Raw genomic sequence first — 115,343 nt, 5'->3', positions numbered from 1 at the left:
ACCTCCGTTACCGAGGTTCATTGGGAGGCGCCACGTTCCCTGGCCGTGCTGCGCGGAACGCTGGCGGACCTCCTGCAGGATCCATCCCACGAATGGGCCCAAACCGCCTACTGCCAGGTCACGCTGACCGACGCCCAGCGGCCTGCCTGTGCCATGGAGCGGCTCCGTGCCAGGTTCCCGGACACCCTGGTCCTCGCCTTCGATCCGCAGGGTGCGGCCGCTACAGCGCAGGCAAGCTACAGCACCAGGCTGGCAAGCGCCCCGGATGACCTCGCCGTGTGCTGCGGCTTCCTGGAGCACGCCCGGGGACGGGCCGCGGACCAGGCCGAAAAGGCTGCGCTCGCAGCCGCCCTGGACAACGTCAGGCTGCTGGAGGCATCACGGTGAGGATCCACCATCTCCGGATAACAGCGTTTGGGCCCTTCGCCGGAACCGAGGACATCGACTTCGACCGGCTGAGCGCCCACGGCCTGTTCCTGCTGAACGGTCCCACCGGCGCCGGCAAGACCAGCGTTTTGGACGCCATCTGCTTTGCCCTCTACGGCTCCGTGCCCGGTGCCCGTCAGGACGGCAAACGGCTGCGCAGCGACCATGCCGAACCCGGGCAGGAGCCAGCGGTCACGTGTGAATTCTCCGCCCAGGGCCGCCGGTTCGAGGTGACCCGCTCCCCGGCCTGGGAGAAGCCCAGTGCCCGGGGGAAGAACGGCTTCACGGTCCAGCAGGCCAAGACGCTGCTCCGCGAACGGACAGGCGGAGCCTGGGTGGAGAAGTCTGCCCGCAACGATGAGGCGGGCGCGGAGATCATGGCCCTCCTGGGCATGGACCGCGAACAGTTCACCCGGGTGGTGATGCTTCCGCAGGGGGACTTCGCTGCCTTCCTTCGCTCCAAGGCGGCCGACCGGCTGGACCTGCTGCAGAAACTCTTCGGGACCCAGCGGTTCGAGGCGCTGGAACAAGAACTCGCGCGGCAGGCTGCGGCCGCCCGCGAGGACGTCGCTGCCCTGTCCGCGCAACTCGGCGTCCTGGCCTCGCGTGCTGAAGCCGAAGCCGCTCCGCTTGAACTTCCCGACGACGGGGCCCCGCCGGCGGCCGACATTCCCGGACGCCTTGAATGGCTCCAGGACGCGGTTTCCCGCCGGCTGGCGGAGTTCACGGACCGCGCCGCGGCTGCGGACGCGGAAAGCCAGGACCGCCGCAGGGAGGCGGACCGGGAGGCGGCGAGGCATGAGCGCCACCGCAAACTCCAGGCAGCCGCCGCACGCCAAAGGGCCGTTGAAGAACGCGCCCCGGAGCTGCAGGAGCTCTCATCCCGGCTCGCCCGGCACCGGCAAGCGGAGGTCCTGCAGGGGCAGCTGCGGGCTGTGGACGCCGCCGGCGCCAAAGTTCACAGCGCCGAAGCCGCCGCCGAATCTGCCCTGACGTTACTCCGCCTGGCCGCAGGGGACGGCGGAGAACTGGCCCAGCTCGGACTGGAGGAGCCCCCCGCAGCCGCTGCCGCCGCAGCGCGGGCGTTCCCCGGGGAAGCAGACTCGTCCGCCGGAATTATGCCCGGAGCTGCCGGGGAACTGGGACGCCTGCGCTCGCTGCTGGCCGTCGTCGAGGCCCGCATCCCGGACGAAGACAAGCTCCAGGACCTGCGGAAGAGGCATCGCGGCCTCGCTGCCAGGCAGGACGGGCTTCAGCGGACGGTGGAGGAACTGGCCGACCGTCCGGCGCAGCTGCAGGCGGAACGCGAAGAGCTGACCCACGGCATGGACCGGCTGGAGGCCCGTTCCGTGGAGGCGGCCCTGCGCCGCAAGGAAGCCTCAGCGGCAGCGGAACTGCTGGATGTGGTCAGGCGGCACGGGACGGCGCTCACGGCCAGGGACCGGGTCAAGGCCCGCCATGGCGACTCGCGGGACGGGCTGTTGGAAGCAAAACGCCGTTGGCTCGACCTGCGGGAGGACCGGCTCGCCAATGCGGCATCGGAGCTGGCTGCCAAGCTGGTTGCCGGGGAACCCTGCCCCGTCTGCGGCAGTGGGGAGCATCCCGGCCCGGCCGACGCAGGCGGGAATGGCCCTGGCCTGGCCCAGGAGGAGGAACAGGCCCACAGCGCGTACGAGGCTGCCGAGGCAGCGCATGCCCTGGTTGCCCTGGAGCTCTCACAGGCGGAGCAGGAGGTGGCGGTCCTCGCCGGACAGGGTGGGACAACACCCCTGGACGACGCCCGGGCCGGGGCGGACGCTGCGCTTCAGGCAGCGGAGGACGCCGAGCGGGCGGCTGGGGAGCTGCTGGACAGGCGCCGGCGACTGGAGGCCGTTGACGCCGGCATCGTGCAGGCGCGGGCAGCGCTCTCCGAGGCCGAGGCGGAACTCTCCCAAACCACGGCGTCCCTGGCCGAGGTCGCCGGGCAGGCAGCGTCACTGGACAGCGCCCTCTCCGGCCTGCGCGGCAACCACAGCAGCCTGAACCGCCGGCTGAAGGCTCTTGAAGATGCCGCAGCGGTACTGGCCAAGGCCGTGGACGCCCAGGCAAAACTGGACGCCGCACGGGTGCAGGCTGCGGAGGCCCGTGAGCACCTGGACCAGGCACTGCCAGCTGCCGGCTTCGCCACCGCCGGCGAGGTCCGCGCCCAGCTCCTGGACGCCGCCGGGGCCGCCGCCGCGGAAGCCGCGATCAGGGCGGCGCAGGACGAAGCCGCCCGCGTGGCCGGATTATTCGAGTCCGAGGACATTGTGCTGGCACAGGCTGAGGCCGCCGACGGCTTCTCCGCGGACGAGGAACGGCTGGCAGCGCTGGCCGCCGCGGCCTCCGCTGCCCAGGCTGACGCCCGTGAGGCGGACCTGGCCGCGGGCATGGCCAGCCGCTGCCTGGCGTCGCTGACCTCCCTCGCCGCCGAATACGGGGCCCTGGTCCGTTCCTCCCGGGAGCCGGCGGAGCGCGCCCAGATGCTGACGCGCCTGGCTGACGCCGCGGCCGGCCGGGGTGAAAACACCTACCGGATGAGCCTGAACAGCTACGTCCTGGCTGCCCGGCTGGAGCAGGTGGCCCTTGCCGCATCCGAACGGCTGGTGGCCATGAGCGACGGACGGTACTTGCTCCAGCACACTGACGCCAAGGCGGCCCGCGGCGCCAAGTCAGGCCTGGGGCTTGAAGTCGTGGACCAGTGGACAGGCTTCCGCCGCGACACCTCCACCCTGTCGGGCGGCGAGTCCTTCATGGCATCGCTCTCGCTCGCCCTGGGACTGGCGGACGTTGTGCAGCAGGAGGCGGGCGGAGTGGAGATCGAGACGCTCTTCGTCGACGAGGGATTTGGCAGCCTGGACGAACAGTCCCTGGAACAGGTCATGGATGCCCTTGAAGGCCTTCGCGACGGTGGCCGGGTCGTGGGGCTGGTCAGCCACGTCGCCGAGATGAAACAGCGGATCGGTACGCAACTGCAGGTCCTCAAGAACCGTAACGGCTCCACGCTGCGGATCTCGGAGAGCCTGGACACCCTCCTCTGAGCCGGACCGATATAATCCAAAGTGTTACCGGGTTGCGCGCATCGGGAGGAGGGACGATGCGCACCAATTGAGCGAGCCCGGAATTGACACCACACAACACTCCTTCACCCATCTCCAGCGCCCCGGCGCCGGCCGCCACCAACGCTGACGGGCCACGCCCGCAAGCCGTGCAGGGGCCAGCACGGGGACGTTTTTCCCGGCTCCCACTCCTGGCCGGCCGCAGCTTCATTCCGCTGGGACTGTTCGCCCGGCTTCCCCTGGCGATGCTGACCGTCGGCACCCTGACCCTCGTCACCTCGGTCAGCGGCTCCTTTGCCGCCGGCGGCTCAGCGGCAGGTGCTGTGGGCATTGGTTCTGCGCTGGGCGCTCCCTTACTGGGTGCTTTGGCGGACCGGCGGGGACAACGGCCCGTCCTGCTTTTGGCCGCGGTGCTCAACACGGCAGCGGTGATGGCCCTGGTCTTTGCCGCGATGGCCACGGCAGCCGGGGATTTCCCGCCCGCCGTCCTCACGGCTGCCTTCGCGGCCGGCGCCTCCTGCCCCCAGGTGGGGCCCCTCGCCCGGGTCCGCTGGATGTCCCTGACGGCCAGCGGCGCAGGCGCGGGGGAGACCCGGGGAGATGGCGGCCGGGACCTTGATGCTGCGCTTTCCTATGAGAGCACCGCCGATGAGGTAACTTTCGTGCTCGGACCGGCCCTGGTGGGAATCCTCGCCAGCCTCGTGGCACCGTGGCTGCCGCTGGCACTGGCAGCTGCGATGACCATCACCCTCGTCCCGGCCTTCGCCGTGCATCCCACCCACCGGGCCGTGCCTGTCACCCGTGCCCGCAACGTGAAGCGCCGGCGCTTCGCCCGCACCGCCAGGCTGCCCTGGGCGGTCGCGCTGCCTGTCCTGGCAATGGTCTGCATGGGCACATTCTTCGGTTCAACCCAGGCTGCGTTGAGCGCCTTTTCCGCGCAGCTGGCCGGGTCGGAGATTGCCGGACTGCTGTATGCGGTCATGGGCCTGAGTTCGGCGGCCGCGGCGCTGTCCGTGGCCTACTGGCCCCGCCGCCTTGGCCCCGCGCTGCGGTGGGTGCTCTGCGCGGCCCTGATGGCCGGGCTGGCGTTCCTGCTGCTGGTCCCGTCGTCGCTGCCCATGATGGCCCTCGTTCTGCTGGTCCTCGGACTCCCGGTGGGGCCTGTCATGGTGACCGTCTTCGCCGTCGGCGGCACCCTTGCTCCCGCCGGCCGGCTGAGCACGGTGATGACGGCGCTTGCCAGCGGCATCGTCGCCGGAACCGCCCTCGGATCCTCCATCGGGGGCCAGCTGGCCCAGCTTCACGGGCCTGCGGCGGCATTCCTCGTCCCGGTCGGTGCAGCCGCGGGGCTGGCGCTGCTCGGCGCGGGAGCCGCCGTCGTGCTCTCCCGGAAGGCCTGAAAGAGCGGTTCCCACCGGGTGGGCCGGCCCTTCCCAGCTGTCAGGCGAGCTGGCTTTCGATCCTCGCCGCACTTTCCGCGATGGCGCTGCCTACCGTTTCCGGCGTGTGGGCCGAGCGGATATACACCACGGCCAGGGCCGCCGGCCGCCCGCCGGGCACCCGGATCGGGGCTGCCAGCGAAGACACCCCGGCGATGACCTCGTCATGGCTGGCTGCGTAGCCCTTCCGGCGTGCTTCCGATGCTTCCGGCCGGTACTGAATCCCTGTTTTCAGCCGGTCCCACTCCGTTTCAGAGAGGGCAGACTGGATAGCAATGCCCGGCGCCCCGGCGTTGATTGGGTGGCGGGTGCCCGGGTGCTGGGCCACGGTGGCCCCGGAGTGCCGGGGCTCCACGGTGACCAGCGTGATGCAGTCGTGGTGGTCCCACACTGCCACGAAGGCCGTCATGTCCAGGGAGTTCGCCAGCTGGGTGAGTTCCGGCAGGGCAGCGCTTTGCAGGTTCCGCGAGACGCCGCGGGCCAGGACGGCGAGGCCGGGGCCCGGCTGGACCCGCCCGGCATCGTCCCGCACCAGGAGGGAGTGGTCTTCCAGGGTGCGCAGGATCCGGTAAGCCACGGAGCGGTGGACCCCCATGGCGTCGGCCAGTTCGGCGATGGTCAGCGGGCCGGGGGCGGCCGCCAGGATCTCGAGGGCGCGGATACCACGGGACAGGGTCTGCGACGGCGAAGCCTGGGCCGGGGCACCGGTGGTCCGGGCTGCAGCTGGAGGAGTCATGGTGTCCATCCTAGGTTGCCGCCCTCCGGGCGTGACGCTTGTCTCATTGCACGGCGGGGCGGTATTGTCCTCTATACGAACTAACAGTTCCAATATAGAACTTCTTCTCCGCGGCTGTGGCCGCACATATCCCCATCCCGTGTTACGCATCACAAATACGTAGTACCCTATCGACTAACTGACCGTTCTGTCGGTAATTCTGAAGGCGTCCGGGCGGCCATGCTGCCCAATAAACAATGGAGTTTCAATGACCACACCTTCCAAGGTGGACACCCCCGCCGGCCCCAGTACCCGGCAGGAGGAACGCAAGGTCCTCGCAGGCACCCTCGTCGGTACCACGATCGAGTGGTATGACTTCTTCATCTTTGCCCAGTTGACGGCGACGCTGCTGTCGCCGCTCTTCCTGGCACCGCTGAACGAATCCAACCCGGGCCTTGCCCAGATCCTCTCCTTCGCCCTGATCGGCATCAGCTTCCTGTTCCGTCCGCTGGGGGCCGTGATCGCCGGACACCTGGGCGACCGCCTGGGCCGCAAGGCAATGCTGGTGTTCACCCTGGTGATGATGGGCGCCGCAACGGCCCTCATCGGCGTTCTTCCCACCTACGCACAGATCGGGGCATGGGCTCCTGTGCTGCTGATCCTGCTGCGCGTCATCCAGGGTTTCTCAGCCGGTGGTGAATGGGGCGGTGCCGCCCTGATGGCCGTGGAGCATGCCCCCATCAGCCGGCGCGGCCTGTTCGGCGCGTACCCGCAGATCGGCGTGCCCGTGGGCATGATCCTGGCCACCGGCCTGCTGTTTTTCCTCAACACCGGCATGTCCAAGGAAGACTTTGCCGCCTGGGGATGGCGCGTGCCGTTCCTGCTGTCCATCGTCCTGATCGTGGTCGGCTACCTGATCCGCCGCGCCGTGGCGGAGAGCCCGGTCTTCCAGGAAATGGCCCTGCGGAAGAAGGAAAGCAAGGCCCCCCTGGGTGAGCTGATCCGGAACCACAAGCTGCCCGTCCTGTACTCCACGCTCATCTTCATCGGCAACAATGCCGCCGGCTACCTGCTGATCGCCTTCTTCATCTCCTATGCCACCAAGACGCTGAAGATGCCCACCCCGCAGATCCTGCTGGCCACCACGCTGGCCTCCTTCGGCTGGCTGATCTTCACCCTCGTGGGCGGCTGGCTCTCCGACCGCATTGGCCGCGTCAAGACCTTCCTGATCGGCTACGCCATCGTCTTCGCCTGGATGATCCCGATGTTCGCGCTGATCGACACCAAGGACATCATGCTCTACGGCGTGGCCCTGTTTGTCCTGACGATCGGCCTGGGCCTGTCCTATGGTCCGATGTCCGCCATGTATGCCGAGATGTTCCCCGCCAACGTCCGGTACTCCGGCATTTCCATTGGGTACGCCTTCGGCGCCATCCTGGGCGGTGCCTTCGCGGCAACCATTGCCGAAACCCTGCTGCAGTCCACCAAGTGGGCCGGTTCGATCGGCATCTACATCATGGTCCTCTGTGTCATCTCCGCCGTCGGTGTTGTCCTGGCCAAGGAGACCAAGGGCCGCCCGCTCGGCGTCAGCAGCCACCACTGACCTGACGGCGCAGGCCCACCCACCGCCCATTGGATAGGTGGGCCCTCCCATGAAGCAGCAGGCCCGGACCGCCTGGTCCGGGCCTGCTGCTGTGCCTGGCCGTTCAGGCGGACAGAAATCGCACCGCGTCGTCGTCGGTCAACTGGCCGAACTGGCGGTACCAGCTGCCCACCGCGCGGAACTTGCCGGGCAGGTGCAGGCAGACCACGGCATCGCACACCCGCTCCAGCGACGCCTCGGCGTCCACCGATCCCACGGGCGCGGCGGCCACTACGGCAGCGGCACCCTCTTCCCTCATCGCTTCGACGGCGGCACGCATCGTGGCGCCTGTGGCCAGGCCGTCGTCGACCAGGATGACTGTCTTGCCGGAGACGTCCAGGTCGGCACCCGGATAAAGCTGTACCCGGCGGAGGAGTTCGGCGCGTTCGCGCTCCTCCACGCCGTCCAGCTGTTCCTGGCCAACGCCGTGCTCACGGACACGTTCCAGCAGGGGCCGGTTAAGCAGCCGGACCATCCGGCCGCGTGCCCAGGCGAGGGCGCCGTACGCCGTCTCCTCGTGCCCGGGGATTCCCAGTTTCCGCACCAGGACGGTGCCAAGGGGCAGGCCCAGGGCCTGGGCCGCTGCGGCCGCCACGGGGATGCCGCCGCGGGCGAGGCCAAGCACAACTGTGTCCTGACGTCCCTCGAACCGGGCCAGGGCGCCCGCCGGCCGTGCGCCGGCCTCCGTGCGGTCCTCGAAACGCGTACCCATCTGTCCCTCCCGGCACTGCAGCCTGCCCTCAACATACTCCTGCGCACGCTGCCATGCTCCGGCAGCGCCGGGCCGGTCAGACCGCCAGGAACGAAATAGCGGCCTGCTTGAATGCCCGGCTGGTGATGGCGTTGGTGTGGTTACGGCCCGGGAGGAGCAGCTGCTCGGCCATGGAACCGGCGCCGCGGGCCAGCTCGGCAAGCCGGGGCAGGGTACCGGCCCGTTCGTCCTTGTCACCCGCCACCAGCAGCATTGGAACGTGGGGGACCGCCTCGGCGGGATCGTAGGGCTCGGCCTTGATGGCTTCCACCAGGGACAGCAGGGCGAAGATGTTGTTCCCCGGCAGCAGCAGCGCCATTTTCAGGAGCTGGGCCGTGGATTCGTCCTTGATGGGCGTGCCGTCTGCCAGGTAGTCCTGGGCGGCGATGAGGTCGAACCCGGCCAGCGGATCCGAGTCGTTGGGCCCGCCGAGCACCACCCGGTGCACCAGCTCGGGCTGGGTCGCCGCGAACTCCCAGGCGAGCCGGGATCCCAGGGAGTAGCCCACCACGTCCAGGCCGCTGGAAGGGTCGCCGTCCTGCAGGGGGCGGGCACCGGCGTCGAACGCCGCCTGGAGCAGGTCCGCCCGGATCCGGCTGGGGGAGTAGGAGTCGCGGTCTTCAGGAGCTCCGCTGCGTCCGTGCCCCGGAAGGTCCACGGTGATGACCCGGCGGCCGGCGTCCAGCAGGGCCGACACCCAACCGGTGTCCTCCCAGTTGAGCTTGGAGGACGAGGAAAAGCCGTGCAGCAACAGCACCGGCCGGAGGCCTGCATCGGTGGCAGGGTCATGGACCGCCACATACAGCTGCGGGTCGGTGCCTTCGACGGTGTGCGCCTGCTGCTGTCCGGTGTGCCTGCCGCTCATGGTGTCAGTTTCCCCAATCAGGTACGGCGCCTGGGCTGGCCCGGCGCGTCGGTGCGTCTTGCTGGAAAGGTACGATCCACTCTACCTGTTGGCGGCTTGCTTCCTGCCGGTCAGCCGGGCCCCGGCGGCGCACGCTGCAGCGATCCCGGCGATCAGTGCGAACGTGCTGAAAAGCTGGACCCGGCTGGCGTCCGCACTCAGGCCGACGGCGAAAATCAGGCCCAGCAGGACCAGCCCCAGGATGGTCAGGCCGGGGAATCCCCTCATCCGAAGGGGCAGTGCGGTTCCATCCCGGGTGGCACGCCGCCGCAGGATCAGCTGGGACACCAGGGCGCTGCCCCATACCACCAGGCAGGTGGACCCCACCAGCTGGAACAGCGCCGGCAAGATCCGTTCCGGGAACAGCAGTTCAAGGACCGTGGCGATGAAGCCGAACGCCACCGACACTGCCACGGCGGGGAGGGGCACGCCTGATCGGTTGAGCCGGGTCAGGACCCGTGGCGCCTCGCCACGCTGGGCAAGGGAATAGGCCATGCGGGAGGCTCCGTAGAGATTGGCGTTCAGTGCAGAGAGGAGCGCGACGACGGCCACCAGGGTGATGGCGGTGGAGGCACCGGGGATCCGTGCGGCGTCCAGCACCCCGGCAAAGGGTGAGGAAAGGCCTTGGGACGTGGCGGGGAGGACGGCGGCAATGACGAAGACCGAGCCGATGTAGAAGACCAGGATGCGCCACACCACGGTGCGGATGGCCTTGCCTACGCTGCGTTCAGGATCTTCCGTTTCAGCAGCTGCCACCGAGACAATTTCGGTCCCGCCGAACGCGAAAATCACCACGAACAACGCAGCCGCAACACCCCCCAGGCCCTGGGGTGCAAAGTTGCCCGTGAGGTTCTGCATACCCGGCGAGGCCACTCCGGGCAGCAGGCCAAGGAGCAGTGCTGCCCCCACGGCAAGGAACAGGACAATTACAGCAACCTTGAGGATGGCGAACCAGAACTCGAACTCCCCGAAGTTGCGGACTCCGGCCAGGTTGACGCCGGTGAACACCACCATGAAGAGCAGCGCCAGCGCCCACACCGGAACCACCGGCCAGACGGAGAACAGCAGGCCGGCGGCACCCAGAGCCTCCGCGGCGATCACCACCACCAGCTGCAGCCACCACAGCCATCCGATCGTGGCACCCGCCGTCCGTCCCAGCGCCCGCTGGGCGTAAACGGAGAAGGCCCCGCTGCTCGGATTCGCCGCCGCCATTTCACCGAGCGCCCACATCACCAGGATGATCAGTGTTCCAGCCACCAGGTAGGAGATGAGGACTGCCGGGCCGGCTGCCTGGATGCCGGCGCCCGATCCCAAGAACAGCCCGGCGCCGATGGCACTGCCGAGCCCCATCATGGTGAGTTGGCGCGGCTTCATGCTGTGCCTGGTGGCGGTGGGGGGGGGGGGTCTGAGGCGGGGCGGATGTGGTCCGGTCAGACTTCATCGTCATAAGGATGGGCACCTTCTGGGGCTTGGTTCGATGGTTCCGGTCCGGGAGGGTCCGGAGGTCCTTGTGGGACCTCTTGAATTTACCGTCTCCGGTCCGGCGCCAAAAACGGGGGAAGGAGCCGGCCCCGGCCCGAAGGCGGACTCATAGGGAGACGGATGGGCAGGCCACCTTCGGCGGCTGCCAAAATCCCCGGCGGAAATATTTCCTTTTCCGGTCCTGCGCCCCGTAGAATTAGTTTTGGTCAAGTTGACCATAACTAGCGTACGGCGGCCCATCCGGCAGCCGGGGATGGCGAAAGGCGGTGGACCGCTTGTACTACAGCTCGGCGAATGTTTCCGAGCGGCAGGCCGCGCCGCCGTCGCTGGCCATCTCCACGGTGATCTTTGCGCTCAGGCCCAGCGAAACCTCCGGCCGCCCCACCCTGTGGCTTCCCCTGGTCCGCCGGATCCGTGAGCCTTTCAAGGGAATGTGGGCTCTGCCCGGAGGCCCGCTCAGCCACGATGAATCACTCCAGGACGCCGCCGCCAGGAACCTCCGGGAAACCACGGGCCTGGCGCCCCGCTACCTTGAGCAGCTGTACGCCTTTGGCGGCCTGCACCGCTCACCCACCCAGCGGGTGGTTTCCATCGTGTACTGGGCCCTGGTCCAGCCAACGGAGGCTGCGCTCGCGGACGAGTCAGAGAATGTCAGGTGGTTCCGCGCGGACCGGCTCGGCGACCTGGCGTTCGACCACAACGCCATCGTGGACTACGCCCTCTGGCGGCTGCGCAACAAGCTTGCCTACGGGTCCGTGGCCTACCACCTGCTGGGCGAGTACTTCACCCTGGCCCAGGTCCGCGAAGTCTACGAAGCAGTCCTTGACCGGCAGCTGGATCCGGCGAACTTCCGCCGGCAACTCAAATCCACCCCGGAAATCGAAGAAACCGGGGAGTACCTCCAGGGCGGCAAGCACCGTCCGCCACGCCTCTACCGCTTTACCGGCCGGCCAGGCCTTGACCCAGACAACAGGAGCACACCATGAGCAGCGTCAACACGGCAATCCAGCTGATCACGCGCGAGCAGGCCGAAAAGGGCGCAGCGGCCGAACGCAGTACCTGCAGCCCGGCGCTGGCCAAGGGCCCGTGGGACTATGACCTGGCCGAGGCACTCGCCGGTGTGCCCGCGTACGGCCCCGGCGCTTCCAGCGCAGACCCCGCCCCGGCCTCCACGCCGCGCCAGGGCCAGCTGCCGGACGAGTACAAGCTGGCCAGCGACGCCGAACTCGGCGAGCGGATCAGGGCCGCCAAGGCCGCGCTGGGGGAGCGGGCCGTCATCCTGGGCCACTTCTACCAGCGCGACGAAGTGATCCAGTACGCGGACTTCGTCGGTGATTCCTTCCAGCTCGCCAACGCCGCATTGACCCGGCCGGACGCCGAGGCCATCGTCTTCTGCGGCGTCCACTTCATGGCCGAGACCGCGGACATCCTCTCCACCCCGGAGCAGGCGGTCATCCTGCCCAACCTCGCCGCCGGCTGCTCCATGGCGGACATGGCGGACGAGGACTCGGTGGAGGAATGCTGGGAGCAACTGGCAGAGATCTTCGGCACCGAGCCCGACGCCGACGGCCGGGTTCCGGTCATCCCCGTCACCTACATGAACTCCTCTGCCGCCCTGAAAGCGTTCTGCGGTGAACACGGCGGCATCGTCTGCACATCCTCCAACGCCAGGACCGTGCTCGAGTGGGCGTTCCAGCGCGCACAGCGGGTGCTCTTCTTCCCGGACCAGCACCTGGGCCGCAACACCGCGAAGGCCCTGGGCGTCCCCCTGGAGCAGATGCCCATGTGGAACCCGCGCAAGGACCTGGGCGGCAATGACGAACAGGCGCTGCTGGATTCCCGGGTCATCCTCTGGCACGGGTTCTGCTCCGTCCACAAGCGCTTCAACGTGGCCCAGATTGAGAAGGCCCGCGCGGACTTCCCCGGCGTCCAGGTCATCGTGCACCCCGAATGCCCCATGGAGGTGGTGGACGCAGCCGACTCCGCCGGTTCCACGGACTTCATCAAGAAGGCCATCGCCGCCGCCACCGAGCCGACGACCTTCGCCATCGGCACCGAGATCAACATGGTGAACCGGCTTGCCGCCGAGTACCCGCAGCACACCATCTTCTGCCTGGACCCGGTCATCTGCCCCTGCTCCACCATGTACCGCATCCACCCCGGCTACCTGGCCTGGGTGCTGGAGGAACTGGTGGCCGGCCGCGTGGTCAACCGCATCACCGTGGACGACGACGTGCAGGCCAACGCCAGGACGGCGCTCGAGCGCATGCTCGCTGCGAGGCCCTGATGACGCGCCGACTCGCCGTCGTCGGAAGCGGCATCGCCGGGCTCTACGCCGCGCTGCTGGCTGCCGATGCCGGCGCGGACGTGGTGCTGCTGACCAAGGGCACGCTGGACAACAGCAACACCTGGTACGCGCAGGGCGGCATTTCGGCGGTGTTGGATGAGCCAGCGCCGGGGGACACCGTTGCCGCGCACATCGCCGACACGCTCCGGGCCGGTGCCGGCCACTGCAACGAGGATGCCGTCCGGCTGATGTGCACGCAGGCGCGCCAGGACATTGCGGGCCTCCAGCGCTACGGGGTGGCCTTCGATGCGGGGGATGAGGGCACCCGACGTGAAAGCAAAGGGAACGACGGCGGCCCGGCGCTTGGGCTGGAAGCGGCCCACAGTGCCCCGCGCATCCTGCACGCAGGAGGCGACGCCACGGGTGCGCGCGTCGCCGGCGCGCTCATCGAGGCCGTGCTGTCCCGGCGGGACGAAGGCAGGCTCACACTCCTCACCGGCGCCTACGCCAACGCACTCGTCATCCGGCACGGCCGCGTGGCGGGAGTCGACTACCTGCACGCCGGCGAAACCACCTGCCTTGAGGCGGACGCCGTCCTGCTCGCCACCGGCGGAGCCGGGCAGCTCTTCGCCCAAACCACCAACCCCGCCGTTGCCACCGCCGACGGCCTGGCGCTCGCCGTCCGCGCCGGGGCAGCCACGGCAGACCTGGAGTTCTTCCAGTTCCACCCCACCTGCCTGGCCAGCGCAGCCACCGCCCACCCGGACAGGCTGGACGGGCCACTGCTGATTTCCGAAGCCGTCCGCGGCGAAGGCGCCGTCCTGCTCGACTCCAGCGGCCGGCGCTTCATGCAGGCGTACCACCCCGACGCCGAACTGGCCCCGCGCGACGTCGTCTCCCGCAGCATCGCCCTCCACCTCGCCAAACTCGGCGACCCCACCGGGCACGTCTACCTGGACGCCCGCGCCATCGAGGAGTCCAGGGGCGCCGGCTTCCTCCAGCAGCGCTTCCCCACCCTCACCCGCAGGACCCTCGAAGCCGGCATCGACTGGACCCGCGAACTGGTCCCCGTCGCCCCCGCCGCACACTACTGGATGGGCGGAGTCGCCACCGACCTCTCCGGCCGCACCAGCGTCCCCGGCCTCTACGCCGCCGGCGAAGTTGCCTGCACCGGCGTCCAAGGGGCAAACCGGCTGGCCAGCAACTCCCTCCTGGAGGGACTCGTCTTTGGCCGCCGCGCTGTTGAAGACTTCCTCTCCGGTGACTACGACGGCGGTGCTTGGGTGGCGCCTGACGGCGCTCCTCCGCGTGCCGGCTCGGCCGCGGGCGGCCTCCCCTTGACGCACGCTTCCGGAGCACCCTCAGGCGCCGAGGTTCGTCCCGGTGTGGGTGCCGCTTATGAAGGGCAAACAGCGGAGCGGTCAGGTGCGCCAGGCGGGAGTTGGCCGTCCAGCTTCGGTGGGGGAGAAGGTGCCGGAGAGCCCTTTTCCCGGGAGGCCCTTCGGCGGTTGATGACTGCCCGTGCCGGGGTGCTGCGCTCCGGGGAACTGTTGGCTTCGGCCGCCGGCACCCTTGCCGCCTGGGCCGCCGTCGTCCGTCCTGATGCTGACCCGAACTCCGCTGATCCCCTGGCGTACGAGGACCGGAACCTTTTGCTGGCCGCGCAGCTGCTCGTCTCTGCTGCGCTGGACCGGACCGGATCCCTGGGCGCCCACTACCGCAGCGACATCCGCGAAGAATCCGACCGTCCGTCCCCGCTCCGTCCGAAAGCGAGCCTGCTCCATGACTGAACCCGCCGTGATCGACCAGGCGGCCGCCCTGCGCCCCGCCCTGGACCTCACCCTTCCGTCCGCGCCCGTACGGGAGATCCTGGAACGGGCCTTCGCCGAGGACGCACCCTCCGGGGACATCACCTCCCAGCTGCTCATTCCGGCCGGCGCCACCGCCACCGCCGTCCTCAACGCCCGGGTCCCCGGCGTCTTCAGCGGGGCCACCGTGTTCCGGGACGCAATGCAGCTGGTCGACCCCGCTACCCGCGTGGAGCTGCTCGTGGCGGACGGGGAATCGTTCGACGCCGGCACGCACCTCGCCCGGGTCAGCGGCAGTGCGCGTTCGGTGCTGCTCGCGGAACGGGTGGCACTCAACCTGGTCCAGCGGATGTCCGCGATCGCCACCAGGACCGCCGAGTTCGTGCGCCTGGCCGGGGGTACGCGCGCCCGGATCACCGACACGCGCAAGACAACCCCGGGCCTGCGCATCCTGGAACGGTTCGCGGTGCGGTGCGGCGGCGGTTCGAACCACCGGTACAGCCTGTCCGATGCCGTCCTGGCCAAGGACAACCACCTCGCCGTGATGACCGGCGGGGACCCGGCGAAGCTCACCGCCCTCCTGCTGGCCGCCAAGGCACAGCTGGGCCACACCACGCACTTCGAAGTGGAAGTGGACCGGATGGACCAGATCGAACCCGTCCTGGCCGCCGGCGTGGACACCATCATGCTGGACAACTTCACCGTGGAGGAGCTGAAGGCCGGGGTGGCCCTCATTAACGGCCGTGCCACCGTGGAGGCCAGCGGTAACGTCAACCCCGGCACCGTCGCGGCCATCGCCGGCACAGGCGTGGATGTCATCTCCGTGGGTGCCCTCACGCACTCGGTCGCAGCCCTGGACCTGGGCCTCGACGTGGAACTTGCCGCCGGGTGACGCTGCCGTGATCTTCCTCGACGCCGCCGCCACCACCCCCGTCCGCCGCGAAGTGCTGGACGCCATGTGGCCATACCTTACGGGGTCTTTCGGAAACCCCTCCAGCCACCACACCCTCGGCGAAGCTGCCGCAGCCGCGCTGGCGGAGGCACGGGCGGCCGTGGCCGGCGTGCTCGGTTGCCGGCAGGGCGAGGTGGTGTTTACGGCGGGGGGAACGGAAGCGGACAACCTGGCCGTCAAGGGAATCGCCCTGGCCCGGCAAGCCGCCGACCCGCGGCTGGACCGCGTGGTGATCAGCGCCGTCGAACACCCAGCGGTGCAGGAATCCGCGCGCTACCTCGAACGCTTCCACGGCTTCACCGTGGACGTTGTCCCGGTGGATGGCACCGGCCGCGTCACGCCCGCGGCGCTGGCGGGGGTGCTCCGGCCGGAGACCGCGCTGGTGAGCATCATGTATGCCAACAACGAGGTGGGCACCGTCCAGCCCATCGCCGCGCTCGCTGAACTGGCCCGCGCCCACGGCATTCCGTTCCACACCGACGCCGTCCAGGCCGCCGGCTGGCTGCCCTTCGATACGCGGGCGCTCGGCGTGGACGCGATGAGCATCTCCGGGCACAAGCTGGGGGCACCCAAAGGCTGTGGCCTGCTGTTCGTCCGGAGCCGCACCAGGCTGGAGCCGGTCATCCACGGCGGCGGACAGGAACGGGGCCGGCGGTCCGGAACGGAGAACGTGGCTGGTGCGGTTGGCTTGGCCACCGCCCTCAGGCTGGCCGGAGAACGCCAAGAAGATCAGCGCGAACGGGTTGCCGCGCTGCGTGACCGTTTCATCCACGAGGTCGTGGCCGGCGTTCCGGACGCCGTCCTGACCGGCCATCCCAGTGAACGGCTGCCGTCCGTGGCATCGTTCTGCTTCCCCGGCACCAGCGGCGAGTCCGTGCTCCTGGAACTTGAACGGCGCGGCGTGGTCTGTTCCAGCGGCTCCGCCTGCGCCGCCGGCTCCGATGCGCCCTCGCCCGTGCTCACCGCCCTCGGGGTACCCGCCGAGGTGGCGCAGACCGCGGTCCGCTTCAGTTTCGATTCCTCCGTGAGCCAGGAGGATTTGGACCATGCGGCCGCCGCCGTCAGGGCCGCCGTCGCCGGCGTCAGGAACCTGGGCGCGGGCCACGGCCGCTAGGCGGGTGGACGCCCCGATCAGCGGTGGCGGGCCCGGCGGAAGATCCAGTGCCGCAGCATGCTGAAGCGCACCGCGGTGGCCAGGAAGCCGGACAACGTGGTGGCCAGGAGTTCATCGCCCACCGTGGCGTCCGGATTGAACCAGTGCAGCACGCCCAGGCTGCTGCCGGTGATCACCAGGGCCACCGCGATCACCACCAGGCCGTTGAGGTGGTCACGCGTTCGGCGCTGCTGGCCCGCAATCTTGAATGTCAGCCGCCGGTTCAGGGCCGTGTTCAGCAGGGAGGTCAGGACCAGTGCCACCGCGTTCGCCAGCTGGGCGCCTAGCCACGGCCGCAGCAGCGCGTAGAGCCCCAGCGAGGCCGCCGTGCAGATGACGCCGACGCCGGAGAAGCGCAGCAACTGCCGGATGACCGGAAAACGCAGGATCCCGCGGTAATGCCTGGTAGCGGGCAATCGCCGGGCGGGGGACTCCTGGACGGGCGACTCCTGGATCGAGGGCGCTGCCGGCCCTTCCCTCACGCGGCGGCACCGGCGGCACGCTTAGTGCCGCGGGCAGGGGACAGTGACGGAAGGCGCAGGGGGCGTCTGGAAACAACCACCATGAATCAGTACAGCTCGCCCACGGGAATCTCCACCGCCAACCGGTTGGACGGCCCGGGGAGCGGGCACGCCCACGCGTCGTTGTAGGCACAGGAGGGGTTGTAGGCGAAGTTGAAGTCCAGGACGTACCGGGCGCTGGGGCCACTGCCGTTGACGCCGTGGAAGGCGCCCTTGATGGTGTCCAGGAGGTAGCGGCCGGCGCCGTAGGTGCCACCCGGCTGCCCGGCCGTGGCGTCGCGGAACGGCACGAAGATGCCCCCGCCGTAGCCGTGGAGCTTCCACACGGCCAGCTGGCCCATTTCCGGCAGGTCGAAAGTTCCCAGCCGGACAAAGTGCACCACGCCGTCGGTGCCCGTCTCGACGCTCATCTCCCGGCCGGCGCCTTCCTTGGTCAGCGGCACGTGGAACCGGTAGATGGGATCGTAGTCGGCGGTCTTCAGCCCGGAGAACCGGGCCTTGTCCGCGGCAGTCAGCGCCGAGGCCGGATGCGTGCCGAACATGAGGTCGCGCTGGTGTCGCCAGTACGAGTGCGCCTCGGCCGGGCTGTCGGCGGAGATCCGGCGGACATTGTCGTAGAGGGCGAACGTCCGCAGCCGCCAGTCGACGATATCCAAGGCGGAGATGTCCGCGGGGTTGTCTTCTGCTGCGCCGAGCTGATCTTCCGCCATAGCCCCAGCCTAGTCGCAGGGCAGGGCAGCGAAAGTTCGACGGCGACACGGCGGCGCGTGCGCGGGCGGAGGATGGCAGGGGACTGGCGGAGGGCGCTGCCGGCAGCGCAGGGAAACACCGCCGTGCCGGCCGCCGGCGCGGGTGTGCCGCCGCTAGGCTGGCTCCCATGACAGGCACGCCGCGATCGTCCGTTCTTTCCGCCATGTCACTGGTGGTTGCCGCAGTGCTGCTGGCGGCCTGCTCCGGGCCGCAACAGGCAGGCCCGGGGTGGACGGCCCAGCCGGCAACGTCGGGACCGGCGGCGTCCGGAACAGCGGCTGCCGGATCAGGGGCCTCGGGGACGGCATCGGCCGCTCCGGACGGGGCTGGCGGCTCCCAGGCTTCCGCCTCCGCGACGCCGGGCGAACCCCGGGCCGCGGCCACTGCCGCTTCCTGGAAGACCTTCTCGGACCCGGCAAAGACGGTCAGTTTCGACCTGCCGTCGGACTGGATCGCCCAATCGGTGGCGCCGGAGGAAGGTGTCCTTCCCGGCGGACTGAAGGTCGAGGTGAAGAAGCCCGACGGTACCTTCGTCGCCGCGCTCCGGACCGGGCTGCCGCCGTCGACCCCTGACTGCCCGGACGACGCCCGGCATCCGTATACGGTGATCAGCAGCGTCCCGTTCGACCTTGCCGCCCAGGGCGGTGCCGGAACCATCCCGCCGCGGATGGTCTACCGGGTCATCCAGGGGTACCGCTACTTCGGGTCCTACGGCATCACCAACCTCGTCGGCGGCACGGACGGCCGGGCGTGCGAACTGCGCAACGTGGTCCGTGGTCCGGACGGCAAGGGGGACTACTCCTTCGGCGACCTGGTGGTCCTGAAGGCATTCGCGCCCGATGAAAAGGTGGCCCCCGCGCAGGCCTTCGATACGCTCGCGCAGGCAGCCCAGTACGTCAACGACAGTTCCGACTTTGCCAACGTGCAGCGGATGCTAATGTCGCTGAAGGTCAAAAACTAGTCCCGCCGCCCGCACCCACCAGGTACCGGGGCGCGGACTTCCCGTCCGCCCCCAACACCCCCGGAGAGACATGGAACGTTCTGTTTCCGCACGCCTGGCTTTCAAAACCAGCGCCAACACCAAGGTGGCCATGGCCATCGCCGTCGCGAGGAACAGCGGGTACTCGTCCTTCGCAGAATCCCTGTCCGTCCTGGCCGGCGGGGAAGAGGTCCGGCTCACGGAGATCTCCGACCATCACGGCGGACGCTTCCACTACATGGAGTTCGCCGAGCCCACGGACGTGACGGTGGACTATTCAGCCACCGTGTCCGGCCGCGGCATTCCGGAAGACGCCAGCCTGGCGGACCGGATCCGCTACGTAAGGCCCAGCCGCTACGCCGAATCGGACCGGCTGCTTCCCACGTCCTACGCCGAATTCGAGGGGGTCCAGGGGGCCGGCCTGGTGCACGCCGTCCGGGATTGGGTCAACGGGGAGCTCCGCTACATCAGCGGCTCGTCCCGCGGCACGGACGGTGCCGTGGAGACGCTTCTGAGCAGGCGCGGCGTCTGCCGTGACTTCGCCCATCTGGCCATCGCCCTGCTCCGCTCCAAGGACATCCCCGCCCGCCTGGCGGCCGTCTACGCGCCCGGACTGAGCCCCATGGACTTCCACGCCGTGGCCGAGGCCTACGTGGAGGGCGCCTGGCACGTGATCGACCCCACCGGCCTCGCCCCGCGGGAATCGATGCTGCGGATCACCGCCGGCAGGGACTCCTCGGACACGGCCTTCCTCTCCACCGTGGGCGGCAGCCTGGCGTTGAACCAGCTGCGGGTCACAGCCGTGGTCAACGGGGACCTGCCCGCAGAGGATCCCTCCCGGCTGGTGCAGCTGGGCTGACCTGGTGCAGCTGGGCTGGCCCGGTCCAGCTGGGCTGGCCTGGTCCAGCTGGACCGGGCAGCCCGGGCGGCTTCCGCCCGGGCTGCCCACCGGCCCTTCCCGCCCGTCCCGCCTGCCCGTGAGGCGGCCCGGCCCATGCCGGGCCTAGCGGGGCAGCTGGCCCAGCGAATTCCGCAGCTTGTCCGTCAGGCGCATCAGTTCTTTTTGCTCGGCGGCGGTCAGTGCCGGGCCCACCAGCGCGGAAATGTCCCGGACATGCTCGCGGCCGATGTCCTTCTGCAGCTCCCGTCCTTCGTCCGTCAGCTTGAGCAGCACGCCGCGGCCGTCCTCGGGCGCCGGCATCCTGGCCACGAGTCCCCGCTTTTCCAGCCGTTCCACCAGCCGGCTCAGGCTGGACTGGCTCAACAGGACGTTGTCGTTAAGCTCGTTGAGCCGGAGCCAGCCGGACGGACACCGGCTGAGCGTGAACAGCACGTCGTACTCATTCAGCGCCAGCTTCCGGAACGCCGGCCCGGACTGCAGCCTCCGCATCACGGCGACCTGCGCCCTGAACAGCGATTCCCACGTTTCGGCAGCCAGCCGCACCGGCGATTCCGATCCCCCCGCAGCCACTACGCCTCCGACGTGGCTTTTTCGGCGTCCTGCGACGCCAGCAGGGCGGCGACGCGGCCCGCGTGGGTGGGCGGCTCGGGGACGTGCGCAGGCTTGAGGGCCGCGTATTCCTTGCGCAGCACCGGGAGCACTTCCTCGCCGAACAGGTCCAGCTGCTCCAGGACGGTCTTCAGCGGCAGTCCCGCGTGGTCGATGAGGAACAGCTGGCGCTGGTAGTCCCCAAAGTACTCGCGGAAGGTCAGCGTCTTTTCGATGACTTCCTGCGGGCTGCCCACCGTCAGCGGCGTCTGGGAGGTGAAGTCCTCCAGCGACGGGCCGTGGCCGTACACCGGGGCGTTGTCGAAGTACGGGCGGAATTCCTTGACCGCATCCTGGGAGTTCTTCCGCATGAAGAACTGGCCGCCGAGTCCAACGATCGCCTGGTCCGCCGTGCCGTGGCCGTAGTGCTCGTACCGTTCGCGGTAGAGGCCGATCAGCTGCTGGTAGTGCTCCTTGGGCCAGAAGATGTTGTTGGCGAAGAAGCCGTCACCGAAGTACGCGGCCACTTCCGCGATCTGCGGGGTGCGGATGGAGCCGTGCCACACGAAGGGCGCCACGCCGTCCAGCGGACGGGGCGTGGAGGTGAAGTTCTGCAGCGGGGTGCGGAACTTGCCGGACCAATTAACGGTGTCCTCATCCCACAGCTTGCGCAGGAGGCTGTAGTTTTCGATGGCCAGTTCCACCCCGTCCTGGATGTTCTTGCCGAACCACGGGTACACCGGGGCGGTGTTGCCGCGGCCCAGGACCAGGTCCACGCGGCCGTCGGCAAGGTGCTGGAGCATGGCGAAATCCTCGGCGATCTTCACGGGGTCGTTCGTGGTGATCAGCGTGGTGGCCGTGGAGAGGATGATCCGCTCGGTCTGCGCGGCGATGTAGGCAAGCGTGGTGGTGGGGGAGGAGGAGAAGAACGGCCGGTTGTGGTGCTCGCCCAGGGCGTAGACATCCATGCCGATTTCCTCGACCTTTTTCGCGATGGCCACCGAGGCCTTGATGCGTTCGTGCTCGGTGGGAGTGCGGTCCGTGGTGGGGTCCGTGGTGATGTCGCTGACGCTGAAAACACCGATCTGCATGATGTGCCCTTCCGTTGCTGGACTTGCTGACTTGGTTTAAGTCTAAACCAATTTAGATGCATTTGCATCTATTGCCTCCTGCAACGCCCTGCGGCAGGGATTATTCCCGCGCATCCTCTTCCGGGCTTGAATGCACCGATGCCCGCACCGCGGGGTGCGGTACGGGCATCGGTCGGGTCACTCGGACTATTCAGCGCCGCCGGGAGCAGCGCGCCGGCCGCTGACCTTGGGCACCTGGCCGGTGGTCCAGTCGCGGAACTCGCCGTCCACGTCCGGGCCGGGGCCGAATTCGGGACGGTCCTTCAGGTCCCGGAGCAGTGCCTTCTTCTCGCGCCGTCCCTCGACAAGCCGGTACAGGACCGGGACCAGCACCAGGGTCAGCGCGGTGGATGACACCAGTCCGCCGATCACCACCACGGCCAGGGGCTGCGAGATGAAGCCGCCCCCGCCCGTGAGCCCCAGGGCCATCGGGGTCAGGGCGAAGACGGTGGCCAGGGCGGTCATCAGGATGGGACGCAGGCGCTGCCGTGCGCCGTTGGTGATTGCATCCGCCACGTTCATGCCGGGGCGCCCGTCGCGCGGCTGCCGGTACTGGTTGATCAGGTCAATCAGCACAATGGCATTGGTCACCACGATGCCCACCAGCATGAGCATGCCGATCAGCGACGGCAGCCCGAGCGGTACGCCGGTGATCACCAGCAGGGCCACGGCACCGGTCGCTGCGAACGGCACGGAGACCAGCAGGATCAGCGGCTGGATGAGGGACTTGAAGGTGGCCACCATGATCACGTACACGATCGCGATGGCCGCCAGCAGGGCAAGGCCAAGCTGCCGGAAGGATTCCGCCTGCTGGGTGGTGGCGCCGCCGATCTGGGCGGTGACCCCCGGCGGCAGCTGGACGTCCGCCAGGCGCTTTTGGACTTCGGTGTTCACGGCGCCCAGGTTGGAGCCCGACGGCGTGATGGACACTTTGGCGGTGCGCTCACCGTTGCTGGCGGTGACGGACACGGGGGCGTTCACAAGGTCCACCGAGGCTATGCTTCCCAGCGTCACGGGGCGGCCGCCAGCGGGCAGCGGGATGTTCCGGACGGCGTCGATGCTGGTGAACCGGGTGCCCTTGCCGATCCGCACGGGGAAATCATTGGTGTCGATCCGCACCGTGCCGGCGGGGATGGGGCTGATGGTTGAGGCCAGGACCCCCGCCACCTGTTCCTCGTTCAGTCCCGCGGCCACGGCCTTGGCCCTGTCCACCTTGACCTGCACCACGGGCTGGCTGGCGGCAAGGTTGCTCGCCACTTCGCTGGTGCCCGGCACGCCGGTCATGGCCGCCACCATCGTGTCGCTGGCGGACTGCAGGTCCTCGCTGGTGGCTGCCTTCAGGGTGATGTCGACCGTGGAGGAGGTGCCGAAGCCGCCCTGCTGGGTGCCCACGGACACCTTGCCCGAGTCGGGCACCTTCGCCAGTTCCGACCTCACCGTGTCCTGGAGCTTCTCCTGGTTCGCCTTCTCGTCAGTGACCACGGTGAAGGTGGAGTTCGAGGAACCGGTGGAAGTGAGCGCCGCGAAGCCGGCCTGGGCGTTGCCGGAGGTGACCTGGACGTCCTTGATGCCATCGATTCCGCGGAGGACTTCCTCGAGGCGGATGGCGGCGGCGCTTGTGTCCGCAAGGCTGGTCCCGGGCGGGAGCACCTGCCGGACCGTGAGGCTGTTCTGTCCGGAATTGCCGAGCAGGTTCGTGGCGAGCAGGGGGGTCATGGCACCGGTGGCACCGAGGACCAGGACTGCTGCCAGCAGGGTGATGACCGGATGCTTCTGGGTGGACCGAAGGATGGGCAGGTAGCCGCGCTGCAGGCGGCTGCGCTGTTCGGCGTCGTGCGCTTTCGCCGTTGCCTCCGCGGCGGTCCGGCGGGCCTCAGCGGACCCCGCAGCCATTCCTGTCGGTGTTCCCTTGGGGTTCCTCAGGAACCAGTAGGCGAGTACCGGGACGATGGTCAGGGACACCAGCAGGGACGCCAGCAGTGCCATGGTCACGGTCAGGGCGAAGGGCCGGAACAGTTCCCCGGCGAGTTCGCCGACGAAGGCAATGGGCAGGAACACCGCCACCGTGGTCAAGGTCGAGGCGGTAATGGCGCCGGCCACTTCCCGGATGGCGGTGAGGATGGCGGCGGACTTTTCCTCGCCGTAGCTGAGGTGCCGCTTGATGTTCTCGATCACCACGATGGAGTCGTCCACCACGCGGCCGATGGCGATGGTCAGCGCGCCGAGCGTCAGGATGTTCAGCGAGTAGCCGGTGGCGGAGAGGCCAATGAAGGTGATCAGCAGGGACAGCGGAATGGACACTGCGGTGACCAGCGTGGACCGGGCGGACATCAGGAAGAGCAGGATGACGGCGACGGCGAAACCGAGGCCCAGCAGGCCTTCGGTGGTGAGGTCCTTGATGGACTTCTCGATGAAGGGTGCCTGGTCGAAGACCGGGGTGAACTTGGCATTGGAGCCCAGTTCGGTTTCCAGGTCCTTGAGCGAATCCCGCACCGCGTGCGAGATGCCCACCGTGTCGCCTTCGGGTTTCTTTGTCACCGACACTGCCAGCGTCTCAGCCCCGTTGGTACGGGTGATGGAGGTGCGTTCATCGTCCTTCAGGGACACGTCGGCCACAGAGCCAATGGTGGCGGCGTTTTTAGCGCCGGCCAGGGGCAGCGCCTTGATGGCGTCAAGGGAGTCCACGGGGCTGCCGATCTGCAGCGAAAGGGTCTTGCCCTGGTCCTCGAGCGTGCCCGCGGGGACCAGTGCCCCGTTGCTGGAGAGGGCGTCGCGGATGGCGGTGAGGCTGGTGCCGTTGGCCGCGACGGCGTCGGGACGCGGCAGGATCTCGATGTGCTGGGACGCGCCGCCGGTGACATCGGCGCTGCGGACGCCGTCGATCTTCTGCAGCCGGGGCACGCTCAGCCGCTGCAGGTCGGCGTTCAGTTCGCTGAGCGGCTTGTCCGACGAAACTGCGAGGAAGACGATGGGAAAGTCACTGATGCTTCCGGCGATGGCCTGCGGCTGCACATCGGCGGGCAGCGTCCGCTTGGCGTTGGAAATGGCCCGGTCGATCTGGTTCCGGGCCCGGTCCAGGTTGGAGCCGTAGGTGAACACCATGGTGATCTGGGAAACGCCCGTGCGCGACGTGGAGGAGGTGGATTCCAGCCCCTCCACGCCGTTCAGCGCCTTTTCCAGCGGACCGCTGACCTGCTTGTCCACGACTTCCGGTGACGCGCCCGGCATTGAGCTGAGCACCGTGATCTGCGGGAACTCAATCGAAGGGATGAGCTCCTGCTTCAGCGACGAAATGGTGATCACGCCGAAGACCGAGGCGAAGACCGTGATCAGTGCGATCAGGGCCCGGTTCGCCAGGGAAAGATGGGCCAGCCGGAACATGGGTGGTCTCCTGGGGGTCTAAGTGACTGGTACATGCCCTGGGGGTGCCAGCCGCTGGCCCCGCAGGGTCAGCGGCTGGCGCGAACGCTCTCCAGCTGGAGGGACTTGGCCGTGGCCCGTTCCAGCTCCGTGGCGAGCTCCGGATTCTCATCCAGCTTCACCCCGTAGCCGGGCATCATGTCCTTGAGCTTTGCCTGCCAGCCCTTGAAGTTCTTGGGGAACGTCTTCTGGAGGAGCTCGATCATGATGGGGACAGCGGTCGAGGCTCCGGGCGAGGCGCCCAGGAGCGCACCGATGGAGCCGTCGCGGCCGGCAATCACTTCGGTGCCGAACTGAAGGATGCCGCCCTTTTGCGGGTCTTTCTTGATGATCTGTACACGCTGGCCGGCCGTAATGAGTTCCCAGTCCCCGCCCTTTGCCTCGGGGTAGTACTCGCGCAGCGCCTCAACCTTCTGGTCGTGCTTCTTGACCACTTCCTTGACCAGGTAGGCCGTGAGGTCCATGTTGTCCTTGGCCACGGCCAGCATGGGAATGATGTTGCCCGGCCGGATGGACAGCGGCAGGTCCAGGTAGGAGCCGTTCTTGAGGAAGTTGGTGGAGAAGCCTGCGTACGGGCCGAACAGGAGTGACCGTTTTCCGTCAACGTAGCGGGTGTCAAGGTGCGGGACGGACATGGGGGGAGCACCCACGGACGCCTGGCCGTAGACCTTGGCGCTGTGCTGGGCGGCGATGGCCTCGTCCGTGCAGCGGAAGAACTGGCCGGAGACGGGGAACCCGCCGTAGCCCTTGCTTTCCGGAATGCCGGAGGCCTGCAGCAGGTGCAGGGCTCCGCCGCCGGCGCCGACGAAGACGAATTTGGCGTGGATCTTGCCGTGCTCGCCGGACTTGGGGTACTTCAGCGACAGGTCCCAGCCGCCGTCGGACGCCCGGGAAATGCCGGTGACGTCATGGCCGTAGTTGATCTCGACGCCGTTGTTCCCCATGTAGCTGATCAGCTCGCGGGTCAGGGCGCCGAAGTCGACGTCCGTGCCCTCGGCGGCGCGGGTGGCGGCGATGCGCTGCTTGGGGTCGCGGCCCTTGACGATCAAGGGGGCCCACTTGGCGATCTGCGCGTGGTCCTCGGAGTACTCCATGCTCCGGAACAGGGTGTGCGGCTTCAGTGCCTCGTAGCGGGTCTTCAGGAACCGTGTGTGGTCCTCGCCGATGACGAAGCTCATGTGCGGGACGGTGTTGATGAAGCCCTTGGGCGAACCGATCAGGTTGTTGTCCACCAGGTGGGACCAGAACTGGCGGGAGAGCTGGAACTGTTCGTTGATGAGCAGTGCCTTGGCGGGGTTGACCGAGCCGTCTTTGGCTGCGGGCGAGTAGTTGAGTTCGCAGAGGGCGGCGTGACCCGTTCCTGCGTTGTTCCACGGATCGGAGCTTTCGAGTCCCGGCTGGTCCAGCCGTTCGAACAGCGAGATGGTCCAGTCCGGCTCCAGCTGCTTGAGGAATGCCCCCAGCGTGGCGCTCATGATGCCGCCGCCTATCAGGACAACGTCGGCGTGTGGGGTCTTGGAAATGAAGGTCACGATCAGTCTCCGATTGCAGCGGCTCTGGCTGTCACAGAATATCCCCGTGCAGCCCGCATACTGAAATTGGCCGTGCCCGTCAAGGCTTTAGCTGGACCTTCGTGAAAACTTCGTTTAAGACCGGCGACGCGGGGTAGTTCAGCACCCGGTCCGACAGCGCCAGCGCGGAGATGGGGAAGGCGATGGGAACGGCCGGCACGGTCGCGGCGATCTGGGAGTTGATGCTGTGATAAAGCTCATCCCGTTCCTTCCCGTCAGGCAGTCCACGCGCCCGGTTGATCTTCGAAAAGACCTGCGGATCCTGGTACCCGAACTCGCCGTTCTTCTGCCCGAACAAGGGGCCAACGAAGTTGTCCGCATCGGAGTAGGAACCGTTCCAGCCGAGGATGTGGAACGCGTGGTCGCCGGCGGACTGGACTTTGCGGAGGTAGCCGTCGGACCAGTCGACGGGCACGGGCCGGATGTTGAACCCGACGGCGGTGAGCTGGCGGCTGAGCTCGGCGTACACCTTCTCCGGTGTGGGCAGGTACGGGCGGGTGACATTCAAGGGGTAGTAGAACTTCAGTTCCTCGCCCGCGTAGCCGCCGTCCTTGAGGTAGTCCTTGGCCTTCAGCGGGTCGTGGCCAAGCTCCGGCGCGTCGTTGTTGAAGCCGCTGATCTTGGGTGGCACAAACTGCGTGGCCTTCGCCGTGTTGTCAATGAAGAATTTCCGGATCAGGGTGTCCTTGTCGATGGCAAGCTCCACCGCCTGCCGGATCTTCTGGTTCTGGAGGACGGGGATGTCCTGGTTCATGCCCAGGTACATCACCGAGAACGGGTCGCGCTGGACGATCTGCTTGCCGCGCTTGACCAGTTGGTCGAAATTTCCCACCGTTACGGCGTCGTAGCCGTCGATGGTGCCGTCCAGCAGGGCCTGGAGCCGGGCCTGGGGGTGGTTGTAGGCCCTGAAGTTGATGGTGGCGATCTGGCCGCGGTCACCCCAATACCTCTTATTGGTGGCCAGGGTGACACTGTCGCTGCCCCACGCCCCCATGGTGAAGGGGCCGGTGCCGACGGGGTTGGTGGCGAACGCGGACATCACCTGGCCGCCCCGGTTCTGGTCCAGGACATCCGCCTTGCCTGCGGCGAGGGCTGCAGGCGATGCCATGGCGAAGGCCGGCAGGGTCAGGGCCTGGAGGAACGCGGTGAAGCGCTGCGTGAGGTCGATCTGGACGGTGTCCGCCGCGACCGCCGTGCAGCTCTTGAAGATCGACAGCTCCGGCTCGTCCGAATGCGCCTTGAAGACATCCTTGAAGGAGCTGCCCGGGGCCTGTTGGCGAAGCTCGGCAGGGAAGGCGAACCACCGGTTGAAGTTGACGCAGACGGCGTCGGCGTTGAACGGCGTGCCGTCCTGGAACGTCACCCCGGTGCGGAGCTTGAAGGTGTAGGTCCGTCCGTCGTTGGACTCGTTCCATTCGGTGGCCAGCAGCGGTGTGGGTTTGCCGGTGGTCTGGTCCACGCCCACCAGGCCTTCGAGGATCTGCCGGGTGATGCGCTGGGATTCCACGTCGTTGGACAGGGCCGGGTCCAGTCCCAGGGGCTGGGCGGCGGTGCCGAAATTGAACGTTGCGCCGGGTTCCGACGGCGGCGAGCTGGGTGTCCCGGACGTGGGGGAGGGGGACGGCATGCCCGTACATGAGGTCACGCCCAGAGCCATGAGGACGGCGCCGGCTTTGATGACCGTCCGCCGCGATGTACTGCTGGGCACTCGTTTATCACCTCTGGATGCTGCCGGTTCCGCCGCTTGCGGGCCGGGACCCAGTCTAGAGGACTGGGCCTGGAGCCGGTCCCAGGCAGGGGCGTGACGCGCCAAGGCCGGGTCCGCTGGTTGCCAGCGGACCCGGCCTTTTGGGGGGCCTGGAGGGTGCCTACCCGCGCATCGGTCCTACTTGGGCATCAGGACCGAATCGACCAGGTAGACGGTCGCGTTCTTGGTCTTCACGCCGCCGCAGATGACGTTGGCGTTGTCCACCTTGAGGTTGTCTCCGCTGCCGGTGACGGTGACGGAGCCGCCCTCAACCGTTGCGTGGGTGCCGGCGATCTTGTCCGGGGTGATCTGGCCGGGCACTACGTGGTAGGTGAGGATCTTGCTCAGCAGGGCGTCGTCCGTCTTCAGCGTCTCGATGGTGGCGGCATCGATCTTCTTGAAGGCGTCGTCCACCGGTGCGAAGACGGTGAATTCGCCGCCGTTGAGCGTGTCCACCAGGTCGACCTTGGGGTTCAGCTTGCCCGAAACCGCGGCGGTGAGCGTGGTCAGGATGGGGTTGTTGGAGGCGGCGACGGCCACCGGATCGAGGGCCATGCCTTCAACCGATCCTGCGCCCGTGGGTACCTGCTGGGCGTAGGCGGCGCAGCCGGGGCCAACCAGGTTGGCTGCCGGATCCATGCTGGCTGCCGAGGAGCTTGCCGACGGCGAGGCCATGGCGGAGCTGGACGGGGAGGCCATGCTGGAGCTGGGGGAGGATGCCATCGGCGCCGACGACGCCGAGGAGCCGGAGGTGCTGCCGGATCCGCCACATGCCGTGAGGCTGAGCAGAGCGGCCGCTGCAACGCCTGCGACGGTGAAAGTGGTGCGCTTGAAGGTCTGCATTTCAGTTCTCCTAGGATTGTTCGTCCTGCCGCCCGGACGGTGTGTCCACGGCGTGCAGTCTGCCTTTCGGTAAGCACCTGCCCTTGGCTGGTGTCTCAATGGCTATTCGCCGGGTGGGCGGCGGTGGATGGGTGGATCCTGGGAGTTTTTCTATTCGGGGCAGAAATTGGTGGCAGGACGCCGGGTGGTTAACGCAGGAATCCCCCGGCAAAAGCCGGGGGATTCCGCTGTGCGCAAGGGGGGACTTGAACCCCCACGCCCGAAGGCACAGGAACCTAAATCCTGCGTGTCTGCCAATTTCACCACTCGCGCCCGGCATCCGGAGGCGTAGAACGTACGACGGCGGATGCCAGTTTCCATTGTAGCGTTGCCCCGGGACGGGCCCGGGCAGCCACGGCTGGGTCAGGCGTCCAGGTTGAGGTCCCTGCGAAGCTTGGCCACATGGCCCGTGGCCCGGACGTTGTATTGGGCCAGGGCAACGTTTCCGTCCGGGTCCACCACCACAGTGGAGCGGATCAGGCCCTCATAGGTCTTGCCGTAGTTCTTCTTTTCGCCCCAGGCCCCGTAGGCCTCCGCCACCGCGTGGTCCGCGTCGGAAAGCAGGGGGAACGTCAGTTCCTCTTTGGCGGCGAATTTCGCGAGCTTCTCGACGGGGTCGGGGGAGATGCCCAGGACCTCGTAGCCGGCCGCCTGCAGGGAGGCGAGGCTGTCCCGGAAATCGCAGGCTTCCTTGGTGCAGCCGGGCGTGGCAGCCGCGGGGTAAAAGTAGACAATGGTGGAGCGGCCGGGGCGCGGGTCCAGGCTGACGGCTTTGCCGGTTGAGTCGGGCAAGGTGAAAGCGGGTGCCTTGTCACCGGTAACGAGTCTTTCGGCCATTGTTTTTCTCCTTGTTGCGGGCGGGACACAACAGCCTAGTAAGCAGGTGGACCGAGTGCTAATCGGCATTTGGCTATACTTGCTGCTATGCCTGATATGGATCACTGGCCCACAGGGCGCCTCCTGTCCACTGCTGCGCGCCTCGTAGAACACTCATGGAATGAAAAACTCGGTGCCATCGGACTCACCCACGCCGGTGTTATCGCCATCGAGGTCCTTGCCGCGCAGGGACCCATGACCCAGGCGCAGCTGGCGCAATATGTCCGCGTCCAGGCCCAGACCATGGGCAAGACACTGAGCCGCCTGGAGGCCCACGGCCACATCGCGCGTGTCCGCAGCACTTCCGACCGCCGAAGCCACGTGGTGTCGCTGACGGAACAGGGCAAGGAGGCAGTTGCCCAGGCCGTGGAGATGGAGCGTTCGGTGCTCGCATCGGCGTCGATCGATCCCGAACTGCTGCGCCAGGAACTCAAGGCCGTGGTCCGTGAGCTGGCGAGCCAGTTCTCCACTACTCCCGCCAACGCGGGCGCCCTGGTGGACAACGCAGCAAAGTAGCTGCCACTGATTTTCAAGGAAAGCGCGGCCCCGGTTGATAAAACCGGGGCCGCGCTTCTTTGTGCCCCCGGCCCGCGGCGGCAGCCGCGGCACCGGACCCAGCACAAGGAAAACGAGGGAACAACAAAACAGCCGTGCATAACAAAACAGCCGTACACAACAAAACAGCCCCTGGTTTGTGTTTCCACAAACCAGGGGCTGTTTTCCCAGTGGTGCACCCCCCGGGACTTGAACCCGGAACCCATTGATTAAGAGTCAATTGCTCTGCCAATTGAGCTAGAGGTGCATCTTTTCGCTTCCATCCCCGGGCTTTTTCTTTCCCGTTGATCTCCGCAACGACATGAAACTCTACACGAACTTTTGGTGCAAGTGAAATCGGCGCCTCCTCCGGTGCCCGGCTCACGGCAGGGGCCGCAAAATCAGCGCAAAATCAGGGTTTTCGCCGTTGGTGAGCAGCCATAACCGGCCGTCGGGAGCGAGGATTACGTCGCGGATCCGCCCATACTGCCCTGTGAAATAGGCCACAGGGCTGCCGGCTTCCGTGCCGTTCAGCGGCACTGCCCACAGCCTTTCGCCGCGGAGGGCACCCAGGTAGGCCGTGTGCTCCCTTATCTCAAGGCCGCTGGGGGACGAGTCCCGGGTGGAGGGCCACACAAGTTTGGCGTCCTGGAACCCGGCACGGTGCGGCGCGCCGGTGACCTCCGGCCAGCCGTAGTTGGCCCCCGGCAGGATCAGGTTCAGTTCATCATCCACGTCCGGCCCGAATTCGCTGGCCCAGAGCCGGCCCGATTCGTCCCAGGCCAGGCCCTGGACATTGCGGTGTCCGAGGCTGTAGACGGCGTTGCCGAACGGGTTGCCCGGGGCCGGGGCGCCGCCGGGGGCGAGCCGAAGGATCTTGCCGCCCAGGGCGTTCGGGTCCTGTGGCTGCTCACGCCGCTGGGCGTCCCCGGTGCCCACGTACAGGAAACCATCAGGGCCAAAGCGGATCCGGCCGCCGTTGTGGGTTCCGGCTTTTGGTATCCCGGAGAACACCGTCTCAGGCCGGCCCAGCGCCGGCTGGCCGTCGCCGGTGCCGCCGAGGGTCAGCCGGACCACCCGGTTGTCGTCCTGCGCCGTCAGGTAGGCGTAAAGGTAGTGGTCCGCGCCAAAGTCTGGCGAGAGCGCCAGGCCCAACAAACCGCCCTCGCCGCCAGGCACTACCCCGGGGATCCTGCCGAGGGCCGTGGCCCTCCCGTTCCGGACAGCCTTGATCAGGGCGGTGTCCCGCTCCGAAATGACGGCGGTGCCGTCCGGAAGGAAGACCGCGGACCACGGCGTATCCAACTGGAGGTCCAACCGCTCCTGTATTTCGATGGCGGGGCGGCCGACGGCGGTTCCCGGCGCAGTGCCCGGGGTGCCGCTGTCCGTGGCCGGCGCGGGAGGCATGGGAGGTCCGGTGCAGGCGGCCAGGGCAAGGCAGAGGCAGGACATGGAACAGGACAAGAGAAGAAGGTGCGGCTGCACCAGAAGCCGGGCCAACAGGCGCTGGGCGATCCGGAACGCGCCGGTCAGCCGGCGGGGAAAGCAGGGAAGGCCCGCCGCAATGCGGCGGGCCTTCCTCCTAGTAGAGCCGTTTGCGCCGGGGAGCCCGGAAGCCGGCAGCCTCTGCATGGGCAGCTGACTCGAACCAGACTTCCGCCCTGGTCTGCTCATAGTCGGGATGTCCTTCTTCGTAATAGACCATTTCGGAAGCATTGCCCTTCACGGTGTAGTCCGCAGGACCGCTGCCATCCGGGCCGGGAGCGGCGGAGCCGGCGCCATACGGCTCATCGGCAGCGAGGTGCCCGGCAGGCGATGTGGCCGTGAGGCCATCTCCCTGCCCGGATGGCTCGCTATGGTCCGCCCCGTTCTCCACCAGCGCGGACGACTGTGTCCGGTCCAGCATTTCAGCTTCCGCGGCACCGCCCTGGATGCCGGTGGATACCTGTGGCGCCCGTTCCTGTGGCGCCGGTTCCTGTGGGGTGGTGGATACCGCCGGTTCCTGTGGGGTGGTGGATACCGGCGTCTCCGCCTGGTGCCCGGAGGCCGGTCCGCCGGCCTGCTCCGCGGCTGCCCCGCCGTCGTCGTCGGCGCTTTCAACTGCCGCGGACTCGGCGCCGGGGAGCGTGGGGGCATGGGGTGCGGTGTATTCGTCATGGTGGACGGGGCGGGGCGCCGGCTGCGTTTCCTGTTCCGTTGAGGCCGTCGCCCGGGGCTCCGCTTCATCACGGGTAGCCGCGCCGGGCGATGCCGGGGCAGCGTCTGCGTTACCCGTCGCAGAGGATCCGGAGCGGGGGCCGCTGCCGGCCTCGGACCACTGGGTCTCCCACTCAGCCTGGTCCTCGGCCCGGGCCTGCTCCGCCTGGTCCTGGCCGGGGCCTTCGCCTGTGTCCGGGCCGGAGGCCAGGTGTTCCACCCGGCCGGTGCTGCTGCCGGAAGACGCTGCCGCCGGCCGGGATGAAGCCGACGAGTCGAGGGGTTCCTCCGCCGTGGCCGGCGCGGCAGGCTCGGCAGGCCGGCCAAAGCCCGCTGCCGTGGGAATGCCCGTGGTGCCCGCGGCAGCGGCGGATGCCGCGGCACTGCCGCCTTCCAGGGCTCCGTCACTGCGGGGCCTGTCGCTGCGGGTGCGGTCTGCCGGCGCGCCCGGGGTACCGGCTGACTTATTGCGGTTGAGCAGCCACCAAATGACGGCGGCAATGGCTACTACGAGAATGATCCAGAAAACAATGTCCATGGCAAGCCCTTCGATCCAGATGGCCGGGTGTCCTGTCCCCGACGCTACGTGGGGTCACCACCGCTGTCCAGAGACGCTGTCCAGAGTCGCCGTGCAGAGAAGCTGTGCAGAGACGGCGCAGGTGGCGGGGTGAGGGCCCTTCATGCAGGGGGCGCCGGAAAGGCGGTGCGGGCGGAAGCGTCCCGGATGGTGGACTGCCGGTTCCCCGGCCGGTTCCGCCGCATCGGGCCCGCTTCGGGATTTCACGGTCGTTTTCGTGGGCGCCGGAGCCCTAGACTTTCCCCATGAGCGACGCCCAGACCGAAACTGCGACCAAGCCCGACATCAAACCCCGCAGCCGGGTGGTGACCGACGGCATCCACGCGGCCCCCGCCCGCGGCATGTTCAGGGCTGTGGGCATGGGGGACGACGACTTCGCCAAGCCCCAGGTGGGTGTGGCCAGCTCGTGGAACGAAATCACCCCCTGCAACCTCTCGCTGAACCGGCTCGCCCAGGGCGCCAAGGAAGGCGTCCACGCCGGCGGCGGCTTCCCCATGCAGTTCGGCACCATCTCCGTCTCCGACGGCATCTCCATGGGCCACGAGGGCATGCACTTCTCGCTGGTGTCCCGCGAGGTCATCGCCGACTCCGTGGAAACCGTCATGCAGGCCGAGCGGATCGACGGCTCCGTTTTGCTGGCCGGTTGCGACAAGTCCCTCCCCGGCATGCTCATGGCTGCTGCCCGCCTGGACCTCGCCTCGGTCTTCCTCTACGCCGGCTCCATCATGCCGGGCTGGGTCAAGCTCGAGGACGGTTCCGAGAAGGAAGTCACGCTGATCGATGCCTTCGAAGCGGTTGGCGCCTGCGCGGCCGGCAAGATGAGCATGGAGGACCTTACCCGCATCGAAAAAGCCATCTGCCCCGGCGAAGGGGCCTGCGGCGGCATGTACACGGCCAACACCATGGCCTGCATCGGCGAGGCCCTGGGCATGTCACTCCCCGGATCCGCCGCCCCTCCCTCGGCAGACCGCCGTCGTGACGAATTCGCCCGCAAGTCCGGCGAGGCGGTGGTCAACCTCCTGCGCCAGGGAATCACCGCCCGCGACATCATGACCCGGGAGGCCTTCGAGAACGCCATCGCCGTCACCATGGCATTCGGCGGTTCCACCAATGCCGTCCTGCACCTGCTGGCCATCGCCCGCGAGGCAGAGGTGGAACTGACCCTGGACGACTTCAACCGCATCGGGGACAGGATCCCGCACCTGGGCGACCTCAAGCCGTTCGGGCGCTACGTCATGACCGACGTCGACCGGATCGGCGGAGTGCCCGTCATCATGAAGGCGCTGCTGGACGCCGGCCTGCTGCACGGCGAATGCCTCACCGTCACCGGCAAGACCGTTGCCGAAAACCTCGAAGCCATCAACCCGCCCGATGTGGACGGCAAGATCCTGCGCGCGCTGGACAACCCCATCCACAAGACCGGCGGCATCACCATCCTGCACGGCACCATGGCCCCGGAAGGCGCCGTGGTCAAGAGCGCCGGCTTCGACGCCGACGTCTTCGAGGGCACCGCCCGCGTCTTCGAGCGCGAGCAGGGCGCCCTGGACGCCCTGGACAAGGGGGAGATCAAGGCGGGGGACGTCGTCGTCATCCGCTACGAAGGTCCCAAGGGCGGACCGGGCATGCGCGAAATGCTCGCCATCACCGGGGCCATCAAGGGCGCGGGACTCGGCAAGGATGTCCTGCTCCTCACCGACGGCCGCTTCTCCGGCGGCACCACCGGCCTGTGCATCGGCCACGTTGCACCGGAAGCGGTCGACGGCGGCCCCATCGCCTTCGTGAAGGACGGCGACCGGATCCGCGTGGACATTGCCGCACGCACCTTTGACCTGCTGGTTGACGACGCCGAACTCGAAGCCCGCAAGGTGGGCTGGGAGCCGCTGCCGGCCCGCTACACCAAGGGCGTGCTGGCCAAGTACGCCAAGCTGGTCCACAGCGCCAGCCAAGGCGCCTACACCGGCGTGTGATCCCTTCCCAGCCGATGCGGCGGGGCCGCCGCATCGGTTGGGGCGCTCGGGATCCCGCTTATTGAGCCAACCCGCCTTTTGCGGTCGGCTAGAGTAAGGCTGGAGGGGTGGATCCCGTCCAGGGATCACAACGTGGACTCCTCTGTCCACATGGTGAGATTGGGTGGTCGCTCGTTGACACCCGTCTTGCCAAGAGGGAAAACTGAACGCATGACTTTCGTTACCGCCGGCACCGTCGTCGTCCTTACCAAGCGCGTGGCACATTAGCCTCCACTGGTAACGAACCGTCACGCGCGAACCCCTCACAGAGCCACCAGGCTGAGGGGTTTTTTTATTTCCTCCGCTTTAACCAGTTCCACAACCAACAGAAGATCCACAAGGAAGAGTCCGATGAGCAAAGGATCGCCCATCAGCCCCTCGCTGATGGCCACCAAGTCCGCTGGAGCCGCCAAGGCTCCGGAACGCGCCGACCGGACGGCTGACCATGCCGCCGTCGTCGCCGACCTTGCTGCCGTCTCTCCTGTCCTTGGGCCGAACAACGTCGTACCCCCGACGGTGATGACCGGCTCGCAAGCAATCGTCCGCTCGCTCGAAGAACTCGGCGTCGACGACATTTTCGGTTTGCCCGGTGGCGCGATCCTGCCCACCTACGACCCCTTGATGGCCTCCACCATGAACCACGTGCTGGTCCGTCACGAACAGGGAGCCGGCCACGCCGCGCAAGGCTACGCCATGGTCACGGGGCGGGTGGGCGTCTGCATCGCCACCTCCGGCCCCGGCGCCACCAACCTCGTCACCGCCATCATGGATGCCCACATGGACTCCGTGCCCCTGGTGGCCATCACCGGCCAGGTCTCCAGCGGGGTCATCGGCACCGATGCCTTCCAGGAAGCGGACATCGTGGGCATCACCATGCCCATCACCAAGCACTCCTTCCTGGTGACCGACCCCAACGACATTCCGCATGTCATGGCTGAAGCCTTCCACCTGGCCTCCACGGGCCGCCCCGGCCCGGTGCTGGTAGACGTGGCGAAAGATGCCCAGGTGGGCCAGATGACGTTTTCCTGGCCGCCGAAGATCGACCTGCCCGGCTACCGTCCCGTTACCCGGGGCCACAACAAGCAGGTGCGGGAGGCGGCCAAGCTGATTGCCGCCTCCACCAAGCCCGTCCTTTACGTTGGCGGCGGTGTGGTCAAGGCGCATGCTTCCGCCGAACTGCGTGCCCTCGCCGAAGCGACCGGCGCACCTGTCGTGACCACCCTGATGGCCAAGGGCGCCTTCCCGGACTCGCACCCACAGCACGTCGGCATGCCCGGCATGCACGGCAGCGTTTCCGCCGTGACCGCCCTGCAGCAGTCAGACCTCCTGATCACGCTCGGTGCCCGCTTCGATGACCGCGTCACCGGCGTCCTGAAGACCTTCGCGCCCAACGCCAAGGTGATCCACGCCGACATCGATCCCGCGGAAATCTCCAAGAACCGCACCGCGGACGTGCCCATCGTCGGTTCCGTAAAGGAAATCATCCCGGAACTGACCGAGGCAGTGCGCAGCCAGTTCGAGGCGTCCGGCACCCCGGACCTGACCACCTGGTGGGCCTTCCTGAACAACCTCAAGGAAACCTACCCGCTGGGCTGGACCGAACCCGACGACGGCCTGATTGCCCCGCAGAAGGTCATCAAGCGCATCGGTGAACTGACCGGACCCGAGGGCGTCTACGTGGCCGGCGTGGGCCAGCACCAGATGTGGGCTGCCCAGTTCATCAAGTACGAGCGCCCGCACGCCTGGCTGAACTCCGGCGGCGCCGGCACCATGGGCTACGCCGTCCCGGCGGCCATGGGCGCCAAGGTGGGGGAGCCGGACCGCGTGGTCTGGGCCATCGACGGCGACGGCTGCTTCCAGATGACCAACCAGGAACTGGCCACCTGCGCCATCAACAACATTCCCATCAAGGTGGCTGTCATCAACAACTCCTCGCTGGGCATGGTGCGGCAGTGGCAGACCCTCTTCTACGAGGGCCGCTACTCGAACACCGACCTCAACACCGGCCACGACACCGTCCGCATCCCGGACTTCGTCAAGCTGGGCGAGGCCTACGGCTGCGCCTCGTTCCGTGTTGAACGCGAAGAGGACATCGACGCCACCATCCAGAAGGCCCTCGAAATCAACGACCGCCCCGTGGTCATCGACTTCGTGGTGAGCCCCAACTCCATGGTGTGGCCAATGGTGCCCGCCGGCGTGAGCAACGACCAGATCCAGGTTGCCCGCAACATGACCCCGGAATGGGAAGAGGAAGACTGAGCATGAGCCGCCACACACTTTCCGTCCTGGTTGAGGACAAGCCCGGCGTCCTGACCCGCGTGGCCAGCCTCTTCGCCCGCCGCGCCTTCAACATCAACTCCCTGGCCGTTGGCCCCACCGAAGTGCCGGGCGTTTCCCGCATGACGGTGGTGGTCGACGCCGACGGCGACCTCATCGAACAGGTCACCAAGCAGCTCAACAAGCTGGTCAACGTCATCAAGATTGTTGAGCTCACCCCAGAATCTTCCGTACAGCGCGACCACATCCTGGTCAAGGTACGTGCGGATGCCGCAACACGCCTGCAGGTAACCCAGGCCGCAGACCTGTTCCGCGCCTCAGTGGTGGACGTGTCCACCGACTCCGTCGTCATTGAGGCCACCGGCCATCCCGAAAAGCTCACTGCACTGCTTTCAGTGCTGGAGCCCTTCGGCATCCGCGAAATTGTGCAGTCCGGCACCCTGGCCGTTGGACGGGGATCCCGCTCCATGAGTGACCGGGCGCTCCGTTCCGCCTAGGCGTCCAGCCACGGCGGGACCGCGCCCGTAACCGCAGCACCGCAAGACCACTATCTACAACCACTCAAGAGGAGTTACGCAAGTGACTGAAATGTTCTACGACGACGACGCCGACCTGTCGATCATCCAGGGCCGCAAAGTTGCCATTGTTGGCTACGGATCCCAGGGCCACGCCCACGCGCTCAACCTGCGCGATTCCGGCGTCGAGGTCGTCATCGCCCTGAAGGACGGCTCCAAGTCCACCGCCAAGGCACAGGACGCCGGCTTCACGGTCAAGAACGTCGCCGACGCCGCCGAATGGGCCGACGTCATCATGATCCTCGCGCCGGACCAGCACCAGCGCGCCATCTACAACGACTCCATCAAGGACAAGCTGACCGCCGGCAAGGCCCTGGCCTTCGCCCACGGCTTCAACATCCGCTTCGGCTACATCCAGGCTCCGGAAGGCGTCGACGTCATCCTGGTCGCCCCCAAGGCTCCGGGCCACACCGTCCGCCGCGAATTCGAAGCAGGCCGCGGCATCCCCGACATCATCGCCGTCGAACAGGACGCATCAGGCAAGGCCTGGGACCTGGCAAAGTCCTACGCCAAGGCCATCGGCGGCACCCGCGCCGGCGTCATCAAGACCACCTTCACCGAAGAGACCGAAACGGACCTCTTCGGCGAGCAGGCGGTCCTCTGCGGCGGCGTTTCCCAGCTGATCCAGTACGGCTTCGAAACCCTCACCGAGGCCGGCTACCAGCCGCAGATCGCCTACTTCGAGGTCCTGCACGAGCTCAAGCTCATTGTTGACCTCATGTGGGAAGGCGGCATCGCCAAGCAGCGCTGGAGCGTTTCCGACACCGCTGAATACGGCGACTACGTCTCCGGCCCGCGCGTCATCACGCCCCAGGTGAAGGAAAACATGAAGGCCGTCCTGGCCGACATCCAGTCCGGTGCCTTCGCCAAGCGCTTCATCGAGGACCAGGACAACGGCGGCGTGGAGTTCAAGGAGCTCCGCGCCAAGGCTGAGCAGCACCCCATCGAGGAAGTCGGCCGTGAACTGCGCGCCCTCTTCTCCTGGCAGCAGCAGGACGCCGACTACGTGGAAGGCTCCGCAGCCCGCTAAGGCGGCCGGGACAACCCCATAGATGGCAACGGTGAGGCCGGGTTCACACTTAACAATGTGAGCCCGGCCTTTCCGTCGGCCTAGACTTGTTTCCATCCCCAGGACTGCAACGCAGAGGATCAGCCGTGTCAAAACCCGTAGTACTGCTCGCCGAAGAACTTTCCCCCGCCACCGTCGAGGCCCTCGGCCCGGACTTTGAGATCCGCCAGACCGACGGCGCCGACCGTTCCCAGCTGCTCTCGGCAATCAGTGACGTGGACGCCATCCTGGTCCGCTCCGCCACCCAGGTTGATGCCGAAGCCATTGCTGCGGCCAAGAACCTGAAGGTCATCGCCCGCGCCGGGGTTGGGCTCGACAACGTGGACATCAAGGCCGCCACCCAGGCCGGCGTCATGGTGGTCAACGCCCCCACGTCCAACATCGTCTCCGCGGCCGAACTCACCGTAGGCCACATCCTCAGCCTCGCCCGCCACATCCCGCAGGCCAGCGCCGCCCTGAAGGACGGCGAGTGGAAGCGCTCCAAGTACACCGGCATCGAACTGTTCGAAAAGAAGATCGGCATCATCGGCCTGGGCCGCATCGGTGCCCTGGTGGCAGCCCGGCTCAAGGGCTTCGACACCAAGATCCTCGCCTACGACCCCTACATCACCTCCGCCCGCGCCGCGCAGCTCGGCGTGCAGCTGGTCACCCTGGACGAACTCCTGGCCCAGTCCGACTTCATCACCATCCACATGCCCAAGACGCCGGAAACCGTCGGCATGCTGGGCGCGGACGCCTTCAGGAAGATGAAGAACACCGCCTACGTCGTCAACGTCGCCCGCGGCGGCCTCGTCGACGAGGAAGCCCTCTTCACCGCACTGCAGGACGGCGAGATCGCCGGCGCCGGCGTCGACGTCTTCGCCAAGGAGCCCAGCACCGACCTGCCGTTCTTCAAGCTCGACAACGTCGTGGTCACCCCGCACCTGGGCGCCTCAACGGACGAAGCCCAGGAAAAGGCCGGCGTCTCCGTGGCCAAATCCGTCCGGCTGGCCCTCGCCGGCGAACTGGTGCCGGACGCCGTCAACGTCGCCGGCGGCGTCATCGCCCCCGACGTCCGCCCGGGCATCCCGCTGATCGAGAAGCTGGGCCGCATCTTCACGGCGCTGACCCACGCATCCCTGACCCAGTTCGACGTCGAAGTGGCAGGCGAAATCTCCTCCCTCGATGTCAAGGTGCTGGAACTGGCCGCGCTGAAGGGGATTTTCGCCGACGTCGTCACCGAGCAGGTGTCCTACGTCAACGCCCCCGTCATCGCCGAACAGCGCGGCATCAACGTCCGCCTGATCACCACCCCGGAGACCGAGTCCTACCGCAACGTCCTGACCCTGCGCGGCGCCCTCAGCGACGGCAGCCAGATCTCCGTGGCCGGCACCCTGACCGGCCCCAAGCAGATCGAGAAGCTGGTGGGCATCAACGGCTTCGAGGTGGAAATCCCCATCAGCGAGCACCTGGTGGTGGTGGCCTACACCGACCGGCCCGGCGTCATCGGAACCATTGGCCACATCCTCGGCATGAACAACATCAACATCGCCGGCATGCAGGTGGCCCGCTCCAACGAGGGCGGCCAGGTCCTTGCCCTGCTGACGATCGACAGCTCCGTTCCCCAGCAGGTGCTGGACGCCATCAAGGCCGGTATTGGCGCCGAGATGGTCCGGGAAGTGGACCTGGAAGACTAACGCGACACACCGGCCGAAACGCCGTAACCGCATCTCCGCTGGGGTACCTCCACGCGGAGCCACGTATGATTGGCCGGTCTGCTTACAATGGCTTGGTCCTGATTCAGGACCGTAGCCGGCAGGCCGGCCAATACCTTTTGCACATCCGTCCGCCATGCTCCACGTCTGCCCGGGCGGATGGAAGTGTGCGCACGCAATCCAGGTTTCAGGGAGTTCCATGAACGCCGTCCAGAGGTTCATCAGAAGCAGGGTGCTGCTGTTGACCGCGGCCATCTTGATCGCAGCCATGTGCTTGTCGGTCCTCGTCCAAAGCCAGTCACAGGCTGCGCTCAACCGGACGGTTGATGAAAATTCGAGGGGGCTCTACGACATCCTGGTCCAGGCCAAGGCCCCCGCCGGAGCCCTCCTGCAGCCGGAGATCGCCAACGGTGCCGGCGGCATCGGCTTCGACCAGCTCGATTCCATCCGGAAGCTGTCCGGCACCTCGGTGGCCGCCCCCATCAGCCTCGTGTCCCGGGTGACCCAGAACCTGGAAACACCCCGGCTCGACGCCATGGACTACCTCGGCTACAACGCCGGACTCGCGGGCACCGCCACGGCGGACCAGGCGGCCGGCGCCACCGCGCCGGACAAGTGGCCCGCCGCTGAATCGGTGCTGACCGATGCTGCCAAGAAGTACCGCCTGACCGCCAGCGCGGTCAGCTCCGACGGCAACTCCGAACAGACGCTCTTCAAGACCACCGCCGAAGGAACCCTCGGCAAGGCCCGCCTCGTGGAGGAGAAGGCCCAGGGCGGCAGCAGCATCCGCATCGCCGCCCCGGCAGGGGAGACCGGCATCAAGTTCCCCGCCCCCGCCGGTGGATCCGAACACAACCTCTTCAACCTCTCCGTGGCCCTGCCGCTGGCACCCGAGGTCACCGAATCCGTCGTGGCCGTGGACCCGGCCGCCGAACGCGCCCTGCTGGGCTCCGCCGGCGACTTCCTGGCACCGCTGGAGAAGGCGCCGCCCGCAGACGCCCGGGACGCAGGCGCCGTGGGCCGCTACCTGGAAGGGCTGTTCACCAACGGCATCAGCATGGACCAGCTCAAGGAGGGACCGGACTTCCTGGGCGTCAAGCTCAAGTACTGGGCCCCCCTGATGACCCAGTACCAGCAGGCCAAGCGCACGGGCCAGCTGACCAGCGGCTCCCAGGCTGTTCCGCTGATCGTGCGTTCCGGCACGTCCCTGGACCTGAAGTACAACGTCAAGATCGAGGAAATCGACGACGCCGGCAAGGTGGTCAAGGACGTCGGCACCGTGTCGAAGTCCCTGGGCAAGGATTACCTGCCGTTCGTCTCCAAGGACCCGTTCGTGCTGTCCTGGCCGGGCTCCACCGACCACTCGTCCCTGCTGGGCAACAACGGCAACTTCAACCCCGGCCTGTACACGCCGGCCAAGTGGAGCACCGACTTCGCCGGTGCCCCCAAATACACGGACGGTGACACCGCGGCCAACGGCGCCGTGGACAAGGCCGCCGTGCCGGGCGAATGGGTCACCGTCAACCGCCTGCCGGACAAGGCAGCCAACGGCGCGCCCGTTGACCAGACCCAGCGCGACCCGGTGGACGAACGGTCCTACCGGGACAACCTCTCCACCGGCCAGCAGCAGGCCGCAACACCGCTTCCCATGGTGTACGGCACCTTCGACCCGGCAGCCGTGGAGGCAGCATCCGGCGACGTCAACAAGCTCCCGCTGGGCGGGTACGACCCCACGCCGTTCTCCCTGGTCAAGGATGCCGCCGGCAAGGACGTGCCGCAGGCAGAGCTGAAGCCTTCGCTGAGCGCCACGGGGCTGGCCAGCCAGTCCGCCGGCGCCATCACCGACTACTACGGCCTGGCAGCTGCCCGCGGCTACAAGCAGAACGCCGCCGTCATCGATGCCGTCCGCGTCCGCGCCAAGGCGCCGGGCAGCTGGAAGGACGCCCAGCCGGAGGTTGAGAAGCTTGCCGCCGAGATCCGCGACATGGGCCTTGACGCCACCGTGGTGGCCGGGTCGGCCCGCGAGGACACCAGTATCTTCGTCCCCGGCTACTCGAAGGACGGAGCCGGCAAGGAGTCCGCGCTCGGAACCGTGAATCAGTCCTGGGTCCGGCAGAACGCCGCCGAAGCTGTCACGGGGGCGCTCTCCGGAACCAACATCACCCTGCTCTTCCTGACGCTGTGCGGAGCGGCCCTGCTGACCGGCGCGTCCACCGTGAGCTACATCCGGAAGCGCCGCAGCGAAGCGGGCACCCTGCGGGCCATGGGATGGACGCAGCGGCGGATCCGCAGCTGGGTGCTGGAGGAATTCGGCGTGGGGGCAGTGCTCCTTGCCGCAGTCGGCATCCTGTTGAGCCTGTTGAGCTGGAGCCTGGCCACCGCGCTGGTGTGCGCGGCCGTCCTGGTCCTGTACTGCGGCGCCGCACTGTTTGCGGCCCAGCAGCTGCGCCACCGCGACGAGATCGACCAGGAGCCGCAGCATGACGAGCGGCTCATCCCGGTTGACTCCCCGCTGACCTTCGCCAACCGGCAGCTGTCCACGAACAAGTTCAACACCCTTGCCCTGGCCGTCGCCGTCGGCGTCTTCGGCGCGGCCGTGGGCGGCCTCATCGCCCTGCTGATCGACATCCCGCGGGCAGCTGGAGCCAGCGCCCTCAGCGGCCTGGCCGCTGCCAGCGTCACCCTGCCCAGCATCCTGTTGGCGCTTGCGGGCGTGGCCGTGGGACTTGTGCTGACCCTCGTGACGGGCCGCTTCGAGCTCAACGCCAAGCGCCAGTACCTGGGAATCCTCCAGGCCATGGGCTGGAACCCGGACATGCTCCGCCAGGTCCGGTTGTTCGAAAACGCGCTGGTGGGAACCGTGGCCCTGCCCCTGGGCGTGCTGGGCGCCCTGGGCATCGGCCTGCTGCTGGCCCCCTACGCAGCCATCTGGGCTGCGGTGGCCGGCCTGCTGGCTGTAATTTGCTGGATACCGATTGCAACGAAAGTAGTCCAATGACAAACCCGACGAACGTCCAGCGCAGCCGCCGGAGCGGCTCCAACGAGGTCCCCCTGCAGACCCGTGCGAACACCATCGTCAAGTCCGCGGACCACGCCACCCCGCTGGAGATGCGCGACATCACCATCCGCTACGGCGGCGGCAAGGGCGGGGCCGAGGCCGTCAGCGTCGTCGAAGGCTTCGACCTGACGCTGCACGCGGGCGAGATGCACTGCGTCGCCGGCCGCAGCGGATCCGGCAAGACCAGCATCCTCACCGTCGGCGCAGGACTTACCCTGCCGACGTCGGGCCGGGTCTTCTGGGAAGGCGATTCCCTCGAAAGCATGGGCGACGACGAAATCGCCGACCGCCGTCGTGCCCTCATCGGATACGTCGACCAGGGCGGTGCCCTGATCGACGGCATGAGCGCTCTGGAAAACGTGCTCCTGCCCGCCGTCCCCGACGGCGAAGTGGACCAGAGGCGCGACATGGCCAAGGACCTGCTGGATCTGGTGGGACTGGGCCGGCGCATGCGGCACCGCCCGGCCCAGCTGTCCGGCGGTGAACGGCAGCGGGTGGCCATTGCCCGCGCCCTGATCCTTGGCACCAGGGTCCTGGTGGTGGATGAGCCCACCGCATCCCTGGACCGCGCCTCCGCCAACCGCATCATCAGCATCCTGAAGGACACCACCAATGACGGCATTGCCGTGCTGGTGGCCTCGCACGACCACGAACTGGTCCGGCTCAGCGATACCCTGACAGAACTGATCTAGCCCACCCCTCCGTACCGAAGGTAACCGTCCGACCGTGACAGCTTCAGAGAAAACGCCGTTCTACATCACCACGGCCATCACCTATCCCAACGGGGTGCCGCACATCGGCCACGCCTACGAGTACATAGCCACCGATGCCATGGCGCGGTTCAAGCGCCTGGACGGCTATGACGTGATGTTCCTGACCGGCACGGACGAGCACGGCATGAAGATTGCCCAGACCGCCGAAAAGGAAGGCATCACGCCCAAGGAGCTGGTGAACCGGAACGCTGAGGTCTACAAGGCGGCGCATGCCGCCCTGGGCATCAGCTACGACCGCTTCATCCGCACCACGGACGAGGACCACTACGCGGCGTCCCAGGCCATCTGGAAGAAGATGGAAGCCAACGGCGACATCTACCTGGACAAGTACGAGGGCTGGTACTCCGTCCGGGACGAGGCGTTCTACGCCGAGGATGAAACGGTGGTGAAGGACGACGGCGTGCGCTACTCGAAAGAGACGGACACCGAGGTCACCTGGACGGCGGAGGAGAGCTACTTCTTCCGGCTGTCCGCCTACCAGGACAAACTCCTGGCCCTGTACGGGTCCCACCCCGAGTTCGGCGCCCCGCAGTACCGGTTCAACGAGGTCATCAGCTTCGTCAAGCGCGGCCTGGAGGACCTGTCCATCAGCCGGACCACCTTCGACTGGGGAGTGCCGGTCCCCGGCAATGACAAGCATGTCATGTACGTCTGGGTGGACGCGCTGACCAACTACCTCACCGGCGTTGGCTACCCGGATACGGAGTCGGAGAAGTTCCGGAAGTACTGGCCAGCCGACGTCCACATCATCGGCAAGGACATCTCCCGCTTCCACGCCATCTACTGGCCGGCCTTCCTGATGAGCGCCGGGCTGGAGTTGCCCAAGCGGGTCATGATCCACGGATTCCTGCACAACAACGGGGTCAAGATGTCCAAGTCCCTGGGCAACGTGGTGGCCCCGGCAGACTTCGTGGCCAGGTACGGCCTGGACCAGGTGCGGTACTTCTTCCTGCGCGAGGTGCCGTTCGGCGCCGACGGCAGTTACAACCATGAGGCCATCGTGGGCCGGATGAACGCCGACCTGGCCAACAACTTCGGCAACCTCGCCCAGCGGTCCCTGTCCATGGTGGCCAAGAACTGCGGTGCAGCCGTGCCCGCTCCGGGGGAGTTCACGGCCGCGGACGCTGCCATCCTCGCCCAGGCCAACGGACTGCTGGAAGCGGCACGGGCCGCCTTCGACAAGCAGGAATTCAGCCGCGCCCTGGAGGCCATCTGGGCCGTGCTGCACCACACCAATGCCTACTTCGCCGAGCAGGCGCCGTGGGTGCTGCGGAAGACCGACGTCGAACGCATGAACACCGTCCTGTACGTGACGCTCGAGGTGCTGCGGATCGTGGCCATCCTGTCCCAGCCCGTCATGCCGGACGCCACCGCGAAACTGCTTGACGCCCTGGGCCAGGCGGACGGCGATGCCCGGCTGTTCGCGGCGATCGCCGCCCCGATCGTCCCGGGCACCCCGCTGCCGGCGCCCGCCCCCGTCTTCCCCAAATTCGAGGAACCGGCGGAGTAACGCTCCCGCAGCCCGCGCGGGGATGCGCTCGTGTCCACAAAATGAGACAGGTTGACCAGCATATGGATGGCTTGGCTACCCTGAAGACATGAGCGCATCCTCCATCGATCTTGCAGTTATTCCCGGCGACGGCATCGGCCCCGAGGTCATTGCCGAAGCCCTCAAAGTCCTGGAAAAGGCTGTGGCCGCGGAGGGTGTGGAGCTCAAGCCCACGCACTACGAACTGGGTGCCGAGCACTGGCTGCGCACCGGCGAAACCCTTCCGGACCATGTGCTGGCGGACCTGAAGACCCGCGACGCCATCCTTTTCGGCGCAGTCGGGGCCGCTCCCGGCGACACCCGGATACCGTCCGGCATCATCGAGCGTGAACTGCTCCTCAAGCTCCGCTTCAGCCTTGACCACTACGTCAACCTGCGCCCCTCCCGGCTGTACGGAACCGTCGGCAGCCCGCTCGCCAACCCCGGCACCATCGACTTCATCGTGGTCCGCGAAGGTACCGAAGGCCCCTACGTCGGCAACGGCGGCACCCTGCGCGCCGGCACCCCGCATGAGGTTGCCACCGAGGTTTCGCTGAACACCGCACACGGCGTGGAGCGCGTTGTCCGCGACGCGTTCCGCCGCGCCAGCGCCCGGGAGCGCAAGCACGTCACCCTGGTGCACAAGCACAACGTCCTGGTCTTCGCCGGCCACCTCTGGAAGCGCACCGTCGAAGCCGTGGCACAGGAGTTCCCCGAGGTCACCCACGACTACCTGCACGTGGACGCCGCCACCATCTTCATGGTGACAGACCCGTCCCGCTTCGATGTCATCGTCACGGACAACCTGTTCGGCGACATCATCACCGACCTCGCCGCGGCCATCACCGGCGGCATCGGCCTGGCGGCCTCCGGCAACATCAACATGGACCGCACCGCGCCGTCCATGTTCGAACCGGTCCACGGCTCCGCCCCGGATATTGCCGGCCAGGGCAAGGCCGACCCCACCGCGGCCATCCTCTCCGCGGCCCTCCTGCTGGACCACCTTGGCTACACCGAAGCCGCCCGGAGGATCGAAGCCGCCGTGGTTGCCGACGTCGAAAAGCGCGACGGCACCGCACGCGGCACCAGCGCCATCGGCGACGCCATCGCCGCCGGCCTCTAGCCCGCGCCGGGGCCTCCGGCATCGGGCGTAAGCTTGTCTCGAATCACCAAATGCCGCCCCGCCGTTCAGCGCTGAACCAAGGGCGGCCGATCGTGGAGGAACCATGACCCAGACCGCCCATGGCGTCGAATTCACCCGGCAGCCTTCGGCCAACCCGAAGTCCGCCGAAGAGCGTGCAGCCATCCTGGCAAACCCGGGATTCGGCAACTACTTCACCGACCACACCGCCGTCGTCGACTACAGCGTTGACGCGGACGGCAACGGCGGCTGGCACGATGCCCGGATCGAACCGTACGGTCCGATCGTCCTGGACCCCTCCGCCGCCGTCTTCCACTACGGCCAGGAGATTTTCGAAGGGCTCAAGGCCTACCGGCACGCCGACGGCTCCGTCTGGACCTTCCGGCCGGAGGCCAACGCGGCGCGGCTGAACAAGTCCGCCCGCCGCCTGGCGCTGCCGGAACTGCCGGCCGAGTACTTCCTCGGCGCCATCCGCGAACTGGTGGCCGTCGACAAGGAATGGGTGCCCTCCGGCGACGGCGAGGCCCTCTACCTGCGGCCCTTCATGATCGCCACAGAGGCCTTCCTGGGCGTGCGCGCCGCCCGCGAGGTGTCCTTCCGCGTCATCGCCTCACCCGCCGGCAACTACTTCGGCGGCGAGCTGAAGCCCGTCTCCATCTGGATCTCGCGGCAGTACGCCCGCGCCGGCCGCGGCGGCACCGGCGACGCCAAGTGCGGCGGCAACTATGCGGCCTCGCTCATCGCGCAGCAGGAGGCGGAGGCCAACGGCTGCAAGCAGGTCCTCTTCCTTGACCACTTCAATGATGACGCCGTGGAGGAACTGGGCGGCATGAACGTGTTCTTCGTGATGAAGGACGGTTCCCTCGTTACGCCTGCCCTCACCGGCACCATCCTGGAAGGCGTCACCCGGATGTCGGTGATCCAGGTGGCCAAGGACATGGGCCGCGAGGTCGCGGAGCGGAAGATCACCCTGGACGAGTGGCGCGACGGCGTTGCCTCCGGCGACATCACCGAGGTCTTCGCCTGCGGCACCGCAGCCGTGATCACACCCATCGGCGTCCTCAAGGACGCCACCGAGTTCATCGGCTCCGAGGACGCGAAAGCGGGGGAGACCACCATGGCCATCCGGGAAAAGCTCCTGGGCATCCAGACCGGCGCAGAGCCGGACACCCACGGCTGGCTGACCCGCGTGGCCTAGTTCTCCTCGCAGGACGTACGACGGCGCCTGCCGGGCTTTGGTCCCGGCAGGCGCCGTTTCCGTCTGCAAGGATGGGTCAGTGACCTCTGTTTCCGGCCCCGGCCTGCAGCGCAGCTCCCCGCTTTCGCAGTTCATCCTTGCCCCAAACCCAGGCCCCATGAGCCTGGACGGCACCAACTCCTACGTCCTGGCCGCCCCCGGACAAGACTCCGTGGTGGTCGTCGACCCCGGCCCGGCGGACGAAACGCACCTGCGGGCACTTGCCGGTGCCGGCGCCGTCGAACTCATCCTGGTGACCCACCGCCATGCCGACCACACCGCCGGCTCCGCCCGCCTGCACGCAGTGACCGGGGCGCCGGTCCGGGCCGCGGACCCCACCCACTGCCACGGCGGGGGAGAGCCCCTGGCCCACGGGGATGTCCTCCGGGCAGCCGGGGTGGAGATCACAGTCCTGGCCACGCCCGGCCACACCTCGGACTCCGTCTGCTTCCACCTGCCCGCGGACGGACCGGCCGGTTCGGTGCTGACCGGCGACACCGTCCTGGGCCGCGGAACCACCGTCCTGGACTATCCCGACGGCACGCTGGGCGACTACCTTGCCTCGCTGGACCGGCTCGAGGCGCTCGGGCCGGCCACCGTCCTCCCGGCGCACGGCCCGGCCCTGCCGTCCCTTGAAGCCATTGCGCGCAGTTATCGGGCACACCGGGAGGAACGGCTGGCCCAGATCCGCGCGGTGCTGCACCGGCTGGGCCGCGACGCGTCCGTCGGTGACGTCACTGACGCCGTCTATGCCGACGTCGGGCCTTCCGTCCGGCGTGCTGCCGAACTCTCCGTGGCCGCGCAGCTTTCCTACCTGCGCGGCGGCGACGGGCAGGGCGCTGCCGCTGGGACGGTAGGGTAGGAGCCATGCGTATTGCCAGGTTTGTAGTCGATTCCGATCCCCTGTACGGCGTTGTGGAAGGTGAACCGGGCAGTGAGGAAATCACTGTCATCCACGGCGACCCCTTCTTCAACGGAGTGGAGCGCACCTCCGTGCGGCACAAGCTGGAGGACGTCCGGCTGCTGGCCCCGATCATCCCCCGTAGCAAGGTGATTGGCGTCGGCCGGAACTTCGTGGAGCACGCCCGCGAACTGGGCAACGAGGTGCCCGCCCAGCCGCTGCTGTTCCTCAAGCCGAACACCGCCGTCGTGGGTCCGAACGACCCCGTCGTGCTGCCCGAATTCTCCGAGGAAGTCTCCTTCGAAGCCGAACTCTGCGTGGTGATCGGCCGCATCTGCAAGGACGTTCCGGAAGACCGCGTGGACGACGTCATCTTCGGGTACACCTGCGGTAACGACCTCACCGCACGCGACGTGCAGAAAACGGACCTGCAGTGGACGCGCGCCAAGGGCTTCGACACGTCCGCCCCGCTGGGGCCCTGGATCGAGACCGACCTGGATACGGAGGACCTGCAGATCCAGGGCAGGCTCAATGGCGAGGTGCGCCAGGACGGCAGCACCAGCCAGATGATCCGCGGCGTCCGCGAACTGGTGTCCATCGTCTCGCAGGCGTTTACCCTGCTCCCTGGCGACGTGATCATGACCGGTACCCCTGCCGGAGTGGGGCTGGTCAAGGAGGGCGACCGCTTCGAGGTCGAAATCGAAGGGATCGGGCGGCTCTCCAACCCCATCGTCCGCCGCTAGGCAGGGCCGCCGGCGGGAAGGAGGCACCCGGGCAGGCGGGTAAAGTTGAAGCCACTATGAGTATCGCTTCTTCGTCACCTGCCGCCTCCATCCCGCCCGTCACCGCAGAAACCCCCGTCCGGGTGCGTTTCTGCCCCTCGCCCACGGGCACCCCGCACGTGGGGCTGATCCGGACCGCCCTGTTCAACTGGGCCTACGCCCGCCATACCAAGGGCACGCTGGTCTTCCGGATCGAGGACACGGACGCGGCACGGGACAGCGAGGAGAGCTACCACCAGCTGTTGGACGCGCTGAAGTGGCTGGGCATCGACTGGGACGAGGGCGTTGAGGTGGGTGGCCCGCACGAGCCGTACCGGCAGTCCCAGCGCGGCGACATCTACCAGGACGTCATCAAGCGGCTGCACGACGGCGGCTTCATCTACGAATCCTTCTCCACCCCGGAGGAGATCGAGGCGCGCCACCGAGCCGCCGGCCGGGACCCCAAGCTTGGCTACGACGGCTTTGACCGGCACCTGACCGAAGAGCAGCTGGCGCAGTACCGGGCAGAGGGCCGGCAGGCAGTCCTCCGCCTGCGCATGCCGGACGAGGACATCACCTTCACCGACCTGGTCCGCGGCGACATCACGTTCAAGGCCGGATCCGTGCCCGACTTCGCCGTGGTGCGCGCCAACGGCGCCCCGCTCTACACGCTGGTCAACCCGGTGGATGATGCACTCATGGGCATCACCCATGTCCTGCGCGGCGAGGACCTGCTCAGCTCGACGCCCCGGCAGATCGCCCTCTACCGGGCGCTCTACGCCATCGGCGTTGCCGAGTACATGCCGGAGTTCGGCCACCTGCCCTACGTGATGGGCCAGGGCAACAAGAAGCTCTCCAAGCGTGACCCCGAGTCCAGCCTCTTCCTGCACCGCGAGCGGGGCTTCATCCCCGAAGGCCTGCTGAACTACCTCTCCCTGCTGGGCTGGTCCCTGAGCGCGGACGAGGACATCTTCACCGTCGAGCAGCTCGTGGAGCACTTCGACATCCACGACGTCCTGGGCAACCCGGCCCGCTTCGACCTGAAGAAGGCCGAAGCCATCAACGGCACCCACGTCCGGATGCTCGAGCCCACGGTGTTCCGCGACCGCGTGGCGCACTACCTGCGCGAAGCGGACCTGGTGGGGGAAATCCTGACGGACCGCGAGGAAGAGATCCTCACCGAGGCCGCGCCCCTGATCCAGGAGCGCATCACGCTGCTGGGTGAAGCCCCGGACATGCTCGCCTTCCTGTTCAAGGCCGACGACGCCATCGATATTGCCGATGACGCCCGCAAGGGCCTGCCGGCCAACCTTCCCGAGGTGCTCGATGCCGCCATCGCCGCACTGGAACCGCTGGCGGAATGGACGGCGGAGAACATCCAGTCCGCCCTGAAGCAGGCCCTCGTGGAAGACATGGGGATCAAGCCGCGCCTTGCCTTCGGCCCCGTGCGGACCGCAGTCTCCGGCCGCCGCGTGTCGCCGCCGCTGTTCGAGTCCATGGTGATCCTGGGCAAGGAGTCTTCCCTGCGCCGGCTCCGCGCCTTCCGCGGCTGATGACGGCTCCCAGCGAGGCACCGGCCGGAACCCCGGATATCCGCTTCGGCGTTGTCCGCGGTGTCCTGTTCGATATTGACGACACCCTGGTGGACCTCGAGTACTCCATGACCACCGCCCTGCGGGAGGTCAGCGAACATCTCCTGCCCGGCCTGGACCAGGCCGGGTGGGAGCGGTTCGGGCGTATTTTCACCCACGAAACAACGCATTACTACGACCGGTACTTGGCCGGGGAGATCACGTTCAACGAGCAGCGGCTGCTTCGGGGCAGGGCAGCCTTGGGCCACTTCGGCGTTGACCTTTCCGACGGCGAGGAATCACACCAGTGGCTGACCGCCTATATGGAAAAGCAGCCTGCCTACGTCAAGCCGTTTCCGGATGTGGCGCCCCTGCTGGATGCACTGGACCGCGCCGGGATCCCCTACGGTGCCGTGAGCAACAACGTCCACGACTACCAGCGGGCCAAGCTGGACGGTGCCGGCCTGGAGCGCGTCAAGCACCTGGTGGGGACGGACACCCTCGGCGTCGCCAAACCCGACCCGGCGATCTACCTCGAAGGCGTCCGCCTGCTCGGCACCAGCCCTGCCGAAACACTTTACGTGGGTGACAACCGCCTCCTGGATGCGGAAGGGTCGACGGCGGCAGGGCTGGCAGGCGTGTGGCTCAACAGGGTGGGTGAAGTTGTTGAGGGCTTCGACGGCACCGCCGTCAGCACCCTGGCCGATCTTCTCCCGCTGTTCCTTCGATAACAGCCCCGGGCTACGCGCGGGGCCGCAGGGCCCGCCGCCGCAGGACCAGGTACGCCACGGCCGCAGCGGCCACCAGGCACCCGACCAGCAACAGCGCCACGGCCGGGTTGTCCAGCCATGATGACGGCGACACGGCCGCCACCTTGGTGTGCAGTTCCTTGGTGCCGGCGGCGATCCGTGCATTGCCGTCGGCGAGCTTTCCGGCCCCGTCAGCGAGTTTGCCCGACCCGTCATCCAGCTTGCTGTTGCCGTCGGCGAGCTGCCCGGTTCCATCGGCCAGCCGCGCTGAACCTGACTGCAGTTGGCCGGTTCCACCACTGAGGGCCACGGTGCCGTCCGCGAGCGCCTGGGTTCCCGCCAGCAGGCCGGGGTCCGCCGGATCGCCGCCGCCATTGATTCCCGCGCTGAGCCTGGTGGTCCCGTCCTGGAGGTTGTTGGCGGCATAAATCAGCCCGGGGCGGTCCGGATCGCCCGGCACGCCGTCCATACCCACCCGGATCTTCGCCGTTCCCTCGGCCAGCATGGAGGTACCCAGCACCACGCCTGGGTTCTGCGGGTCTGTCGCATTAAGCTTTTCCGCCAGGGTTGCGAAGCCTGCCTTCAGCCGCCCCGCACCAGTGTCCAGCTGGCTGGCTCCCGTGCTCACCCTGGCCGTTCCTGACTTCAGCTGACCAGCGCCGTCATTGAGCTTTGCTGCCCCCGCATCAAGCTGGGCCGCCCCTGCGAAGGCCCGCCGCCCGCCGTCGGCAAGCTTGGCAATCTGGTCCTTGACCACCGCAAGCGGCACCAGGCCCCCTGGGCCGTTGGCGGCGGCCTCGAGCTGGTCCAGGCCCTGGCTGAGCGCGGCGAGTCCATCGCCCTTGGTGGGGTCGTTGCCGGCTCCGGGATAACCCTTCAGCTGGGCTGTCCCGTTTTTCAGAGTTGCAGTCCCGGCGGCCAGGCCCGCTGCGCCGGCGTCCAGCTGGGCCGCACCCGCCGCGAGCTGCCCACTGCCCGCCGCCAGCTGCCCCGCACCGTCGGCAAGGTTGTCCGGCGCGTTGCCGGCCTGCGTGGGCGTCAGGGCTGCGGAGAGGGCGACGGCGCCTGCCTGCAGTTTCCGAGCCCCGTCATCCACTTGGTAGACGCCGGGCACCAGCTTGTTCAGGACGTCGTTCTGAAGCTTCGTGGTGCCGGCGTGCAGCTTGTCCACCCCTGGGGCAAGCTGGTCCCTGACGCCGGAGAAAATCCTGCCGGCGCCCGCCTGGAGGGCTGAAGCCCCGGCGTTGAGTGCAGAGCTGCCTTCCTTGATTTTGGCGGCGCCGTCCTCCACCTGGGCTGCACCTTTGTTTGCTGCCCCCGCGCCGGTGGCGAGCTGGCCTGAACCATCCTTGAGCTGGGCAGCTCCGGAGGCCGCCTGCTCGGCGCCGTCCATCAGCTGGGCGGCTCCATGTGAGATCTGGCCTGTGAGGTAGGTGTAAAAGGCTATGAACAGGGTCAGCAGCACGGAGAGCGCGATGATGGCGATCGGTCTGGACCGGGTTCCGGGCTTGGTTACTGCCATGGTTTCAGTGCGGGTTGTCAACGCTGACACTTCCTAACTTTCCGCCGGACGACGCTGCCCGGGGGTATGGACCGTGGGTGGTAAGGTGTTCCCGTTTCCTCGTGGGGGCCCGCTCAACAGGGCCGGGGGAGTTGTTACCGATGGGTAACTTACTCGAGGGTAACCATAGCCTCGGGCCGGTCGCAAGGGTTGCGGCGGATCGGCCGACGAAGGAATCTTCTGCCCGGGCGCGTCCCGATTTGTGCCAGCCGAAAGTCTCGGGTAAAGTAATTTCTCGTGCTGAGGCGCACGGAGCAGGGAAAATGCCCTGAAAACCGGCCCGAAAGTGCCATTGGGATATGGTGTAATTGGCAACACTACGGTTTCTGGTACCGTCATTCTAGGTTCGAGTCCTGGTATCCCAGCTCTGGTTTGAAGGCTGATTTTCAGCCCCAAAGCAGCAGGTTTCCATCCGGTCCGCCGATTTGAAACCATAGCGAGGTGTGTGAAATACTCACTGAGCTGAACAGCGGAAACGCTGTCAAAAGTACCTGGCCCCATCGTATAGCGGCCTAGTACGCCGCCCTCTCACGGCGGTAACGCGGGTTCGAATCCCGCTGGGGTCACCAACAGAATGGTCCCGGGCAACAGCCCGGGACCATTTTTGTTATCCCAAAAACAGAGCCTGTTGGCCCAGACGCCCCATCACGTCCCGCCGTGTTTTTGGGAACGCCCCATCACGTCCCGCCGTGTTTTTCGGAACGCCCCATCACGTCCGTCTGGAGACGCGCGGGAAATCCCCGCCGGTCGACACGCCGGCTCCGGTCCCCTTGGCGCCTCAACTGGCATGATGTTGCTGTGACCTCCCACAACGAGCACGGCCCTGTCCCGCCGGAGCAGCACACCGCGGCGGCGTTGGCGCTGCTGGAGGAGATCCGCGGCGGCCTGGACAATGTGTCGCTGCCGCTTGCCCTGCCCGGCGTGGACCGGGTGCGCAGGGAAACCACGACAGCACTGGCCCAGCTGGATGACTACATCCTTCCCCGGTACCGCAGCCTGGACGCCCCGCTGCTCGCCGTCGTCGGCGGTTCCACCGGCGCCGGCAAGTCCACCCTGGTGAACGCCCTCGTGGGGCATTCCGTTACCAGGGCCGGCGCCATCCGGCCCACCACCCGCCAGCCCATCCTGCTGCACAACCCCGCGGAGGCCACGTGGTTCGAGGGCCCGCGCGTCCTGCCTGGCCTGGCCCGGACCCGCGGGACCCTCGCCGGCAGTCCCGTCTCGGCCAATCAGCCCGGTGAACTGGCCGGCGCCGCCGCGTCGCTGGTGCTGCTCGCCGACCCCGCCGTCCCTGCAGGAATCGCCCTGCTCGATGCCCCCGACGTCGATTCCATCGCAGACCAGAACCGCCTGCTGGCCGGTCAACTGTTGGCTGCAGCCGACCTGTGGATCTTCGTCACCACCGCCAACCGGTATGCAGACGCCGTCCCGTGGAAGCTCCTGCTCGACGCCGCAGCCCGGGACATCACCGTTGCCGTGGTGCTGGACCGCGTGCCGCCGGGAGCCGGGCAGGAGGTGGGCCAGGACCTCCGCGGACTCCTCGACCGCGAAGGGCTGGCGGGGAGCCGGCTGTTCACCATCGCCGAAACCGTCCTGGAGCCGGCTGGAATGCTGCCTGCCGGCGCGGCCAATGAACTGCGGGAGTGGCTGGCGGCACTGGCTGCCGACGCCGCCGGGCGGGTCTCGGTGGCGCGCCGGACGCTGAACGGCACCGTCCGGGCACTGGCCGGGCGAGTTGCCGGAATCGCCGGGGCGGTCCGTGAACAGGACAATGCGGCTGCCCGCCTCGAATCCGACGCCGCTGCGGCCTACGCGGATGCCGCCAACCGAATCCTGGAAGCCACCCGCGACGGTGCGCTGCTGCGGGGGGAAGTGCTGGCCCGTTGGCAGGACTTTGTGGGCACGGGGGAGTTCTTCCGCGCCCTTGAACAGAACGTGGGCCGTTTCAGGGACCGGCTCGGAGCCTTCTTCCGCGGCGAGCCTGCCCCGGCAGTGCGCGTCGAGGCTGCCATCGAAACCGGATTGCAGGCGGTAATCGTGGACGAAGCAGCAAACGCCGCGGAAGATACCGACCGGCGCTGGCGTTCCGACCCTGCCGGCCGCCAGTTGCTGGGTGCGGACGACCTCTCCGGAACGGGACCGGGTTTCGCGGACCGCGCGGCAGCCGAGATCCGCGCCTGGCAGGAAGCGCTCATGGAATTGATCCGCACCGAGGGCCAGGGAAAACGGACCCAGGCGCGGTGGCTGTCCTTCGGCATCAACGGGCTGGGGGCTGCACTCATGATTGTGGTGTTTTCGATGACCGCCGGACTGACCGGCCTCGAAATCGGCGTGGCGGGGGGAACTGCCGTGGTGGGCCAGCGCCTGCTGGAGGCTGTCTTTGGGGAGGATGCGGTTCGCCGCATGGCAGACAAGGCGCGTGAGGACCTTGCCAGGCGCTGCCGGCAACTCCTGGCGGATGAACAGCAAAAGTTCCTGCAGCGACTGCCTGCCGAGGACCCTGCCCGGGCCCAGCGGCTGGCCGCCCAGGCCAGTGACCTTGCCCGGCTGGCGGAGAGCGCGTGAGCCGCCACTCCGGAGCCCGGGAGTCCACCCGGCTGGACGGCCGGCTCCAGGCGCTCGAGGATGCCCGGGAGCTGGGGGAGGGAATCCTTCCGGATGATGCACTGCGGCAGGTCTTTGACGTCCTGGAGCGCGCCAGTTCCCGGCGGTCATTGTCTGCCGACCACACCGTGGTGGGTTTCTTCGGGGCAACGGGCAGCGGCAAGTCCTCCCTGTTCAACGCCGTCAGCGGGGCGGAGATTGCGACGGCGGCAGCCCGCCGCCCCACTACATCGGAACCGCTGGCAGGTGTCTGGGGAGCATCGGGCAGCGAGGCCCTCCTGGACTGGCTGGAGGTGGGAAACCGGCACCACGCGGGTCCTGTGGACGGCTTCGCCGACGAGCAGACAGGACTGATCCTGCTGGACCTGCCCGATTTCGACTCAACCCATAAGTCCAACCGGGAGATCGTGCAGCGCCTGGTGGGCATGGTGGACGTCATGGTCTGGGTGCTTGACCCGCAAAAATATGCGGATGCTGCCGTCCACCACGGCTTCCTGGCACCGCACGCTTCCCACGGTGCCGTGACCCTCGTGGTCCTGAACCAGATAGACCGGCTGCCCGCCGATGATGTCCAGCCGGTGCTTGATTCCCTGCACGCGATCCTCGCCGGCGAGGGGCTGGGACAGGTGGGCGTACTTGCCACATCCGCACTCACAGGGGCGGGGATTGAGGACGTCCGGGCAGCCATCCGGAAGGTGGCCCTGCAGCGCCAGGCCCAGTCCCGGCGGCTGGAGGCCGACGTCACGGCTGCGGCGGAGGTCCTGCGGCGTGCTTCCGGTGAAGGCGATGCTGCCGGCGTCCGCCCCGGGGCAAGGACGCGCCTGGCGGAGGAACTTGCCGTGGCGGCCAACGTCCCTGCCGTGGTGCGGGCCGTGGGGCAGTCCTACCGCCTTGAGTCCGTCCGGCGCACCGGCTGGCCCGTGACCCGCTGGCTCGCCAGGTTCCGGGCAGACCCGCTGCGGCGGCTCAATTTGCGCAGCAGCTCTCCAGCCGCCGTGAACAGGACCTCATTGCCGCCCGCCGGCGCCCCCGAACGGGCTCGCGCCGATGCGGCGGTCCGGGAATTCGCGGATTCGGCCAGTGAGGGTGCGCCGGGCCCCTGGCGGGCCGCCATCAGGAACGCCGCGCGCACCGGCCGGGACCGGTTGCCCGATGCCCTGGACCAGGCCATTGCCGGGACCGACCTTGGCGCCAACCGCAGGGCCTGGTGGTGGGGCGCCTTCAACGTCGTCCAGTGGCTGGCGCTGCTGACCCTCGTGGGCGGCCTGGGCTGGCTGGGCGTCCTGGCCGGCCTGGGCTACCTCCAGCTGCCGGTCCCCGCGGTGCCGCGCGTTGAGGGGTGGCCGGTGCCCACCCTGATGATTGCCCTCGGCCTGGCGCTGGGAATCCTCCTGGCCGTCACGGGCCGGCTTATTGCGGCAGGAGCTGCCCGGGCGCGGGCGGCAAGGGCACGACGGCGGCTCAACAGTGCCGTTGCGGCAGCGGCCCAGGAATTGGTGGTGACGCCGGTGGCGGAGGAAATTGCCCGGCTGGCAGCCTTCAACAAAGCACTGAAGAAGTCGGGCGCCGCCTAGGAGTCCGCCAGGGCGGCCGCGGCGTCCCGGATCTTGATCAGGGTGCGGAGGTTGCGCGTGGTGGTGGCGGCCTTAAATTTCGACTTTGCGCTGATCTTGCTGAACGGGCTCTCCAGGGTTCCGCCGGCCGGGGCCAGCCAGGCAAGCGCCTCGGGTCCCAGCCGCTGCTGGTCGTGGCCCCCAAGGGCAGCCCCTGCCGCTTCCAGTTCATCCAGCACGGACGTGTCTGAGGACAGGGTGATGTAGGTATGGGTGGACCTGTCGTCCTCAGGATAGGGGCAGGCGTCGACGAGCCCGGCAACCCGCCCGGCGTCCATGACGACCACCCAGGCCTCGTAGCCGAAAGCTGCGCGGAGGCACTGTTCGCACCCGCGCTTCACGGCTGCCGCATCAAGGCTGCTGGAGAGCACCACGTTCCCGCTCGCCAGCAGGGTCTTTGCGTCCGCGAAACCGCAGTTCTTCAGGGCGTCCCTGAGATCCGCCATTTTGATATTGATTCCGCCGACGTTGATGCCGCGGAGGAATACTGCGTAGCTGCCCATGGGCACAGCCTAGCGGCGCAGGAAGCCGGGGGAGCGGAATGAAGCCTCGTTGTTCCTGCGCTAGTCGTTGTTCTTGCGCAGGGCCTCGGTCAGGATGCGGCCGGCATTGCAGACGACTTCGGCGTGCAGGCGACCGGGCTGGCGGGTCAGCCGCTCGATGGGCCCGGAAATGGAGACGGCGGCAATCACCCGGCCGGACGGACCCCGCACGGGTGCCGACACGGAGGCGACTCCCGGCTCGCGTTCGCCAAGGCTCTGGCCCCAGCCCCGCCGTCGTACTCCCGCCAGGACGGTGGGCGTGAAGCGCGCCTGCTGCAGTCCCTCAAGCAGCCGGTCGTGGTCTTCCCATGCCAGCAGGACCTGGGCGGCGGATCCTGCCTTCATGGACAGCTGGGTGCCGACGGGGATGGTGTCGCGCAGGCCGATGGGACGCTCGGCGGACGCGACGCAGACGCGCCAGTCGCCCTGGCGGCGGAAGATCTGGGCGCTTTCGCCGGTGGCATCGCGAAGCTGCATCAGCACCGGCCCGGCGGAGGCGATCAGTCGGTCCTCGCCGGCGGCGGAGGCGAGCTCGACGAGCCTGCTGCCCAGCACGAAGCGGCCCTGGATATCGCGGCTGACCAGGCGGTGGTGGACCAGCGCGAGGGCGAGGCGGTGGACCGTGGGCCGGGCCAGGCCGGTGGCGGCGACGAGCTGCGCCAGCGTGGTGGGGCCGGCCTCCAGGGCATCGAGCACCTGGGCTGCTTTATCAATGACACCGACTCCACTAGAATTGTCCATGTAATGATATTGCCGTCTCAATATCTGAGATGCAAATCTTTCGGCTGGCGCACCGCGGAGCCGTCCTGATTCAGTTGGACTCATCAGCCAAACAGCAGTGAAGGGAGATGGCCATGGCAAAGACATTGGCCGAGAAGGTCTGGGACGCACATGTGGTGCGCAAAGGTGACGGCGACGGTGCCAACGCCCAGCCGGACCTTCTCTACATCGACCTCCACCTGGTCCACGAAGTTACGTCCCCGCAGGCGTTCGAAGGCCTGCGCCTGGCCGGCCGCAAGCTGCGCCGCCCGGACCTGACCATTGCCACCGAGGACCACAACACCCCCACGCTGGACATCGACAAGCCCATTGCCGACCTCACCAGCCGCACCCAGATCCAGACTCTGCGCAACAACTGCGCGGAGTTCGGCGTCCGGCTGCACAGCCTGGGCGACGCCGAGCAGGGCATCGTCCACGTGGTGGGTCCGCAGCTGGGCCTCACCCAGCCCGGCATGACCGTGGTCTGCGGCGACTCGCATACCTCTACGCACGGCGCTTTCGGTGCCCTCGCCATGGGCATCGGCACCTCCGAGGTGGAGCACGTCATGGCCACCCAGACGCTGTCGTTGAAGCCGTTCAAGACCATGGCCATCAACGTCGAAGGCACGCTCCGCCCGGGCGTCACCGCCAAGGACATTATCCTCGCCGTCATCGCCAAGATTGGCACCGGCGGCGGCCAGGGCTACGTCCTGGAATACCGTGGCTCCGCCATCCGCGCCCTCTCCATGGAAGCGCGAATGACCATCTGCAACATGTCCATCGAAGCCGGCGCGCGCGCCGGCATGGTGGCTCCGGACGAAACCACCTACGCCTACATGCAGGGCCGCCCGCACGCGCCCCAGGGCGCAGACTGGGATGCCGCCGTCGAATACTGGAACACCCTGGCAAGCGACGACGACGCGGTCTTCGACGCCCAGGTGGACCTGGACGCCGACACCCTTGAGCCGTTCGTCACCTGGGGCACCAACCCCGGTCAGGGCGTGTCCCTGTCCGAGTCCGTGCCGTCGCCGGAGGACTTCGCTGACGAGAACGCCAAGGCCGCCGCGGAACGTGCGCTGCAGTACATGGGGCTGGAAGCCGGCACGCCGATGAAGGACATCCGCGTGGACACCGTGTTCCTGGGCTCGTGCACCAACTCCCGCATCGAGGACCTGCGCGCCGCCGCTGACATCATCCGCGGCCGCGAGAAGGACCCCCAGGTCCGGATGCTCGTGGTGCCCGGCTCGGCCCGTGTCAGGCTCGAAGCCGAGGCTGAGGGCCTGGACCGCGTGTTCAAGGACTTCGGTGCCGAATGGCGCTTCGCCGGCTGCTCCATGTGCCTGGGCATGAACCCGGACCAGCTGGAACCGGGGGAGCGGTGCGCCTCCACGTCCAACCGCAACTTCGAAGGACGCCAGGGCAAGGGCGGCCGCACCCACCTGGTCTCCCCGGTGGTGGCAGCCGCGACGGCAGTGCGCGGCACGCTCAGCTCGCCGTCGGACCTTGAACCGGCTCCCGAACCCGCCGCCATCCGCATCGACGCAGCCTAGGACTACACCATGGAAAAGTTCACCAAGCACACAGGCATCGGCGTCCCGCTCCGCCAGAGCAACGTTGACACCGACCAGATCATCCCCGCGGTGTACCTCAAGCGCATCACCCGGACCGGCTTCGAAGACGCCCTGTTCTCGGCCTGGCGCAAGGACCCGTCCTTCATCCTGAACCAGGAGCCCTACAGCACCGGATCGGTCCTGGTGGCAGGTCCTGATTTCGGCACCGGTTCCTCCCGCGAGCACGCCGTCTGGGCGCTCAAGGACTATGGATTCAAGGCCGTCCTGTCCTCCCGTTTCGCGGATATCTTCCGTGGCAACTCGGGCAAGCAGGGGCTGCTGGCTGCGCAGGTGGCCCAGGACGACATCGAGCTCATCTGGAAGGAACTCGAGAACGCCCCGGGCACCCAGGTCACGGTGGACCTCGAGTCCAAGACCGTGGCGTGCGGCAACATCGTGGCGCCCTTTGAGATCGATGACTACACCCGCTGGCGGCTCCTGGAAGGCCTGGATGACATCGGGCTGACCCTGCAGCACGAAGCCGACATCACGGCCTATGAGGCCACCCGCCCGGCTTTCAAGCCCAAGACCCTGCCGGCGAAGCTTTCCTAGCCTGGGGTGCGCCATCCGGCGGCGGGTGCCCGTTCCGCCACGCCCCGCCGCCGGTGCCCCCTTATTTCGGTTCGGTAACGCGACCTCCTATGCTTGGTTGGAGCCTTTGCAAGGTTTTGGGGGCTAGTGATCGTGAGGAAACCGGTATATGAGTAGTGTTCTGACAATCCGCGGCGGTGTCCCGCTTACAGGCCGCGTCAGCGTCCGTGGGGCAAAGAACCTTGTCCCCAAGGCAATGGTGGCGGCGTTGCTGGGCAACGAACCCTCGGTGTTGCGGAACGTGCCGGAAATCAAGGACGTCGAGGTTGTCACCTCCCTGCTGCAGCTGCACGGCGTGACAGTCGAGAAGGACCCGGTCAACGGTGATCTCACCCTCGATCCCAAAGCCGCCAAGACGGCGCCGAGCACCGCCATCGACGCCCATGCCGGCGACTCCCGCATTCCCATCCTGCTGTGCGGGCCGCTGATCCACGCGATCGGCGAGGCCTTCATCCCGGACCTGGGCGGCTGCAAGATTGGCGATCGTCCCATCGACTACCACCTGGATGTGCTGCGCCAGTTCGGCGCCGTCGTGGAGAAGCGCCCCGGCGGCATCCACATCTCGGCTCCCAAGGGCCTGCACGGCGCCAAGATCTCGCTGCCGTACCCGTCCGTGGGGGCCACCGAGCAGGTCCTGCTCAGCGCCACCCGTGCCGAAGGCATCACCGAGCTGTCAGGTGCCGCCACCGAGCCGGAAATCATCGACCTCATCGCCGTGCTGCAGAAGATGGGCGCCATCATCAGCGTCCAGACGGACCGCACCATCCGCATCGAAGGCGTCCGTGACCTGGGTGGCTACAACCACCGCGCACTGTCCGACCGGAACGAATCGGCGTCCTGGGCTTCGGCGGCGCTGGTCACCCGCGGCGACATCTTCGTCGAGGGTGCCTCGCAGCGGGACATGATGACCTTCCTGAACACCTACCGCAAGGTGGGCGGCGGCATGGACATCGGCGAGGACGGGATCCGGTTCTACCACAAGGGCGGAAAGCTCAACCCGCTGGTCCTCGAAACGGACGTCCACCCCGGGTTCATGACCGACTGGCAGCAGCCGCTCGTGGTGGCGCTGACCCAGGCCGAAGGCGTTTCCATCGTCCACGAAACGGTCTACGAAAACCGGTTCGGCTTCACCGACGCCCTGATCCGGATGGGCGCCAGCATCCAGGTGCACCGGGAGTGCCTGGGCAGCGTGCCGTGCCGGTTCGGCCAGCGCAACTTCCTGCATTCCGCCGTGATCAGCGGCCCCACCCAGCTGAAGGGAACCGATATCGACGTCCCCGACCTGCGCGGCGGCTTCAGCCACCTGATCGCGGCCCTCGCCGCCACCGGGACCTCGCGCGTCACCGGCATTGACATCATCAACCGCGGCTACGAGCGGTTCACCGAAAAGCTCGCGGGCCTCGGCGCCGACTTCGACATCACCACCACAAAGTAGCGCGGGACCGTGAAGGAATCGGCCAAGAGCAGGGCCACATTTGTGTTCATCGCCGGCATCGCCCGGCCGCTGCTGAACCTCATGATGTCCAAGACCTGGGAAGGCACCGAAAAGCTTCCCGCCGGCGGCTTCATCGCCGCCCCCAACCACTGCACCGAGATCGACCCCCTCGTGGTGGGGCACATGCTGTACAACCAGAAGCGCGCCCCGCACTTCCTGGCGAAGGCTGCGCTGTTCAAGGTCCCCGGCCTGGGTGCGCTCCTGCGCGCCACCAAGCAGGTGCCCGTGGAACGCTCGACGGCGGGCGCCAACCGGTCGCTGCAGGTGGCCCAGGAGATCGTGGCTGAGGGCGGCGCGATCATCATCTACCCGGAGGGCACGCTGACCCGCGACCCGGACCTGTGGCCGATGAAGGGCCACACCGGGGCTGCCCGGCTGGCCCTCGAAGGCGACATCCCCGTGGTTCCCATCGCGCACTGGGGTGCGCACGAGGTGTTCCCGCGGTACGGCAAGTCATTCCATCTGTTTCCCCGGAAACGGTCCCGCGTCGTGGTGGGCGATCCGGTAGACCTGAGCGCCTTCCGCGGGCGCCCGCTGGACAAGGCGACGCTGACCGAGGCCACCGAAGTGATCATGGATGCCATCACCGGCCTCCTTGCCGGCCTGCGCGGCGCGCAGCCCCCCGCGGAGCGCTGGGACCCGGCGAAGCAGCAGCAGGCAAAGCACGGCCGCTTCGTGGACCGCGGACAGAAGCCAGGCACCGGAACGGAAGCCCAGTGACCGCTGACGCAAAGCCGGGAGCGGCCCGCACCGTGGCCGTCCTCGGCGCGGGGTCGTGGGGGACCACGTTCGCCAAGATCCTCGCCGACGCCGCGATTGCCACCGGCGCCGAACGCAGCATTAGGCTGTGGGGCCGGCGGGCCGAAGTGGTGGACGAAATCAACGCCAGCCACCGCAACAGCGATTACCTCAAAGACATCGTCCTGCCGGGGAGCATCACGGCGTCAACAGACGTGCGCAGCGTCCTTGCCGGAGCCGACCTGGTGGTGCTTGCCGTTCCGGCCCAGTCCCTGCGCCCGCAGCTACGGGAATGGAAGGACATGATCGCCCCCGGAGCAGTCGTCGTCTCCCTGATGAAGGGCCTTGAGCTCGGGACCGACGCCCGGATGAGCGAGGTGATCAGCGAGGAACTCAACCTCCCGCCGGACCGCATCGCCGTGGTGTCCGGTCCCAACCTCGCCATGGAAATTGCCCGCGAGGAGCCCACCGCATCGGTGGTTGCCTGCACGGATCCGGCCACCGCCGGGTGGCTGGCCCGGAGCTGCACCGCACCCTACTTCCGGCCGTACACCACAGCTGACGTTGTCGGCGTCGAAATCGGCGGCATCGTAAAGAACGTCATCGCCCTGGCAGTGGGCATTTGCGAAGGCAAGGAGATGGGGGACAACACCAAGGCCTCCGTCATCACCAGGGGCCTGGCCGAAACGTCGCGCCTGGCGCTGGCACTGGGCGGCGAGGCCAAGACCATGGCCGGACTCGCCGGGCTCGGCGACCTCGTGGCCACCTGCTCGTCCGCGCTGTCGCGCAACCATACGGCCGGCAGGCTCCTCGGCCAGGGCTTGACGCTGGAGGAGGTGGGCCGGAAGATGACCCAGACTGCCGAAGGCATCAAGTCAGGCCAGGCCGTCCACGAACTTGCCGGCAAGCTCGGCGTCGAAATGCCCATCACTGCCGCTGTTGTCGCGGTGCTGGCAGGCAAACTGTCCGTTGACCAACTGGGGCCCGTCCTGCTGTCCCGGGAATTGAAACCTGAAGGCGATTACTGACCATGTCCCACGACGAAGCCACCACCCGGGAAACGGCCACCACCAGGAAACCGCGCGTAGCCGTACTTTTTGGCGGCCGCTCCAGTGAGCATGCCGTCAGCTGCGTCACCGCAGCCGGCGTGCTGGGCGCCATCAACAAGGAGAAATACGAGGTGATCCCCATCGGGATCGCCAAGACCGGACAGTGGGTCCTCGCGCCCGCCGAAACCGCCCAGTGGTCCCTCGCGGCATCCTCGCTTCCCGAAGTCGTGCCGTCATCAGAGACCGTCACCCTGGCGGAGATCGGCGGCGAGCACCAGCTGATCGTGGCATCGCCCAACCAGGTGCCGCAGGAACTGGGCGCCGTCGACGTTGTCTTTCCGCTGCTGCACGGCCCCTTCGGCGAGGACGGCACCATCCAGGGCCTGCTCGAGCTCTCGGATACCCGCTATGTCGGCGCGGGGGTCCTGGCCTCCGCCATCGGCATGGACAAGCACTACATGAAGGTGGTCTTCGAAGCCGCCGGGCTGCACGTTGGACCCTACGTGGCCGTGACCGACCGGCAGTGGCAAAAGGACCCGGAAGCTGTCCGGAAGCAGGTGGACCGGCTGGGGTTCCCCGTCTTCGTCAAGCCGGCGCGTGCCGGCTCGTCGATGGGCATCTCCAAGGTGGATTCCCTGGAGGAGCTGGACGCCGCCATCGAGGAAGCCCGCCGCCACGACCTCAAGCTCGTCATCGAGGCCGGGATCGTCGGACGCGAAATCGAGTGCGCCGTCCTGGAGGGGAGGGGCACCGATGCGCCCCGGACGTCCATGCCCGGTGAGATCTCGGTAGCCGGCGGAACGCATGAGTTCTACGACTTCAACGCCAAGTACGTTGAGGACGATGCCGCATCCCTGAGCTGCCCGGCGGACATTCCCGCGGAAGCCATCGCGCGGGTCCGGGAACTGGCCGCCGCCGCCTTCGACGCCGTGGGCGCGGAGGGCCTGAGCCGGGTGGACTTCTTCTACACGCCCGAGGGCGAGCTGATCATCAACGAGATCAACACCATGCCCGGATTCACGCCCAAGAGCATGTACCCGCAGATGTGGGCAGCCTCAGGGCTGGGCTACGCCGAACTGATCGACGAACTCATCTACCTCGCGCTGCACCGCAAGACCGGGCTCCGGTAATCCCCACCGGCGCCCTAACCTCGCTTCGCTTCGGCCAGGGAACCCTGCCGGCGTGGGCCCACCCACCGGCGCCCTAACCTCGCTTCGCTTCGGCCAGGGAACCCTGCCGGCGTGGGCCCACCCACCGGCGCCCTAACCTCGCTTCGCTTCGGCCAGGGAACCCCGCCGGCGTGGGCCCACCCACCGGTGATTGAGCCGGTGGTTGAGCCTGTCGAAACCTACTGGCTTTGCGGCAGGTTCTGCAGGTCCTCCTGGCCCACGCAGTTCCGCACGGAAGGGACCTTGGCGGCTGCCGCTGCCAGATCCGCCAGTACGGTTGCGGAACTGATCTTGTCCGGATCCATCAGGATTTCCGTGGCCGGTTCCCGGCCGTAGGTGGTCAGCGTCCAGACCGGGTCGCCTTCCTTGATCACCCAGTCGACGCCGTTGACGGTGACACACCGGTCAGTCGTCGGCCCGGGCACATTGACGCCGCAGCGCAGGATGACAAGCGACGGATCGCCCCAGGCCGCGGTTGCCTGGCTGTTGGTCTTGCGCAGTTTCGAATCGCCGATCGCGTCGGGAAGGGCCACCATCATGGGCGCGCAGGCCGGATTGGCGGCGTCCTTGGCGGCGGTGACGTCCACCGCTGCGGAGCAGGCAGTCAAGGAGAGAGAGGCGAGTCCCCCCACCATCGCCATCCTGGCGGCACGGGCGGACAGGGACAGATGGGGATGGTGCATGGTTCCAGCCTATCGCCGCCGCCGTCCCCGCACGGACACGATGTCGGTCCGGCGCGGTAGCGTAGTGGCGTGCCAGAAGACCTCCGTAACCGCGTTGACCGCCAGCCCACCATTGCCGGCCTGTCCGAAGCAGACCTGCTGGCCCGGATCTTCCCGCGCCTCCGCATGGCGGAGTCCCACACCTCCAGCACCCTGCTCGGGCCCGGGGATGACGCAGCCATCGTGGCAGCCCCGGATGGCCGGACCGTCATCAGCATCGACACCCAGGTCCAGGACCAGGATTTCCGTCTCCAGTGGCCCAACGGCTACCGCACCACGGGCTTCGACGTCGGGTGGAAGGCTGCCGCGCAGAACCTGAGCGACATCAACGCCATGGGGGCGCGGGCAACGTCGATGGTGGTCAGCCTGACCCTTCCCGTCGACACCCCGGTGAAGTGGGTGGAGGATCTCGCGGATGGCCTGACGGCGGCGATCCGCGGACTGGGGGCAACACAGTGCTCGGTCGCCGGCGGGGACCTTGGCCGGGGAAGCGAAATTTCGGTGACAGTCGCGGTGCTGGGAACGCTCGACGGCGGCAGTCCGGTCCTGCGCTCCGGAGCCCGGGCGGGGGATACCTTGGCGCTGGCCGGAACAGCCGGCCACGCAGCGGCCGGCCTCGCCCTGCTGGAGTCTGACGTTCCGGTGGACAACCTCGGCCCCGCGGAGCGTGTCTTCGTGGACCTGCAGTCCCGCCCGCGGCCGCCACTGGATGCCGGCCCCGAAGCGCGTGCGGCAGGCGCCACGGCCATGCTCGACATATCGGACGGGCTTCTGCGCGACGGCCGCCGGCTGGCACAGGCCAGCAACGTCATGGTCGCGCTCGACCCTGGCCGGCTGGAACAGCTGGCTGCCCGCCTGGCTCCGGCAGCGGACCTGCTGGGCGCGGATGCCGGGCAGTGGGTGCTGGGCGGAGGCGAGGACCACGGCCTGCTTGCCACATTCCCTGCCGGCGTTCAGCTGCCACCCGGATTCACTGCGATAGGCTCGATACATGCACTCGGTACCGACGACGGCCCGGGTGTCCTGATGGCGGGCCGGCCCGCGGACACCGGGGGATGGGATCACTTTGCACACTAAGGTTGCCGCCAACGCGCTGGCGATGAAGAGGTGGCTGGGCAAGGCTGAAACTGCCCTGGGGAACCACAGTGACCGGCTCAACGCCATCAACATTTTTCCCGTGGCCGACGGCGATACCGGCACCAACCTCTACCTCACGGTCCGCGCCGCCGCCCGTTCACTGGTGTTCGGCGCCGACCAGCCCGCTCCCGTTGACGTCGGCGAAGTCCTCGCCATCGCCGGACAGGCGGCCATGGAGGAAGCGCGGGGAAACTCGGGAACGCTGTTTTCGGTGTTCCTGTGCGCTGCCGCCGAACCGTTGGCCGGGCACACCCGGCTGACGTCCACGCTCCTCTCGGCGGCGCTGAACCGCGCCCAGATCCGGGCCTGGTCAGCCCTGAGCGATCCCGTTCCCGGAACCATGCTTTCTGTCATGGAGGCGGCCGCCCGTGCCGCGGCAGCGGTTGACGCCGGGCAGGACGGCGATGACAGCAACCACGCGCTGGGGCTGGCCCTGGACGCAGCAGTGGAGGGGGCCCTGGCCGCCGTGATCCACACGGAAGAACAGCTGGACGCGCTGCAGTCCGCCCATGTGGTCGATGCTGGGGGCGTGGGTATGCTCCTGATCCTCGACTGCCTCCGCTCCGCGGTCCTCGGCGAGGAACTTCAGAACGAACTCCTGGATGGCCTGCACGGCTACGACGTCTCCGACCCCCACATCCACACCACGCTGCCGGACGATGACGGCGTGGAAGTCATGTGCACCATCAGCCTCTCGCCGCTGAACGCGGCTACCCTCCGGCAGCGCCTGGACGAGATCGGCGAGTCCGTCATCATGAGCCAGGTAGGCAGCGGCCCGGACCCCGAAGGCAACTACCGCTGGCGCGTCCATGTCCACGTCCCGGAGCCCGGCCAGGCCGTGGACACCATCCGGTCCCTCGGCGAGCCGGCCCAGATCAGCATCAGTGAACTGGCCCTGCCGCGCGACCCGGATGCCGATGCAGTGAACTCCGGCGGGCATGAACGCTGAGCTGGACCTGGCCCTGGAACGGCGGATCGGAAAACGTTCCGCCGCGGTCATCGAGAAACACCTCGGCATCACCACCGTTGAGGGACTGCTGACCTACTTTCCCCGCCGTTACCTTCTGCGGGGCGAACTGACTGCCATCAGCGAACTGCCACTGAACGAGGAAGTCACCCTCATCGCCCGCGTGCTGTCCAGCAGCACCCGGAGCATGCAGGCGCGCCGCGGCACCATCACCGACGTCATCGTGTCCGACGACGACGGGCAGCAGGGGCTCCGGCTGGTGGGCGGCCGGGACTTCCACGGCAAAGTGCCCGGCACCCTCAAAATCAGCTTCTTCAATGGATTCAAGGCCAAGAACGAGCTGCTGCAGGGGCGCCGCGCCCTGTTCTCGGGCAAGGTCACCAGCTTCAAGGGCCAGCTGGGCCTCACCAACCCGGACTTCCAGGTCCTGGACGAGGACCCCTTCGTCCACGGCAGCGGCGACCCGGAGAAGCTGGCCGCGATGCCGATTCCGGTGTATCCGGCGACGGCGAAGCTGCCCTCCTGGAGAATCCAGAAGGTGATCGGCACCCTGCTCGAGACCCTGGACCTCGGCTCGTTGCCGGACCCGGTTCCGCCGGCCGTGGCCGCCAGGGAAGGCTTCCTGCCCGTGGCGGACGCCTACCGGCTCATCCATGCACCTGAAACGCCGGCGGACTGGAAGCGCGCGCGGGACCGGTTCCGTTACCAGGAAGCATTAGTGCTCCAGTCCGCCCTCGCCAGGCGGCGGGCCCAGCTTGCCGCCGAGGAGGCCACTGCCCGGCGCCCGGTCGGTGACGGGATCCTGGCAGCGTTCGACCGGAACCTGCCCTTCACGCTCACGGCCGGCCAGGCCGCCGTCGGCAGGACCCTGGCCGGGGAACTCGCGCAGGATACCCCCATGAACCGGCTGCTGCAGGGTGAAGTGGGTTCCGGCAAGACGGTCGTGGCGCTGCGGGCAATGCTGCAGGTGGTGGACGCCGGCGGACAGGCCGCCCTCCTTGCCCCCACCGAAGTCCTCGCAGCCCAGCACTACGATTCCATCCGCCGCACGCTGGGACCGCTGTCCAGCGACGGACTCCTGGGCGGCCTGGCCGGCGGCAACGGCCCTTCCGTCCAGGTCACCCTGCTGACCGGGTCCATGCCAACTGCTGCACGTAAACAGGCCATGCTCGACGCCGCCTCCGGTACGGCCGGAATTATCATCGGCACCCACGCGCTGCTCAGCGACAACGTGTCCTTCTACGACCTCGGCCTGATCGTGGTGGACGAACAGCACCGCTTCGGCGTGGAACAGCGCGATGCCCTCAGGGCCAAGGCCAGGAAGCCTCCCCACCTGCTGGTCATGACCGCCACGCCCATTCCCCGCACGGTGGCCATGACCGTGTTTGGCGACCTTGAAACCTCCACCCTCGATGAACTGCCCAAGGGCAGGGCGCCCATCACCACCCATCTCGTCGGGCTGGCCGAAAACCCTGCGTGGGCGGCGCGGATCTGGGCGCGCGCGCGGGAAGAGATCGACGCCGGCCACCAGGTGTACGTCGTCTGTCCCAAGATTGGGACGGACGACGACGGCGACTTCAGTCCGGGGGAGGCGGCACCTCCGGGCGCGGACGCCGAAGAGGGGCGGGAGCTCGCGTCGGTCACCGCCGTCGTCGAACACCTGCTGGCCGAACCATCACTGGCCGGTGTTCCGCTGGCCCCGCTCCACGGGCGCCAGGATCCGGACCTGAAAACGGAGACCATGGCGGGGTTCACCGCCAACGAGGTCAAGCTCCTGGTGTCCACCACGGTGATCGAAGTGGGGGTGGACGTGCACAATGCCACCCTGATGGTCATCCTCGACGCCGACAGGTTCGGTATCTCCCAGCTGCACCAGCTGCGCGGCCGGGTGGGGCGCGGGGGACTGCCCGGAACCTGCCTGCTGGTGACCGCCCTGGAACCCGGGCATCCAAGCCGCCGCAGGCTGGACGCGGTCGCCGCCACCACCGACGGATTCGTCCTTTCCCAGGAGGACCTCAAGCTGCGGCGCGAGGGCGACATCCTGGGCGCCTCCCAATCGGGCGGACGCTCCACCCTGAAACTGCTGCGGGTCCTGGAACACGAGGACGTGATTGCCCGGGCCCGGGACGACGCACAGGCCATCGTCGGCGGCGATCCCTTGCTGTCCGGCCACCTGGAACTCGCCGATGCGATTGAGAAGTACCTCAACCCCGAGAAGGAGGCGTTCCTTGAACGCGGTTAGCAACAACAGCGCGGCGGACGCGCCCGGATTGCGGTGGGTGCGGTGACCCGGATCATCGCCGGCGCGGGCGGCGGAACAACGCTGGCCGCTGTCCCGGGGTCCCTGACCAGGCCCACCACCGACCGCGTCAAGGAAGCGCTCTTTTCCCGCCTTGACGCCTTCGACGTCGTCGCGGACTCCCGGGTGCTGGACCTTTATGCAGGCTCAGGTGCCCTTGGGGTGGAAAGCGGCAGCCGGGGCGCGCGGACCGTCGACCTGGTGGAATCCGACGCCAAAGCCAGTGCCGTGTGCCAGCGCAACGCCGACCTCATCAATGGCGTCCTGGGCCGCAAGGCCGTGACCGTGCACCGTTCCAGGGTCGAGCCCTTCCTGGACCGTGCCGCCCCGGACGCAGCCTGGGACCTGGTCTTCCTCGACCCGCCCTACCCGCTGGAGGACGGGCCGCTGTCCGCGGTGCTGCAGAAGCTGGCCGCCCACCTGGCCCCGGGCGCAGTGGTGGTGGTGGAACGCTCGTCCCGCTCCCCGGAACCGGGATGGCCGGAAGGGATGGCACGGTTTGCGGAGAAAAAGTACGGCGAAACCCGGTTGTGGTTCGCCGAACCGGCCGTGCCCGATGCGATTGCTCCCGATGACCTTGCCGATGCTCCGGGGCCGGACGCCGGGGGCCTAGCCTGAGAAGGGGTCCAGGTCCACTCCGGCGAGGACCCGGGCAGGATGGGGGCCACGGGCGGTAAGGTCAGCTGTCCAGGATTCCGGCCACGGGCCCTGCGTCCCCACGAGGATGATGTTGCCCGGGTACCTGCCCTCGAACATGCCGGCCTCCGCGAAGGCTGCCACGTCCGCCATGGCCCCGCGCATGGCCGCCACCTGGCTGCGGACCAGTGTGAGCGCCGCTTCGTCGCCCACATTGACGATCAGCAGGCCGTGGGGAGCCAGGCGCTCACGTGCCTCACGGTAGAACCCGCGTTCGGCAATGTGGGCGGGCGCGTCCGGGCCGGAGAAGATGTCCAGGATGACGACGTCGAACGGAGCGTCAGCGTGAAGCTCTCCGAGGGCTGCGCGCGCGTCACCGATGATCGTGGTCAGGTCGGTGCCCTTCGGCATGGGAAGGTGCCGGAGGACGAAGTCGAGCAGCTCGCGTTCCAATTCCACCGCGTATTGGACAGAGCCGGGTCGGGTGGCCTGGATGTACCGGGCGAGCGTCAGTGCACCGGCGCCGAGGTGGAGCGCCCTGATCGGCTCCCCGGGCGGGGACACGAAGTCCACGAGGTGCCCGATCCTTCGCAGGTACTCGTAGAAGATGTCTTCCGGCCGGTCAAGGTTGACGTGTGACTGTTCAGCGCCACCGATGCTAAGGACGTAGCCGCCATCGGTAAAGGCGTCGGGTTCGATAGTGGCGTGCTGGCCGGTGGTCCGCAGGAACCGGCTGGCCGGCAACCCGTTGGCGGCGGGCATCAGAGCCGGCCGCGCAGGGTGGCCAGCCGGGAGGCGGCTTCCTCCAGGACTTCCGTCTTCTTGCAGAAGGCAAACCGGAGGAGGCTTCGTGTCCGTTCGGCGCCCTCCGGATGGCAGAAGACAGGAACGGGGATGGCGGCGACCCCCACCAGCGCCGGCAGGCGCCTCGCCAGGTCCAGGGCGTCGGTGATGCCCAGCGGCGCGGTATCCACGTTGACGAAGTAGGTCCCCTGCGGCGTGAACACGTCAAAACCCGCGGCACGGAGCCCGGCGCTGAGGATGTCGCGCTTCTGCTGCAGGGTTGCGGCGATGCCCGTATAGAACGCGTCCGGCAGTGCCAGCCCCTTGGCGATCGCTGCCTGGAAGGGGGTGCCCGAGCTGTAGGTGAGGAACTGCTTCACCGTCCGGACGGCCGCCACCAGCTCTTCCGGTCCGCTCAGCCAGCCGACCTTCCATCCGGTCAGGGAGAAGGTCTTGCCGGCGGACGAGATGGTGAGGGTGCGGGCGGCGGCGCCGGGAAGGGTGGCCACGGGAGTGTGGGCCACGCCGAACGTAAGGTGCTCGTACACCTCGTCGGTGATGATGATGCTGCCGTGCCGGGCAGCGAGGTCAACCACGCGCTGCAGGATGGCCGGCGGGAACACGGCGCCGGTGGGATTGTGCGGGTTGTTCAGCAGGACTACTTTGGTCCGTTCAGTAAAGGCCGCTTCCAGGGCCGCCGGGTCCGGCATGAAGTCGGGGGCGGCGAGCGGCACGGTGGTATGGGACGCGCCGGAGAGCCCGATGACTGCGCCGTAGGAGTCGTAGAACGGTTCGAACGTCAGGACCTCGTCGCCCGGGCCGGTGAACGCCAGGAGTGAAGCCGCGATGGCCTCGGTGGCCCCCGTGGTGATGATGACACCGGCCGCAGGGTCCGGAGTGAGCCCGTAGAAGCGCTCCTGGTGTGCCGACACGGCTTCCCGGAGTTCGGGCAGGCCCTTGCCGGGCGCATACTGGTTGGCTCCGGCCGCGATCGCGGCCCGTGCGGCCTCACGGATTTCTGCCGGGCCGTCCTCATCCGGGAAGCCCTGTCCGAGGTTGATGGCGCCGGTCTGGACAGCCAGCGTGGTCATCTCTTCGAAGATGGTCACCCCCAGCCCGCCGTCGGGTGCCAGGAGGTTCGCTCCGAGCGCCGTTCGCTGCCAGGGAGCAGGTGCCAGGGGCGTGGAAAGTTCCCGTGGTGGATGCATCCAGTCATGGTATCCCGGCCTTTCGATGAGGTAGGTTCGGAGCATGAGACGCGCTGTGTGCCCCGGTTCCTTCGACCCCATCCACAACGGCCATCTCGAAGTCATTGCGCGGGCCGCCGGTCTTTTTGACGAGGTCATCGTCGCCATCTCCACCAACTACGCCAAGAAGTACATGTTCAGCCTCGAGGAGCGGCTGGAGATGGCGCGTGAAACCCTGGCATCGCTCAAGGGAATCGTGGTGGAACCGGTGGGAGAAGGGCTCCTGGCCGAGTACTGCCGCCAGCGCGGCGTGTCCGCCATCGTCAAGGGGCTCCGCTCGTCGTCCGACTTTGACTATGAACTGCCCATGGCCACCATGAACCGGCAGCTGAGCGGCGTTGAAACCGTCTTCCTTCCGGCGGAGGCAAGCTACCTGCACCTGTCCTCCACCCTCATCAAGGAGGTCGCGGTGCTTGGCGGCAGCGTGTCGGACTACGTCCCCCGGTCGGTGCACCGGCGCATGGCCACCGGCGAGCCTTCGCAGGATCAGCACCCAAGACGGTAGGCTGGATCGGTACTTCGGCGCTGCCTCGTGCCGGTTTGAGTCCCTGTGGCTCTTCGGGCTAAGATGGTACGTCGGTCATATGTTCAACAGGAGTTCTCATTAACAGAGATGCTGGTTCGCCCCTGGCGTTCGACGTCAAGGACCTCGGGCGCAGCCCGGGAAGCATGCGGACACTGAAGGAACATGTACCCGCACCGGGTGATCTTGGTGTGGCGCTCATTGGTGTTCAGGAAGGCTCGGATGTCGAGCTGGATCTGAGGCTGGAGGCCGTACACGAAGGAATTCTGGTATCAGGTACCGTGGTCGCCGAAGTAACCGGCGAATGCGGCCGATGCCTGGATCCCCTTGCGTATGACCTCGAGGTCAATGTGCAAGAACTTTTCTTCTACGAGGGCGCTGAGCTCTCGGACGGAGAAGAAGATGAAGAGCAACGTCGAGTCGAGCACGATGTAATCGATCTTGAACCGGTGTTGCGGGACGCGGTTGTCACCAATCTGCCGTTCCAGCCGGTGTGCCGGGAAGACTGCCAGGGCCTTTGCTCCGAATGCGGAGTACGCCTGGAAGACGAGCCGGGGCACCACCACGAGGTCCTGGATCCTCGCTGGGCTGCCCTAGCTGATATGGCTAAGCCTGACCGGCAAAATTGATTTGTACGTGTTTGTCTAGAGAGAAATGAGTTAGCCGTGGCTGTTCCCAAGCGGAAAATGTCTCGCTCGAATACCCGCGCCCGCCGCTCGCAGTGGAAGGCGACCGCCCCCCACCTGGTGAAGACCGTTGAGAACGGCCAGGTCACCTACAGCCTGCCGCACCAGGCAAAGGTCGTTACCGACTCTGCTGGCACCGCGCTGTTCCTTGAGTACAAGGGCCGCAAGGTCGCTGACGTCTAATCGGCCCCACAGGCTGACTGATGTCTTCAACTGAAGAGCTTCTGAAGCGTCTCGGTGTCTCTATTGACGCCGGGACGCTTCGTCTTGCGCTTACCCACCGCTCGTACGCGTACGAGAACGGCGGCATTCCCACCAACGAGCGCCTTGAATTCCTGGGCGACTCCATCCTGGGCTTCTCCGTCACCGATGCCTTGTACCGGGACAACCCGGATCTGCCTGAAGGTGAACTGGCTAAGCGGCGCTCCGCCGTCGTCAGTACGCGTGCCCTGGCGGGCATCGGCCGGAGCCTGGGCATTGGCGAGTACATCTACCTGGGCCAGGGCGAAAAGCTGACCCACGGGAAGAACAAGGCCTCGATCCTCGCCGACACCATGGAAGCCCTCATCGGGGCAACCTATGTGTCCAACGACATTGAAACCGCCCGCCAGCTGGTCATGCGGCTGATCGGACCGCTGCTGAAGGACGCCGCAGTCCTGGGCGCCGGCACCGACTGGAAGACCAGCATCCAGGAACTCGCGGCCAGCCGGCAGCTGGGCAGCATCCACTACGCGGTGGACGGCTCCGGACCTGACCATGCCCGCACCTTCACGGCCGTCCTCAACATCGGCGGCACGGCGTATGGCAGGGGCTCCGGCCACTCGAAGAAGGAAGCGGAACAGGAAGCGGCTGCGGACGCCTGGCGGGTCCTGACCGGGACCGCGGCCCAGGACGCCGCCAGCCCCTCCACGGGCTCCGTTGCCGCCAAGTAGCGCCCGTGCCTGAACTGCCCGAGGTCGAAGTGGTGCGCCGGGGCCTGGTCAACTGGGTCCGCGGGCGGACCATCACGTCCGTCGAGGTCCTTGATCCACGCTCGATCCGGCGCCACGCCCTTGGCACCGAAGACTTCATCGGCAACCTCCAGGGCGCCACCGTGGCCGACGTCGTGCGCCGGGGCAAATTCCTGTGGCTGCCGCTGCTGGACAACACGCAAGCCGGCCGCACCCCCGGCACCCCGCACGTGGCACTCATGGCCCATCTGGGCATGAGCGGCCAGCTGTTGATGCAGGACCCCGGGGTTCCCGACGAAAAGCACCTCAAAGTCCGGTTCCGGCTCAGCCCCCGGGAAGGCATGCCGGAGCAGCTGCGGTTCGTGGACCAGCGGATCTTTGGCGGCCTGTTCGTCACTGCCATGGTTCCCACGGATGACGGCGGTCCCGGCGGACTCGCCGAATCGCCGCTGCCCCTGATCGCGGAGGAAGCGGCACACATCGCGCGGGACCCCCTTGACCCGGCCTTCTCTTTCGACCTCTTCTACCAGCGCCTGCGCAAGCGGCGGACCGGTCTGAAGCGCGCGCTGCTGGACCAGGGCCTTGTCTCGGGGATCGGTAACATCTACGCGGACGAAGCCCTCTGGCGCGCCCGGCTGCACTACGCCCGCGCCACCGACACCCTGCGCCGCGGTGAGGCCCAGCGGGTCCTCGACAGCACGCGCGATGTCATGCTTGACGCCCTTGCAGCGGGTGGAACCAGCTTCGATTCCCTGTACGTCAACGTCAACGGTGCCTCCGGCTACTTCGACCGGTCCCTGAATGCCTACGGCCGCCAGGGTGAGCCCTGCCGGCGCTGTGCTGAAGCCGGCATCCACTCGGTCATCCGCAGGGAACAGTTCATGAACCGCTCGTCCCACACCTGCCCGGTGTGCCAGCCGCGGCCCCGCAACGGCCGCTGGTAGCGCCCTCCAGCCGGTAGGTCAGGGAGTGGGCCCGGCCAGCCCCGCCGGTTGGGTTACCCGGAACGGTAGTGGGCGGCCAGCCGGGCCAGTCCTTCGTCGATCGACACAGCAGGCGTCCAGTCCAGGAGCTGCCGGGTGCGGCGCTGGTCGAACCAGTGGGCCGTGGAGAGCTGCTCGGCAAGGAACCTGGTCATGGGCGGTTCGTCCTGCTTGCCCAGCCTGAGCCATGCCTTTTCCACGACGGTTCCCGCGAGCCGGGCAACCTTTCCCGGCACGGACCACGAGGGCGCGGGAACGCCGCCGGCCGCGCAGATTCCGGCGATCAGTTCGCCCACCGGCCGCGGTTCGCCGTTGGTGACAACCAGTGCCCGGCCGTGGATATGCTCCATCCGGTCCAACGCGGCAACGATTGCCGAGGCCGCGTTGTCCACGTACGTGGTGTCGATCAGGGCAGCGCCGGCGTCCAGCAGCGGAAGCCGGTTCCTGGCGGCGCGGGCCAGCACCCGCTCCACCAGCTGGGTGTCCCCGGGGCCCCACACCACGTGTGGCCGGACCGCCGCCACGCGGAAGTCCGGGGCATCCGCGGCCAGGGCCAGCAGTTCCGCCTCGGCCTTGGTCCGAGAATAGTTACCGTGGGCGTGTACCGGGTCAGCTGGCTCAGCATCCAATCCGGCGATGGCGGCGCCGGAGTTGGCCACCGAGGGGGAGGACACGAACACAACGTCCCGGACCCCGGCCCCGCGCGCGGCTTTAAGCAGGCCCCGCGTCCCCTGGACGTTCACCTCGTCGAATTCCGCGGCCCGGCCCGTGAAGGAGACTTTGGCAGCCAGGTGGATGACCGCCTCCGCGTCGCGGACGGCTTCGGCGACCGCGGCATTGTCGGAGAGGGAGCCGCAGCGGTCCACAGCGCCGACTACTCCCGAGGGACGCCGCTGGAGCGTGGTGACGGCGTGGCCCCTGCCCACCAGGAGTCCTGCGACTGCCCGGCCCAGCAGTCCGCTGGCGCCGGTGACCAGGACCCTCACGGAGTGCCCGCCCGGCCGCCGGCCAGCGTGGCGGAGGCCCACCGGGCCAGCCGTGCCCTGTCGATCTTCGCGTTGTGGCGGATATCGGTGGGCTGGGCGGGCACCACCAGGACAGCCGCGACGGCGACGCCCGCGGCACGGGCGGCGTCGCGCACCTGTCCTGCCAGCTGGGGGCCGGCAGGGCCGGCTTTGCGTGCCGGGGGAAGGGTCTCGACGACGGCGGCGACCGCCTGCGTGCCGGCCGGTCCCACCCCCACGATCCCGGCCATGCGCACCACGTCGAGGCGTTCGATCGCCTGCTCGGCGCCTACGGGGGTGACTACGGCACCTGGAGCGGTGATGACATGCCCAAGGCGGCCCTCCACCCACAGCCGCCCTTCGGCGTCGAAGTGTCCCACGTCGCCGGTGCGGTGCCACCCTGCCAGGCCGGCGCTGAGCTGTTCCGTCAGCCACAACCGGTCGTAGGCCTCTTTGACGTGCGGCGCGCTGACTAAAATTTCGCCGGTGACCCCGGCCCCGGTGACCGGCACCGTACCGGGCGCCGTGCCGTCCGGAGCGAGCGGAATGACCGCCGCGCGGGCGCCGTGGACGGGCTTGCCCACGCACACACCGTTGCCTGCTCCTGGCACGGTTCCGGCGGCGGCGTCCGCCGCAGCGGCCTGGATCTGCCCATAGCTGATGTCCGTGATGGGGAGGGCCTCGGTCATCCCGTAGGGGGTGTGCAGCGAAGCCGACGGCATCAGCAGCTGCACCTCTGCAAGGAGCCGCTCCGGAACCGGGGCCCCGGCGGAGAGGAGCAGCCCGATGCGCTCGAGTGCTGCTGCGCCGCCGGTGGTGAGGCCGGCCCGGGTGTCCACGACGTTCCGCAGCGCAGCCGGGGAGGCGAAGACCGCTGTTGCATCGATGGCTGCCGCCGCGTCCGCCAGGGCACGCGCGGTAAGGGTGCGTGGCGCAGTGACGTCCATGGCCGGTGTCACGGAGACCGTACCGAGTGCCGGGCCCAGCAGGGCGAAAGGCGCAAAGCCGGCCACCAGGCGGTGCCCGGGGTGGAGGCCGAAGGTTGCCGCCACGGTGTCCCGCATTGCGGCGAGTTGCCGGTGGCTGTACAGCACACCCTTGGCAGGCCCGGTGGACCCGGACGTGAAGAGGACCGCGGCGGGGGAGTCCGGATCCTTGCATTCTGTGGCACCTGCGCCGGCCGCATCGCCCTTCCCGGCAGCTGCACCGGCCCGGGACAGGGCTTCGAGGGAGGTCTCCACGCCCAGGAGTCTGCGGCGGGCGGCCGGCAGGTCCCGGACGCTGATCCGCCTGGCTGCCCATCCCAGGGCCCGGGCAGCAACAAGGGCCTTGTCGATGCCGATCAGGAAATCGGGGGTGGCGCCCTTGACCGCACGGCTCAGGCCGCGGGTGCCCAGGCCGGCGTCAGCCACCACCACCACCGCTCCCAGCCGCAGGCAGGCGTACAGGGCAACAGTGAGGTCCACCCCCGGCGGAACCATCAGGCTGACGCGGGTTCCCGGCCCTGCTCCCGCCGTCCGCAGACCTGCTGCGAGGCGGTCAACGTCCTCTTCCAGCTGCGTCCAGGTCAGGGAGCGGGCTATGGTCCCGTCGTCAGCCATTTCGACGACGGCCTGCTCACCTCTTGAGGCTCCGGCTGCCCGTTCACGAAGGTGCGCCCAAAGGGGCCGGAAGCCGGCAGCCGGGGATGCGCCCTGTCCGGCCTCCGGAGCCGTGGCCAGGGGCGGGGCGCCGGTGGCCTGGGCCGCACTCCCGAAATCTTCAACACTTCCTGTAACCTCCGCGGCCAGCCAGTCGAAAACAGCCGTGGCGATGTCCCGGTCCTCGGCCACCAGGTGTCCGGCGCCTTCGTAGCGGTGCACGGCGGCGTGCGGGAGCCGGGTGAGGAGGTCTTTCAGGTACCGGTCGGAGAAGATGGGGTCCCGCGGGCCCCAGAGCATCAGGGCAGGGACCGTAAGCCCGTGCAGCCCGTCCGCCACGGCGTTGAGTGCGGCAAAACTGGGGTGCGTGGCGTCCACCGGGATATCTGCCACGAAGTTGCCCACCCCGGTTCGGCGCGAAGCGTCGCGGTACGGCGCCATGTAGGCGCTCCTGACATCCGCCGGCAGCGGCGGGTGGGCCAATGAGTGCGTCACCCGGAGGAAGGCGTCCGACGTCGTGGTGCCCCACCGGTGCACCGCAGGATGCAGGGCAAGGCGGAGCGCCGGCGGGATGGCGGCACCGGCTGGCTGGTGGACGGCGGTGTTTGTCAGCACCACGCCCGCCAGCTGCTCCTGGTGCGCCAAAGCCCAGCCGAGGCTGATCACGCCGCCCCAGTCGTGGCCCACCGTGACCACGGGCCCGTCCAGGCCGAGCGCAGCGGTGAGGTCGCCCAGGTCGTTGATCCTGTCCGCGAGGCGCCGGAAGGTTCCGGTGCGCTCCGAAAAGCCCATGTCCAGCTGGTCCACCGCAACCACCCGCCAGGGATGGGCGGGATCGCATCCGGCGGCCAGCAGGGTCCGCCACAGGTAGGACCAGGTGGGGTTGCCGTGCACGCACAGCAGCGTCCCGGCCGGTGCCAGGCCCTGCCGGGCGAGGTTCGCCCCGTTGTCCAGCAGGTGCCAGCGGCGCACCGAGCCGGGGGCATCGGCAGGCGACGTGGAGGGTACATCGATCTCACGCGACCATTCGGCGGCAACGCCGGGCCAGTCGGCGATCACCAAACGATTTCCAGCATGGCAGTGTTCAGGCCGGAACCGACACCCATGCACAGGACGCGGTCCCCGGCCCCGAGGGACTGTGATTCGGCAGCGAGCGTCATGGGCAGCGACGCGGGTCCCACGTTGCCCCAGTGCGGGAAGGTGATGGGCACCTTCGCCGGGTCCAGGTCGATCGCATCGATGATGGCCTGCGTGTACGCATTGCTGACCTGGTGCGTGACGTAGCGGTCCATGGCCGTCCAGTTCCACTCGGGCTGGGCTTCATGCCAGGCATCCACCACCAGCTGCAGGCCGCCGTCGAGCAGTCCCTTCGTGTCGGTGTGCATGCCGTCGATGCCGCCCACGCACAGCTCATGGTGCTCGGTGCCGGCGCGCATCACGCCGCCCACCACCCGGTGTGCCCCCGGGTGCTCGTCGGCGGGTCCCAGGACGGCCGCGGCAGCACCGGACCCCAGTGTCAGGGTGGCAAATTCGCGGTTAAAGTCGTCGCGGGTGGTTTCAGGCCGCTGCAGCCGGGCCAGGGTGGCCTCCTGGGTCAGCTGGGCGTCCTCGCCATTGACGATAACGGCGTACCTGATCTGCCCGGAATCGATCATGTTGGCTGCCAGCGTCAGGGCGTTTACGAATCCCAGGCAGGCGTTGGCGAGGTCGAAGTTCATCGCCGACGACGGCAGGCCGAGGCCGTGGTGGATCTTGACCGCTACGGACGGTTCGAGGTTGCGCCGCGTCACCGAGGTGTTGATCAGCAGACCCACGTCCGACGCTTCAATGCCGGCCTCGGCCAGGGCCTTGGCGCCTGCTTCCACCGCGGCATCGTCGAATGACGTTCCGGCAGCCCACCAGCGGCGGTGCGTGATGCCCGCGACGCGTTCCAGCAGCCGCGGCGGAAACTTCAGCCGCTGCAGGGTTGACGCCAGCCGGCGGTCAAAATCGGTGGAGCTCACAATCCTGGGAGCTTCGACGCTGCTCACCGAGAGCAGCGCGGTGTTGCTGTGGCGGAAGGTTGCATTACCTGCCAATTCAAGCCCCTCTTCGTTTCCGTCCCGCATTCATGCGGTGACTGTACCCACTTAAACGCAGGCCCAAGAGCTTAACTATGCCTTTGCCACGCCGTAACCCGCATATCCAGGCGTCGCGCCGGAACCTGCTCCGGGCGCTGCTGCGGGGAAATGTCGGTCCTGCGCAGTAGATTGTAGTGAGCCGGATCCAGCAATGTGCCCAACCCGCTCCAGGAGACCAGAAAAGCCTTGCACCTCAAAAGCCTCACCGTCCGGGGGTTCAAGTCGTTTGCGTCTGCCACCACGTTCGACTTCGAACCCGGCGTCACCGCCGTCGTCGGTCCCAACGGATCCGGGAAGTCCAACGTCGTGGACGCCCTGGCCTGGGTCATGGGGGAGCAGGGGGCCAAGACCCTGCGCGGCGGCAAGATGGAGGATGTCATTTTTGCCGGGACGTCCGGGCGGCCCCCTTTGGGACGCGCCCACGTTTCGCTGACCATCGACAACACCGACGGCGCCCTTCCCATCGAGTACAGCGAAGTCACCATTTCCCGGACACTGTTCAGGAGCGGCGGCTCCGAGTATGCCATCAACGGCGCCGGCTGCAGGCTCCTCGACATCCAGGAACTCCTTTCCGACTCCGGGCTCGGCCGGGAAATGCACGTCATTGTGGGCCAGGGCCAGCTGGACCGGGTCCTGCACGCCACGCCGGAGGACCGCCGCGGCTTCATCGAGGAAGCCGCGGGGATCCTTAAGCACCGCCGGCGCAAGGAGCGGACGGTCCGGAAGCTGGAGGCGATGCAGGCCAACCTCCAGCGCCTCACCGACCTCACGGCGGAGATCCGCCGCCAGCTCACGCCCCTGGGCAAGCAGGCGGAGGTGGCCCGGCGCGCCCAGCGCGTCCAGTTTGACGTCCGGGATGCCCGCGCCCGCCTCCTGGCCGACGACCTTGTCCAGTTGCGTGACGCACTGGAGCAGGACGTGGCGGACGAAGCCGCGCTCAAGGCCCGGCGCGCCGCCGTCGAGCATGAACTCGAAGCGGGCCGCCGGCAGCAGGCCGCCCTGGAGCAGCTGGCAGCGGAGGCCACCCCCCGGCTCAACGCGGCCCGGGACACCTGGTACCGGCTCTCCACGGCCCGCGAGCGGCTGCGTTCCCTGGGCTCCCTGGCCAGCGAACGCAGCCGGTTGCTCGGCTCCGAGGATGCGGCGCCGCCCCCGGGCAGGGATCCCGAGCAGCTTGAACGCCAGGCGGCCAGGGTGCGGCAGGAACTGGCCGGGCTTGAGCAGGACATCCAGGCCAGGCGCGGCACGCTGGAAGCGGCCAGCGCCGCCAAGGCGGCAGCGGAACAGGCTGCCTCGGAGGAGGACAGGCGGCTCACGGCCCGGCTCCGTGCCGCGGCAGACCGGCGCGAAGGCATGGCACGGCTGGCCGGACAGGTCGGTGCGGCCAGATCCCGCGTGGAGTCTGCCCAGGCCGAACTGGGCCGGCTGCGCGAATCCCTCGCCGCGGGCGCGGACCGCCGCGCCCGTGCTCAGGCAGAGTTCACGGCCCTGGAAAACCAGGTCGCCGGGGTGGAGGAAGGGGAGGAATCCCTCGACGCCGACTACGAGGCCGCCAGCGAAGCCCTGGATGCGGTGCTTGCGGATATTGCCCGGCTCAAGGCAGCCGTCAATGAAGGGGTCCGGAAACGGGACGCCCTTGCAGCCCGCCTCGAAGCGCTGAAGCTCGGCCTGGACCGCAAGGACGGCGCCCGGCATGTGCTGGAGTCCGGACTGCCGGGGGTCCAGGGAAGCCTTGCAGCCGCGATCACCGTGCAGGGAGGGTACGAGGCCGCCATTGCCGCGGCGCTGGGGGAGGCGTCCGAGGCAGTCCTCGTGGATCCAGACGCGGCAGTAACAGTGCTGCGTCGGCTCAAGGATGACGACGCCGGGCGGGCGGCGCTGCTGCTCGCCGCACCGGCAGCGGGCCACGGGAGCGGCACTGGCCAGGCACAGCCGGCCGGCCGTGCGCCGTCGCCGGAAGACGCCCGGTTGCCGGACGTAGCCCTGCTGCCGAACGGGGCCCAATGGGCGGCCGACCTGGTGGACGGGCCTGAGGCGCACCTTCCGCTGGTCAGGCATCTGCTCTCCGGGACCGCCGTCGTCACGGGCATCGACGGCGCCGCAGAGCTTGTGGCCTCGCTGCCTGCGCTCCGGGCCGTCACCCGGGAAGGGGACGTTTTCACCGCACTGTCTGCCGCCGGCGGCTCGGCCAAGGCACCCTCGCTGCTGGAGGTGCAGGCGGCAGTGGACGACGCCGAACGCGGGCTTTCAGGGGTCACAGCGGACCTGGAGCGGAACAGGTTCGCCCTGGCCGCCGCCGAGGCCCGGCGTACGGACGCGCAGGAGGCAGCGGACGCCGCCCTGGACAGGCTGCATGAATCAGATGCCCGCCTCGCCGCCGTGGCGGAACGCCTTGGCCACCTCAACTCCGTCCTGCGCAGCGCCGTCGGTGAGAGTGAACGGCTGGAGGCGTCCCTGTCCCGGGCGGAACACAACGTAGCGTCGGAGGAGGAAGCGCTCGCCGCGGTCACCGCCCGGCTGGCGGCCGCACAGGAAGCCCCCGAGGAAGAGGAGCCCTCCACCGAACAGCGTGATGCCCTGGCCAAGGCGGCTTCCGCCGCCCGCACGGCCGAGGTGGAGGCGCGCCTGTCGCTGCGCAGCGCCGAAGAGCAGCAGGTGGCAACCAGGAACAGGGTGGCGTCCCTGGAACGCGCCGCCGCCACCGAGCGCCGGGCCCGGGAGGAAGCGGCGGAGCGGGCCCGCCGGCGTGCCATCCAGGCCCGCCGCGCGGCGGCCGTTTCCGCCGGTGTGGACGTGGCCCTGGGCTACGTGGACGTTTCCGTTGACCTTGCCCGGCACGAGCGGGACCTGGCCGAGGAAAACCGCGAACGGCGTGACCGCGGCCTGCGGCAGATCCGGGAAGCCAACGACGCCTTGGCCCGGGAACTGGCAGACCTTACGGACAACGTGCACCGGGATGAACTGGCGCGGACGCAGCAGCGGGCCAGGATAGAGGCGGTGGAAACCCGCGCCGTGGACGAACTCGGCATCAGCCCCGAAGCACTGGTCGACGAATTCGGGCCGCACGTACCGGTTCCCGTTCCCGTGGAGGAGTCCGGCGACAAATGGGCAGCCCTGCGCGCCCCCGTCGACGCCGACGGCCAGGACATCAGGGACGGAAAGCCCTACGTCCGGCAGGAACAGGAAAAGCGGCTGCGGAAGGCAGAACGGGACCTCGCCAGCCTGGGCAAAGTCAACCCGCTGGCTTTGGAGGAGTTTGCCGCGCTCGAGGAACGCCACCAGTTCCTGAGCACGCAGCTGGAGGACCTGAAAGCCAGCCGCCGGGACCTGCTGGACATCATCAAAGAGGTGGATGACCGGGTCCAGCGGGTCTTCGCCGAAGCATTCGAGGACACCCAGGCCCAGTTCATCCGGGTTTTTGAGCGGCTCTTTCCCGGTGGCGAGGGCCGCCTGGTCCTGACCGATCCTTCGGACATGCTGACCACCGGCATCGAAGTGGAAGCCCGTCCCGCAGGCAAAAAGATCAAGCGGCTGTCCCTGCTCTCCGGCGGCGAACGGTCCCTGACCGCGGTGGCGCTGCTGGTGGCGATCTTCAAGGCCCGGCCGTCGCCGTTCTACGTGATGGACGAGGTGGAGGCGGCCCTGGACGACACCAACCTGGGCCGGCTGATCACCATCTTTGAGGAGCTCAGGGAGTCCAGCCAGCTCATCGTGATCACCCACCAGAAGCGCACCATGGAAGTTGCGGACGCGCTCTACGGGGTCACCATGCGCGGCGACGGCGTCTCCACCGTGATCAGCCAGCGCCTGGGCGTGGAGGCGTAGCCAGCGCCCCTGCCCGCATCGGGGCAGGTCAGCTGCCTTGCGGCGGCCGGAAGCGGCGCAGCCGTTTGTGAGAAGCTAGGGGAGTGAATGACATCCTTCCCATTGTCCTGTCCATTCTTGCTGCCCTGGTGGTCATCGGCGGGCTGATTCCGGTCCTGCTCAAGACGCGGAGGAACATCACCCGGTACCCCGGAACCCGGGACGCCAACGACCCCGAGATCCGTTCCGGCGGGAGCACTGCCGTGGCGGACAGGGATGAAACCCTGGAGCGGAAGGCCCCCGGCTACGCCGACCTTGAGGGACTCGACACCACCACGGTCCCGGACGATGCTGCCGGACTGGAAACCATTCCGGTCGAGACGCCCCTGCCGGTGGCAGGCCGCCTCACCCGCCTCCGCGAACGGCTGGTCCGCTCCAACAACATCATGGGCAAGGGCCTGCTGGCCCTGCTGTCCAGCGACCGGATCGACGAGAGCGTCTGGGACGAGGTGGAGGAAACGCTCCTGCTCGCGGACCTGGGCACCGAGCCCACCATGCAGCTGGTGGACGCGCTTCGCGAGCGGGTCAAGGTACTGGGCACCCGGACGCCGGAACACGTCAAGGCGATGCTGCGCGAAGAACTCATCAAGCTCGTCGACCCCACCATGGACCGCAGCCTCAACGTCACCCGCCACGCCGACAAGCCCGCCGTGATGATGGTGGTGGGCGTGAACGGTGTGGGCAAGACCACCACCGTGGGCAAGCTGGCCCGTGTGCTGGTGGCCGAGGACAAGGACGTCCTGCTCGGCGCCGCAGACACCTTCCGCGCGGCTGCGGCCGAACAGCTGGCCACCTGGGGCCAGCGGGTGGGCGTTCCCACCGTGAAGTCGGATATCGACGGCGCCGACCCCGCCTCCGTCGCCTACGAGGCCGTGAAGGCCGGCATCGAGCAGGAAGTCGACGTGGTCATGATTGACACCGCAGGCCGGCTGCAGAACAAAGTGGGCCTGATGGATGAGCTGGGCAAGGTCAAACGCGTGGTGGAGAAGCTGGCCGAGGTGGACGAGGTCCTGCTGGTGCTGGATGCCACCACCGGGCAGAACGGCCTGAACCAGGCGCGGGTCTTCTCCGAGGTGGTCAACATCACCGGCATCGTCCTGACCAAGCTGGACGGAACCGCCAAGGGCGGCATCGTGGTCGCCATCCAGAAAACCCTGGGCGTGCCGGTCAAGCTCATCGGCCTGGGTGAAGGCGCCGACGACCTTGCACCGTTCGACACCGAAGGCTTTGTCGACGCCCTGCTTAACTGACCGTGGGGCGCTGGCTGGCGGCCGTCCGCAGGGTTTCGCGGGTGGGAAGCCATCCGACGGCGGCCAGCAGCATGATCCCGCCGGTCACGCCGAAAGCCCAGCCAAACCCCAGCCCGTCGGCCAGCATCCCCGCCACGAGCGGCCCAACGATCGCCCCGACGTCGGACGTCATCTGGTACACCGCCAGCACCTTGCCGCCGGACCGGCCATTGCCGATGACGTCGGCGACGGCAGCCTGCTGGGCGGGGCCGAAAAGCCCGGAGCCCACCCCGGCAAGCGTTGACGCCGCCAGGAACCACGGCAGATCCGAGGTCACGCCGATCGCCGCCGTTGCCAGGGCCGCCACCAGCAGGCCCGAGATCATCATGGGCTTGCGGCCCAGCGAATCCGCCAGCCGCCCCGACATCGTGAGGGCGGCTGCGTTGCCGGCGGCGAACACCGCCAGGGCCAGGCCCGCCGCCTGCGGGCCGGCCCCGAAGGCGGCCGCGGCGAACAGGGGAACCGTGGCCATCCGTACACCGAAGGTGGCCCACCCGTTGGCAAAGCTCGACGCGAGGGCCGACCGGTAGGTTCCGGCGTGCAGTGCTTCCCGGAAGGGCATGTCCGGCGCGCGGGCGGCTGCTTCCTCTCCGCCCCGGCGCTGGTGGCTGAGCTGCGTCTGCACCACGAACGCGGCAACGAGCAGGGCCGCTGCGTAGGCAAGGAACGGAACGCGAAGCCCCAGGCCGGCCAGCAGCCCGCCCACGATGGGCCCGCACACATTGCCGATCAGGAACGCCGATGCGTACGCTCCCGAGACGCGGCCCCTGCTCCTGGGCGGAGCCAGCCGCACCACCAGGGCCATCGATGCCACCGTGAACATCACCGACCCCGCTCCGCCGAGTCCGCGGAACAGCAGCAACTGCCAGTAGTCCTGGGCGAACGCGCAGGCCGCCGTGGACGCGGCGACGATCAGGAGCCCGGCGACGTAGACGGGCCGTTCGCCGCGCTTGCCGATCAGGGCGCCGCCCGCGGGCGCGAAAGCCAGGCGCATGAACGCGAAGATCGCCACAATGACGGCGGCCTCGGTGTTGCCCACCCCAAAGGTTGTTGCGAACTGCGGCAATACGGGTGCAACAAGCCCGAATCCCAGCGCGATGAGGAACGCCGCGGCCAGCATCACCTTGATGTCGCGGGGAAGCTTCTCCCGCTGCGGCCTGAGCCGGGCGAAAAACCTTGAAGTGGCGCCGCTTGCGCGGGGTGGTGCCGTCATGGTGCAGGTGTCCTTGCTGGAAGGGTAGCCGGGTGGCTGCGCGGGTGCGGAAACATAACCGTAACAAGGCGGATATGCACCATTTACTTCCTAGAGGTTGTTGTAACAGGCCGGCAATCTAAATCCTCCGCGGGCGAAACACGCCACCCACAAACTCTTTACAGGACGCAAAAAGGCGTTGGCAGGCGGAGTACTCCGCAAGATTCGATGAGAGAGGACGTGCACCATGGAACTTACCGCAGGTCACGTTTGGGTGATGGTGGCGGCAGCCCTGGTGCTGTTCATGACACCCGGTCTGGCATTTTTCTACGGCGGCATGACCCGCGCCAAAGCAGCCCTGAACATGATGATGATGAGCTTCATCTCCATCGGCATGGTGGGTGTGGTCTGGGTTCTCTGGGGTGCCTCCATGAGCTCCGGTGAAGGGTTCCTGGAAATCGTGGGCAACCCGTTCGCCACTTTCGGCCTCGAGGGCATTACCACCCCCGACGGCCTGATCAAGGTGGGCTACGCAGCCACCTTCGCCATCATCACCGTGGCGCTGATCAGCGGCGCCATCGCCGACCGCGCCAAGTTCGGCGCCTGGTCGGTCTTCGTCCCCATCTGGGTGACGCTGGTGTACTGCCCTCTGGCCTACATGGTGTGGGGCGGCGGCCTCTTCGGCCCTGAAGGCGCAATCGGCAAGGCCCTCGGCCCGGCGATCGACTTCGCCGGCGGCACCGTGGTCCACATCAACGCAGGTGTGGCGGCGCTGATCCTGGTCCTGATCATCGGCAACCGCAAGGGCTTCGGCAAGGACCCGAACCACCGCCCGCACAACATCCCGTTCGTCATGCTCGGCGCAGCCATCCTGTGGTTCGGCTGGTTCGGCTTCAACGGCGGCGCGGCCACCACTGCTGAGCAGGGCGGCCTGATCTGGATCAACACCCTCGCAGCGCCGGCTGCAGCCATGCTCGGCTGGCTGGTCACTGAACGCATCCGCGACGGACACCCCACTTCCCTGGGTGCCGCCTCCGGTGTGGTGGCAGGCCTGGTGGCCATCACCCCCGCCTGCGCCAACGTCAGCCCGGTGGGCGCGCTGGGCCTGGGCGTCGTGGCCGGGGTGGCCTCCGCCCTGGCAGTCGGCCTGAAGTTCCGCTGGGGCTTCGATGACTCGCTGGACGTCGTGGGCGTCCACCTCGTCTCCGGCATCATCGGCACCGTGGCCCTGGGCTTCATCGCCCTGCCCACTGACGGTGTCGGCGGCGGCCTCTTCTACGGCGGCGGACTGACGCAGCTCTGGGCACAGCTTGCAGCGGCAGGCATCGCCATCGCCTACTCCGCAGTCCTGACGACCATCATCGCGCTGGCCATCCACAAGACCATGGGCTTCCGCGTCTCGCAGGAACAGGAAACGGTGGGTGTGGACCTGAGCCTGCACGCCGAGACTGCCTACGAGTTCGGCGTGAGCGGACACGGCGGAAGCTTCCAGCCGCTGCACGACATGATCACCGGCAAGGGCCAGTCCCACGAGTCCGGCCAGCCGGCCGCGGGGGCACAGAAGGCACAGCCAGCAACAGGTAAGGAAAGCGTGGGGGCATGAAACTGATCACTGCAATCGTCAGGCCGGAAAAGCTCGAAGCGATCCGTGAAGGACTGGAAGCCTACGGCGTACAGGGCCTGACCGTCAGCGCGGCCAGCGGCTACGGCCGCCAGCGCGGCTACACCGAGGTCTACCGCGGAGCGGAATACAACGTGGACCTCCTGCCCAAGATCCGGGTGGAGGTGCTGGCCACGGATGAGCAGGCAGACGACATCCTGGACGTGATCATCGCCAGCTCCAACACCGGCAGGGCCGGTGACGGCAAGGTCTGGACCATCGACGTCCATGAGGCAGTCCGGGTGCGGACCGGGGAGCGGGGAGTGGCCGCCATCTAGGCGGGCACCGGCTCAAAGGCCGCCTTCGCGGTTGAAGGGCAACTGCAGAAAAGACAGGTGGGGCGGGAACCGGGTGGTTCCCGCCCCACCTGTCTTTGTGTCCATCCGAAGCGCAGGTATCCGCCTCAGTCCCCGGCGGCGGGGGTGGGCTGGCGGTTGGTGGGCCAGGACGCCGGACCCGCCGAACCGGCTCCGTACTCCTCCAGCGGCACCTCACCCTTTTCCCATGCCTTCAGGACCGGCTCAACGATCCGCCAGCAGTCCTCCGCCGTGTCACTCCGGACGGACAGCAGCGGGTCGCCGGCCAGGACGCCTTCCAGCACTTCGCCGTAGGGCAGGAGGTCCGAGGCGCTCAGTTCCGCTTCCAGAGTGACCCGGCCCAGGCTGAAGATGTTTCCGGGGCCGTTGACGTCGACGTCGAACTCCAGGGTGTCCGGACCGAAACCGATCCGCAGCTGGTTGGGGGAGTCCACGCCGGTGAATCCTTCGGGCAGGTGGGGCACCGGCAGGAAGGTCACCACTGCTTCCTTGCGCTTATCGCCCAGGGCCTTGCCCGAGCGCAGGATGAAGGGCACGCCCCGCCAGCGCCAGTTGTCGATTCCTACCTGGATTTCCGCCAGTGTCTCCGTTTCCCGTCCGGGATCCACGCCTTCCTCCCTGGCATAGTCGGGGACGTCCTTGCCGGCCACGGAGCCTGCCGTGTAACGGGCGCGCCGGGTTGATTCCGTGAAGGGTGCGCTGACGCTGCTGGCCCGCAGGACGGTGGACACGGCGTCGCGGAGGTCGCGTTCGCCGATAGTGGCCGGCGGTTCGATGGCCATGATCGCCATGACCTGCAGCAGGTGGCTCTGGATCATGTCCCGGAGGGCGCCGGCGTTGTCGTAGTATCGGGCGCGTCCTTCCAGGGCGAGGTCCTCGTCGAAGAAGATCTCCACTTTCTCCACGTGCTGCCTGTTCCACACCGGCTCGAGGAAGTTGTTGGCGAACCGCAGGCCCAGGATGTTCAGGACCGTGGCCTTGCCCAGGAAGTGGTCCACGCGGTGGATGTGGTCCTCGGGGACCAGCCGCGCCAGCGTCCGGTTCAGCGACCGGGCCGATTCCTCACTGGAGCCGAACGGCTTCTCCATGACCAGGCGGGTTCCATCCGGGACTTCCTCCGGCTGCAGGGTTTCACAGGCACGCTGGCTGATCCGGGGCGGAAGCGCAAAGTAGACCGCCACCGGGCCCGGCAGGCCGGCCAGCAATGCCGCGAGGGCACCCGCTGCAGTGACATCCACCTGGTGGTAAACGGAGTCCTTCTGTATCGCCTCGAGGGATTCCCTTCCGTGCGCATCGGCTGTTCCGGCGGCGGCACCAAAGGAGGACTGAACCCGTTCCCGCCACTGTTCCGGCGTCCACGGATCCGAACCGGCCCCCACCAGGCGCAGGCCGTCCGCACGGCCCGCCGCAACAAGCCGGGCAAGGCCCGGCAGGAGGAGACGGCCGGTGAGGTCGCCGGAGGCGCCAAGGATGAGCAGGGTCTTCACTGTTGTTTGGCTCGTCATTTTGCCAGCATGCCACCTACCGCGCCCGACTTGATACCCTAGATAGTCGAGTCCCGATCATCTCCTGAAAGAAGTTCACGGCGCGTGTTCAATTCACTCTCTGACCGGTTGACAGCAACCTTCAAGAATCTCCGCGGCAAGGGCCGCCTCACGGAGGCCGATGTTGATGCCACCGTCCGGGAGATCCGCCGTGCCCTCCTGGACGCGGACGTTGCCGTCCCGGTGGTCCGGGAGTTCACCGGGCGGGTCCGCGAACGTGCGCTGGGCGCCGAGGTCTCGGCTGCCCTCAACCCGAGCCAGCAGATCGTCAAGATCGTCAACGAGGAACTCGTGGAGATCCTGGGCGGGGAGACCCGCCGGATCCGGCTGGCAAAGAACGGTCCCACGGTCATCATGCTCGCCGGCCTCCAGGGCGCCGGTAAAACCACCCTTGCCGGCAAGCTCTCGAAATGGCTGAAGGCCCAGGGCCACAGCCCCATGCTCGTGGCCTGCGACCTCCAGCGCCCCAACGCTGTCACGCAGCTCCAGGTGGTGGGCCAGCGCGCCAACGTGCCGGTCTTCGCCCCGCACCCCGGAGCCACCTCCACGGAGCTGGACCAGCCCGCCGGTGACCCGGTCGCCGTCGCCCGTGCCGGCGTCGAGGAAGCCCGCCAGAAGCTGCACGACGTCGTCATCGTCGACACCGCCGGACGCCTCGGCGTCGACGCCGACATGATGGAGCAGGCCCGCCAGATCCGCCGTGCCATCGTGCCCAACGAAGTCCTGTTCGTGATCGACTCCATGATCGGCCAGGACGCCGTCAACACGGCGCTCGCCTTCGATGAAGGCGTCAACTTCACCGGCATCGTGCTGTCCAAGCTCGACGGCGACGCCCGCGGCGGTGCCGCGCTCTCCGTCGCGTCGGTCACCGGCAAGCCCGTCATGTTTGCCTCCACCGGCGAAGGCCTGGACGACTTCGAGCTGTTCCACCCGGACCGGATGGCCTCGCGCATCCTGGACATGGGCGACATCCTCACCCTCATCGAACAGGCCGAAAAGGCCTGGGACAAAGACGAAGCCGCCCGGATGGCGAAGAAGTTCGCCGACCAGGAAGACTTCACCCTCGAAGACTTCCTGGCCCAGATGCAGCAGATCCGCAACATGGGCTCCATGAAGAAGATGCTCATGATGATGCCGGGCGCACAGAACATCCGGCAGCAGCTGGAGCAGTTCGACGAGCGTGAAATCGACCGCGTGGAAGCCATTGTCCGGTCCATGACGCCGCACGAGCGGCTTGCGCCGAAGATTATCAACGGTTCACGGCGCGCCCGCATCGCCCGCGGTTCCGGCGTCCACGTCTCCGAGGTCAACGGCCTCCTGGAACGCTTCGCCCAGGCCCAGAAGATGATGAAGAAAATGGCCCAGGGCGGCATGCCGGGAATGCCCGGGATGCCGGGGATGCCCGGTGCCGGCGGAGGGGCGCGGAAAAACGCCAAGAACGCCCCCAAGAAGAAGGCCAAGTCGGGCAACCCGGCCAAGGCTGCGCAGGAACGCAAGGAGATGGAGGCCCGCCGCGCCAATGCAGCCAAGGCCCTGCCCACCGGTGCAGCCTTCGGCCAGCAGGGCGGCGACTTCGATCCGTCACAGCTGAACCTTCCCAAGGGCTTCGACAAGTTCCTGGGCAAGTAACAACCCAACTGGGCAGCGCCAGGTGTCGTTTTGAGGGGTCAAAACGACACCTGGCGCTGCTTACTTGGGATGTCGGTACCGTGGAATAGGGTTGGGACATGTTCAAGCAGAGGGTAGTGTTCGTGCACGGCGCCGGAACCTTTGGTGCCGCCGCATGGCCGCGCCAGCACGGCATGACACTGACCTATGACGCCCTCTTCCTCCGCCGGCACGGTTTTGACCCCGTGGCCGAGCCCCTGGCATCGTCCTTCACGGAGGATGCCGCGATCATCCTTCGCTCCCTGGCCGATGACGGCCGTGGCGCCGCCGGCGGCCATGTGGTGGCGCACGCACAAGGCGCCATCGCGGCGATGATGGCCGCCGTGGAACGCCCGGACCTGGTGTTTTCGCTGACCCTGGTGGAGCCGGCCTGCCTCTCACTGACGGCGGAACTTCCCGCCACGGCAGCCCACATCAGCCTCATGCAGCCCCTGTTCGAGGTCCGGCACCAGCTCAGCGACGAAGACTTCCAGCGCGAGTTCGTCCGGCGGGTGTACGCCACCGACCTTCAGCAGCCCGCCACCACGGAAGAAAAGCGCTCTGCCCGCAGGCTGCGGCTCCAGGCCCCCTCGTGGGAGGCGCCGCTCCATATCGTCCCCGGCGTCCCCACCCTGGTGCTGACCGGCGGGTGGGAACCCCTCTATGAGGAAATTGCCGGCTACCTCCGGGAGACCGGCGCCCTGCACCGCGTCGCCGCGGGCGGGCACCGGCCCCATGACTCGCCGGACGGCGACCGGGCCATCCGGCAGTTCATCGGCGGGGTCAGCCGCAGCCGGCCCGCCCAGGCGTCCTAGCTGTCCGCGGGAACGCGAAGCTCCGGCAGGTAGATCTTGCCGCCGGCGGCAAGGAATTCCCGGCTCTTTTCCTGCATCCCGCTGGCTGCTCCGGCCAGCGCTGCCTGCGCCTCCGCGGATCCGAATTCGTCCCGGATGTCCTGGCTGATCCGCATCGAGCAGAACTTCGGGCCGCACATTGAACAGAAGTGCGCCGTCTTGGCAGGCTCGGCCGGGAGGGTCTCGTCATGGAAGGACTCCGCGGTGACCGGGTCCAGGGACAAGGCGAACTGGTCCCGCCAGCGGAATTCGAACCGCGCCTTGGACAGGGCGTCGTCACGTTCATGTGCCCCGGGGTGGCCCTTGGCGAGGTCCGCGGCGTGGGCCGCGATCTTGTAGGTGATCACGCCGGTTTTGACGTCGTCCTTGTTGGGCAGGCCCAGGTGCTCCTTGGGGGTGACATAGCAGAGCATGGCGGTGCCGTACCGGGCAATTTCGGTCGCACCGATGGCGGAGGTGATGTGGTCGTAGCCGGGGGCAACGTCCGTGACCAGCGGCCCAAGGGTGTAGAACGGCGCCCCCTTGCACAGCTCCTGCTGCCGCTCGACGTTCTCCCGGACCAGGTGGAACGGCACGTGGCCTGGCCCCTCCACCATGACCTGCACGTCGTACTCCCAGGCGCGCTGCGTGAGTTCCGCCAGGGTGTCCAGCTCCGCGAACTGCGCGGCGTCGTTGGCGTCGGCCGTGGAGCCGGGGCGCAGGCCGTCGCCGAGGGAGAACGCGACGTCGTATTTGGCGAAGATTTCACACAGCTCATCGAAGTGCGTGTACAGGAAGTTCTCCTGGTGGTGGGCCAGGCACCAGCCGGCCATGATGGACCCGCCGCGGGAGACGATTCCCGTCACGCGGTTGGCCGTCAGCGGAACATACCGGAGCAGCACGCCGGCGTGGATGGTCATGTAGTCCACGCCCTGTTCGCACTGTTCGATCACGGTGTCCCGGAAGATCTCCCAGGTGAGCGCATTGGCCTCGCCGTTGACTTTCTCCAGCGCCTGGTAGATCGGCACCGTTCCAATCGGCACGGGGGAGTTGCGGATGATCCATTCCCGGGTGGTGTGGATGTCGTCACCGGTGGAGAGGTCCATGACGGTGTCGGCGCCCCACTGGGTGGCCCACTGCAGCTTGTCCACCTCTTCGGCGATGGAGCTGGTCACCGCGGAGTTGCCGATGTTCGCGTTGATCTTCACCAGGAAGGCCTTGCCGATGATCATCGGCTCGGACTCGGGATGGTTGATGTTGCTGGGAATGATGGCCCGGCCCGCGGCCAATTCGCTGCGGACGAGTTCAACATCGCAGTTTTCCCGCAGCGCCACGAAGCGCATTTCCTGGGTGATGACCCCCTGCCGGGCATAGTGCATCTGCGTCACCGTCCGGCCGTCGACGGCGCGGCGGGGCACCGGCTGCGCGCCCTTCCACTCCGCGGACGCAGCGCCGCGCCGCACGGCCGAGCGGCCGTCGTCGAGCAGGTTGCGCTCCCTGCCGCTGTAGGCCTCCGTGTCCCCGCGCGCCACGATCCACTCGGCGCGGAAGGGCTGCAGGCCGCGGACCGGGTCGCTGCCGGGGCCCGCGGTCCGGTAGGTCCGGAACGGTTCGTTCGGCTGTCCGTTGGGTGATGGCTCCAGGGCGATCTCCGTCACGGGCACCCGGATTCCGGCGCCGGCATCTTCGATGAAGGCCAGCGAATGCGACGCCAGGGATTGGGTCACCCCGCGGGCGGTGGTGTCCCCGGGCTCTCCGGTGGACGGCTGGTGGGCAGGGTTCAACTGGGTGTTTTGCGTACTCAAGGGAATACTCACTTCCTTCGCCGGCATTACCCGGACAGGTTCGACGGTCGCAGGCTGCCTCAGCCCGATCTCAGCCCCTGCAGGGGCACCCGTGTGGTCAGCAACGAAGCTACCACAGGCACCCGGAAGAGCCGTGTCACAAATGCGGGTGCTAGCCTGACCGGGCACTGAAAGGAGCCGGGATGGCAGGAATCATTCACTTTCGCGGGCCCGTCCTCACCGCGCCGGACCGGGTAAGCCACGGACTCTGGGCCGTGGACGGGAGACTGACGTTCACGCAGCCGGCAGCCCCTCCCGACCGCGTCCTCGACGGCTGGGTCCTGCCCGGGTTCGTGGACGCCCACTGCCACATCGGTCTGGGTCCTGGCGGCCCGGTGGAGCCCGCTGCGGCCCGCGACCAGGCGCTCGCCGACCTCAGCGCCGGAACCCTGCTGGTGCGGGACGCCGGCTCGCCGGCGGACACCCGGTGGATGCAGGGCGGCCGGGACTTCCCGGTGCTGATCCGGGCGGGCCGGCACGTGGCCCGGACCCGCCGCTATCTGCGCGGCTTCGCAGAGGAAGTCGAGCCGGAGGGCCTCGTGGAGACGGTCCGGAAGCAGGCACACGACGGTGACGGCTGGGTCAAACTCGTGGGGGACTGGATTGACCGGAACGCCGGTGACCTGGCTCCGTCCTTTCCTGCCGCCGTCGTCCGTGACGCTGTCCGTGCAGCCCACGACGAAGGCGCCCGGGTGACCGCGCATTGTTTCGCCGAGGACACCCTGGACCAGGTGCTGGACGCAGGGATCGACTGTGTGGAGCATGCCACCGGGCTCCTGCCCCGGCACCTGCCACGGTTCGTGGAACAAGGGGTGCCGATCGTGCCCACGCTTATCAACATCGCCACCTTTCCGGACATCGCAGCGCAGGCTGATGCAAAGTTCCCCCGCTACGCGGCCCACATGCGTGCCCTGTGGGAGGGCCGCCGCGAGCGGGTGGCGCAGGCCCACGCCGCGGGCGTGCGGATCTTTGCCGGAACCGACGCGGGCAGTGTGATCCGGCACGGCAGGATTGCCGACGAGATCCTTGCGCTGCATGCCGCAGGCCTCCCGATGGCAGCCGCCCTGGACGCCGCCTGCTGGGCGGCCCGGAGGTGGCTTGGCGCGGAAGGCCTGGCGGAAGGGGCCCGCGCCGACGTGGTGGTGTGCCGGGACGATCCGCGGGCGGTGCCGGACACGATCAGGACACTCGCGCACGTGGTTTTGGGCGGACGAATCATCCGCTGAGAGCGTCGGCAGAGGACTTGGAATAAATTGAAGCTTCAAGTAATTTTAATATGTGACAGGCCGGCAACCGGGCGGCCTTCCAATCCAAGGAGCTTCAGATGACCGCAGCACCCAGCAGCCAGGATCTTCTTCCTGCCGACCTCGGCATGGGCACGGTGATGCTCAAGGTGGGCGACATGAAGGTCATGACCGACTACTACCAGCGGGCGCTGGGCCTCGAGGTGGTCGCCGAACAGGATGGCGGGCTCTACCTTGGCAGGCTGGGCCGCCCCCTGGTCCACCTGGCGCCGGCCCCTGGGCTGAACCTTCCCGGCAGGGGAGAGGCCGGCCTGTTCCACACCGCCTTGCTGTTCGAGGACCAGGCCTCCCTTGCCGCCACGATCGCCACCGCGGCCCAGTATGAGCCGCGGTCCTTCACCGGCAGCGCCGACCACCTGGTCAGTGAGGCCTTCTACTTCAGCGATCCCGAAGGCAACGGCATTGAGCTCTACTGGGACCGGCCGCGCAGCAACTGGTCCTGGAACGGGACCGACGTAGTCATGGACAGCCTCGCCCTGCCGCCCCAGCGCTACATTGAGCAGCACCTCACCGAGGCGTCGCTGGAAGGCCAGCGGCAGACATCCGCCGGGGTGGGTCACGTCCACCTGCAGGTGGGCGACGTCCAGACGGCCCGGGACTTCTATGTCGGAACCCTGGGTTTCGAAAAGACCGCCGGCTGGCACGGCCAGGCATTGTTCGTCTCCGCCGGCCGGTACCACCACCACATGGCCATGAACGTCTGGAACAGCCGCGGCGCCGGGCCGCGAAAGGACACGCTCGGGCTGGGCGAGGTGCTCATCGAAGTTCCCTCCGGGGACGACGTCGGAGCGCTGGCTGACCGGCTCAAGGTCGCCGGCGTGCCCGCCCACCACACCGGCGCGGAGCTTCGCTTCGAGGATCCGTGGCGGAACAGGCTGCGGGTGGCGGTCCGCTGACCGGCGGACCTGACCGCCCGCGTGGACCGGCAGCCCGCGTGCACCGGCAGCCCGGCAACTACTAGGCTGATCCCGTACGGCCGGACCGCAGGCAGCGGACGGCGCGCAGTTCCGCCAACGGAAGAAGGACACCCGCCATGGGCTTCACCGAGATCTTTGTCGCCACCCATGACGCCGCGCTGAAACGCGCCGGCATCCTTGATGAAGGCAGCGCTGCGGCCGCAAATGCCGGTCCCGCCGGCCAGGCCGTCCGCATCCAGGACATCAGCGACTTTGAAGTGGAGCAGCTCGGCGATCTCGCCGGAAAAGCCGTGCACGCCGGCGGCGCCGACTATGAGCTGACCTTGGTGGACGTGGCCAGCGATTCCCTCCTGGCGGTGCCGCCGGCCATGGTGCGCGCCCTCGCGGACCTGCTGACCTATGAGACCGAAGGCGACGGCAACGTCCTTGACGATGTTGCCGAACAATGGGCGGGGCAGGAAGACATGCCGTTCGACGCCGGCCAGGCGCGCACCTACGTGCAGCAGCTGGCGGAACTCGCTGCCGGAATCGACGATTCGGAGCGCACCGGCCTGTACGTCTGGTCCGCCTGACAATTCCCGCCTGGTCCTGCGGAACCGTCCGGAACTCCCGCAGCCTCAAGCGCTGCGGGTCCGGCGGTTCGAAGTTCGAAATAACGCCGCCCATCTGGCACAATGGACAGGTACTCGATCCGCGCGGCCCCTCTCTCCGTGTCCGGATCCTGTCCTTCGAGCCCGCAAGTACGGCCCGCCCCACGGGTGCAGAAAGCCGGGTTCACCCCTTTTCTGAAACAGGAGTGACCACAAAAGTGGCCGTAAAGATTCGCCTTAAGCGCTTCGGCAAGATGCGCGCCCCGTACTACCGCATCGTCGTTGCGGACTCACGCACCAAGCGTGATGGCCGCGCCATCGAGGAAATCGGCAAGTACCACCCCACCGAGGAGCCTTCGTTCATCGAGGTCAACTCCGAGCGTGCCCAGTACTGGCTCTCCGTCGGCGCCCAGCCGTCCGAGCAGGTTGCCGCGATCCTGAAGATCACCGGTGACTGGCAGAAGTTCAAGGGCCTGCCGGGCCAGGAAGGCACCCTCAAGACCAAGGTCGAGAAGGAAGCCTTCGTTGCCCCGGAGAAGGGCTCGGTCATCATCCCGGAAGCCATCACCAAGAAGGCATCCAAGTCTGACGCTGCCGAGGCCCCGGCCGACGCCGAAGCTGAGACCACCGAGGCTGAGTAAGTTGCTGGCAGAAGCGCTGGAGCACCTGGTCCGGGGAATCGTCGATTCCCCTGATGACGTCAAGGTCAGTTCAAAGAGCAACCGCCGCGGGGACACCCTCGAGGTGCGCGTTCACCAGGACGACCTTGGACGGGTGATTGGCCGGCAGGGCCGGACGGCGCGCGCTTTGCGCACCGTCGTGGCGGCGCTGGCCGGCGGCGAACCGGTAAGGGTCGACGTCGTCGACACCGACCGCCGCCGCTGAGCGCTCGGCAACATTCAGTTCCTGCTCCGGCCCCTCCACCACTAGGTGGAGGGGCCGGAGTGCTTTACCAAGAAAAAGCTCCAACAGAACCACAACCCGGAAACAGAGGAACAGATGCAGCTTCAGGTAGCACGGATTGGCAAGCCGCACGGCATTCGCGGGGAAGTCACGGTCCAGGTGCTGACCGACGCTCCGGAGGACCGCTTCGTCCCCGGCACGGAGTTTCTTGTCGAGCCCGCGGCGTCCGGTCCGCTGACGGTAAGCAGCGCGCGCTGGAACAAGGACATCCTGCTCCTCGGTTTCGAGGAAGTGGCGGACCGCAACACGGCCGAAACCCTCCGCGGCGCCAAGCTGTTCATCGAAACGGAAGAACTTGACGGGGACGACGACGAGGGCTGGTACGAACACGAACTCGTCGGCCTGGAGGCACGGGTCGGAACACGGGTGGTGGGCAAGGTGACGGCACTGAACACCATGCCCGTCCAGGACCTGCTTCTGGTGACTACCCCGGAAGGGGCTGAAATCCTCGTCCCGTTCGTTGAGCAAATCGTCCCCGAGGTCAACATTGAGGAAGGCTTCATCGTCCTGACCCCGCCGGACGGCCTGTTCGAACTCAACGCCGACGACGCCGCCCCCTCCGCAACGGAAGGCACTGACTAGATGCGGATCGACGTCGTCAGCATCTTTCCCGAGTACCTTGCTCCGCTGGACCTCTCCCTGATTGGCAAGGCGCGGCAGGACGGCATCCTGGACCTTCACGTCCACGACCTGCGCAGCTTCACCACTGACAAGCACCGCTCCGTCGACGACACCCCGTACGGCGGCGGCGCCGGGATGGTCATGAAGCCCGAACCCTGGGCGCAGGCACTCTCCGCCGTCGCGGAAGGACGTCCGGACCCGGCACGCCGGCCCGTGTTGATCGTCCCATCCCCTGCAGGTGAACGTTTTACCCAGGCCCTCGCGTACGAACTGGCGGAGGAGCCGCACCTGGCTTTTGCCTGCGGCCGGTACGAAGGCATTGACGAGCGGGTCATCGAATGGGCGCAGGAGCACTTCACTGTCCGGCCCGTCAGCCTCGGTGACTACGTGCTCAACGGCGGGGAAGTGGCCGTCCTGGCCATGGTCGAAGCCATCGGCAGGCTGCTTCCCGGCGTGGTGGGCAACCCCGAATCCCTCGTGGAGGAGTCCCACTCCGACGGGCTCCTGGAATACCCCGTCTACACCAAGCCTTCTGTCTGGCGCGACCGGGAGGTGCCCCCTGTCCTGCTCAGCGGCAACCACGGCCGGATTGCGCAGTGGCGGCGCCACGAACAATACCGCCGGACAGCCCAGCGCCGGCCGGACCTGCTTGAGGAATTCGACGCCGGCAGCCTGCCGCGTGCCGACCGCACCGAACTGCACAGCCTGGGCTACGACATCGTGGACGGAAGGCTGGTGCGTCGCCCGGATGCGGCGGCCGGTGGACAGGACTGATCCCGCCGGAATTGGCGTAACCCTGCCGCTGTGGCAAAATTAAGCTTTGTGTCTGCTGGGTCCGCACCTGCCACAGGGGGTAGCGCGGCCAACAGCCGGACAACCGGCCCGTCAATCCTTGAAGAGGCCGGACCACTTTTTCTTCGGCGGTGAGACCCGGCCTGCCTACCAGCAGCCGGACTTGACCGCCGTGACCCAAAGTGAATGACCTGTGGCGTTCACCAGGAGTGCAATCATGCATATTCTCGATTCCGTCGATGCAGCCTCGCTGCGCAACGATGTTCCCGAATTCCGCGCGGGTGACACCCTCAAGGTGCACGTGAACATCATCGAAGGCAAGAACACCCGTGTCCAGGTATTCCAGGGCTTCGTCCTGGGCCGCCAGGGCGACGGCGTGCGCGAAACCTTCACGGTCCGCAAGGTTTCCTTCGGTGTCGGTGTGGAGCGTACCTTCCCGGTGCACTCCCCGATCATCGAAAAGATCGAGGTTGTCACCAAGGGTGACGTCCGCCGCGCCAAGCTGTACTACATGCGTGCGCTGCGTGGCAAGGCCGCCAAGATCAAGGAAAAGCGCGACTTCAGCTCCGCCAAGTAAGTCCTCCCGGACTTGCTGCCAGGCAGGAGCCCGGCCGTAGCCGGCAAACGCCGGAGCAATGCACCAGCGCCAGGATACGGACCATGCACCAGACAAAACGCCAGCCCCGCAAAAAGGGCTGGCGTTTTGTTGTGGTGGCCCTGCTCCTCGCGGCCACCATCAGCGGACTGGTCCGGTCCCTCTGGCTGGATGTCTACTTCATCCCGTCCGATTCCATGGAACCGCTCCTGCAGGGCGGGGACCGCATCCTGGTGTCCCGCACCGATTTCCAGGGCGAACCGATCAGGCACGGCGACGTGGTTGTCTTTGACGGCCGCGGCAGCTTTGCGCCCCTCAACAGCGGCAAGGGCCCTGTGGTGGACGCCGCCGCTTCGGCCCTGCAATGGGTCGGGCTCACAGGCAGTGACACCACCTACGTCAAGCGCGTCATAGGCCTCCCCGGTGACGCCGTGGCCTGCTGCGATGCCGGCGGGCACGTCACCGTCAATGGAGCCGCCCTGGACGAGCCCTACATCTTCCCCGGGGACGCCCCGAGCACCCAAAAGTTCAGCGTGGTGGTCCCGCAGGGCAGGCTCTGGCTGATGGGGGACCACCGCTCCGTGTCCGCCGATTCGCGCAGCCTGCTGGGTGCCCCCGGCGGCGGCCTGGTCCCGGTGGACCGGGTGATCGGCCGGCCGGTCCGGATCCTTTGGCCCCTTGATAGATTTGCTCCAGTAGCACGGCCGCCCGCAGCGGTGCCCACAACACAGAACGGACGGTAAATGCCCGAGAACCAAGCGCGGAACCCCGACCCGCGCCACGACGGCCCCGCAGAGACACCGGCCGTTCCAGCCTCCGGGACCCCTGACGCCGGTGAAACAGCCGGCACCGTCCACCGGCGCAACCGGCCGGCGTCGAAAGCCGCCGCAAAGTCCAGCGGCAACCCGCTGCTGGGATGGCTGAAGGAAATCGCCACCGTCGTGGTGATCGCGGTGGTGCTGTCCTTCCTGATCAAGACCTTCCTGTTCCGGGCCTTCTTCATCCCCTCGGAGTCCATGGTGAACACCCTGGACGTCGATGACCGGATCTTCGTCAACCTCCTGGTGCCGGAGCCCTTCGCACTCAGCCGGGGCGACGTGGTGGTATTCCGCGACACCAAGGGCTGGCTGCCGCCCGCCCCGGCCAAGGAACAGGGCCCGTTCACCTGGGTCCAGGACGGCCTGACTTTCGTCGGACTCCTGCCGGACAACACGGACCAGCACCTCGTCAAGCGTGTCATCGGGCTCCCCGGCGACCACGTGGTGTGCTGCGACGCCGGCGGTAAACTGACCATCAACGGAACCGCCATCGACGAGACCTACATCAATCCCGCCGAGGTCCCGCAGGTCCGCAACTTCGACGTCACCGTCCCGGAAGGCAAGGTGTGGGTGATGGGCGACAACCGCAACCACTCAGCCGATTCCCGTGCCCACATGGAGACCGACGGCGGATTCATCGACCTGAAGGACCTGGAAGGCAAGGCCGCCGTCATCGCCTGGCCGCTGAACCGGATCAAGACACTGGACAACTATCCGGATGTCTTCAAGAACGTCCCGGCGGCGCGCTGACCATGTCCTCCGCGGTGCAGGCCCCGCCGGCGGCCACGTCACGTTCCGGTACCAAGCCAGCCGCCCGTGGCGGCAAGGCTCCCACCCTGCGGCATGAGCGCACGTTCAAGGCCCAGGGCATCCGGTTGCTGGCCGGAGTGGACGAGGTGGGCCGCGGCGCCCTTGCCGGACCCGTCAGCGTGGGCATTGCCGTGGTGGACGTGGAACGCCAAAAGCCGTTGGCCGGCGTGCGGGACAGCAAACTCCTCAGCCCCGCGGAACGCGAACGGCTGGATCCCCTGGTACGGCGCTGGAGCGTGGCCTCGGCTGTGGGGCACGCAACCGCCGTCGAGATCGATTCTCTCGGCATCATCGCCGCCCTGCGGCTCGCCGGAACCCGTGCCTGGCTCAGCATCCTCGGCGCCGGCGTCGTTCCGGACGCCGTGCTGCTGGATGGGAGCCACAACTGGCTTTCCCCGGCGGAACAGCCCTCCCTGTTCGACCAGCCCGTGGTCGAGGCCTCCTGTAACGCGCCCGTCCACACCAAGGTAAAGGCGGACATGCAGTGCCTCAGCGTGGCGGCCGCGAGCGTCATTGCCAAGGTGGAACGGGACCGCATCATGCGCAGCCTGCACACCGAGTACCCGGATTACGGCTGGGACGTCAACAAGGGGTATGCCACCCGGACGCACCGCGACGTCCTGCGTGCCGCCGGGCCCACGCCCTACCACCGGGTCAGCTGGCGGCTGCTGGGCGGGGAACTGCAGGGTGTCGAGGTGCCCGACGGGGATGAACCGTTCGACGACTGACCCCGTCCCGCGGCGGCAGCCGTGCCGGACATGGTGCAAGATGGAAGCATGAGTGCTGAAGATCTTGAGAACTATGAAACCGACATGGAGCTTCAGCTCTATCGTGAGTACCGCGACGTCGTCGGCCTCTTCAGCTTCGTCGTCGAGACCGAGCGGCGCTTCTACCTCGCCAACCATGTGGACCTCCAGGCCCGCAGCGCTGACGGCGAAGTCTACTTCGACCTGACCCTCCAGGACGCCTGGGTATGGGACGTCTACCGCTCGGCGCGGTTCGTCAAGAGCGTCAGGGTCCTGACCTTCAAGGACGTCAACGTCGAGGAACTGCCCCGCAGCGAGGAACTGGCGCTGCCCAAGGACGTGGACCTGGGCAACTAGGACCTTCTCCACTTACCCTCCACAGAGGCCCCTGTCCACATACGGCAGGGGCCTACTGTCGTCCGCGGCCACCGGCCCGCAGGCTGGTTGCGGAGGTAGACATGAAATCGAAAGACCTGCTGGGCCGGCACGGCGAAGACCTTGCGGCCGGCCATCTTGAGACGCTGGGCATGCTGGTGGTGGAGCGCAACTGGAGGTGCGCTGAGGGCGAGATCGACATCGTTGCACTCGACGGCGACACGCTGGTCATCGCCGAAGTCAAGACCCGGCGCACCCTGGACTACGGCCATCCCTTCGAAGCCGTGGGCCCGGAAAAGCTGGCGCGGCTGCACCGCCTGGGCGCGGCGTGGTGCCGTGACCGGGAGCTGCGCATGCCGCTGCGCCGCGTGGACGTCATTGCTGTCGTTGACGACGGCGGCGGGGAACCCGTGGTGGAACACCTCAAGGGGGTGGGGTGATGGTGCTCGGCCGGACCTACTCCGTCGCCCTGGTGGGGCTCAACGGATACATGGTGGAGGTCGAGGCGGACATCGGCCAGACGCTGCCGGCCTTCGTCATCCTGGGGCTGCCCGATGCAGCCCTCAACGAAGCCAAGGAGCGCATCCGCTCGGCCGCAAAGAACTCCGGGATCCCCCTCAGCCGCAGGAAGATCACCGCAAACCTCATCCCCGCCTCGCTGCCCAAACGTGGCTCGGGGTTCGACCTGGCCGTCACCATGGCGGTGCTCAGGGCCGCGAACGACATCAAACCTACCGGACGCACCGTTTTCATCGCCGAGCTCGGGCTGGACGGCCGGTTACGGCCGGTCCGCGGCGTCCTGCCCGCGGTCATGGCAGCAGTGCAGGCCGGCTACCCGGACATCGTGGTGGCCCAGGCCAACCTTGCCGAGGCCTCCCTCGTCCCCGGGGCCAGGGTCCGCGGCTACCGCACGCTGGCCCGGCTGGCACTCGACTGCGGCGCCGATCCGCAGGAGCTTGCCCTCGACTTCGAACCGGACGACCCGGACGATGCCGGTGACGGCCCTGCGGCGGTGGGACCGTGCCCGGATATGGCGGATGTCTCCGGGCAGGGCGACGCACGCCGGGCGCTTGAGGTGGCCGCCGCCGGAGCCCACCATGTGCTGCTCACCGGGCCTCCAGGTGCCGGCAAGACCATGTTGGCCGAGCGCCTTCCCGGCCTCCTGCCCGACCTCGGCGACCACGAATCCATGGAGGTCACCGCCATCCACTCGCTGTGCGGCCTGCCGTCATCCACGGTCCAGCTGCTGCGGCGCCCACCGTTTGAGAATCCCCACCACTCAGCCACCGCAGCGGCCATCATCGGCGGCGGATCGGGGCTGCCCCGGCCTGGTGCCGCCTCCCGGGCCCATCGGGGCGTGCTGTTCCTCGACGAGGCGCCGGAATACGAACGCCGGGTGCTGGACGCCCTGCGGCAGCCGCTCGAGAGCGGGGAGCTGGTGATCCACCGGTCTGCCGGAACGGCAGCCTACCCGGCGAGGTTCCAGCTGGTGCTCGCCGCCAACCCCTGCCCCTGCGGGAAGGCCTCGGGCAAGGGGCTTGAGTGCACGTGTACGCCCATGATGCGCCGCCGCTACCTCGCCAGGATGTCCGGTCCGCTGCTGGACCGGGTGGATATCCAGCTGCAGGTGGAGCGGGTGTCGCTGGCGGAGTTCGGTCAGGCCAGAGCGGAGGAGGACACCGCTTCGGTGGCGGCCAGGGTGCGTGATGCCCGGGCCCGCCAGGCCGAACGGCTCGGCTGCTTTGGCCTGGAAACCAATTCGCAGGTGCCGGGCCGCATCCTGCGCGGCGAACTGCGGCTGCCCCCGGCCGCCACCCGAATCCTTGACCAGTCCCTGGAGCGCGGTGTGTTGACCGCGCGGGGCTACGACCGCGTCCTGCGGCTGGCATGGACGCTGGCAGACCTTGGGCACCGGGAAGCGCCCGACTCCAACGACATCGGCCAGGCACTCGGCCTGCGACAGGCCGCCGCTGCCGCGGCATGAAAAGGATGGCAGCCATGAGCGAACTGAAGGATCCGCGGTGGAAGGAACCGGGCATGGACCAGGAACGGTTGGCGCGGGCCGCGCTTTCCCGGCTGATGGAACCGCAGGATGCCGCCGGCCTGGCCCTGGTGCAGATTGTGGGGGCAACGGACGCGCTACGCATCGCCACGGGCGGGATGGCAGCGGGGCCGGGGCTGGAGCACCGGATCACTTCCATGCTGGCCGAGAACGGAACCGGCAGCTGGGCGGGGCTTGCCGCGGCATTGAAGCGTTGGCAGCCGAGGATCCCCGACCTGGCACCTGAACGGGATCTGGCCACCATGGCCCGCATTGGCGGGCGGCTCATCATTCCCTCCGATGAACTGTGGCCGGCCCAGCTGGCCGACCTCGGAATCCAGGAACCCATCTGTCTGTGGTGGCGGGGCCAGGCGCAGCCACTGCCGGGGGCCGACAGGTGTATCGCCCTGGTGGGATCCCGGGACAGCACCAGCTATGGGGCGGCGGTCACGGGCGACCTCGCGTATTCGCTGGGGCAGCGCGGCTTCACAATTGTCTCCGGCGGAGCCTACGGAATCGACGCCCACGCCCACCGTGCCGCCCTCGCCGGCGGCACCTCCGCAGTACCCACGATTGCCGTGATGGCCGGGGGAGTGGACCGCTTCTACCCGTCAGGAAACGATGACCTCCTGCGCGCCGTGGCCAATCAGGGAGCGGTTCTGGCGGAGGTGCCGCCAGGATCGGCGCCCACGCGGTACCGCTTCCTCCAACGGAACCGCCTCATCGCGGCCCTCTCGTCGGTCACCGTTGTCGTGGAGGCCCGGTGGCGCTCGGGGGCCTTGAATACGGCGCACCACGCAGAAACCCTGGGCCGTGCCGTCGGTGCCGTTCCGGGTTCAGTCCACAGTGCCAACTCCGCGGGCTGCCACCGGCTTCTCCGCGACGGGGGAGCAGTCTGCGTGACTGACGCCGCGGAAGTTGCCGAGCTCGCCTCGCCCAGCGGAACGTCCCTGCCCGATCACAGGACGGGAGAGGCGGCGGTGCAGGATGGGCTGACGCTTGAGGACCTGATCCTGCTGGATGCCCTGCCGCTTCGCTCCACCACGTCGGTGGAAAAGCTGTCGGCCGTAGCGGGGCTGGGGCTGGAGTCGGTGCGGGCGGGCCTGGGCAGGCTGGGGCTGCTGGGCCTGGCGGTGTCGGAACGGGGTGGGTGGAAACGCGGCAAGGCATGACCGTGTCGCCCATGGCTGGAGGCGCCGCAACTGGGAAAGTAGAGGAGTGGAAGATGGAGAACTGCCCGCGGAACTCGGCAAGGCGCTGGACGCATTCGCCGGCTACCTGTCGGGGGAACGCGCAGTGTCCGCGCACACCAGGCGCGCCTACCTGGGCGACCTGCGCAGCCTCCTGGCCCATGCAGCATCGGACGGCGTCGCAGGGCTGAAAGACCTTGAGCTCGGCCACTTCCGCCGCTGGCTCGGCAGCCAAAGTACCGCCGGCGCCTCGCGGGCCACGTTGGCACGCCGGTCCGCCACGGCACGGGCATTCACCGCCTGGGCGCTCCGGGAGGACCTGATGGACGTGGACCCTGCCCTGCGCCTGAAGGCGCCCAAACGGGAGGGATCCCTGCCCGTCGTCCTGCAGGCATCCCAGCTGACGCGCCTGCTGGACGGACTGGACGCCGCGGCTGCTGCGGGCGAGCCACTGGCCGTGCGGAACCGGGCCATCGTGGAGCTCCTCTACGCCACGGGCGTCCGGGTGGGTGAACTCGCCGGGCTCGACATCGACGACCTCGACCCGGACCGCCGCACGCTGCGGGTCATCGGCAAGGGCAACAAGGAACGCACGGTCCCGTTTGGCGTTCCTGCCGCGGTAGCCATTGACGACTGGCTCCGGCGTGGCCGTCCGGCGCTGGCGAAAGACTCCAGCGGGCCCGCCCTTTTCCTGGGCGCACGGGGCAAGCGGGTGGACCAGCGCCAGGTCCGCGCCCTGGTCAACGTCCTGTTCGAGGCACTGGGCGATACGTCCGCCTCCGGCCCGCACGCCCTGCGGCATTCGGCGGCCACGCATCTGCTCGACGGCGGAGCAGACCTTCGTGCCGTGCAGGAGATCCTTGGCCACAGCAGCCTCGCCACCACCCAGATCTACACCCACGTCTCGGTCGACCGGCTGCGCAGGAGTTACCAGCAGGCCCATCCAAGGGCCTGATGGTGTGGCTAATCGCACTGGCGTAATTCCACGGGGTACGGCACAATAAGAGTCACGTCCGGCAACTTTCAAGTGCCGCTTGAAGCTCCCCGGAGCTTTCGGCGGCAGTGCAAGTCCGGACACAGCTACATTTGATACATCTAAATACAGGCAGGGAAACACCGCCGCAGTGCAGGGCACGGCAGTTCCATCCAGGCAGAGGTCGTTGGGGAAGACGTACCTAGAGCTATGGAGGATGGAATGTCTGTTGCAATGACCCGCGGTGTACTGTTCGTTCACTCGGCCCCTACGGCGCTGTGCCCCCACGTTGAGTGGGCGGTTGGTGCCGTGGTGGACAAGCGGACGGACCTTGAGTGGACCCCGCAGCCTGCGGCGCCCGGAATGTTCCGGGCGGAGTTGTCCTGGACCGGAACCCCCGGCACGGGATCAAAACTGGCGTCCTGCCTTCGCGGTTGGGCGCACCTCCGTTATGAAGTAACGGAGGAGCCGAGCCACGGCGTTGACGGCGGCCGCTGGTCGCACACCCCTGAGCTGGGTATCTTCCATGCCGTTACTGACGTTCATGGCAACATCATGGTCTCCGAGGACCGGATCCGGTATGCCTATGAGTCGGGCGCAGGCGACCCCGCTGCCGTGTACCACGAACTTTCCCTCGCGTTGGGCGAAGCCTGGGACGAGGAACTTGAACCGTTCCGCCACGCTGCCGAGGGCGCCCCGGTGCGCTGGCTGCACCAGGTGGGCTGACCGCCGTCGTCCGTTCCACCCCTGGCCGGCCGCCGACGTTCTCCGGCGCGGCAGTCCACTGAACCCCTCCATAGCACAAAGGAGGCCCCGCCAAGCCGGCGGGGCCTCCTTTGGTGTCCGGGCGTCTTCCCTGGCGGGCTAGATGCTGCGGATGGCCACGACGGCGTTGTGGCCGCCGAAACCGAAGGAGTTGCTCAGTGCCACGATGTTCCCTGCAGGAAGGTCGCGGGCGGAGGTGACCACGTCGAGCGGGATCTCCGGGTCCTGGTTTTCGAGGTTGATGGTGACCGGCGCCTTGCGTTCGTGGACGGCAAGAACGGTCAGGACGGCCTCAACCGCGCCCGAGGCGCCCAGGAGGTGGCCCATCTGGGACTTGGTGGCGGAGACAGCCACGTTGTCCACGTGGGTACCCAGTGCCGCGCGCAGGGCCGTGTACTCCGGCTTGTCGCCCACGGGGGTGGACGTGGCGTGGGCGTTGACGTGCACCACGTCCTCTGCCTGAATGCGGCCATCGAACATGGCAGCCTTGAGCGCGCGGGTGGCGCCAAGCCCTTCGGGGTCCGGGGCGGTGATGTGGTAGGCGTCCGCGGTTACGGACGTTCCGGCCAGTTCGGCGTAGATCCGTGCTCCACGGGCCAGGGCGTGCTCCTCGGCCTCCAGGACCAGGGCGCCGGCGCCTTCGCCCATGACGAAGCCGTCGCGGCCGGTGTCGTACGGGCGGGAGGCGCCCTGGGGATCGTCGTTGCGGCGGGACAGGGCCTGCATGGAGGCAAACGCTGCCAGCGGCATGGGGTGGATGGCGGCTTCCGCACCGCCGCACATGACCACGTCAGCCTTGCCGGAGCGGATGAGCTCCAGGCCAAGGTGCATGGCTTCGGTGCCGGAGGCGCAGGCTGACACGGGGGTGTGGGCACCGGCCCGGGCACCCAGGTCCAGGCTGACGGCGGCAGCAACGCCGTTGGGCATCAGCATGGGAACGGTCATGGGCAGGACGCGGCGCGGACCCTTTTCCTTCAGCGTGTCCCAGGCATCCAGCAGCGTCCAAACCCCGCCAATGCCGGTGGCGAATGCAACGGCCAGGCGGTCCTGGTCGAACTCGGTGATGCCGGAGTCAGCCCAGGCCTCGCGGGCAGCGATGACGCCGAACTGGGTCGAGGGGTCCATCCGCTTGGCTTCAACGCGGGACAGCACGTCCAGGGCAGGGGTGCTGCACCGGGCGGCGAAGTGGACGGGGAGTTCGTACTTGGCGACCCAGTCGTCCTCCAGGGTGCGGGCACCGGAGACCCCCTTAAGGGCGTTGTTCCACATGGTGGGTACATCGCCGCCGATGGGCGTGGTGGCACCCAGACCGGTAATGACTACTTTGCGTGTCATGGGATCACTCTTTCGTCGGTGGGGAATCCGCCTGCGCCTGTCGCAGGGTCCCGCACATGTTGATGATCGGCCAGTCCCGGTCCGGGTACTGTGCCGGATAAATGCGGCGGGCTGCCAGTCCGGTCAGTCCGGACCGGCAGCCCTGCCAAGCCGTGAGACGGCAGAGACCTGTGACTAGGCCTGTGCTCCGGCGATGAAGCTGACGGCGTCGCCAACGGTCTTGAGGTTCTTGACCTCTTCGTCCGGGATGCGCACGCCGAACTTTTCCTCGGCGTTGACCACGATGGTCATCATGGAGATGGAGTCGATGTCCAGGTCCTCAGTGAAGGACTTGTCCAGCTCGACAGCCTCGGGGGCCAGGCCGGTCTCTTCGTTGACGATTTCAGCCAAGCCGGCCAGGATCTCTTCGTTGCTAGCCATTGGTGGCTCCTTTTCTTGTATTGCCGGCAGGGGCTGCCGGAAACGGTCCGGGCCGCGGTTGCGGCCCTTGGTCGTATCTAGGGAAGGACAATTACCTGTGCGCCGAAGACCAGCCCGGCGCCGAACCCGATCTGCAGGGCCAGCCCGCCGCTCAGTTCCGGGTTCTCCTGCAGGAGACGGTGCGTTGCCAGCGGGATGGATGCAGCGGAGGTGTTGCCGGCGTCGGCAATGTCCCGTGCCACTGTAACCGTCTCGGGCAGCTTCAGCTTCTTAACCATTTCATCGATGATGCGCATGTTGGCCTGGTGCGGGATGAAGGCAACCAGGTCCTCAGCCTCGATGCCGGCGGCGTCGAGTGCCTGCTGGGCCACCTTGGCCATTTCCCACACGGCCCAGCGGAACACCGTCTGGCCATCCTGTCGCAGCGTGGGATACAGCTCCTGGGCTTCTTCCAGGAGTGCGAGGTCGCCGGTGGAGTCGGACTGGCGTGCCGCCAGGCCCAGGTCGCGGACGTCAAGGAGGGACCGGGTCATGCCGATGGCGTCCCACTTGCTGCCGTCCGAGCCCCACACGGAGGGAGCGATACCGGGGGTGTCGGAAGGACCGATGACCACGGCGCCGGCACCGTCGCCGAGCAGGAAGGAGATGGTTCGTTCCCGGTTGTCGATGACGTCGGAGAGTTTCTCGGCGCCAACCACCAGGACGTACTTTGCGGTGCCGGAGCGGACCAGTGCGTCGGCCTGCGCGATTCCGTAGCAGTAACCGGCGCAGGCGGCGGAGATGTCAAAGGCAGGGGCGGGGGTGGCGCCGATGCGGTCCGCCAGGCTCGCGGCCGCGGAGGGAGTGGCGTACGGGTGGGTGACGGTGGAGACAATGACGGCGCCGAGCTGCGAGCCGTCGATCCCCGCTTTCTCCATGGCTTCCCGGGCGGCGCCTTCAGCCATGTCAATGACGCTGACGTCGGCAGGAGCCCGGTGGCGGGTCACAATGCCGGTCCGCTGGCGGATCCATTCGTCCGAGGAGTCAATCCACTGGCAGACGTCCTCATTGGTGACGATGACGTCGGGCCGGTAGGCCCCGAGGCCAAGGATGCGGGTGTTCTCCTGAATGGGAGCCTGCTTCAGCGTGGGAACGCTCATGCGTCGCCCTCCAGTTCTGCAAAGAGCGCCAGTGCGGCGGACAGGTCATCAGGTGTCTTGACTGCGACGGTTTTGACACCGGGCATGCCGCGCTTGGCGAGGCCGGCCAGCGTGCCGGCCGGAGCAAGCTCGATCAAGCCCGTCACGCCCCGGCTGGCCATGGTCTCCATGCACAGGTCCCAGCGGACCGGGCGGGACACCTGGGCGATGAGGCTTTCGACGGCGGCACCACCGTCGGTGACTTCGCCGCCGTCGTAATTCGACAGCAAAGGCACCTTCGGTGCAAGCGGGTTCAGCTCCGGTTCAAGCGCCTTCAGCGCGTCCACCGCGGGAGCCATGTGGCTGGTGTGGAACGCGCCTGCCACCTTCAGCGGGATGACGCGTGCCTTGGCCGGCGGGTTGTCCGCCAGGGCCTTCAGCTGTTCGAAGGTCCCGGCCGCCACGGTCTGTCCTGCACCGTTGACATTGGCAGGGGCCGCACCGGAAGCCTCGATGGCCGCCAGCACTTCGGCAGGGTCGCCGCCAACAACGGCGCTCATGCCGGTGGGGGTGACCGCAGCCGCAGCGGCCATGCTGTTGGCACGTTCGCGGACAAAGGTCATTGCTTCCTGCTCCGTCAGTACGCCGGCGAGGGCGGCTGCCGTGATTTCACCGACGGAATGGCCGGCCAGGATCACGGGGAGGGAATTGAGTTCGACGTCGAAGAGGGAGGCCGCGGTCACCAGGCCGGCGGCGACGATCAGGGGCTGCGCCACGGCAGTGTCCTTGATGGTTTCCTCGTCGGAGGTGGTCCCGTGGGCGATCAGGTCGATGCCTGCGATGTCGCTCAAGGCGGCCAGCTGGCCTGCCACCGAAGGAAGTTCCAGCCAGGGGGCCAGAAAACCCGGGGTCTGTGAGCCCTGTCCAGGGCAGACTATTGCAAGCACGTAACCAGCTTTCCAAATTACTGTGTGATCCAGCGGTGTTTCACCGCACCAAGCTCACGGGGTCAGGTTGTAGGAAGTCTACAATGCCTTAGGGCTGGTTCCGGGACACTTGGCGCTCCGTGGCGGCCTTCGGCGGAGCCGACAGGCGGCCCACCACCAGCGCGGCCTGCAGCACGAAGGCCTCCCTGGGCAGCAGCGGATCCCAGCCCGTGACGTCGCAGACGCGCTTCAGGCGGTAGCGCACCGTATTCGCGTGGACGAAGAGTTCGCGTGCCGTGGCCTCCAGGGAATGGCCCAGCTCCAGGTAGGTTCCCAGGGTTTCCACGAGCCCGTTGGAAGCCGCCAGGAGCGGCCGGTAAATGTTCTTGACCAACGAGCGGCGGGCTGCGTCGTCACCGGAGATGACCCGTTCCGGCAGCAGGTCGTCGGCGGCCACGGGGCGCGGCGCCGAGGGCCAGGCGCGTGCGGCGGTCAACCCTGCAAAGGCCGACTGGGCAGAGCCGCTGGCTTCCACCAGCGAGCTGGCCTCCGGGCCGTAGACCACAGGTCCGGGGGCGAACATGTCACTGAGCTTCACGTAGGCGGTTTCGCGGTCCTGCACGCCGCCCAGGATCAGGATGAGGCGGTCGCCCTGGATCCCCACGAGCGCGTCCTCGGCATACCGGCCGGCGATCCGCCGCAGTTCACTGACGTAGCTGGCACTGGGTTCGGACGGCGAATTCCCCACCATCACGGTGAAGCGCTCCTGGGCCTTCCAGCCAAGCGCTGCGATGCGGGAGCGCAGGGCATCGGTGTTTTCACCGCGCAGGATCGCATCCACGATCAGGGCTTCCAGGCGGGTGTCCCAGGAACCGCGGGACTCCGCGGCCCGCGCGTAGACGTCGGCGGCGGCGAAAGCCACCTCCCTGGAATAGCGCAGGACCGCTTCACGCAGGGAGGGCTGGTCGGCTTCCGGCGCAATGACCGGAACCTGGTCCTCCACCACTTCCACCACGATCCTGATCAGCTGCAACGCCTTCTGCAGGCTGATCGAGCGGGTCAATTCCGTGGGCGCTGTGCCAAAGACGTCCGTAAGGATCCATGACGGGGAACTGGGCCGCTCGTACCACGTAACGAATGCCGCGATGCCGTTCTGCGCCACCATGCCCAGCGCGGACCGCTCATCCGCACTCAGCCGGCTGTACCACGGCAGGGACTGCTCGAGTTTGCGCATGGTGCTGGTGGACAGCTGACCCACATTGGCGCGAAGCTGCTTGAGGGTCTCGGACTTCTCCGGAGTGACCTTCGGCGGGGCCGGTTTCCGCTTCTGGGACGGGCTGGCTGGTGCTGGCATTCTTTGAGCATACGGCCACCGCCGCGCAAGCTCCATTTGTGCGAAGGCTACAATCCGGCTTGTCGCGGCTCACAGCGTCCCGGCCCCGTTCCGGCAACGAACGACGGCGGCCCCCTCCTTGTGGAGGGGACCGCCGTCGTTCAGTGCTGGCGTCCGCAGCTGCCGGGGTGGCTAAGCCTCGCCGCCCGCGTTGCCGGTGGTGCCGGCGTTGACGTTGAGCAGCTTGTACTTCTCAATCGCCTTCACCGGGGCGTCCACGTCCACTTCGCCGCGGCGCGCCAGCATTTCAAGGGCGCGCACCACGATGGAGTGGGTGTCGTTCTTGAAGTAGCGGCGGGCTGCTGCGCGGGTGTCGGAGAAGCCGAAGCCGTCGGCGCCGAGGGTGGCGAATTCGTTGGGGACGAATTGCCGGATTTGGTCCGGG

General features: G+C 67.8%; 99 protein-coding genes, 4 tRNA genes and 1 riboswitch (1 of these 104 running past the window's edge). Of the genes, 68 read left to right on the top strand and 35 right to left on the bottom strand.

Features of this window, described 5'->3' with window-relative positions:
- The 3 genes from PUN71_RS03345 to PUN71_RS03335 all read left to right on the top strand — a co-directional run.
- On the top strand, positions 1–387 hold the final stretch of the coding sequence (locus PUN71_RS03345) for an exonuclease SbcCD subunit D (RefSeq protein WP_277797353.1). Its footprint begins 792 nt before the window's first position; only the last 387 of its 1,179 coding nucleotides appear in the window; its start codon lies beyond the left edge, outside the window; the stop codon is at positions 385–387.
- The gene (locus PUN71_RS03340) at positions 384–3,485 is read left to right on the top strand and encodes an AAA family ATPase (RefSeq protein ID WP_277797352.1); all 3,102 of its coding nucleotides are present in this window, start codon (positions 384–386) and stop codon (positions 3,483–3,485) included. The genes PUN71_RS03345 and PUN71_RS03340 overlap by 4 nt, the downstream gene beginning before the upstream one ends.
- A gap of 83 nt (positions 3,486–3,568) precedes the next feature.
- On the top strand, positions 3,569–4,903 hold the full coding sequence (locus tag PUN71_RS03335; RefSeq protein WP_502859919.1) for an MFS transporter: 1,335 nt from the start codon (positions 3,569–3,571) through the stop codon (positions 4,901–4,903).
- Positions 4,904–4,943: 40 nt separating this feature from the next.
- Here PUN71_RS03335 and PUN71_RS03330 read toward each other — a convergent pair whose 3' ends face one another.
- The gene (locus tag PUN71_RS03330) at positions 4,944–5,678 is read right to left on the bottom strand and encodes an IclR family transcriptional regulator (protein ID WP_277797351.1); all 735 of its coding nucleotides are present in this window, start codon (positions 5,676–5,678) and stop codon (positions 4,944–4,946) included.
- A 247-nt stretch (positions 5,679–5,925) separates the two neighbouring features.
- On the opposite strand from PUN71_RS03330, the gene PUN71_RS03325 reads away from it, so the two are divergent.
- Entirely contained in the window at positions 5,926–7,260 is a 1,335-nt protein-coding gene (locus PUN71_RS03325) for an MFS transporter (protein WP_277797350.1), read from the top strand.
- 103 nt (positions 7,261–7,363) lie between these two features.
- On the opposite strand, the gene PUN71_RS03320 is transcribed toward PUN71_RS03325, so the two are convergent.
- From PUN71_RS03320 to PUN71_RS03310, 3 genes are all read right to left on the bottom strand, one after another.
- Positions 7,364–8,011, bottom strand: a complete 648-nt coding sequence (locus PUN71_RS03320; protein WP_277797349.1) for a phosphoribosyltransferase — start codon at positions 8,009–8,011, stop codon at positions 7,364–7,366.
- A gap of 76 nt (positions 8,012–8,087) precedes the next feature.
- Positions 8,088–8,915 (bottom strand): alpha/beta fold hydrolase, encoded by an 828-nt coding sequence (locus tag PUN71_RS03315; RefSeq protein WP_043453320.1) that lies wholly within the window; start codon positions 8,913–8,915, stop codon positions 8,088–8,090.
- Positions 8,916–8,996: 81 nt separating this feature from the next.
- Positions 8,997–10,328 carry an amino acid permease gene (locus PUN71_RS03310; protein WP_277797348.1) on the bottom strand — a complete coding sequence of 444 codons (1,332 nt, stop codon included), beginning with the start codon at positions 10,326–10,328 and terminating at the stop codon, positions 8,997–8,999.
- Positions 10,329–10,711: 383 nt separating this feature from the next.
- On the opposite strand from PUN71_RS03310, the gene PUN71_RS03305 reads away from it, so the two are divergent.
- The 5 genes from PUN71_RS03305 to PUN71_RS03285 are packed head-to-tail and all read left to right on the top strand — an operon-like array spanning position 10,712 to position 16,597.
- Positions 10,712–11,422 (top strand): NUDIX hydrolase, encoded by a 711-nt coding sequence (locus PUN71_RS03305; RefSeq protein ID WP_205622266.1) that lies wholly within the window; start codon positions 10,712–10,714, stop codon positions 11,420–11,422.
- Positions 11,419–12,723, top strand: a complete 1,305-nt coding sequence (gene nadA / locus PUN71_RS03300) for a quinolinate synthase NadA (protein WP_277797347.1) — start codon at positions 11,419–11,421, stop codon at positions 12,721–12,723. Before PUN71_RS03305 ends, nadA begins: the two co-directional genes overlap by 4 nt.
- The gene (locus PUN71_RS03295; RefSeq protein ID WP_277797346.1) at positions 12,723–14,513 is read left to right on the top strand and encodes an L-aspartate oxidase; all 1,791 of its coding nucleotides are present in this window, start codon (positions 12,723–12,725) and stop codon (positions 14,511–14,513) included. The genes nadA and PUN71_RS03295 overlap by 1 nt, the downstream gene beginning before the upstream one ends.
- On the top strand, positions 14,506–15,423 hold the full coding sequence (gene nadC, locus PUN71_RS03290; RefSeq protein ID WP_277797345.1) for a carboxylating nicotinate-nucleotide diphosphorylase: 918 nt from the start codon (positions 14,506–14,508) through the stop codon (positions 15,421–15,423). Before PUN71_RS03295 ends, nadC begins: the two co-directional genes overlap by 8 nt.
- Positions 15,424–15,430: 7 nt before the next feature.
- Complete coding sequence (locus PUN71_RS03285; RefSeq protein ID WP_277797518.1) at positions 15,431–16,597, top strand: cysteine desulfurase family protein; 1,167 nt, start codon at positions 15,431–15,433, stop codon at positions 16,595–16,597.
- A 17-nt stretch (positions 16,598–16,614) separates the two neighbouring features.
- Here the strand turns inward: PUN71_RS03285 and PUN71_RS03280 are convergent, their stop codons facing one another.
- Together PUN71_RS03280 and PUN71_RS03275 are read right to left on the bottom strand one after the other, a co-directional pair.
- Positions 16,615–17,118: a GtrA family protein gene (locus PUN71_RS03280; protein WP_277797344.1), complete on the bottom strand. Its 504-nt coding sequence runs from the start codon at positions 17,116–17,118 to the stop codon at positions 16,615–16,617.
- Between the two features lie 86 nt (positions 17,119–17,204).
- Positions 17,205–17,867, bottom strand: a complete 663-nt coding sequence (locus PUN71_RS03275) for a DUF1684 domain-containing protein (RefSeq protein WP_277797343.1) — start codon at positions 17,865–17,867, stop codon at positions 17,205–17,207.
- A gap of 167 nt (positions 17,868–18,034) precedes the next feature.
- Between PUN71_RS03275 and PUN71_RS03270 the strand changes: the two genes are divergently transcribed.
- Both PUN71_RS03270 and PUN71_RS03265 read left to right on the top strand, forming a co-directional pair.
- Positions 18,035–18,868, top strand: coding sequence for a hypothetical protein (locus tag PUN71_RS03270; RefSeq protein WP_277797342.1), 834 nt, complete (start codon positions 18,035–18,037; stop codon positions 18,866–18,868).
- Between the two features lie 70 nt (positions 18,869–18,938).
- Positions 18,939–19,745 (top strand): transglutaminase-like domain-containing protein, encoded by an 807-nt coding sequence (locus tag PUN71_RS03265; RefSeq protein ID WP_277797341.1) that lies wholly within the window; start codon positions 18,939–18,941, stop codon positions 19,743–19,745.
- Between the two features lie 144 nt (positions 19,746–19,889).
- Here PUN71_RS03265 and PUN71_RS03260 read toward each other — a convergent pair whose 3' ends face one another.
- The 8 genes from PUN71_RS03260 to bcp form a co-directional block, all read right to left on the bottom strand.
- Positions 19,890–20,357, bottom strand: a complete 468-nt coding sequence (locus PUN71_RS03260) for a MarR family winged helix-turn-helix transcriptional regulator (protein WP_043453297.1) — start codon at positions 20,355–20,357, stop codon at positions 19,890–19,892.
- The gene (locus tag PUN71_RS03255; protein ID WP_277797340.1) at positions 20,357–21,466 is read right to left on the bottom strand and encodes an LLM class flavin-dependent oxidoreductase; all 1,110 of its coding nucleotides are present in this window, start codon (positions 21,464–21,466) and stop codon (positions 20,357–20,359) included. The genes PUN71_RS03260 and PUN71_RS03255 overlap by 1 nt, the downstream gene beginning before the upstream one ends.
- A gap of 186 nt (positions 21,467–21,652) precedes the next feature.
- Positions 21,653–24,886 carry an efflux RND transporter permease subunit gene (locus PUN71_RS03250; protein ID WP_277797339.1) on the bottom strand — a complete coding sequence of 1,078 codons (3,234 nt, stop codon included), beginning with the start codon at positions 24,884–24,886 and terminating at the stop codon, positions 21,653–21,655.
- Positions 24,887–24,954: 68 nt separating this feature from the next.
- On the bottom strand, positions 24,955–26,457 hold the full coding sequence (locus tag PUN71_RS03245) for a malate:quinone oxidoreductase (RefSeq protein ID WP_277797338.1): 1,503 nt from the start codon (positions 26,455–26,457) through the stop codon (positions 24,955–24,957).
- A 79-nt stretch (positions 26,458–26,536) separates the two neighbouring features.
- Positions 26,537–28,204, bottom strand: a complete 1,668-nt coding sequence (locus tag PUN71_RS03240; protein WP_277797337.1) for an ABC transporter substrate-binding protein — start codon at positions 28,202–28,204, stop codon at positions 26,537–26,539.
- Between the two features lie 177 nt (positions 28,205–28,381).
- Positions 28,382–29,086, bottom strand: a complete 705-nt coding sequence (locus PUN71_RS03235) for a fasciclin domain-containing protein (RefSeq protein WP_043453287.1) — start codon at positions 29,084–29,086, stop codon at positions 28,382–28,384.
- A 230-nt stretch (positions 29,087–29,316) separates the two neighbouring features.
- Positions 29,317–29,398: transfer RNA gene (locus tag PUN71_RS03230), tRNA-Leu, on the bottom strand.
- A 90-nt stretch (positions 29,399–29,488) separates the two neighbouring features.
- A complete protein-coding gene (gene bcp, locus PUN71_RS03225) occupies positions 29,489–29,962 on the bottom strand; it encodes a thioredoxin-dependent thiol peroxidase (protein ID WP_043453285.1) in 474 nt (157 codons plus the stop codon).
- A gap of 96 nt (positions 29,963–30,058) precedes the next feature.
- On the opposite strand from bcp, the gene PUN71_RS03220 reads away from it, so the two are divergent.
- Positions 30,059–30,517, top strand: a complete 459-nt coding sequence (locus PUN71_RS03220; RefSeq protein WP_043453283.1) for a MarR family winged helix-turn-helix transcriptional regulator — start codon at positions 30,059–30,061, stop codon at positions 30,515–30,517.
- 210 nt (positions 30,518–30,727) lie between these two features.
- Here PUN71_RS03220 and PUN71_RS03215 read toward each other — a convergent pair.
- The 3 genes from PUN71_RS03215 to PUN71_RS03205 form a co-directional block, all read right to left on the bottom strand.
- Positions 30,728–30,803 (bottom strand) — tRNA-Lys (locus PUN71_RS03215).
- A gap of 113 nt (positions 30,804–30,916) precedes the next feature.
- Complete coding sequence (locus PUN71_RS03210; RefSeq protein WP_502860017.1) at positions 30,917–31,987, bottom strand: PQQ-dependent sugar dehydrogenase; 1,071 nt, start codon at positions 31,985–31,987, stop codon at positions 30,917–30,919.
- 130 nt (positions 31,988–32,117) lie between these two features.
- A complete protein-coding gene (locus tag PUN71_RS03205) occupies positions 32,118–33,269 on the bottom strand; it encodes a sunset domain-containing protein (RefSeq protein WP_277797335.1) in 1,152 nt (383 codons plus the stop codon).
- A 284-nt stretch (positions 33,270–33,553) separates the two neighbouring features.
- Here PUN71_RS03205 and ilvD point away from each other — a divergent pair, with 284 nt between their 5' ends.
- The 14 genes from ilvD (at position 33,554) to PUN71_RS03135 (ending at position 52,630) form a co-directional block, all read left to right on the top strand.
- Positions 33,554–35,275: a dihydroxy-acid dehydratase gene (ilvD, locus tag PUN71_RS03200; RefSeq protein WP_277797334.1), complete on the top strand. Its 1,722-nt coding sequence runs from the start codon at positions 33,554–33,556 to the stop codon at positions 35,273–35,275.
- A 390-nt stretch (positions 35,276–35,665) separates the two neighbouring features.
- Entirely contained in the window at positions 35,666–37,573 is a 1,908-nt protein-coding gene (locus PUN71_RS03195; protein ID WP_277797333.1) for an acetolactate synthase large subunit, read from the top strand.
- Between the two features lie 2 nt (positions 37,574–37,575).
- Complete coding sequence (gene ilvN, locus PUN71_RS03190; protein WP_043453275.1) at positions 37,576–38,088, top strand: acetolactate synthase small subunit; 513 nt, start codon at positions 37,576–37,578, stop codon at positions 38,086–38,088.
- 82 nt (positions 38,089–38,170) lie between these two features.
- On the top strand, positions 38,171–39,196 hold the full coding sequence (gene ilvC, locus PUN71_RS03185) for a ketol-acid reductoisomerase (RefSeq protein WP_277797332.1): 1,026 nt from the start codon (positions 38,171–38,173) through the stop codon (positions 39,194–39,196).
- A gap of 125 nt (positions 39,197–39,321) precedes the next feature.
- Positions 39,322–40,911, top strand: a complete 1,590-nt coding sequence (serA, locus tag PUN71_RS03180) for a phosphoglycerate dehydrogenase (RefSeq protein ID WP_043453271.1) — start codon at positions 39,322–39,324, stop codon at positions 40,909–40,911.
- A gap of 217 nt (positions 40,912–41,128) precedes the next feature.
- The gene (locus tag PUN71_RS03175) at positions 41,129–43,927 is read left to right on the top strand and encodes an ABC transporter permease (protein ID WP_277797331.1); all 2,799 of its coding nucleotides are present in this window, start codon (positions 41,129–41,131) and stop codon (positions 43,925–43,927) included.
- Complete coding sequence (locus tag PUN71_RS03170) at positions 43,924–44,679, top strand: ABC transporter ATP-binding protein (protein WP_043453267.1); 756 nt, start codon at positions 43,924–43,926, stop codon at positions 44,677–44,679. Before PUN71_RS03175 ends, PUN71_RS03170 begins: the two co-directional genes overlap by 4 nt.
- A gap of 34 nt (positions 44,680–44,713) precedes the next feature.
- A complete protein-coding gene (metG, locus tag PUN71_RS03165) occupies positions 44,714–46,270 on the top strand; it encodes a methionine--tRNA ligase (protein WP_277797330.1) in 1,557 nt (518 codons plus the stop codon).
- Positions 46,271–46,358: 88 nt separating this feature from the next.
- On the top strand, positions 46,359–47,411 hold the full coding sequence (locus PUN71_RS03160) for a 3-isopropylmalate dehydrogenase (protein ID WP_110540975.1): 1,053 nt from the start codon (positions 46,359–46,361) through the stop codon (positions 47,409–47,411).
- Positions 47,412–47,514: 103 nt separating this feature from the next.
- Positions 47,515–48,627 (top strand): branched-chain amino acid aminotransferase, encoded by a 1,113-nt coding sequence (locus PUN71_RS03155; RefSeq protein ID WP_277797329.1) that lies wholly within the window; start codon positions 47,515–47,517, stop codon positions 48,625–48,627.
- A gap of 79 nt (positions 48,628–48,706) precedes the next feature.
- Positions 48,707–49,528: an MBL fold metallo-hydrolase gene (locus tag PUN71_RS03150; protein WP_277797328.1), complete on the top strand. Its 822-nt coding sequence runs from the start codon at positions 48,707–48,709 to the stop codon at positions 49,526–49,528.
- Positions 49,529–49,533: 5 nt separating this feature from the next.
- Complete coding sequence (locus PUN71_RS03145; RefSeq protein ID WP_277797327.1) at positions 49,534–50,310, top strand: fumarylacetoacetate hydrolase family protein; 777 nt, start codon at positions 49,534–49,536, stop codon at positions 50,308–50,310.
- Between the two features lie 56 nt (positions 50,311–50,366).
- Positions 50,367–51,881: a glutamate--tRNA ligase gene (gltX, locus tag PUN71_RS03140; protein WP_043453241.1), complete on the top strand. Its 1,515-nt coding sequence runs from the start codon at positions 50,367–50,369 to the stop codon at positions 51,879–51,881.
- The gene (locus PUN71_RS03135; protein ID WP_277797326.1) at positions 51,881–52,630 is read left to right on the top strand and encodes an HAD family hydrolase; all 750 of its coding nucleotides are present in this window, start codon (positions 51,881–51,883) and stop codon (positions 52,628–52,630) included. Before gltX ends, PUN71_RS03135 begins: the two co-directional genes overlap by 1 nt.
- 10 nt (positions 52,631–52,640) lie before the next feature.
- On the opposite strand, the gene PUN71_RS03130 is transcribed toward PUN71_RS03135, so the two are convergent.
- The gene (locus tag PUN71_RS03130; protein WP_277797325.1) at positions 52,641–54,170 is read right to left on the bottom strand and encodes a hypothetical protein; all 1,530 of its coding nucleotides are present in this window, start codon (positions 54,168–54,170) and stop codon (positions 52,641–52,643) included.
- A gap of 332 nt (positions 54,171–54,502) precedes the next feature.
- On the opposite strand from PUN71_RS03130, the gene PUN71_RS03125 reads away from it, so the two are divergent.
- The 4 genes from PUN71_RS03125 (at position 54,503) to PUN71_RS03110 (ending at position 58,387) form a co-directional block, all read left to right on the top strand.
- A tRNA-Gln gene (locus PUN71_RS03125) sits at positions 54,503–54,574 on the top strand.
- 128 nt (positions 54,575–54,702) lie between these two features.
- Positions 54,703–54,778: transfer RNA gene (locus tag PUN71_RS03120), tRNA-Glu, on the top strand.
- 229 nt (positions 54,779–55,007) lie between these two features.
- Positions 55,008–56,774 (top strand): dynamin family protein, encoded by a 1,767-nt coding sequence (locus PUN71_RS03115; protein ID WP_277797324.1) that lies wholly within the window; start codon positions 55,008–55,010, stop codon positions 56,772–56,774.
- Positions 56,771–58,387, top strand: coding sequence for a GTPase (locus tag PUN71_RS03110; RefSeq protein ID WP_277797323.1), 1,617 nt, complete (start codon positions 56,771–56,773; stop codon positions 58,385–58,387). The genes PUN71_RS03115 and PUN71_RS03110 overlap by 4 nt, the downstream gene beginning before the upstream one ends.
- Here the strand turns inward: PUN71_RS03110 and PUN71_RS03105 are convergent.
- Both PUN71_RS03105 and PUN71_RS03100 read right to left on the bottom strand, forming a co-directional pair.
- Positions 58,384–58,929 (bottom strand): DUF1697 domain-containing protein, encoded by a 546-nt coding sequence (locus PUN71_RS03105; RefSeq protein WP_277797322.1) that lies wholly within the window; start codon positions 58,927–58,929, stop codon positions 58,384–58,386. The two genes, PUN71_RS03110 and PUN71_RS03105, sit on opposite strands and share 4 nt — an antisense overlap.
- A gap of 60 nt (positions 58,930–58,989) precedes the next feature.
- Positions 58,990–59,709 carry an IclR family transcriptional regulator gene (locus PUN71_RS03100; protein WP_043453233.1) on the bottom strand — a complete coding sequence of 240 codons (720 nt, stop codon included), beginning with the start codon at positions 59,707–59,709 and terminating at the stop codon, positions 58,990–58,992.
- A gap of 113 nt (positions 59,710–59,822) precedes the next feature.
- Between PUN71_RS03100 and leuC the strand changes: the two genes are divergently transcribed.
- From leuC to PUN71_RS03070, 6 genes are all read left to right on the top strand, one after another.
- Entirely contained in the window at positions 59,823–61,277 is a 1,455-nt protein-coding gene (leuC, locus tag PUN71_RS03095) for a 3-isopropylmalate dehydratase large subunit (RefSeq protein ID WP_043453553.1), read from the top strand.
- Positions 61,278–61,286: 9 nt separating this feature from the next.
- Positions 61,287–61,889, top strand: a complete 603-nt coding sequence (gene leuD / locus PUN71_RS03090; protein ID WP_277797321.1) for a 3-isopropylmalate dehydratase small subunit — start codon at positions 61,287–61,289, stop codon at positions 61,887–61,889.
- Positions 61,890–62,037: 148 nt separating this feature from the next.
- Positions 62,038–63,363 (top strand): UDP-N-acetylglucosamine 1-carboxyvinyltransferase, encoded by a 1,326-nt coding sequence (murA, locus tag PUN71_RS03085; protein WP_026265620.1) that lies wholly within the window; start codon positions 62,038–62,040, stop codon positions 63,361–63,363.
- 9 nt (positions 63,364–63,372) lie between these two features.
- On the top strand, positions 63,373–64,143 hold the full coding sequence (locus PUN71_RS03080; RefSeq protein ID WP_277797320.1) for a lysophospholipid acyltransferase family protein: 771 nt from the start codon (positions 63,373–63,375) through the stop codon (positions 64,141–64,143).
- Positions 64,140–65,189 (top strand): NAD(P)H-dependent glycerol-3-phosphate dehydrogenase, encoded by a 1,050-nt coding sequence (locus PUN71_RS03075; protein ID WP_043453223.1) that lies wholly within the window; start codon positions 64,140–64,142, stop codon positions 65,187–65,189. The genes PUN71_RS03080 and PUN71_RS03075 overlap by 4 nt, the downstream gene beginning before the upstream one ends.
- A gap of 2 nt (positions 65,190–65,191) precedes the next feature.
- On the top strand, positions 65,192–66,340 hold the full coding sequence (locus tag PUN71_RS03070) for a D-alanine--D-alanine ligase family protein (RefSeq protein WP_043453221.1): 1,149 nt from the start codon (positions 65,192–65,194) through the stop codon (positions 66,338–66,340).
- 218 nt (positions 66,341–66,558) lie between these two features.
- Here the strand turns inward: PUN71_RS03070 and PUN71_RS03065 are convergent, their stop codons facing one another.
- Positions 66,559–67,062, bottom strand: coding sequence for a DUF3515 domain-containing protein (locus PUN71_RS03065; RefSeq protein ID WP_277797319.1), 504 nt, complete (start codon positions 67,060–67,062; stop codon positions 66,559–66,561).
- 69 nt (positions 67,063–67,131) lie between these two features.
- Between PUN71_RS03065 and thiL the strand changes: the two genes are divergently transcribed.
- From thiL to rsmD, 4 genes are read left to right on the top strand one after another with little or no spacing between them, the layout of a single operon-like run.
- Complete coding sequence (gene thiL, locus PUN71_RS03060; protein WP_277797318.1) at positions 67,132–68,178, top strand: thiamine-phosphate kinase; 1,047 nt, start codon at positions 67,132–67,134, stop codon at positions 68,176–68,178.
- Positions 68,179–68,200: 22 nt separating this feature from the next.
- The gene (locus PUN71_RS03055; protein WP_277797517.1) at positions 68,201–69,187 is read left to right on the top strand and encodes a DAK2 domain-containing protein; all 987 of its coding nucleotides are present in this window, start codon (positions 68,201–68,203) and stop codon (positions 69,185–69,187) included.
- Positions 69,177–71,447 (top strand): ATP-dependent DNA helicase RecG, encoded by a 2,271-nt coding sequence (locus PUN71_RS03050; protein WP_277797317.1) that lies wholly within the window; start codon positions 69,177–69,179, stop codon positions 71,445–71,447. The genes PUN71_RS03055 and PUN71_RS03050 overlap by 11 nt, the downstream gene beginning before the upstream one ends.
- A gap of 42 nt (positions 71,448–71,489) precedes the next feature.
- A complete protein-coding gene (rsmD, locus tag PUN71_RS03045; protein WP_277797316.1) occupies positions 71,490–72,122 on the top strand; it encodes a 16S rRNA (guanine(966)-N(2))-methyltransferase RsmD in 633 nt (210 codons plus the stop codon).
- Here the strand turns inward: rsmD and PUN71_RS03040 are convergent.
- Positions 72,114–72,902 carry a spermidine synthase gene (locus tag PUN71_RS03040; protein WP_277797315.1) on the bottom strand — a complete coding sequence of 263 codons (789 nt, stop codon included), beginning with the start codon at positions 72,900–72,902 and terminating at the stop codon, positions 72,114–72,116. The two genes, rsmD and PUN71_RS03040, sit on opposite strands and share 9 nt — an antisense overlap.
- Positions 72,902–74,131 carry an aminotransferase class I/II-fold pyridoxal phosphate-dependent enzyme gene (locus tag PUN71_RS03035; RefSeq protein WP_205622263.1) on the bottom strand — a complete coding sequence of 410 codons (1,230 nt, stop codon included), beginning with the start codon at positions 74,129–74,131 and terminating at the stop codon, positions 72,902–72,904. Before PUN71_RS03035 ends, PUN71_RS03040 begins: the two co-directional genes overlap by 1 nt.
- Before the next feature lie 43 nt (positions 74,132–74,174).
- On the opposite strand from PUN71_RS03035, the gene coaD reads away from it, so the two are divergent.
- The 5 genes from coaD (at position 74,175) to mutM (ending at position 77,273) form a co-directional block, all read left to right on the top strand.
- On the top strand, positions 74,175–74,675 hold the full coding sequence (gene coaD, locus PUN71_RS03030) for a pantetheine-phosphate adenylyltransferase (protein WP_277797314.1): 501 nt from the start codon (positions 74,175–74,177) through the stop codon (positions 74,673–74,675).
- Between the two features lie 122 nt (positions 74,676–74,797).
- On the top strand, positions 74,798–75,322 hold the full coding sequence (locus PUN71_RS03025) for a YceD family protein (protein ID WP_082007076.1): 525 nt from the start codon (positions 74,798–74,800) through the stop codon (positions 75,320–75,322).
- A gap of 36 nt (positions 75,323–75,358) precedes the next feature.
- Positions 75,359–75,562, top strand: a complete 204-nt coding sequence (gene rpmF, locus PUN71_RS03020; RefSeq protein ID WP_009356569.1) for a 50S ribosomal protein L32 — start codon at positions 75,359–75,361, stop codon at positions 75,560–75,562.
- Between the two features lie 20 nt (positions 75,563–75,582).
- Positions 75,583–76,311, top strand: a complete 729-nt coding sequence (gene rnc / locus PUN71_RS03015) for a ribonuclease III (RefSeq protein WP_277797313.1) — start codon at positions 75,583–75,585, stop codon at positions 76,309–76,311.
- Between the two features lie 5 nt (positions 76,312–76,316).
- Complete coding sequence (gene mutM / locus PUN71_RS03010; RefSeq protein ID WP_277797312.1) at positions 76,317–77,273, top strand: bifunctional DNA-formamidopyrimidine glycosylase/DNA-(apurinic or apyrimidinic site) lyase; 957 nt, start codon at positions 76,317–76,319, stop codon at positions 77,271–77,273.
- A gap of 53 nt (positions 77,274–77,326) precedes the next feature.
- Here the strand turns inward: mutM and PUN71_RS03005 are convergent, their stop codons facing one another.
- Genes PUN71_RS03005 through PUN71_RS02995 form a run of 3 tightly spaced genes read right to left on the bottom strand, consistent with a single transcriptional unit; the run spans position 77,327 to position 82,034 of the window.
- Positions 77,327–78,298, bottom strand: coding sequence for an NAD-dependent epimerase/dehydratase family protein (locus tag PUN71_RS03005; protein WP_277797311.1), 972 nt, complete (start codon positions 78,296–78,298; stop codon positions 77,327–77,329).
- Positions 78,295–81,018: an alpha/beta fold hydrolase gene (locus PUN71_RS03000; RefSeq protein ID WP_277797310.1), complete on the bottom strand. Its 2,724-nt coding sequence runs from the start codon at positions 81,016–81,018 to the stop codon at positions 78,295–78,297. The genes PUN71_RS03005 and PUN71_RS03000 overlap by 4 nt, the downstream gene beginning before the upstream one ends.
- On the bottom strand, positions 81,012–82,034 hold the full coding sequence (locus PUN71_RS02995) for a 3-oxoacyl-ACP synthase III (protein WP_205622262.1): 1,023 nt from the start codon (positions 82,032–82,034) through the stop codon (positions 81,012–81,014). The genes PUN71_RS03000 and PUN71_RS02995 overlap by 7 nt, the downstream gene beginning before the upstream one ends.
- A gap of 228 nt (positions 82,035–82,262) precedes the next feature.
- On the opposite strand from PUN71_RS02995, the gene smc reads away from it, so the two are divergent.
- Both smc and ftsY read left to right on the top strand, forming a co-directional pair.
- The gene (gene smc, locus PUN71_RS02990; protein ID WP_277797309.1) at positions 82,263–85,901 is read left to right on the top strand and encodes a chromosome segregation protein SMC; all 3,639 of its coding nucleotides are present in this window, start codon (positions 82,263–82,265) and stop codon (positions 85,899–85,901) included.
- A gap of 83 nt (positions 85,902–85,984) precedes the next feature.
- Complete coding sequence (ftsY, locus tag PUN71_RS02985) at positions 85,985–87,190, top strand: signal recognition particle-docking protein FtsY (RefSeq protein WP_277797308.1); 1,206 nt, start codon at positions 85,985–85,987, stop codon at positions 87,188–87,190.
- Here the strand turns inward: ftsY and PUN71_RS02980 are convergent.
- Positions 87,183–88,442 (bottom strand): MFS transporter, encoded by a 1,260-nt coding sequence (locus PUN71_RS02980; RefSeq protein WP_043453193.1) that lies wholly within the window; start codon positions 88,440–88,442, stop codon positions 87,183–87,185. The two genes, ftsY and PUN71_RS02980, sit on opposite strands and share 8 nt — an antisense overlap.
- Before the next feature lie 226 nt (positions 88,443–88,668).
- Here PUN71_RS02980 and PUN71_RS02975 point away from each other — a divergent pair, with 226 nt between their 5' ends.
- Both PUN71_RS02975 and PUN71_RS02970 read left to right on the top strand, forming a co-directional pair.
- A complete protein-coding gene (locus tag PUN71_RS02975; RefSeq protein WP_277797307.1) occupies positions 88,669–90,024 on the top strand; it encodes an ammonium transporter in 1,356 nt (451 codons plus the stop codon).
- On the top strand, positions 90,021–90,359 hold the full coding sequence (locus PUN71_RS02970) for a P-II family nitrogen regulator (protein ID WP_043453189.1): 339 nt from the start codon (positions 90,021–90,023) through the stop codon (positions 90,357–90,359). Before PUN71_RS02975 ends, PUN71_RS02970 begins: the two co-directional genes overlap by 4 nt.
- 125 nt (positions 90,360–90,484) lie before the next feature.
- Here the strand turns inward: PUN71_RS02970 and PUN71_RS02965 are convergent, their stop codons facing one another.
- Positions 90,485–91,903 (bottom strand): glucose-6-phosphate dehydrogenase, encoded by a 1,419-nt coding sequence (locus PUN71_RS02965; RefSeq protein ID WP_277797306.1) that lies wholly within the window; start codon positions 91,901–91,903, stop codon positions 90,485–90,487.
- An 84-nt stretch (positions 91,904–91,987) separates the two neighbouring features.
- Here PUN71_RS02965 and ffh point away from each other — a divergent pair, with 84 nt between their 5' ends.
- Entirely contained in the window at positions 91,988–93,571 is a 1,584-nt protein-coding gene (gene ffh / locus PUN71_RS02960) for a signal recognition particle protein (protein ID WP_043453184.1), read from the top strand.
- A gap of 98 nt (positions 93,572–93,669) precedes the next feature.
- On the top strand, positions 93,670–94,404 hold the full coding sequence (locus PUN71_RS02955) for an alpha/beta hydrolase (protein WP_277797305.1): 735 nt from the start codon (positions 93,670–93,672) through the stop codon (positions 94,402–94,404).
- Here the strand turns inward: PUN71_RS02955 and thiC are convergent.
- Positions 94,401–96,227, bottom strand: a complete 1,827-nt coding sequence (gene thiC, locus PUN71_RS02950; RefSeq protein WP_277797304.1) for a phosphomethylpyrimidine synthase ThiC — start codon at positions 96,225–96,227, stop codon at positions 94,401–94,403. The two genes, PUN71_RS02955 and thiC, sit on opposite strands and share 4 nt — an antisense overlap.
- Positions 96,223–96,330, bottom strand: a riboswitch (TPP riboswitch). It overlaps the preceding gene by 5 nt.
- A gap of 79 nt (positions 96,331–96,409) precedes the next feature.
- Between thiC and PUN71_RS02945 the strand changes: the two genes are divergently transcribed.
- The 17 genes from PUN71_RS02945 to PUN71_RS02865 all read left to right on the top strand — a co-directional run bounded on the left by PUN71_RS02945 (position 96,410) and on the right by PUN71_RS02865 (position 109,727).
- Positions 96,410–97,492, top strand: a complete 1,083-nt coding sequence (locus PUN71_RS02945) for an amidohydrolase family protein (protein ID WP_277797303.1) — start codon at positions 96,410–96,412, stop codon at positions 97,490–97,492.
- A gap of 98 nt (positions 97,493–97,590) precedes the next feature.
- The gene (locus tag PUN71_RS02940; RefSeq protein ID WP_277797302.1) at positions 97,591–98,466 is read left to right on the top strand and encodes a VOC family protein; all 876 of its coding nucleotides are present in this window, start codon (positions 97,591–97,593) and stop codon (positions 98,464–98,466) included.
- A 137-nt stretch (positions 98,467–98,603) separates the two neighbouring features.
- Entirely contained in the window at positions 98,604–99,059 is a 456-nt protein-coding gene (locus tag PUN71_RS02935; RefSeq protein ID WP_277797301.1) for a hypothetical protein, read from the top strand.
- 236 nt (positions 99,060–99,295) lie between these two features.
- Complete coding sequence (gene rpsP / locus PUN71_RS02930; protein WP_043453174.1) at positions 99,296–99,718, top strand: 30S ribosomal protein S16; 423 nt, start codon at positions 99,296–99,298, stop codon at positions 99,716–99,718.
- A 1-nt stretch (position 99,719) separates the two neighbouring features.
- Positions 99,720–99,962 carry an RNA-binding protein gene (locus tag PUN71_RS02925; RefSeq protein WP_013601399.1) on the top strand — a complete coding sequence of 81 codons (243 nt, stop codon included), beginning with the start codon at positions 99,720–99,722 and terminating at the stop codon, positions 99,960–99,962.
- A 114-nt stretch (positions 99,963–100,076) separates the two neighbouring features.
- Positions 100,077–100,622, top strand: a complete 546-nt coding sequence (gene rimM / locus PUN71_RS02920) for a ribosome maturation factor RimM (protein ID WP_156133882.1) — start codon at positions 100,077–100,079, stop codon at positions 100,620–100,622.
- On the top strand, positions 100,623–101,435 hold the full coding sequence (trmD, locus tag PUN71_RS02915; protein ID WP_043453172.1) for a tRNA (guanosine(37)-N1)-methyltransferase TrmD: 813 nt from the start codon (positions 100,623–100,625) through the stop codon (positions 101,433–101,435).
- A gap of 235 nt (positions 101,436–101,670) precedes the next feature.
- Positions 101,671–102,030 carry a 50S ribosomal protein L19 gene (gene rplS / locus PUN71_RS02910; RefSeq protein ID WP_018768283.1) on the top strand — a complete coding sequence of 120 codons (360 nt, stop codon included), beginning with the start codon at positions 101,671–101,673 and terminating at the stop codon, positions 102,028–102,030.
- An 83-nt stretch (positions 102,031–102,113) separates the two neighbouring features.
- The gene (gene lepB, locus PUN71_RS02905; RefSeq protein WP_277797300.1) at positions 102,114–102,791 is read left to right on the top strand and encodes a signal peptidase I; all 678 of its coding nucleotides are present in this window, start codon (positions 102,114–102,116) and stop codon (positions 102,789–102,791) included.
- Positions 102,792–103,616 (top strand): signal peptidase I, encoded by an 825-nt coding sequence (gene lepB, locus PUN71_RS02900; RefSeq protein WP_277797299.1) that lies wholly within the window; start codon positions 102,792–102,794, stop codon positions 103,614–103,616.
- 2 nt (positions 103,617–103,618) lie between these two features.
- A complete protein-coding gene (gene rnhB, locus PUN71_RS02895; protein WP_277797298.1) occupies positions 103,619–104,404 on the top strand; it encodes a ribonuclease HII in 786 nt (261 codons plus the stop codon).
- 48 nt (positions 104,405–104,452) lie between these two features.
- The gene (locus PUN71_RS02890; RefSeq protein ID WP_043453166.1) at positions 104,453–104,779 is read left to right on the top strand and encodes a DUF2469 domain-containing protein; all 327 of its coding nucleotides are present in this window, start codon (positions 104,453–104,455) and stop codon (positions 104,777–104,779) included.
- A gap of 101 nt (positions 104,780–104,880) precedes the next feature.
- Positions 104,881–105,237 carry a YraN family protein gene (locus tag PUN71_RS02885; protein WP_043453164.1) on the top strand — a complete coding sequence of 119 codons (357 nt, stop codon included), beginning with the start codon at positions 104,881–104,883 and terminating at the stop codon, positions 105,235–105,237.
- The gene (locus PUN71_RS02880; protein WP_277797297.1) at positions 105,237–106,781 is read left to right on the top strand and encodes a YifB family Mg chelatase-like AAA ATPase; all 1,545 of its coding nucleotides are present in this window, start codon (positions 105,237–105,239) and stop codon (positions 106,779–106,781) included. Before PUN71_RS02885 ends, PUN71_RS02880 begins: the two co-directional genes overlap by 1 nt.
- Positions 106,782–106,834: 53 nt before the next feature.
- Positions 106,835–108,010 carry a DNA-processing protein DprA gene (dprA, locus tag PUN71_RS02875; RefSeq protein WP_277797516.1) on the top strand — a complete coding sequence of 392 codons (1,176 nt, stop codon included), beginning with the start codon at positions 106,835–106,837 and terminating at the stop codon, positions 108,008–108,010.
- Positions 108,011–108,056: 46 nt separating this feature from the next.
- Positions 108,057–108,983, top strand: a complete 927-nt coding sequence (locus PUN71_RS02870) for a tyrosine recombinase XerC (RefSeq protein ID WP_277797296.1) — start codon at positions 108,057–108,059, stop codon at positions 108,981–108,983.
- A 240-nt stretch (positions 108,984–109,223) separates the two neighbouring features.
- On the top strand, positions 109,224–109,727 hold the full coding sequence (locus PUN71_RS02865; RefSeq protein WP_110540930.1) for a DUF3145 domain-containing protein: 504 nt from the start codon (positions 109,224–109,226) through the stop codon (positions 109,725–109,727).
- A 138-nt stretch (positions 109,728–109,865) separates the two neighbouring features.
- Here PUN71_RS02865 and PUN71_RS02860 read toward each other — a convergent pair whose 3' ends face one another.
- The 6 genes from PUN71_RS02860 to PUN71_RS02835 form a co-directional block, all read right to left on the bottom strand.
- On the bottom strand, positions 109,866–111,101 hold the full coding sequence (locus PUN71_RS02860; RefSeq protein WP_043453158.1) for a beta-ketoacyl-[acyl-carrier-protein] synthase family protein: 1,236 nt from the start codon (positions 111,099–111,101) through the stop codon (positions 109,866–109,868).
- A gap of 174 nt (positions 111,102–111,275) precedes the next feature.
- Positions 111,276–111,521 (bottom strand): acyl carrier protein, encoded by a 246-nt coding sequence (locus tag PUN71_RS02855; protein WP_009359314.1) that lies wholly within the window; start codon positions 111,519–111,521, stop codon positions 111,276–111,278.
- Between the two features lie 77 nt (positions 111,522–111,598).
- Complete coding sequence (locus PUN71_RS02850) at positions 111,599–112,660, bottom strand: beta-ketoacyl-ACP synthase III (protein WP_043453156.1); 1,062 nt, start codon at positions 112,658–112,660, stop codon at positions 111,599–111,601.
- Complete coding sequence (locus PUN71_RS02845) at positions 112,657–113,586, bottom strand: ACP S-malonyltransferase (RefSeq protein ID WP_205622261.1); 930 nt, start codon at positions 113,584–113,586, stop codon at positions 112,657–112,659. The genes PUN71_RS02850 and PUN71_RS02845 overlap by 4 nt, the downstream gene beginning before the upstream one ends.
- 88 nt (positions 113,587–113,674) lie before the next feature.
- On the bottom strand, positions 113,675–114,919 hold the full coding sequence (locus PUN71_RS02840) for a PucR family transcriptional regulator (protein WP_277797295.1): 1,245 nt from the start codon (positions 114,917–114,919) through the stop codon (positions 113,675–113,677).
- A 171-nt stretch (positions 114,920–115,090) separates the two neighbouring features.
- On the bottom strand, positions 115,091–115,343 hold a 253-nt coding region (locus PUN71_RS02835), incomplete at its 5' end, for a hypothetical protein (protein WP_277797294.1).

The sequence above is a fragment of the Arthrobacter sp. NQ7 genome, assembly GCF_029581595.2.
Taxonomy (GTDB): domain Bacteria; phylum Actinomycetota; class Actinomycetes; order Actinomycetales; family Micrococcaceae; genus Arthrobacter; species Arthrobacter phenanthrenivorans_B.
Note: the sequence above shows the minus strand (reverse complement) of the source record. Positions and strands in the feature narration are given on the sequence as shown.

Coding starts and splice junctions, on each gene's coding strand:
- PUN71_RS02890 (WP_043453166.1), top strand. CDS start 104,453: ATGAGTGCTGAAGATCTTGAGAACTATGAAACCGACATGGAGCTTCAG.
- lepB (WP_277797299.1), top strand. CDS start 102,792: ATGCCCGAGAACCAAGCGCGGAACCCCGACCCGCGCCACGACGGCCCC.
- PUN71_RS02860 (WP_043453158.1), bottom strand. CDS start 111,101: ATGACACGCAAAGTAGTCATTACCGGTCTGGGTGCCACCACGCCCATC.
- PUN71_RS03235 (WP_043453287.1), bottom strand. CDS start 29,086: ATGCAGACCTTCAAGCGCACCACTTTCACCGTCGCAGGCGTTGCAGCG.
- PUN71_RS03170 (WP_043453267.1), top strand. CDS start 43,924: ATGACAAACCCGACGAACGTCCAGCGCAGCCGCCGGAGCGGCTCCAAC.
- PUN71_RS03325 (WP_277797350.1), top strand. CDS start 5,926: ATGACCACACCTTCCAAGGTGGACACCCCCGCCGGCCCCAGTACCCGG.
- PUN71_RS03160 (WP_110540975.1), top strand. CDS start 46,359: ATGAGCGCATCCTCCATCGATCTTGCAGTTATTCCCGGCGACGGCATC.
- PUN71_RS02975 (WP_277797307.1), top strand. CDS start 88,669: ATGGAACTTACCGCAGGTCACGTTTGGGTGATGGTGGCGGCAGCCCTG.
- PUN71_RS03330 (WP_277797351.1), bottom strand. CDS start 5,678: ATGACTCCTCCAGCTGCAGCCCGGACCACCGGTGCCCCGGCCCAGGCT.
- PUN71_RS03275 (WP_277797343.1), bottom strand. CDS start 17,867: ATGGCGGAAGATCAGCTCGGCGCAGCAGAAGACAACCCCGCGGACATC.
- PUN71_RS03035 (WP_205622263.1), bottom strand. CDS start 74,131: ATGCATCCACCACGGGAACTTTCCACGCCCCTGGCACCTGCTCCCTGG.
- PUN71_RS03130 (WP_277797325.1), bottom strand. CDS start 54,170: ATGGCAGTAACCAAGCCCGGAACCCGGTCCAGACCGATCGCCATCATC.
- PUN71_RS03065 (WP_277797319.1), bottom strand. CDS start 67,062: ATGCACCATCCCCATCTGTCCCTGTCCGCCCGTGCCGCCAGGATGGCG.
- PUN71_RS03310 (WP_277797348.1), bottom strand. CDS start 10,328: ATGAAGCCGCGCCAACTCACCATGATGGGGCTCGGCAGTGCCATCGGC.
- PUN71_RS02945 (WP_277797303.1), top strand. CDS start 96,410: ATGGCAGGAATCATTCACTTTCGCGGGCCCGTCCTCACCGCGCCGGAC.
- nadA (WP_277797347.1), top strand. CDS start 11,419: ATGAGCAGCGTCAACACGGCAATCCAGCTGATCACGCGCGAGCAGGCC.
- PUN71_RS03105 (WP_277797322.1), bottom strand. CDS start 58,929: ATGGGCAGCTACGCAGTATTCCTCCGCGGCATCAACGTCGGCGGAATC.
- dprA (WP_277797516.1), top strand. CDS start 106,835: ATGGACCAGGAACGGTTGGCGCGGGCCGCGCTTTCCCGGCTGATGGAA.
- PUN71_RS02980 (WP_043453193.1), bottom strand. CDS start 88,442: ATGACGGCACCACCCCGCGCAAGCGGCGCCACTTCAAGGTTTTTCGCC.
- rplS (WP_018768283.1), top strand. CDS start 101,671: ATGCATATTCTCGATTCCGTCGATGCAGCCTCGCTGCGCAACGATGTT.
- PUN71_RS03055 (WP_277797517.1), top strand. CDS start 68,201: ATGAAGAGGTGGCTGGGCAAGGCTGAAACTGCCCTGGGGAACCACAGT.
- PUN71_RS02955 (WP_277797305.1), top strand. CDS start 93,670: ATGTTCAAGCAGAGGGTAGTGTTCGTGCACGGCGCCGGAACCTTTGGT.
- PUN71_RS03210 (WP_502860017.1), bottom strand. CDS start 31,987: ATGTCCTGCCTCTGCCTTGCCCTGGCCGCCTGCACCGGACCTCCCATG.
- PUN71_RS03295 (WP_277797346.1), top strand. CDS start 12,723: ATGACGCGCCGACTCGCCGTCGTCGGAAGCGGCATCGCCGGGCTCTAC.
- trmD (WP_043453172.1), top strand. CDS start 100,623: ATGCGGATCGACGTCGTCAGCATCTTTCCCGAGTACCTTGCTCCGCTG.
- PUN71_RS03040 (WP_277797315.1), bottom strand. CDS start 72,902: ATGCCCGCCGCCAACGGGTTGCCGGCCAGCCGGTTCCTGCGGACCACC.
- PUN71_RS02855 (WP_009359314.1), bottom strand. CDS start 111,521: ATGGCTAGCAACGAAGAGATCCTGGCCGGCTTGGCTGAAATCGTCAAC.
- PUN71_RS02885 (WP_043453164.1), top strand. CDS start 104,881: ATGAAATCGAAAGACCTGCTGGGCCGGCACGGCGAAGACCTTGCGGCC.
- rnhB (WP_277797298.1), top strand. CDS start 103,619: ATGTCCTCCGCGGTGCAGGCCCCGCCGGCGGCCACGTCACGTTCCGGT.
- PUN71_RS03155 (WP_277797329.1), top strand. CDS start 47,515: ATGACCCAGACCGCCCATGGCGTCGAATTCACCCGGCAGCCTTCGGCC.
- PUN71_RS03315 (WP_043453320.1), bottom strand. CDS start 8,915: ATGAGCGGCAGGCACACCGGACAGCAGCAGGCGCACACCGTCGAAGGC.
- PUN71_RS03250 (WP_277797339.1), bottom strand. CDS start 24,886: ATGTTCCGGCTGGCCCATCTTTCCCTGGCGAACCGGGCCCTGATCGCA.
- PUN71_RS03145 (WP_277797327.1), top strand. CDS start 49,534: ATGCGTATTGCCAGGTTTGTAGTCGATTCCGATCCCCTGTACGGCGTT.
- PUN71_RS02965 (WP_277797306.1), bottom strand. CDS start 91,903: ATGACGAGCCAAACAACAGTGAAGACCCTGCTCATCCTTGGCGCCTCC.
- PUN71_RS03050 (WP_277797317.1), top strand. CDS start 69,177: ATGAACGCTGAGCTGGACCTGGCCCTGGAACGGCGGATCGGAAAACGT.
- PUN71_RS03270 (WP_277797342.1), top strand. CDS start 18,035: ATGACAGGCACGCCGCGATCGTCCGTTCTTTCCGCCATGTCACTGGTG.
- PUN71_RS03255 (WP_277797340.1), bottom strand. CDS start 21,466: ATGCAGATCGGTGTTTTCAGCGTCAGCGACATCACCACGGACCCCACC.
- PUN71_RS02940 (WP_277797302.1), top strand. CDS start 97,591: ATGACCGCAGCACCCAGCAGCCAGGATCTTCTTCCTGCCGACCTCGGC.
- ilvN (WP_043453275.1), top strand. CDS start 37,576: ATGAGCCGCCACACACTTTCCGTCCTGGTTGAGGACAAGCCCGGCGTC.
- PUN71_RS03195 (WP_277797333.1), top strand. CDS start 35,666: ATGAGCAAAGGATCGCCCATCAGCCCCTCGCTGATGGCCACCAAGTCC.
- leuC (WP_043453553.1), top strand. CDS start 59,823: ATGGCAAAGACATTGGCCGAGAAGGTCTGGGACGCACATGTGGTGCGC.
- PUN71_RS02850 (WP_043453156.1), bottom strand. CDS start 112,660: ATGAGCGTTCCCACGCTGAAGCAGGCTCCCATTCAGGAGAACACCCGC.
- PUN71_RS03175 (WP_277797331.1), top strand. CDS start 41,129: ATGAACGCCGTCCAGAGGTTCATCAGAAGCAGGGTGCTGCTGTTGACC.
- nadC (WP_277797345.1), top strand. CDS start 14,506: ATGACTGAACCCGCCGTGATCGACCAGGCGGCCGCCCTGCGCCCCGCC.
- leuD (WP_277797321.1), top strand. CDS start 61,287: ATGGAAAAGTTCACCAAGCACACAGGCATCGGCGTCCCGCTCCGCCAG.
- rimM (WP_156133882.1), top strand. CDS start 100,077: ATGCAGCTTCAGGTAGCACGGATTGGCAAGCCGCACGGCATTCGCGGG.
- ilvD (WP_277797334.1), top strand. CDS start 33,554: ATGAGCGACGCCCAGACCGAAACTGCGACCAAGCCCGACATCAAACCC.
- PUN71_RS03205 (WP_277797335.1), bottom strand. CDS start 33,269: ATGGACATTGTTTTCTGGATCATTCTCGTAGTAGCCATTGCCGCCGTC.
- PUN71_RS02935 (WP_277797301.1), top strand. CDS start 98,604: ATGGGCTTCACCGAGATCTTTGTCGCCACCCATGACGCCGCGCTGAAA.
- murA (WP_026265620.1), top strand. CDS start 62,038: ATGAGTAGTGTTCTGACAATCCGCGGCGGTGTCCCGCTTACAGGCCGC.
- PUN71_RS02865 (WP_110540930.1), top strand. CDS start 109,224: ATGTCTGTTGCAATGACCCGCGGTGTACTGTTCGTTCACTCGGCCCCT.
- PUN71_RS03070 (WP_043453221.1), top strand. CDS start 65,192: ATGTCCCACGACGAAGCCACCACCCGGGAAACGGCCACCACCAGGAAA.
- gltX (WP_043453241.1), top strand. CDS start 50,367: ATGAGTATCGCTTCTTCGTCACCTGCCGCCTCCATCCCGCCCGTCACC.
- PUN71_RS02880 (WP_277797297.1), top strand. CDS start 105,237: ATGGTGCTCGGCCGGACCTACTCCGTCGCCCTGGTGGGGCTCAACGGA.
- PUN71_RS03220 (WP_043453283.1), top strand. CDS start 30,059: ATGGATCACTGGCCCACAGGGCGCCTCCTGTCCACTGCTGCGCGCCTC.
- PUN71_RS02970 (WP_043453189.1), top strand. CDS start 90,021: ATGAAACTGATCACTGCAATCGTCAGGCCGGAAAAGCTCGAAGCGATC.
- coaD (WP_277797314.1), top strand. CDS start 74,175: ATGAGACGCGCTGTGTGCCCCGGTTCCTTCGACCCCATCCACAACGGC.
- lepB (WP_277797300.1), top strand. CDS start 102,114: ATGCACCAGACAAAACGCCAGCCCCGCAAAAAGGGCTGGCGTTTTGTT.
- rnc (WP_277797313.1), top strand. CDS start 75,583: ATGTCTTCAACTGAAGAGCTTCTGAAGCGTCTCGGTGTCTCTATTGAC.
- PUN71_RS03135 (WP_277797326.1), top strand. CDS start 51,881: ATGACGGCTCCCAGCGAGGCACCGGCCGGAACCCCGGATATCCGCTTC.
- PUN71_RS02840 (WP_277797295.1), bottom strand. CDS start 114,919: ATGCCAGCACCAGCCAGCCCGTCCCAGAAGCGGAAACCGGCCCCGCCG.
- PUN71_RS03265 (WP_277797341.1), top strand. CDS start 18,939: ATGGAACGTTCTGTTTCCGCACGCCTGGCTTTCAAAACCAGCGCCAAC.
- PUN71_RS03100 (WP_043453233.1), bottom strand. CDS start 59,709: ATGGACAATTCTAGTGGAGTCGGTGTCATTGATAAAGCAGCCCAGGTG.
- bcp (WP_043453285.1), bottom strand. CDS start 29,962: ATGGCCGAAAGACTCGTTACCGGTGACAAGGCACCCGCTTTCACCTTG.
- PUN71_RS03320 (WP_277797349.1), bottom strand. CDS start 8,011: ATGGGTACGCGTTTCGAGGACCGCACGGAGGCCGGCGCACGGCCGGCG.